Below are 107,935 nucleotides of genomic sequence, written 5' to 3' on the forward strand. Positions count from 1 at the left end.
GGCTGCCTAGGAGGGTAAGACGTCAATTTGGATCTCATTAGGGCGCAACAGACGCCGGATATATGTCGCAAGACCGCAAACCATTAACGACCGATACCCCGTTGTGAAAGGTGAATTATCGATTAACGTAAATGTAGTTTGAACAAAGTAGGACATTGACCTTGCTAAACCCGAGGTGACCATATATGTCCTAACTCTTTTTGTGCCCCATTTTACGTAACAAAATGTGGCTCAAATTCGACATAAGATAAATAAATTAGGTGGCTAGATGAGATTGCATGAAATAACGATAGACAATTTTCGTAAACTCAAAGGTTGTACTATTAGCTTTAGGGATTCTACGTTTCTGATTGGTGCAAATAATGCTGGTAAATCAAGCGTTTTCTCGGCAATTCAGCTTTTGCACAGTGCAAAAAATGCGCTGCGAGAAGATTATTCAAAGACTTATAACGAAGAAGATGATCTTTATGAATATTCTGATGAAATAGAAATAGTTGCCAAATATCATAATTTGCCAGATGAAGCTAAGGAGTGGGTAGGCTTTAAAGGTCGAATCATTAAAGTTGAGAACCCTTTACCTGAAGAGACTGAGAACAGTATTGTTTACAAGAAAGTTTGGTCTATAACTCTGTCAAAGCCAAAAGTTTACATGCTTGAGCACCCTAAAGTACCTAAGGAGCAATTTTTTGCGGCTACTCAAGTTTCAGAGCTAGTCGGTGAAACCTATACAGAAGAGTTTCTTAAAGAGTTCTTCGGTGATGGGAACTTTACTAAAAAACTTACTCTTAAAATAGTTAAAGAAAAGCTCGAAGACTTAACCGAATATTGGGAAGTGCAAGATGATCAAGAACCACAATGGGTAGAGAATCCCGGTGGTATACCCGGTAATGTATTGTCTAAATTACCTCGTATCGTTGTTGTTCCTGCTGAATCATGTATCTCTGAATTAACCTCAAGTAATGGAGCTTTACATACCCTTTTAGGTGATCTATTTGAACAGGTTAGAGCTAATTCGGATAACTATGAACAAGCTCAACGTTTTCTAAATGCGCTTGCTTCAGAGTTGAATCCAAGTGATACGGGAACAGACTTTGGTAAGCTGATCCAAGAGTTAAATGGCATGGTGCATAACTTATTTCCAGACTCTTGTGTTCATGTGTCAGCTGCTTTAGATAAACCAGAAAAAGCTATTGAGCCGCAATTTTCTGTTGAGCTGGAAAGTAATGTAAAAGCTGAAGTTTCATACCAAGGGCACGGTATGATACGAGCAACTGCGTTTCAGTTATTACGTTTTGTGCAGGAATTTGTAAATAAAAATGCAGAAAATCCTAGAAGCACCATTTTCTGCTTCGAAGAGCCAGAAATTTATTTACATCCTGCGGCTGCAAACCAACTTCGTGACTCGCTATATGAACTCGCTGGACCAAGCTGTCAAATTGTTGCTACTACGCATTCACCATATATGGTGAACCTTGGTACAGATAAAAGTATTAGTTTAACTAAGTTTTCTTTTAGTGAAGATGGTTTTACTGGTACAACATCGTTCAATCTTGAAAGTGCTTTTTCAGATCTGCAACAAGACGAAAAGCAAAACCTCAAGATGCTTCTAAAAGTGGACGATTATATTTCTAGAATGTTCTTTACCAATAAATGTATATTTGTTGAAGGGGATACAGAAGAAGTTGTTCTTAGGGAAACAATTAAGCGTTTAGCTTCTGATGATAAAGCTCGAGTGATTGGCAACTGTGAATTTTTAAGAGCCCGAGGTAAAGCAGTTTTGATTTCGATAGCAAAATATTTAAATGCACTCGATATAAATTATATCTTTATGCATGATCGCGATGCTGGTACTCCTAGAGCAGAGGCTATGAATACTCCGATACTCACTCAAGCGGGAGCTGAACGCAGAATTATGATCGAGGAATGCATTGAAGATCTATTGGGCTACGCTGCACCTTCCCATGAGAAACCATATAAAGCTTATGAACATATTTTAGAAAACTGGGGAGACGATTTTAATGATCTACCAGAACGTTGGAAAAGCATATTTTTAGTTCTTTGTTCACCATACTTAGATCACCTAAAACCAGCCCCATAACAAATTTCTTAAACGGGAAAACAGTTTGCTATCGTTTCGCGATTATAGCGAACCTTTATTTTCCGCTTAGCAAGGCGTTAGTTGCAGAGCTAACATTTCGTTAATAAAATATATATTTAATAAACACGACAGAGCAAGGATGTACAGTGAAAAGCATCAACATTATATCTCTTATCCAAGCACACAACGCTTTAACCCAGCCAGAATACGCAAACTTTATAAAATATTATGGTGTAGATATTAGTGATGATGAAGTCAGTGACTTAACTGTATTGTCCGCTAATATTTATGAGATTATTAAATATTCCCAAGTGTTTAATTCTTTTTACATTGGATATAAAATCCAGCACATTAGCAAAGAATTTGATTTGTTGAGGTTTGGTGACAACTACACTGTTAACATCGAATTAAAAAAAAGTAGTACAGAAGAAAAAATAAAGAAACAGTTAATTAGAAATAGGTACTATCTCAGCCATATAAATAGGGTGGTACACAACTTAAGTTTCGTAGTTGAAACTAATACACTTTATAAACTTAATGTGAGAAGTGAACTTGAAACTATAGGTTTTAGTGAGTTAGTTCAATTATTGATTGGCCAACAATTGAAAAATATTGACAATCCAGACTTACTTTTTAACCCTTCTGACTATCTTGTTTCACCTTTTAATTCGACAAGTAAATTTCTGAATGAATTATACTTCTTAACTGGTCAACAAGAAACGATCAAAGGCAGTGTAATTAAAAATATCAATGCAACAACTCAAAGTTTCATGACTATAAATGGGGGACCAGGTACTGGGAAGACCCTTTTAACGTATGATATTGTCAAAGATTTAAAAGATAGAAAAAATACGTTAATCGTTCACTGTGGTCAGCTAAATAATGGGCATGCTACATTGATATCTGAAGGCTGGAATATTATCCCGATAAAATACTTGACGCAACAAGATGTATCAAGTTTTGATATTGTTGTAGTCGATGAAACGCAAAGGATTTATGCTAATCAACTAGATAAATTAATCTTAGACGCTCAAAACGGCAATATTGATTGTATTTTTTCCTATGATGTACAGCAGACTTTATCTAGAACAGAAAACTCCGATGATATAGACCAAAAAATTAGTGCTCTACCCAATATTCAAAAATATCAATTGTCAGACAAAATAAGAACTAACAAAGAGATAGCAAGCTTTATTAAGTTACTATTCAATAATCGAAGGAGTGATATAAATTTCACAGATCGTGGTAACGTTGACTTTGACTATTTTTCAAATGTTGAAGATGTAAGAAACTATCTTAGCCTCATTAGTGATAATGGTTGGGAAGTACTAAAGTGGACACCGTCTCAATATAACACTGAACACCATGAGTCTTATTCAGATGCCCAGAGTAAAACTGCTCACACAGTTATTGGTCAGGAGTTTGATAATGTAGCTGTAGTTATTGATCGGTTTTTTTCGTACGATGATTCTGGAAAGTTAACTTACAATGCACGTACATATTATGATTCAGTGAAAATGTTGTTTCAAAACATCACTCGTACGAGAAAGAAACTGAAATTAATTATAGTTTCAAATAATCAAGTTTTAGAACGGTGTTTGTCTATAATGGGACATCCTGAATAAAAGCAACTAACAAATTAATCAATTTTGCGCCTTCGGCGCCGGACGCTGCATAGCTGCGCCGGTTATTGAAGCGATACTAAATATATAAAGGAATATCCATGAAAATTAGGTTAGAACATCAAAATATCGGTGCTGCAGTCATGCAGATTGCTGAGCATGAACAGTTTACAGCCATTAATGCATTAAAATTAAATGGTAAACCGATTAGTAACGCTTTCCTTATCAATAGCCATGTTGCTATTTTATGTAAATATGCATCGGAGCCAAATGGAAATGACGAATATGTTTTTACATTTAGCGAAGACCAAATGAAAACTCTTGCTTCCTTACTTCCAAAGCATGATAGCTTATTCTTTGGGTTGGTTTGTGTTGAAGGTGGTGAAATTTGCTGCTTAACAAAAGCTGAGTTTGAGGAGTTGCTTGGTTACCGAAGGGCGTCAGCCGATAAACTTGAATCGCAGTACGCGATATTAGTCACGATTAAAGCTAAATCAAGTTTTCGTGTTTATGTAAACGCGGCAGGGAAAAAAGGGAAGTATGCCGGTAAACAGCTAACCGTTGCCCGTAAAGCTTTCCCTGATGTAATGTTCGGCTAAAAAGGACTGTTACTAATGTCGATTTAGTTGGCAGGATTTAAGACCCGTTACGTGGTTTTGAGGTAGATTTTGTCTGTGTTATGCGTTACTGATGTTATCTAAATAATAGATATGGCTAGAGATGGAACATGCAAAATTCTTTCAATGCGAAAAGTTAACTCTAATCTCACAGAAGTTCACCTATCCCCTGCGAAGTTGCTGCGGGGCGTTGGAATAAATTGCGTGAGTCTCGGCATGGATGCCGAGCTAGCTTTCGGGGTACAGGATGTGCCATCGGAAGCGATAGCAATTTATCCATAAGACCAAGGCTAGTTTCTAATGCATGTAACTTCGCTAGGGGCGGCAAGGGGAGATGCAAGAGGGGGATTGCTGTTGATCCCCTTCTTGCCCTGGTGTGGAATGGAATTCCACGACTTTGATTTTTTATTTTGATTTTAAAGTTAGACATTAAAACCAAAAATAAGGGGCTTCGACTTAGCTCCTTAATTCCAAATTTTGCCTAATTCCCCAAGTGAAGCTCGGGCATTAACGAGTACCAATGACTACTCTGGATCACTCCCTATTCAGGATCATAGTCCAACACTGGCGACAGCCACTTCTCCGTCTCAGCTACAGTCATCCCTTTACGCTTGGCATAATCTTCCACTTGATCACGGCCGATGTTACTCACGCCAAAGTAACGTGATTTCGGGTGGGCAAAATACCAACCCGATACGGCGGCGGTCGGGAACATGGCGTAGCTTTCGGTGATGTTCAAATTAATCGTTTCATCGGGTTTGAGTAAATCCCACAGCAAGCCTTTTTCGGTGTGATCAGGGCAGGCGGGATAACCCGGTGCTGGGCGTATGCCTTTGTACTTTTCACGAATTAACGCATCGTTACTGAGCTGCTCGTCGGCTGCATATCCCCAAAACTCCTTACGTACTCGCTCGTGCATCCGCTCGGCAAAGGCTTCGGCTAAACGGTCGGCTAAACATTTAAGCAAGATTGCGTTGTAGTCGTCGTGATTGGCTTCAAAACGCGCCACATGTTCGTCAATGCCGTGGCCTGTGGTGACCGCAAAGCCGCCCATGTAATCGGCGACGCCTGAGTCTTTGGGGGCAACAAAATCGGCTAAACAGAAGTTGTCGTTACCGACTCGTTCTAACTGCATCCGTAGGTGATGAGTGGTCATTTCTAAAGTGGTGCGCGACTCATCGGTATACAGCTCGATATCATCATGATTCACGGTGTTGGCGGGGAATAAACCGATAACCGCTTTCGCCGTGAGCCATTTTTCGTCGATGATTTGTTTGAGCATCGCTTGGCCATCGGCGAACAGCTTTTGCGCTTCGACGCCGACCACTTTATCTGTGAGGATTTCAGGATAATGTCCGTGTAATTCCCACGAGCGGAAAAACGGGGTCCAGTCGATGCGCTCGACTAAATCTTCTAACGGATAATCGTCAAACACTTGGCGACCAAGTACATGGGGCGTAAAGGGTGTGTAGTTTTCCCAATCGTGTTGGCAGCGGTTTTCACGCGCGGCCTCAATGGTGGTAATTTGTTTGAGTTTGGTTTGCGACAAACGCTTAATACGCATTTCGTCATATTCCACATAGGCGGCGTCTATGGTGGCTTGGCGAGTTTCGTTATTAATCAGCTTGCTGACCATAGGTACAGCCCGTGATGCATCGGCGATGTAAATAGCACCGTGGGGATAATGGGGCGCAATTTTTACCGCAGTATGGATTTTAGAGCAGGTAGCGCCGCCGATAATGGTTGGAATGGTCAAGCCTTCGCGCTGGAAGGTTTTCACGTTATGCACCATTTCATCAAGGCTTGGGGTGATTAACCCAGACATGCCAATAATATCAATATTGTGTTCTTTAACCGCGGCGAGAATACGTTCAACCGACACCATTACGCCTAAATCAAATACTTCAAAACCGTTACAGGCTAGCACTACGCCAACGATATTTTTACCGATATCGTGCACGTCACCTTTTACCGTCACCATTAATATTTTGCCGTTAGATTGGCCAGCAACCTTTTCAAGCTCAATATACGGATTCAAATAAGCGACGGCTTTTTTCATCACTCGCGCCGATTTAACCACCTGCGGCAGGAACATTTTACCTGCACCAAATAGATCGCCGACCACGTTCATGCCGTCCATCAAGGCACCTTCAATCACATCTAACGGACGTTTCGCTTCTTGGCGCGCCGCTTCTGTGTCCTCATCAATAAATTCGGTAATGCCTTTCACTAACGCGTGGGCCAAACGTTGGCTCACTGGCCAGCTGCGCCATTCTAAATCTTCTTTTTTACCGACCTGTGCGTTATCGCCACGGTATTTTTCAGCAATTTCAAGTAACTGCTCTGTGTTGCTCGAATCGGCAATGGGGCAAGGTAGGTTAAGCACCACGTTTTCGACTAACACTTTAAGCGCAGGATCAATATCGTCATAAATGGCTAACTGACCAGCGTTAACAATGCCCATATCCATGCCTGCTTGAATGGCATGGTATAAAAACACCGCATGAATCGCCTCGCGGACTGGGTTGTTACCGCGAAACGAAAACGACACGTTCGATACGCCGCCCGAGATCATCGCGTGTGGCAAGGTGGCTTTAATTTCTTTAATGGCTTCAATAAAGTCGACGGCATAGTTGTCGTGCTCATCAATACCGGTGGCAATGGCAAAAATATTCGGGTCGAAGATAATATCTTCTGGCGGAAAGCCGACTTTATCGACCAATACCCGATAGGCGCGGGTACAGATTTCAATTTTACGCGCTTTAGTATCAGCCTGACCTTGCTCGTCAAACGCCATGATAATGGCCGCTGCGCCGTAGCGTTTAACTAAGGTGGCTTGTTCAATAAACTTGGCTTCGCCTTCTTTCAACGAAATCGAGTTAACTATGCCTTTGCCTTGAATGCATTTGAGGCCAGCTTCAATTACTTCCCATTTAGAGGAGTCGATCATAATCGGCACGCGACTGATATCGGGCTCTGAGGCGATTAAGTTTAAAAACTTATGCATAAACTCAGCACCATCGATCATGCCTTCGTCCATGTTGATATCGATGATTTGTGCGCCGTTGATAACTTGCTCGCGGGCAACATCTAACGCTTGCTCAAATTTGCCTTCTTTAATTAGCTTTAAGAACTTGGCTGAACCTGTGACGTTAGTACGCTCGCCCACGTTAACAAACAAAGACTGCGCGTCGATAGTCAGTGGTTCCAAACCCGCTAAACGGCAGGCTACTGGAATGTTAGGTAACGCGCGTGGGTTGTGTTTATCAACGGCTTCACGAATAACGCGAATATGTTCTGGCGTGCTACCACAACAACCACCAATAATATTGAGCATGCCTTCACGCGCCCAATCTTCGATAACGCTCGCCATATCCTCAGGGGTTTCATCGTAACCACCAAACTCATTCGGTAGACCCGCGTTAGGGTGCGCCGACACATAACATTCACTAATGCGCGATAATTCTTCGACATAGGGGCGCAGTTCTTTTGGTCCCAAAGCGCAGTTAAGACCGATAGATAATGGCTTGATATGGCGCAGGGAATTATAAAAAGCTTCGGTTGTTTGGCCAGTCAGTGTGCGACCCGATGCATCGGTAATCGTGCCCGAAATCATGATGGGTAATCTGTTTTCAGAATGCTGACCAAATAAGTCGTCAAATACCGATTCGATAGCAAACAGTGCGGCCTTGGCGTTTAGGGTATCGAATATGGTCTCGACCATAATGATATCTGCGCCGCCTTCAATCAGTGCCTTAGTGGATTCTCGGTAAGCACTTACTAACTCGTCGAAGCTTACATTACGATAGCCTGGGTCGTTTACATCTGGGCTAATCGAGCAGGTACGGTTAGTGGGGCCTAATACGCCTGCAACGTAGCGCGGGATACCTGTGGCTGCGGCTACTTCATCACAGGCTTCGCGGGCGAGGCGGGCGCCTGCAAAGTTAATTTCGGCAGACAGCGACTGCATGTCGTAGTCGGCCATAGCGATAGGGGTGGCGTTAAAGGTGTTGGTTTCAATAATATCGGCACCGGCGTTTAAATAGTCGGTGTGAATTTGTTTGATGATGTGTGGCTGCGACAAGACTAATAAGTCGTTGTTACCTTTAACATCCGTGTGCCAATCTTTAAAGCGTTCGCCGCGATAGTCCTCTTCTTCGAGCTTGTGGCCTTGGATCATTGTGCCCATAGCACCGTCTAAGATCAAAATGCGCTCTGCAAGCTGTTTGCGAATGTCTGCCAAAATCTGACTGGCTTTTGTAGAGGGTATCGTCATAAATAGCTACCTTAAATACAGCTAAGCTAAGCCCATGATTAAGCCTAGGATTAAATACAGGATTCGGTTCACAGCACTGCCTAACTATCGACCTTTATTATGCTCAGTGCATTTTATTCTGCTCAGTCGATATTATTAGATATTCACCGCGGACGTTTAAACGTATGGACGTCCATAGTACGCGACTTGTGATCGTCAGTGCAAGGCCAAAATCACCTGACGATTTACCCTGCTCATCGGAGGTTTTTGAGCACTTTTAGCGGTGATTTATTGAGTGAATGTTTTAATGGCAAAGTAACAGGGCTGTTTTCATTGGTATTAAGCCATTTTTTAACAACATAATGGCCATAAAATTAAGTATCACCGCCTGAATGATGTGTTTTTTGAACATTCGCTCTTGAATATTAGCCAAGGAATACGATGAAACAAATACAACTATTATTGCTACGCCACGGCGAGTGTGAAGGCGGCACCATCTTACGCGGGCGCGTAGATGTGCCGTTGAGTGAAACGGGTTGGCAACAAATGTCGGCGGCGGTTGCGGCGCAGGCCAGCGTCTGTAGCGCTATTTATAGTTCAACCTCACGCCGCTGTGCTGACTTTGCCCAAGCTCTGGCGGCCGAGCTGCATTCAACGATGCCGCTATTAAGTGGAGTACCACCGTTAAGTACGGCGCTATCTTCAAATTCGACATCAGCAAGCAGCATATTAACGGCACAGACAAAGCCATTAGAGGCGCAATTTTTGTCAGATTTACAGGAAATAGATTTCGGTGACTGGGACGGACGTAAACTCGATGAGCTTTATCAGCAAGAGGGCGAATATTTAGCCGCCTATTGGCAAAACCCGTGGCAAACACCACCGCCCAACGGTGAGACTATGGCCAGTTTTGAGTCGCGAGTGAACTATGCTATTGAGCAAATACTTGCCGCTGAGTTTGAGCAATTGTCTATCGCGTTAAATTCTATTGTCTTAAATAAAGGTGAGGCTCAAGACGGTACGCTCACGCCTACTGCTAAAATATGGCTAGTGAGCCACGGCGGCGTTATACGCCATTTAATGGCGCGGGCACTGGGGGTTGAACGGGCCGTGGGTTTTTATAGCCAACTTAATTTACCCGTCGCCGCAGTGGTCAAAATTAATGTGCTGCAAGATGAGCAAGGCAGTCGTTATTGGCGTTTAGATTGGCCGAGCGGTCGCTGCGAGTAACGTGACTCGCTGCCGTCGGTTATAACTGCAGGGAGTAACAGAGTTAGTCATCATAGTTAGCCATTAAAAGCATCCGCTAAGTTGAAGATTTTTCTCATCTTAGCGGCGCGATTGTCGATTGCCTATTAGGGTAAATATAGGATAATGCTTTCTCTTGATGTTACTGCTCGCATACGATCCTGTTATAGCGTAGCGGCTAACGTCACAGAAATAGGTGTTGGAAGTTTTTAGTCGTGTGGGAAGATTTAGGCTGATATGGCTAAGCCTCTTTGCCAACTAAAGATTAATTTCAACATAATAGGGAATCGGGGAGCTGCTCGTCAGTCAGCCCGAACTGTGCCCGCAACTGTGAGTCACTTTTATAAAGTTTTAAATATAAAAGTGACAAGTCAGGAGACCTGCCTATTTCTGTTATCGCTGCGTGCAGCTTAAATTCTTGAGCGGGTGACTCGAGGGAGCAGATGACTATGCGTATAACGATTATGTGTACAGCAACTATGTATATTCCTTTTTTAAATGCAGGTGTGGACTCGTTAGGAGCGCCGCGTTGGTGAAACTCTCTGCAATCCAAACAAGCCATGGGTCAAATAGCAAGGATACCATTCCAGCCAGCCCACAAGTTGCGCTTGATGTGAGTCATTTAAGCTGGAGCATTGATGGCAAAACTATTCTTACCGATATTAACTTTGCGTTGCCGACGGGGCAGATGCTTGGGCTGATTGGGCCTAACGGTGCGGGTAAGTCTAGTTTACTGCGCTGTTTGTATCGTTTTGTGCGCCCGACTCAGGGCAAAATCACCTTATTTGGTCAAGATATTGAGCGCTTATCGCCCAAGGCTTTTGCCTGTAGCGTTGCTGTTGTCCAGCAAGATACGCCACATTATTTCGACATGACCACAGAGCAATTGGTTAGCATGGGGTTAACGCCGCACAAGGGCATGTTCGACACTAACTCTAGCAAAGATGGCGAGTGCATTGCTAAAGCGCTCGAAAAAGTCGGCCTCAGCCATAAAATGCACCAGCAATATGAGCGTTTATCGGGCGGTGAAAAACAACGCGCCTTGATCGCTCGTGCCATAGTGCAACAGCCACAACTGCTCATCCTCGATGAACCGACTAATCATCTTGATGTGCGCTATCAAATTCAAATTCTTGAGCTGGTGCGCAGTTTGGGTATTAGTGTGATTGCTTCCATCCACGATCTTAATTTGGCCAGCGCCCTGTGTGACAGCTTATTGTTAATCCACAACGGCGAGGTCAGTGCGATGGGCACACCGACAGAGGTATTAACTGAAGCGCGTATCGCCGATGTGTTCGGAGTATGTGCTCAGGTGTCCGTCCATCCGCAGCATAAAAAGCCCTTAATCAGCTATTTTTATGGTTACCATGATGCAACCCATAACGGGGATAAACGAGGTGAGAGCGAATGATTCAGACGAGTCAACAACGCAGTATTGCACCTCAAACTTGGGGTCTATGGTGACACTTTTGACAAGACAACAGTTGATGCTGCTGGCGTTAGCCATGCTGACATTAATGACACCGATAGCCGCAACCAGTTTTGGCGCGGCAAACATCAGCTTTATGGATGTTATCCACGTGTTTATCAATAAGGTTGCCAACATTACTCAGGCAAGCGGTATGACTGAGCGCATCGTAATGGAGCTCAGGCTGCCGCGTATTTTGCTGGCATTTGTGGCGGGGGCAGGCTTGTCACTGGCGGGCAGTGTATTGCAAACCGTGACCCGCAATCCGCTGGCAGACCCGTATTTATTTGGTATTAGCTCTGGGGCTTCCTTTGGCGCTGTGGTGATGTTGACGCTGTTTACCGGTTCAGGATTTTTTGATAATGCCGCGATGGCGGCTTACTCGGGGATTTTTAGCGGTTCGGGTGCATTGTCTGGATTGTTGTGGTTTAGCCTACCTTTAGGGGCTTTTATTGGCGCCAGTTTGTCGGTGTTGATTGTGTTAGCGTTATCGGGTCTTGGGCTTAATAGCCAAGTCGAGCGCATGCTGCTTTCGGGCGTGGCAACCTCCTTTATGTTTGGCGCCTTAACCAGTTTACTGTTGTATTTTGCCAGTCCGCAGGCCACTGCATCGGTATTGTTTTGGAGTTTAGGCAGTTTTGCTAAGGCCAGTTGGTCGTTACTTATTTTGCCGACTCTGGTTGTTGGGGTGAGCTTATTGATTATCTTAGGCATGAAGCGGCAGATTATGGCGCTGCAAGCAGGGGATGAAACCGCCCATACCTTAGGGGTAAATGTACCTAAGTTACGACTCAGCATGTTGTTACTGTGCTCGTTAATTACCGCAGTATTGGTTGCCACCTGTGGCGGTATTGGGTTTGTCGGTTTAATGATCCCCCATACCGTGCGTATGCTATTTCCCGGTCGCCAGCCGATTTTATTAACGGCGTTGGTGGGCGGATTATTTATGGTGTGGATTGATGTATTAGCGCGCTGTTTGTTGGGTAATCAAGAGTTACCCGTAGGCATTATTACTGCCGCTATCGGCAGCTTATTCTTTTTACTGATTTTGCGTCGGCGCAGGGTGGTGGGGTAAGCCTGTGCGTGGTGATTTTTAATCATGTAATTCAGTTCAATTCAATCTAGTTCAATTAAGTTAAGTGGAGTCGGGATGTTTCAATCAGCCGTATCTTTTAAAATAAGCCCAGTGAGTAACGCGCAGGATCAAATGATTCAGCAGAAGATTGATCTTAAAACTAAACCGCTTGGCGCCTTAGGCCTGCTTGAATCCTTAGCGTTACAGATTGCCCGCGTGCAAGGCGCAACGTTGCCACAAGATACACTAAAAATCGCTCATCCAACTCTGTTAGTGTTTGCGGGAGATCATGGCATTGCCGCGCAGGGAGTATCGATTGCGCCGAGCGAAGTCACGCGCCAAATGGTGCAAAATTTTGCCCATGGCGGCGCGGCGATTAATGTGTTTTGTCGACAGGTCGGCTTTAAACTCGAAGTGATTGATTGCGGTATTTTAACGCCAGTTGAAGGTGTTGAGGGCATTATTAATCAACGCCTTGGCGCCGGGACTGAGGCGATTCATTTAGCGCCCGCCATGGCGCTAAATACTGTCGATAAAGGCTTTGTCATGGCGCGTGATTTAATAGAACGCCACCATCAAGCAGGTTGTAATTTGATTGCCTTTGGCGAAATGGGTATAGGTAATACCTCGGCGGCAGCAGCGATTATGGCGGCAATGATGCAACTCAATGTGGCTGATTGCGTGGGTCGCGGTACGGGGATTAATGCTGAGACCTTAGCACGAAAGCTGGCGTTAATTGAGCAGGCTTTGCAGTTGCATCAACACGCCTTAACGGGGCCCAAAGCCGTGTTAGCCTGCTTAGGCGGATTTGAAATTGTGCAAATGACAGGAGCAATATTAGCCGCGGCTGAACGCAAAATGCTGGTGGTGATAGACGGTTTTATCGCGACAGCGGCGGCGTTAGTGGCGGTAAACATTGCGCCGAATGTGCGCGATTATTTAATTTTTGCCCATCAGTCTGACGAACAAGGCCACCTGCGTATGTTAGATTTTTTACAGGCTAAACCCTTGTTGGCCCTCGGGTTAAGATTAGGCGAAGGCACTGGCGCCGCTTTAGCATTGCCGCTTATTCAAGCTGCAGTAAATTTTTACAACCAAATGGCGAGTTTTAGTGATGCTGGGATTGAGGCTGTTGTATGATGTACTCTGCTAAGTCTCTTATTTTACTTATTTAAAATAATAACTGTTAGCCAACTGTTTTAATCTTAAATCGTATAGCAAGTGTGAACTCACTAAGGATGCTTTATGTCAGAACGCGAAAGCTGGCACAAAGAAATAGATTTGTTTTTTGTTGCCATGGGCTATTTTACCCGCATTCCTATGCCGAGCTGGGTTGAAGTCGATAGTGATAAGCTGAATAAAGCCAGCCGTTATTTCGGTCTGGTCGGTCTTTTGGTCGGCCTGCTCAGTGCCATTGTGTTTTGGCTGACGCAGAACTGGCTCCCCGCTGGTGTTTCTGTACTGTTGGCTATGCTCGTTGGCGTATTGCTTACGGGGGGATTCCATGAAGATGGCCTCGCCGATACCTTTGATGGTTTTGGTGGTGGTTGGACGGTCGAAGATAAGCTACGGATCATGAAGGACTCGCGCCTTGGCAGCTATGGCGCCTTGGCGCTAATGTTGGCTCTGCTGCTGAAATGGCAGTTGTTAGTCGAGTTGGCCCTGTACGATCCTGTGGTGGCGGGCTCGGCGCTTATTGTGGCGCACACAGTGAGCCGTGTGGTATCGGCGAGTATTATCTTTAGCGAAAAATATGTTCGCGATGATGAGACCAGTAAGTCAAAGCCGTTATCGCAACATCAAGGGATTAATGATCTGTTTATCCTGCTCGCCAGTGGCGTGCTAGTACTGTTATTCCTCAAAGGATTAGCTGCCTTATCATTATTATTGGTGATGATAGGGTTACGCCGTTTGATTATCGTGATATTCAGACGTCAAATTGGCGGTTACACAGGTGATACCTTAGGCGCGGCGCAGCAAATAGCTGAAATCGTGTGTTATTTTGTATTACTCGTTGTCGGTAGCATACTGTGATCCACCTCGTGCTAGGCGGCGCCCGTAGCGGTAAAAGTCGTTACGGTGAAGCCTTAGTGCGTCAATATACAGCGCTGGGTTTTGATGCCTGTTATGTGGCGACGGCGCAGGCGCTAGATGATGAAATGGCAACACGCATCGCCAAGCATCAAGCGGGCCGTTCTGACGATGGCGTTGAGTGGAAATTGTTTGAGGAACCACTGGCATTGACGGCCACATTAGCGCGCTTAGCCAAACCTGGGCGAGTAATTTTAGTCGACTGTTTAACCCTGTGGTTAACCAATCAATTACTCGTATCCAATCATCAAGTTAATGATGAACCCGCGCCGACGGAGTGGAGTGCCTCAGACTTTGTCACTACAACGTCAACAGATAAAGCTTTAGCGAATTGGCAGGCAGAAAAAACCGCTTTTGTGGATGCGCTGACGGAGCTTGAAGGCGTGGTGATTTTGGTCAGTAACGAAGTCGGCTCTGGCATAGTGCCCTTAGGTGAGTTGAGCCGACAATTTGTTGACGAAGCCGGCTGGTTAAACCAAGCCGTTGCTGCCTTAGCGGATAATGTCACCTTAGTGGTCGCGGGCTTACCCTTAGCACTAAAACCGCTTTAGGCTGTTTTAGACTTTATTGGCTTACATGAGTGGCTTACATGATTTTCACGCTGAGCTTTATTGTTAATTTCTGCAAACCCAAGCCGTGAGTCACATAAAACCTCCGCCCGTCACCGATTAAATCTAGCTCACTGCATGGCTATCCCTAGATATTGAACAGTGTGCTGGTCGGCAGGAGCAGGGCTAACGATTAGCCACAACACACTGATATTTGAAACAGCTCGACCCGTTAGTTGATGTGTTATACAAACATTTAGGCATGCCAACATGACAGGCAATTTTAGAAACATACGTCTTAGCAGCAAAGCGAAGGAAAAACCATGACAGCACAAAACGATAACGAGCCAACGCAAATTAAAGCCGAGCGCCACAAAGAGCGCCAACAAAAACTTAAACAAGGTGTTGATGCCAAAATTGCCGCCGCCCAAGAAGAAAAGGGCATTTTACTGGTGTTAACTGGTAACGGCAAAGGTAAGTCGACTTCAGGTTTTGGCACAGTTGCCCGCGCTGTCGGTCACGGTAAAAAAGCCGCGGTAGTGCAATTTATTAAAGGCACTTGGGAATGCGGGGAACGCAATTTACTCGAAGGCGCTGGGGTTGCGTTTCATGTCATGGGCACAGGTTTTACGTGGGAAACCCAAGATAAAGAGAAGGATACCGCAGCCGCCATACTCGCATGGGAAATCGCCGAGCAATTATTGCAAGATGAGAGCATAGATTGCGTGATGCTCGATGAATTGACGTACATGGTGAGTTATCACTATTTGGATGTCGAGCGCGTGCTCACTGCACTGCGTAATCGCCCACCAATGCAGCATGTGATTATCACCGGCCGAGCTTGTCACCGTGCCATCATCGAACTGGCCGATACGGTGAGCGAAGTACAGCCGTTGAAACACGCCTTTGAGGCAGGTATAAAAGCGCAGCAAGGTTTTGATTATTGATTTATGGCCAATGAGTTTATGGCTATTTGATTAAAAGTTACTCCATCAAGTCGCCATGAGCTGATACCTATGCTGCCTATGATTGCAGGATTAACATTAAAGGGATGACGATGAAACGCTATTATGTTGGCTGCATATTGGGTCTGAGTATTTTGCTTTCTCAGCACGTATTAGCCAAACCTGCCCAACGTATTATTGCGCTTTCGCCCCATGCGGTAGAAATGCTCTACGCCATAGGCGCGGGTGATGCCATTGTCGCCACCACAGATTATGCAGATTATCCTGAGGCTGCCAAAAAAATTCCGCGCATTGGTGGCTATTATGGCATTCAAATGGAGCGAGTGTTTGAGCTTAACCCTGATTTGATTGTGGTGTGGGATACGGGTAATAAAGCCGAAGATATCAATCAGCTTAAATCGCTTGGCTTTAATCTTTATGGTAGCGATCCCAAGACCTTAGACGCAATTGCTACAGAGCTTGAAGAGTTAGGGCAATTAACCGGACACGTTGAAGAGGCGCGTAACGCTGCGACTATTTATCGTGCTGAGCTAAGCCGTTTACGGGCAGAGAATACCAGTAAATCCGCACCTAAGGTGTTTTATCAACTCTGGTCTACGCCCTTGATGACAGTTTCTAAAAACAGTTGGATCCAGCAGATTATTGATGTGTGCCATGGTGAAAATGTGTTTTACACTGCCGCCAGTGATTATCCGCAGGTGAGTTTAGAAAACGTGTTACTGACCCTGCCCGAAGTGATTTTACAGAGCCAAGAAGAAGGCAATGTAAAAGGTGTTGATTGGAGCCAATGGCCTGAGATCCCTGCGGTTAAAAAGCAGCGTATTTATCAAATCGATGCCGATTTATTGCACCGTGCTACGCCCAGAGCGTTACTCGGTGTGCAAGCCTTGTGTCGCGCGCTGGATAAAGCACGTTAAACAGAAAAGCCAGACAGATAATCCTGCCTGGCTTTTAGTCGCATTTTTTACTTCATGGATTAGAACGGCGCGTTAATATCAACCACATTAATCAGTTTGTGGTTTACAAACTCTTTTAAGCCTAAACCAATTAGCTCACGTCCATAACCTGAACGACGCACCCCACCAAAGGGTAAATCGGCCTTGACCATAGTTGGATGATTAACAAACATCATGCCGGTTGAAACCTGCTTAGCGACCGCTAAACCGCGTTTATTATCAGCCGTAAACACTGAGCCACCCAGACCAAAGGGTGAGTCGTTGGCGATATCAATCGCTTCTTGTTCATCTTTCGCTTTGAGGATCATCGATATAGGGCCGAAAAACTCCCAATAGTAGGCGGGGTTATCTGGCGTGACATTAGTCAATATCGTCGGCTGCACAAAGGCACCTTTTTCTGGCACTTTAGGGCCGACTTCAGTAGCTGTTGCACCATGTTTTACCGCATCACGCACTTTTTGCTTCACTTCATCGGCAGCTGCCTGAGAAGATAACGGGGCCAATGTGGTGGTGGGATCCATAGGATCGCCCGCTTTTAGCGCTTCCACACCTTTGATATAGCCTTGCATAAACTCATCATAAATGGCTTCAACTAAGATCATCCGCTTGGACGACACGCAAACCTGACCTGCGTTCCAGTGACGGCCAAACACTGCCCAATCAATAGTTTTTGGCAGTTCGGCATCTTCAAGCACGATGAAAGCATCAGCCCCGCCGAGTTCTAAGGTGGATTTTTTCAGCGCTTTACCAGCTTGTGCGGCAATCATTGCGCCTGCGCCCTCAGAACCTGTGAGTGCCACCCCATGTACTTTGGGGGAGTTAATAATGTATTCAATTTGGTCGCGTGTTGCATACAGGTTTTGGAATACACCTTGTGGCAGGCCTGCATCGCGCATCAGACCTTCAAAGGCTGCGGCGCATTGCGGCACATTGGACGCGTGTTTGAGCAGTAACGTGTTTCCGACGGATATCTGCGGCGCCAAAATTCGGGCAATTTGATAGTAAGGGAAGTTCCAAGGTTCGATAGCCAGCAACACGCCAAGGGGGTCGTGAACCAGTATCGCTTCACCTTCTGCGGGATCGGCTACTGGCAGTTTTTGCGGGGCTAATAGTCGCTCGGTATGTTCGGCGTAATATTCGAGAATTTGCGCTGAAAGCTCGACCTCAGCTTCGGCTTCTGCAATCACTTTGCCCATTTCTAACGTCAACAACTTAGCATATTGCCGCTTGTTATCTCTGAGAATGGTTGCAGCCTTAGACAGTATTGCGGCTTTGTCGGCAAAGGGAGTGGTTCGCCAAGCCAAAAAAGCCTGATGGGCGGAGTCTATCGCCTGCGTGACTTCGGTATCTGTTGCATTGGGAAATTCTTTGATGAGTTCTCCCGTATAGGGATTGATCGTTGTATAAGCCATATGTTCCTCCAAGCGTTCAACGAATAGAGTGACAATGCCAAGTCTTGGCATTAAGGGTAAATGTCTTTAATTTGCCATCGCCCTTGTCATTAACGATAAGGTCAGGGATTAACCTTCTACCTTTCTACCCACTCTAATCCGCGAGAGATGTGAGCCAGATCGCAGGGATTAAGATATCAACCTTGTTTTTTGGCTTTTCATACTTTCGTTTTGGTTGGCTTAGTTTTTTATTAAACAACCCGAGTTGGCGCGACAATAAAGCCGCCAAAGACAGGTTAAGGGGCACTAATGCTGTGAGTATTTGGTTGATATCTTGCGTATGGCAAAGGTATAGCACTGTGAGTCGCTTAACGTTACGATTACATTTTGTGAGCGACAGCAGGTATAGGGTGAAATAATGTCGTCGTGCGCATACACTCATCAATTCAACATACTGAATACACTCAAATACTAAAATAATAGGAAGTGCAGCCCATGAATACCTTACTCATTTGTTTGTTTATCGCGATGCTATTGCCGTATTTAGCCAAAGGCCCCGTTGCTTGGGCGATGGCGAAGGCGGGCGGTTATGATAATAACCATCCTCGCGCCCAACAGGCGCAGCTAACTGGTTTTGGCGCACGTGCTTTAGCTGGGCATCAAAATGCTTTTGAATCACTCTTAGTTTTTGGCCTAGCGGTATTAGTGGTAATGGCTACTGGCAAAGTGACACCGACTGCAGAATGGCTTGCCATCAGCCATGTTGCAGCCCGTTTTGTGTACCATATTTTGTATCTTGCTAATAAAGGTACCTTGAGATCCCTCTCATGGTTTGTGGCTATTTTCAGTGCCTTCGGAATTTTCTTTCAGGCTTTTTAGTATGTTTGAGCGGCGATATCTCAATAATGTAGTGCTTTTTTAACGCTTGAAACGAACCACTAGTTCGTGGAGTTCATCGGCGGTATTTTTAAGTTTAATAATTGACGCTGAGGTATCGATAGCACTTTCAGCGCTAGTGCCTGCTAAATCAGAGATATTAACTACTTGGCGGTTAATATCTTCGGCTACATGGGTTTGTTGTTCTACCGCTGCCGCCATTTGCGTCGACATATGGGCAATTTGACTTACGGCGTCTGAAATACCATTAAGCATAGCGGCGCTTTCAACGACTTTTTCAAGCCCTTCATTAGCCGCTTCAGAGCCAACATGTGCGGCATTAACGGCTTGTTTAGCCTTGGCAGTGAGTTCTTCAATGATCCCATGGATACTGTGGGTCGATTCCTGTGTACGTTGCGCCAGATTACGTACTTCATCAGCGACAACGGCAAATCCTCGGCCTTGCTCCCCCGCTCTGGCGGCTTCAATAGCGGCATTTAATGCCAGTAAATTAGTTTGATCGGCAATTTGCTCAATGATTTGTGCCACCTGCGCAATACGCACTGTTTGATCTGAAAGCTCGGTGACGGAAACACTGATATCGTTGACGGTAGTTTTAAGTTTTTGAATCGACTGTTGGGTGATATCGGCCATATTTCGGCCCTTAATCGCTAAGTTATTCGCCGTATCTGCATGGTTTGCGGTTTCTGATACGTGTATTGAAACCTCGGCAATCGTGGTGGTCATTTGATTCATTGCTGTCGCCACTTGGCAGGTTTCTGCCTGCTGTTGTTCAATCTCGGCGCAGGTGTTAAGGGTTAACTGATAGCCATTGTCTGACTCTTTAGCTACATTCAATGCCGCATTTTCAATCCGAGTGATCACCGTCCCTAGATGGGCATTTTGGCTTAAAATACTCACCTTTAATAAACCCAGTGTGCCACTTGAGTCTGTGTAAGCTCTGGCGGCAAGGTCGTTAGAGAAGCTCATTTTTAACATGGCATTTAACGAGTCAACCGTAGATTTGTATTTGTAGGTTATTGAAATGGCATACAGCACTGCAGTGCTCAGCAGTAAAATGCTAAACAGAGTTGGGTATCCTGCAAAATAAAGTGCACAGGCTGAAATGAGGGCCAAAATAAGGCATAAGTTTGCAACAGAAATGCGCCTTGATGTAGCAAAAGACTTACCCGCATTAATTTGCTGATATAAAGTATCGGCCCTTGCTACGTCATCTCGCTTAGGACATGACCTTACTGACTCATAACCGACCACTTTGCCAGCGGTAGTGACTGGCGTAACATAGGCATCTACCCAATAAAAATCACCATTTTTACAGCGATTTTTAACCATACCCATCCAAGGTTTGCCTGCTTTTAAATAAGACCACATTTGAGTAAATGCAATTGAAGGCATTTCTGGGTGCCTCACAATGTTGTGGTGTTGTCCGATTAATTCCGCCTTTTTAAAACCACTCACATCGACAAACGCATCGTTACATTCGAGAATTGTGCCTTGTAAATCGGTCACTGAAATGAGTTTTATCGATTCAGGGAAAGTTCTTTCTTGACGGGTAATCGGTTGGTTATTTCTCATGCCACACTCCTTTGTATATTGGCTGCTTTTCAATAAGATAAGGCTAAATAACCTTTCGTCAATATTAACATTAGTTAAACCGATTAATCGCCATTTATAAGTGTTTTTCTTGTAGAAAAATATACGTCACTACTATGAAAACATTGAATTTAATATTCTATTTACAATACTTCTCAAAAGACGTTTATTAATTGCGCAAGTACTAACGTCAACCCTAAAAATACCCATATTAATGAAATCGGTTATTCATAATGAGTATTGTGCTTACTAACATTAGAATAAAAACGCTCAGTAACCTTGTGCCAATGTAAATGGTTGTAAATTGGTTATATTAGAGTAGAACATCCCAGAGAATTTGCCTTAAAGACGCAATGAATTAGATTTAGTGCAGTGCTTGTACATGGATTTGCCATCTAAGTTTTAGGTGACTTTTATTGGTGTATGAGGCTGGTGGCTAAAGGCTTAATGAAGACATGAGTCGTTTAGGGGCAAGCCTACTAAAATGGCTATGAAATTAATGACTCGCATGTAAGTGACCATTGGCGGCATGGGCTGGACCGTTGAACCCTCAGGGGAGTTTATGGCTTGTCACTGGAGTAAACGTGATTAATCCTATGCATAAAAGATAAATCATGAATCGCTCTTTAAACTGAAGAGAGTATTACTGTTAATCCCCTCTTGATCGTGCGAGGCTCAAATTAAGACCGTAGATGCGGTCTTAATTTTCTTAGTTTTATAGTATTAATTTTATGGTATTAGTTCGATATTATCCTGCTCAATAGCAGCAGGATAATTTACCTTTATTAAGCCTAGCTCAAGCGCTTATTTTACCTGCCAATCAATGGCTTCACCTGCACGAATCGGCACGACGTTGGTGTCGCCCAGCGGATAGCTCGCGGGTACATCCCATGATTTTTTTACCAGCGTAATCGTGTCGATGTTGCGTGGCAGATTATAAAAATCTGGCCCATTGAAGCTTGCGAACGCTTCGAGTTTATCTAGTGCGTTAACTGATTCAAATGCTTCGGCATACAACTCAATCGCGGCGTGGGCGGTGTACGAACCCGCGCAGCCACAGGCGGCTTCTTTTTTATCTTTGGCGTGTGGCGCTGAATCGGTACCGAGGAAAAACTTCTTACTACCGCTTGCCGCTGCGGCCAATAACGCCTGTTGGTGGGTGTTGCGTTTTAAAATCGGCAAACAGTAAAAATGCGGGCGAATACCGCCAGCTAACATGTGGTTACGGTTATACAGCAAATGGTGCGCTGTGATAGTTGCGGCCACATTATCAGAGGCTTGAGTGACAAAATCGACGGCATCTTTAGTGGTGATATGTTCAAGCACGATTTTAAGGTTTGGGAAATCGGCAACGATTTTACTGAGGATATTTTCGATAAAAATGCGCTCGCGGTCGAAAATATCAATGGATGAATCCGTGACCTCGCCGTGGACTAAAAACAGCATGCCGACTTCTTGCATGGCTTTAAGGGCGGGATAAATGTTTTCAAGCGTAGTCACGCCTGAATCTGAGTTAGTCGTCGCGCCCGCAGGGTAGAGTTTAGCGGCGACAATTTTACCCGATGCCTTGGCTTTACGGATTTCATCTGGGCTGGTTTTGTCGGTTAAATACAGCACCATTAAAGGTTCGAACTGTGAGCCTGTGGGCACCTTGGCTTTAATGCGATCGTAATAGCTCAGTGCGGTTTGCGTATCGATAGCGGGCGGTACTAAGTTGGGCATAACGATGGCGCGGCCCATGTAGCGGCTAATATCACGCACGGTATCTTTAAGCTGCGCACCGTCTCTTAAATGAATATGCCAGTCGTCTGGGCGAGTGATTGTTATTGTCGTCATAGGATTTTATCTTTTGATTGTTTTTGCTACGAGGGTGGTAGGATCTTATGTGGCAAGGATTTTACTGTAAAGGGAAACTCGGTATTTGAGGGCAATAAGTTGTCTGGGCTGCCGTTTTAGCGATTTAATCGTGATAAGAGCGATATTACGCTAGGGCGTGTTGACGTTTCAGGGTTATTTTTGCAGCGAGTTGGCTGGCTTTTATGCAAGGCAAAGCCCGTGCAGTGTAGTTATACCAATCGTATTGGCTATGTTTTAGTTAAGTGTTGCTACACTATAATTATGTGCAGCTCTCTATAGGAGTTCCAGACATGACTTCATGTTTGTTAGACCTCGAGCAACAAGCGGCAGAGTTACCCTTTGAACAGCAACGTTTACTCATTTCTTTTTTACAGCAACAACTTGATAGTGGTTCATGCATTAATATGCTTGAGGCGAATTTCACCATCAAACCCCAGTGCCCTCATTGTCACGCCTGTCACATTAAACGTCATGGAAAACCTAATGGCCGTCAGCGATATCGCTGTCATGCTTGTCATAAAACGTTCATGTGCACCATTAACACACCCTTCTATCGAATGCGGTTCTTAGAAAAATGGCTGCCATACTTCACATGCATGCTAGACAGCCTTCCTATAAGAAAGAGCGCAAAGCGCTGTAATATATCAGTTAAAACAGCCTTTAAATGGCGCCACCAATTTCTTTCCTTACCCAATAAAGTCAAAGCGCAAAGGTTGTCTGGTATCGTTGAAATCGATGAGACCTTATTTCGCTATTCAGAGAAAGGCAGTCGTACACTCTCACGTAAAGCCCATAAAAGAGGTGGAGATTGTGCTGGTCGCGGACGCAAAAAAGGCGATTGGGTCGCGGTCCTTGTGGCCAGAGATAGAAATAAACAGGTATTCGATGAATGCCTCGATAGCGCCGATAGTGTCACATTATTAGGGTTGCTAGAAAATAAAATAGCTGCAGATTCAGTGGTGTGTAGCGATGGCTTTCTTTCCTACCTAAAAATGACTCAGGATATGAAAGTAGAGCATAAGATACTCAATGCAAGTCATGGCAGGCGAGTCAAAGAGGGTGTTTTTCATATTCAAAATGTCAATGCTTACCATAGCCGACTGCATTTATGGATAAATACCTTTCGGGGCGTAGCAACTAAATATCTTCCGAACTACTTAGGCTGGTTTAGATTCTTTGAAGCCCATGATAATCCAAATGAAAATAGCATATTGGCTATGCAGACACAGTTAACGTGAACATAGCCAATCGTATTAAATATCTGTTCATTCAGCGGGAGTTCAACGCGCTTTAGACAAGGCGAAGGATTGAAGACATAGTGGTGCTCTGTCGAAAGCCTTAAACGCAGTATAAAGCGCTTTGAAACCCGCCCTTTGGGAGCCTCACAGGTATCCCACTCCCGTGTTGCATTGACTTAAAAGGGAATAACCATTTCTACGCCAATACGCCTCGGATTGAAATACCTGTGAGGCTCTGAACTGATTAGATATTTAATGTGATTGGTATTATTCTACATAAACGGGCGATAACGCAGCAGAAACGCCAGCCAAACGCTGCCCTAAGGGTTCGTCTGGCAAGCTCTTGCTCTTTGTCACTCGTCATTTGAGTAAAATAACTACACGTCACTCCTCGTTTCGTGATCACGAGCTTGCCAGAGCGAACAAAATTTAATCTCGAAACGTCAACATGCCCTAAATAACGCATTACCCAAATGGGTTATTTTTGCCTTTTCACCTTAGCTCTTCGGGCTAATTTGGCCTTACACGTAATGACGGGAGATCTTTAACCCTGTTAACCTGCTTTATCAAAAATCAGTGCCATCACTTATGGTTGTGTTAACGGAGGTGGCAATGATTTTTAAAGCACGCTTATTAAAGGTAAAGGAGGGATAAGTGAAACCGTTAAAACAGCATCTGCTGATCTGTGTTTTATGTCCATTCCTGCTGCTGGCCTCTCCTATCACGCTTGCCGATAACGACATTGAAATTAGTGGTTTAGTGATAGATAGAACCTTGACTCGGTTTGGTAAAGATTTTGGCTTTTATTATTCAAGCTATTGGCGTGAACTGCCCTTTACTCAGGGCTTTAACGTCACCCTGTATGAGACGGTATTCCCACAGGCTGGGACCGTCTTAACTTTAGAGGTAAACGGGACGAGGATTTACACCACCCATTTTGGTCGTCGTGCAAATCCGATAAAAGAGAGTGCAGAGCAGGCCATTTTGCTCACCATTGATTATTTAGCGCAAGTGAGAGCCAATGCCCTAACAGGTGAATTTTCAGAAACATCGGATGATTTTTAGGATAATAAGAATGACTTACAGGACGTTACTTGCCCTTGTTACGCTATGTGTAGCAGGCAGTGGTCAAGCCACTGAATTGATATACACCCCAGTGAATCCCAGCTTTGGTGGTAATCCGCAAAATGGGGCCTTTTTATTAAATAAAGCCCAAGCGCAAAATGATAATAAATCGGTTTCGAACGAGAAGGACTTTGTCACCCGCTTTAAAGAATCCTTAGAGCGTAACATTATCAACTCGATCACCCGAGGCGTCGCCGATGGGGAAATCACCGACGGTGTTTATGATACCGGTGATTTTCGTATCGAAGTGGCTGCGACCGGCAATGGGGTGATGTTAACGATTACAAATACTGCAACAGGTGAAATCACTGTGATAGAAATGCCGACGTTTGGGGGGATAAGCTAATGGTCCGTTTAGTGTTAATCAGCCTGATGTTAATCAGTATTTCGGCGTGCAGTTTAATCTCAAAACCGGATCTTAATATCACCACTGCTGAAGTGAATCCCATAAGTGAAGTGATGCGTGGGCTGCAAGCTCAGCCGGGGCCTAAGTTTCCTATTCCTGTGGCCGTGTATTCTTTTCGCGATCAAACGGGACAATATAAGCCACAGGCTAACGTGAGCTCGTTTTCGACCGCTGTGACTCAGGGCGCGACGTCGATGTTGATGCAAACCTTGCTTGACTCGAAATGGTTTACTCCCGTTGAGCGTGAAGGGCTGCAAAATTTGCTTACCGAGCGCAAAATTAGCAGCAAAAAAAGCGGCACTAAGGGGGATGAAGTACCGGTATTATCCACCGCCAGATTACTGCTCGAAGGGGGCGTAATCAGCTATGAAACCAACACCAGCACTGGCGGTAGCGGCGTCGAATACTATGGTATTGGTGCATCGGAAATGTATCGCGAAGATCTGGTGACCATTTATTTGCGCGCTGTTGATGTGCATACCGGCAAAGTAATGATGTCAGTTTCGACCAGCAAACGGGTTTTATCCCAAGAAATGCGCGCAGGTTTATTCCGTTACACCAGTTTAAATCGACTCGCTGAGGCAGAGATCGGTTTTACCACTAACGAGCCAGTACAATTTTGCGTGCTACAGGCAATTGAACTTGCTGTTGCTGAGCTGATTGATAAGGGAATTAAGCAGGGTTATTGGAATCCAACGCAAGTGGCACAACCTGCTGAAAAAGCACAGGAGCTGAGTCAGAGTTAGGTTTTAGCTAAGCCAAAGTTGAGTGGTGTAATCTTTAAGCATCAATAAAAACCGAGCCATTTAATCTGGCTCGGTTTTTTGTTATATCAATCTAAGCCGTAAGTATCCATCTGTTAATCCGCTTGCATGGCCTTCCAAAACAGTTCAAAACTGGCATTGCGGTATTGGCTATTGTGGCCTAAATGCGGGTTATCAATAAAAAAACGTGTGGCAGCTAAATACTGACCATGGCAGTTTTCTAGCATTAGCTCCACAGGGTAGTGGGCGATTAATCCCATCATTTGCCCCTGTTTAATCAGTTCGCTAATAAAACCTAAAATACTGTTCATGGCTTGATCCCGCACATTTTTTGCAATCATAGGCGACATTGAGTATTGCTGGAAAAACAATTGCTTAATTGGGTTTTCTAGTGACCAATCTAGCGCACTTTGCCAGAGTTGTTTGACATTGTGTTTAAGCTTGCTGCCTTGATGCGCGTTTAACAGTAAAGCATTAGCAAACTCTTGTTTTATAGTCAGAAACAAACATTCCATCAGGGCTTCTTTAGAAGGGAAGTGATGGAATAAGGTGCCCGTGGCTACACCGGCTTGCTTAGCTATCGATGCGGTTGAAGTGCCATGAAATCCTTGGCTGACAAACAACGCCAAAGCGGTATCGAGAATCGCTTGGCGTTTGTCTGTCTTAGTTTTTATGGGTTGTTCTATTAACGGTGTATTCACGATTAATCCCCGTCACTAGCGCAAGAACAGCTTCATTAGCATACGTTGGATAAACGTACCGTAGGGCGGGTGTACAAACTTACCCGTATTAAAACGACCTCGGCTGAGTACCGTTTTAGCATGACTGAAGGTTAAAAAGCCTTCTTTACCATGGTAATGCCCCATACCCGAGGGACCAATACCGCCAAAGGGCGCGTCGTCGGCGGCTACATGGAATACGGTCTCATTGATACAGACGCCACCAGAATGGGTTTGCTGGAGGATTTTTTGCTGGCTGGGCTCATCAAAACTCATGATATAAAGCGCTAAAGGCCTTGCTCTGTGATTGATATATTGAATCGCTTCATCTAGGGTGTCATAGCCAATTATCGGCAATAATGGACCAAAAATCTCCTCTTGCATCAATAGCATACCTTCATTGGTATTAGTGATTAACTGAGTCGCGAGTTTACGGTTTTGGCTATCAATGGCTTCATCAGTCGCCGAAATAACACGGGCGCCTTTGGCCTTTGCATCGTTTAACACTGTGAGAATACGGTCAAACTGACGGGTATTAATGATACTGCCGTAGTCTTTATTGTGGGTTATGGCGCCGTACATGGTCTTAAATTTAGCTCGATAGGCGGCGATAAAGTCATCGACTTTGGCTTTAGGGCACAGTACATAATCGGGGGCAACGCAGATTTGCCCTGCATTGAGACACTTGCCATAAATCATGCGTTCTACTGCTATCTCAAGCGGTATATCGGGGGCGATAATCACTGGGGACTTACCGCCAAGCTCGAGTGTCACTGGAGTCAGATTATTGGCTGCGGCGCGCATCACATGGCGACCCACAGTAGTGGAGCCGGTAAAGAGTAAATGATCGAAGGGCAGGGCTGAAAACTCCGCGGCCACATCCGCTTCACCCTCGATAACAGCAACATGGGATTCATCGAAGACTTCTGCTAAAAGTTGTTTTATCACTTGATTGGTTGCAGGAGTGAACTCAGACAATTTGAGCATGGCATGATTACCCGCGGCAATGGCAGTCACTAGCGGGCCAATGGACAGCATCACGGGGAAGTTCCACGGTACGATAATGCCAATAACTCCAAGGGGCTGATAATGCACTGTGACTTTAGCGGGCGCGAGCAAAATACCCGCATGGCGAGCACTAGGTTTGAGCCACTTGTTCAGATTTTTTAGGCTGTAATTGATGTTGTTGATGACCGGCATAATGTCTGAAATCAGGCTGTCATCAATCGAACGATGACCATAGTCTTGGCTTAGGGCTTCAACTAAAGGTGTTTTAAAGCGCAATACTGCGGCTTTAAGTTGGTTCAATCGCTCACGACGTATATCGTGATCTGGGTTAGGCGCTGCCAAATAACTGCTGCGTTGTCGTTGAAATAATTCACTTAAGTGGGATATTTTTGCTTGTGCAGTGGTCATATTTATCGCCATGGTTGTAAGTGTTTGATGTTAACAACGCGTATTGTGTAATTGATTTAATACGCTAATCAATACCGACTGATTAGTCGGTTTACTCTAGCGTGCTTAGTCTGACTATACAAGTAATCTGGTGTCTTTTTGAGCATGATCACGACATATGTTAGGGTTAACTTTTAAACTGAAATGTGTATTTGTTAAGCGATTGATAATCAATTTTACATAAGGAGGATGTATGGCAATGTTAAAACACGGAATTTCGATTGGTATTGAACGTCACGGTGACGATGACTTTTTTGTTGCGGTTAAAGCTATCGGTACTTTAACGCATCAGGACTACGAGATGATGGTTCCTGTATTGGAATCAGCACTTGAAGGAGTCAAAGATCCCGATATTTTTGCCTTAGTGGATGTTACTGAGCTAGAAGGTATGGAGCTAAAAGCCGCTTGGGATGATATTAAGCTTGGGGTTAAACATATTCGACATTTTGAAAAGATTGCTATCGTCGGTAAAACTACCTTGCAGGAAGTGTTAGCAAAATTGGCGAATTGGTTTACGCCTGCTGAAGTAAGATTTTTTGTCGATAATGGCGACGCTATTGCTTGGCTAAAAAACGAATAGCATTAATTGGGTTCTGTCAGGACAGTTCAGCTAACACTGCTCAGTCATCGATTAGCACTTAAAGGAGTACAGATTATGCGTACAGGTCAAATACTTTGGCCCACAGATTTTTCGGAAACTGCGGCCCATGCACTGAGCTATGCTATTGAAATGGCAAATCTATACCATGTAGGCTTAAAAATTTTACATGTAGTAGAACAACCGATCGGTGATGAGAACTTCATGATTTTATCTATTACTCCTGAAGAGCTTGCTAAGAGCATGGAGGACGCGGCGGCAACTAAAATGCAGGCGTTGTTAGAAGGGTTAAATACTGAGCTTCCCGTCACGACCTTGATCCGCCGTGGCGATCCCGTTGATGAGATTTTAGATGAAGCTAACAGTAAAGATACCGGTATGGTGGTGATTGCGAGCCATGGACGCACGGGGATTTCACACTTTTTGCACACTAATGTCGCCGAAGCTGTGGCTAATGGCGCAGCTTGTCCTGTACTTGTAGTGAAGTAAGTTAGCTGGGCTCAATAATGCCAAAGGACGCTCAATGCGTCCTTTCTTTTTGATTGGTAAAGAATAATTAATTAAAATGACAACGCAAGATACATAGCTAATTGCTATAAATAAATGGTATTTTTAGGTTAATAAATCGTTAAGCTCGAAAGTCAGCTCATTAAAACTCAAATAACGGATAAGCTTATGCGTACTCAAGAAGTGTTATGTCCTACTGATTTTTCATCTACCGCGGCGCATGCGCTAAAGTATGCTGTTGAAATGGCTAATCTTTACCATGTCGATATCCGCTTGTTGCATGTGACAAGCCCTGCCCGCGGCGCCCATTGTTATGGCATTGCCGTTGATATTCCCGCGACATTAGAAAATGAACTTAAAGCATTTGTGGATGCAAAGATGCAAAGTTTGCAGCAGGAAATGCAACAGGATCTCACTGAGGGACTTAATATCAAGCTAGTGGTGCGTAATGGTGATGCCATTGATGAAATTTTAGCTGAGGCTGCTGATGTAGGTATGCTGGTGATCGCCAGTCATGGCAGTAGCGGCTTAGCTGATTTTTTAAAGCCTCATGTCACGCAGGATATTGTAAAATATGCTAAATGTCCTGTGTTAGTGGTTAAATAGTTCGACACCAATAGTAAACCTAAAGGGGATCGTGCTCGATCATCTTGGGGACAATAAAATCAGGTGACGTCTCAGTATGATTATCAAAAGAGATGAGACGTCGATATTTTTCTTTTAGTGCCCATAAAGTGCCATTGTCAGTAATTTGTTTGAGCCCAGTATTAAAATCATCACGAATTTGTGCACTCAGAAACGCAAAACGGTATTGTGTGGGGGCAAATATGGGATGACAAATAGTCTGCTGTGTTAAGTCTTGTTGAGTCAGTTTGCCTTCAATAAAAGCCTGCTTTAAATAATATTCAAAAATATTCTTATCCATCACTATCACATCGGCCCTGTGCTTCATTAACATATACACCTGCTGTATTTGCTGAGCTTGCTCTTGATAACCCTTATTGACCTTCGTCATTTGGGCAAATTCATCCCCGAGTAAGCTTGATGCGCGCTGGAAAGTGACGACATTTTTGTGATTTAAATCAGCGATACTATTGATATTATATTGGTTTGATATGAGGCTGATCGCACAGTTTTGGTACGTTATTGCCACATTCGAATAAAAGACATTTTTAACCATACCTTCTTTAATATTAATCACACCATCGAGTTTAGCTGCTTTAAATTCATGAAAAGTGCGTGCAAATGGTAGGTAATGAATTGAGGCGGTATGCCCTTTAACCGCCAATGCATTGAAGAGTAATTCGAGCTCTAGCCCACTGTTTGTTTCTTGGATGACATAGGGTGGAATGGATTCACTGACGCCAATTTGAAGCTCTATTGCTTGGCACGGTTGAACACAGCACAGTGCAACTAACCCCGTCCATTTATAGTGGTGATACCAAGTGGTTGCTTTACTGGGTTTATGTGCAATATAGAGCATAAATGATTAATACCTCTTGCTACTGAGTTGCCATGATAAGAGAGCCAAAGTCATGAGTCACGATAGTAAGTGTAGTGTGTCTGCGGACGCATGGATTTAATGTCCCCGATTAGACATAATCATGTTAGGCGAGAAATTTCAAGACATTGTAGTGTTGTGGTTTCTAGTGTGAAGGTTATTTAGTGCTTTCTCTTGCCTTATTAACTGAATATCAAGTAATTTTAATACTAATTCTATTTGTCATTCGTCAGGTTATTTTATGTCATTTGCCATACCAACGCAGCAAGCCGTTTCAAAGCAACATAAGGCGTTCCTTCGAAAGCTGTATTTAGCACATTTAATGGATGATGAGCGCCATAACATATTATCACTCAATAAGTTAACTGGTATGCCACGTCGCACCTTACAAGATGCTATCGCCGCCTTTGAAGACATTGGTATTCAAGCTGAGTTTGTGCAGGAAGGGAGCCGTAACAACTCAGGTTATTATCGTATCGTCACCTGGGGGCCTATCAGTAGTGCTTGGGTTGATACGCATATCACTGAAATAGAACAGCAGATTGGTGTGGCTGATAATAACGCGGCGAGTGTGTGAGCTCGCCAGTGTTGTCGATACCGCTTTAGTATCAATTGCATAGCCGTTTAGTTGTTATACCAGTCACATTAAATATCTAATCAGTTCAGATCCTCACAGGTATTTCAATCCAAGGCGCATTGACGCAGAAATGGTTATTCCCTTTTAAGTCAATGCAACACGGGAGTGGGATGCCTGTGAGGCTCCCAAAGGGCGGGTTTCAACGCGCTTTATACTGCGTTTAAGGCTTTCGACAGAGCACCACTATGTCTTCAATCCTTCGCCTTGTCTAAAGCGCGTTGAACTCCCGCTGAATTAACAGATATTTAATACGATTGGTATTATCTCAATTCCTGCTCCACTGGCTTTATCAAGCGGTCATAATATAGGCGCCGAAACCTAGCCAACTTAATACTAGCATGGCTATGGCTATCCAAGTGGCGGTGGTGAACTGGTTTTTGGGTTCACTGTTATCGTCAAATTCGTCAGTATCATTGATATTATTTGTTGTTTGAAATTTAGCTTTTAATTGCTGTTTGCGGGCTTTATCTCGTTCACGGGCTTTGGCTTTCTGGAGCTTTTTGTATTCAGCGATACCTTTTTCAATACCTTGGGCGATGAGCTTAGTTTGCTCTTTGTTTTGCCCCGGCTTTTGGATGGCTTTTGCCGCTGCGAGTGCATTTTGCTGCGTTTCTGTCGAGATAGTGGGTTTCATTTGGGTTCTGCCTCAGTTAAAGCGGCTGTACTAAAAGTATATGTTATTGATTATACCTATATTCAGACTCAAAAACGTCAGGCTAGTGCTTTCAGTGTGTTAAAAAATCAATGGATGGCCGCCCTGCGGAGCAGGTACGTATATCGGTTCGTAGTCCCAGACTTGGCGGATGGTATCAACTGACAATGCCTGAGCAGGAATGCCTTCAGTCACAATTCGACCTTGTTTTAACACAATTAATTGGTCGCTATAACGGGCGGCTTGATTCAGATCATGCAGTACGACAATGACGGTATACCCCTGTTGGTGGGCTAAACCGCGGGCCAGTTCGAGCACTTTATGTTGCTGTGCAAGATCTAGGGCTGATGTTGGCTCATCTAATAACAGTATGGGCGCAAACGGTGATTGGCTCAGTTGAGTTAGTACGCGAGCGAGTTGTACGCGCTGTTTTTCACCCCCAGATAGCGTTGGATAACTACGATTTTTCAGTGAGGTTAATCCCACCGCAGCTAGCTGATTAGCCACTAAAATCTCGCCTGATTTTTTACTGATGGTTAAGGGATACAAACCCATGGCGACAACTTCACTTACCGTGAAGGGAAACGTCAAGCTGGCGTGTTGTGGTAATACCGCTAAGGACTTTGCGAGTTCAGCCCTCGGCCAGTCAGTCAATTGGCGATGACCTAAGCGTATGTGTTGCCTTGGCGTGCTGATTTCTTGGCATAGCACTTTAAGCAGAGTGGATTTACCCGCACCGTTGGGGCCAAGAAGGGCGGTGACCGCGCCCGACTTAAATTGCACATTGATATCACGGAGCACCGTTTTTTGCCCAATGGCTACATTAAGTTGGCAAATGCTCAATTGGGTGTGCCCAATGTGTGGCTTCGCTGAATGAGCAGTTACATTTGAATCAGAGGTGGCGGCCATAGATATTCGCTTAGGTTAATTTGCTGCGCTGTTGCAGCAATAAAAAGATGAAAAATGGCGCGCCAATGAGCGCTGTGACCAGTCCGACGGGCAATTCGGCGGGCGGTAATAGTGCGCGGGCGCCGATGTCGGCCAAGGCTAATAACGCTGCGCCCAATAATGCACTGATGGGTAATAGTTGTTTATGATCTGGCCCTAACATCATGCGGACTAAATGCGGTACCACTAAACCAATAAAACCAATAATTCCAGTCGCGGCAACGCTGACACCCACGCCTAAAGCACAGAGTAAAATCAGCCTGAGTTTTAGCCTATCTACATCAATCCCTAAATGGCGTGCTTCAGCCTCGCCGAGCAGTAAGGCATTAAGCGCCGCCGCATCTTGGCGAAAACGCCAACTGATCAAGATTAGCGTTGCCAGGCTTAAGCTGACATAAATCCACTGCGCGCCCGCAATAGAGCCCATTTGCCATAGGGTTAAGTCACGTAGTGCCATGTCGTTGGCGAGGTAAGTCAGCACGCCAATACCTGCACCCGCGAGTGCAGCGATGGCAACACCTGAGAGCAACAGTAATACGACGGATGTTCCTGTTGGGCTGCTGGCAAGGCGATAAACCACCAATGTGGTGATAAGTCCTGATGCAAATGCTGCAAGGGGGATTAATAACGCATTAGCATTGGGTAATAATACAATACAAATCGCCGCCCCAAGTGCTGCACCAGACGACACGCCAATAATGCCAGGATCGGCTAAGGGATTACGAAATAATCCCTGCATCACTGCGCCGCACTGGGCCAGTATGGCGCCGACCGCCAAGGCTAATAATGTGCGAGGTAAGCGCACCGTGTTGATTACCAATTGCTCGTGTGGCGCAATATTGCCCATATTTTGTTGGGTAGCCCAGTTCATCACCGCGCTTAGGGAGTCGATTAAACTAATACTGACGGGCCCCGTGCTCACCGAGAGTAAACAACTCAAGGCTAGCAATGTGAGTAAACTGGGCCACAGCCAGCGGCTAAGTAACATGGTTAAATTCCTATATTTATCAGTTGATCCATTTTCCGTTAGTGTTGGCGCAACTTACTGATGCAAACTTACTGATTCAGAGTCAGTAAAGTGCTCGCAAGCGTATCTGCGGCGCTAATTGCGCTTAACCCTAAACCGCCTAATAAGGCTTGTGGGGGAAGGGTTTGAATGTGTTTATTTATACCGGCGGGTGTATGGGCGAGTAATGGCATTTCTTTTATTAATTCTTGGGCTATTTGACTGTGAGTTTGCTCGGAGGCTTGTTCGCTACGTTTTGACAGCAAAATAAGATCGGGTTGTAAGGATAATATCCCTTCCTGGGACATGCTTTTATAGCCTTCAAAAGCGGCGACATTCTGTGCGCCTGATAGCTCAATAATGGTATCTGCGGCAGTGCCTTTGCCGCCAACCCGTGCGCCGCGACCTTCTTGCAATAACATAAAGAGGATTTTTGGTTGAGCACCGCCATCCCGTATTTGCTGTTTTTTATCCGCTAAGTGCTGCAGTTGTTGATGTAAATCTTGTTTAAGCTTAGTTGCGTTATCTTGGCGATTGAGTAACTGACCTAAGGTATCCACATTGTTCATTAGCTGTGGCTCATCGGTGGTAGTCGGTAATTGCACTACTTGAATATTGGCTTGTTTTAGCACCTTAAGCGTGGTTTCTGGCCCCATCACATCAGAACCCACTACGACGGTTGGCGACAGGGCAATAATGCCTTCGGCGGAGAGCATTCTGTGATAGCCAAGTTTAGCAATATGGCTCAAATTTTCAGGGATATGGCTGGTAGAGTCGATGGCAACCAGTTTATTGCCCGCATCAAGGGCGAGTACCAACTCAGTGACTCCCGCCCCCGCACTGACTAGGCGTATTTCTTGCTCAGCGCTGGAGGCATTAGGTGATACTAAAGCAGTGATAGTCGCGGTGAAAAACAGTAGGTTATTCAGCGGCTTACTTATATAGTGATGTAAACAGCTTAACATGCGAGAGCCTATTTTTACCTGCATTTGAGTGGCTTGAAACAACATGGTTTAACTCCTATGAAATCTGGGTCGCCACAGTATTAGGCTCAGACTTTGGGTATAGAGACAGATGGTAAATACGTTCTATTAACTTAACGTCGTGTAAATATTTAGTGTTCCATCAATATTTGTGTCTGACTGATGGATTGTGTTTGTAATAACGCGAGCAGTTGCATTAGTGGCTCAACGGGCGCGGCTTTATCGGCAGCGATAACGACTGTTGCCTCTGGCATCGCTTGAAAACGCTGTATCAATACAGTGGTAAAACGGGCTAAGTCCATAAATTGCTCGCCGTCGATAGCCCAATAGGGGGCCGTTGCCATAATATTAATGGTGATAGAAGGTTGGTTTTTTACCGCTGTAATGGCTGAACTTGGGCTTTGCGGCACCGCGACGGGTAAGCTCAATAATTGGCTGTTTGCGGTGAGCAGCAAAAAGACTAATACAATAAAAATAATGTCGATTAATGCGGTCAAATCAACGCTTGGCAGTTGTTCTGGTGAAGATATGCCATTATGCGACAGCGAAGATTTATCAGTGCTTATCATCTCAGTGTCTCAAAGTGGCTATTAAGTGGCTGTTTAGGCTCTGCACTCGACTGGCTGACGTGCTCAAACGCTTGATAGTCATGCGCATCGTGAGAGTCGTCTTTAATGCCGGCTAACCAAAGGTTAATTTGATTGAGTACATGGCTGGTGCGTTGACATTGATTTTGAGCCCAGATCCCAAAAAGATGCGCTGCCGTAATGGCGGGAACCGCGATAATAAGCCCCGCAGCAGTGGTATTCATTGCGAGGCCGAGCCCCGCACTTAATTGTGCCGGAGTGACCGGACCTTGCGATTGACCGAGCTGATTAAACATTTCAATCAAACCTAAAACGGTGCCGAGTAAGCCAAGTAACGGGCTAATGATGCCAATGACTTGTAATACTTTGAGCCCAGCCTGTAAGTCTCGTTGCTGTTTATTCAGCCACAGACTGACTAATTCTTCCCGTAAGATTTTAGGCTGGTGGGCTTGTTTGAGCAGTAAAGTTGCACCGCGTGAGAGTAAATCTTGCTGTGTGCTCGTCTGTATTAACAGTGTGTTGATGTTGTCAGTGGTGGCTATTGACGATGATTGGCGTAGCGTTTTTACCCAAGCTTGTTTTTTGGGCCATAGTGACAATAGCGTTTGATGCAAAAATAAAGCACCACGCTCAAGGCAGATCATAAAAGCCAGAAAAGCACATAACAATAGCGGCCATGTCAGTACGCCGAGCTGACTATGTAAAGCCGAAAAATGTAAAGTCGAAAAATCAGTTATGGGCATTAAGCCTCTCCAAGCTGTGTTAATTTCAATATCTAGGTGTTTTAGTATCTAGGCATCAACCAATACATAAGTTATTGGGTCAACATTAAGCAATGAACGCGTATATGTTGGGGATTGAGATTGCTTACATTTTATTTTTTAGGGCAACTATTCAATTTAGTGCAATCGTTCAATGAGATGCTCGGTAGTTGAGGTTATTAATTGAGTGCAAAACGTATAGGCACTGTGACCTTATAATGATTCGCTAACTTTGGCGCAGGGGCCTCAAACTGCCAAGTCTCAACCGCTTGTAGTGCCGCTTGATCTAACAAACTAAATCCAGAACTTTTAACCAGTGTTAGCGCCAGTTGTTCCCCTAATGCATTAAACATCACTTCAATTGTTACCGTACCTTCTAGCCCTTTTCTACGCGCTATCCGTGGGTATTCAGGCTTAGGTGGTTGCGTAGCAAAAAGTGGCTTTGTTAATTCCACTATGTTGGTTTTAGCACTCGAGGTATCAGGTTTGGCCGTACTGGTGGTTGATTCTGTTGGCTCTATATTGATATTTTTATCCACTAAATCGGCAGCAACATCTTGTATCGCCAAAGCTTTATTTAATATTGAGGTTGAAGGTGTTGCTAGGTTCTGCTCAATTTTTTTCGCCACTGTAGCGTTATCCGCCGCAGCAACTATCGACTTATCTATTGGTTTTGACCTTAACCGTGTTTTAGCCGCGTTGTTAATATTTTTCGTACTGGATTTGGATTGCTGTATAGGCGTGGCACTCGTGTTTGCTGCGGCGCTGACACTTTTATTCGGCGCGATAAAGCTCAACGTGACACGATTTTGATTCGTGTCGACAGATGACTTTGCCGCACTTAATAGCGGCGAGTTTTGTAGCATCGCGGCCGAAGGCTGTGAGGCGATAACCCCGGTTTGTATCGCAATCGTCAAGGCGCCAAAAGCCAAATATCGTTTCGGTGTCACAGCAATCTCTTATCCATAAAAACATTTCGCTAATTAAGATACTGCAATATAAACAAGATCGCAAATGATAATGATTAGCATTTGATCTATTTTATTATCTCAGGTAGAGTGCCTGCAATAGCTCGACTGAGCGCTTAAAAAAACAGCTAAGCTGCTAATTTACCCACTTAATTGGCCATGAGTTTGTTTGATAACAATCTATAAACTCAGCATTAAATTACGCAGTAACCGCTGATTATCACTTGAGGATGAAGAGATGAAGAAAAAGCCGTTAGTGATCGCTATGGCGATAGCACTCAATGGTACGGCCCTTGGTTTAACGGCGCTCAGTTTTACTGTTGCGGCTGAAGAAAGCAAAGCGCCTATTATTCAACAGGATGTGCAAAAAAAGCTAATCACAACCGAATTTGATGAAGTATTAGTGAGCGCAACAAGAGTCAGCGAAAAAGCGTCCGAAACCAGTCGCAGTGTTGCTGTGGTGGGTGAAGAACAACTCGCCGTTGCTCAAGCATCGTCCGTTGCCGATGCCCTTAAAAACGAAGCGAACATCACGCTGACTAATGGCCCAAGAGCATCATCACAAGGGGTTGAGATCCGTGGTTTAAGTGGCGATCGAGTATTACAAACGATAGACGGTGCAAGGCAAAACACTAGCTCTGGCCACCGAGGATCTTATTTTATGGATCCAGAGTTATTGAAATCTATAGAAGTATTACGTGGTCCCGCGAGTAGCTTATGGGGCAGCGGAGCTTTGGGTGGCGTTGTCGCGCAGAACACTAAATCGGCACAGGATTTTTTAGCGGCCAATGAGACTTTTGGTGGGTATTTCAAACAAGGTTATGAAACCAATGGCTCGCGCACTAAAACCAGTGGTGCTATTTATGGTCAACAAGACAGCATCGATTGGGTATTGAACGGCTCTTACACCGACTCAAATAATATAAAAACTGGCAATGACGAAACCCTAAACAACAGTGCATCTAACGGCAGTAGTGGTTTAGCCAAATTAGGTTGGCAGGCCGATGAAGCGTCACGGTTAGAATTATCAGCAAGAGTGAATAAAACCAACGAATTAGTGCCAAGTAATCCTGCTGCGGCGGTGAGTAGCTCAGTGCCTTTGGTACGCCGCAAGACAGACGATCAAAATATCACCGTAAACTACAGTTTTAACCCTGCTAATAATCCGTATCTGGATACTAAGATGCAAGTGTATTGGAACAGTACTGACTACGATGAAGACCGCATTACTAAAGGCCAGCAAGACAGCACTGAGTATCGCACTGTGGGCATTAATCTCAATAACAGTTCGCGTTTGGGCAGCACTTTACTGACCTACGGTGTTGACGGCTATCGCGATACCATAGAAACGCAGCGTGATGATTCTGGACAAGTGGGCCAACGTCCGGGGGATATTGATGGTGAAACCACAGTGTTGGGTGCTTTTACGCGCGCAGATATTGAGCTGACAAAGACATTAAATCTCGATGCAGGTCTGCGTTATGATCGCTATAAAAATGACAGTAATAACCTTAATTTATCATCCGATGACAATGAGTTATCACCTTCGCTGGGTTTAATTTGGCAAACACAATCTTGGTTAACCTTAAGTGCTCGTTACGATCAAGCCTTTCGCGCGCCAACGGTAGAAGAGATGTTTTCAAGTGGTACCCACTATTGCATTCCGCCTATTCCTGGATTTTTACCCCAAGGTTTGTGTAATACGTTTGCGACCAATCCTGATTTAAAGTCTGAAACCGCGCGTAATAAAGAAATCAAAGCAGACTTACGTTTCAGTGAGTTAGCGGGTGATGATGAGCTGGCGTTGACCTTTAATATCTTCCGTAACGATGTGGATGATTTTATCGTGCAGCAGGTATCTAACCCATGGCGCGGTATTCCAGGATTCGAGCAAACGACCTCGTGGAATAACGTTGAAGATGCGCGCTTAACTGGTTTTGAAATTAGCAGCCGTTACCGTATCGGTCAGACTCATTTGGCGATGAATTATGGTCAAACTCACGGTGAAGATCGCAAAAGCGGTGATGATATTGAGGGGATACCCGCCAATAAATTTAATGTCGATTTATCCCAAGGCATTATGGATGGCGACATGAAACTCGGCACGCGGGTCACTTATGTGGCGACGCAATCAAATACGCCTGATGGCTTTAAAGTGGCGAAATACGAAGACTATACTCTCTGGGATGTGTATGTTGCATGGGAGCCTACGATGGGTGCTATGGCTGGCGTTAGAGTCGATTTTGCCATTGAAAACATCGGTGATGAACAGTACTTACAAGCGTGGCAAACATTACAACAACCGGGCCGTAACATGAAGTTATCGGCACGCTATATGTTCTAAGTCGCGCATTGAAGAAGCTTGATCTTCGTGTTGATGGCGTTAAAACCCATCAACGCGGCCAATACATTTATATCGGTGAGCAAGTATTTTATCTGCGACCACTTAGTAGCCACTCTATTTGGAGAACATTAATGAAGATGACACTCGATACCGAGCTTGATGTTGCGTCAGACTTAACCGCTCAGCAAATTGAGCAACAGGCGCAATTACGTCAACGATTTGAGCAACAAGCCGATTTAATGCCGGCGCAACTCGCCAGTGAACTCGGTATTGCCGAGCTTGATGTGGTTGCTGCATTGCCGCCGGAGCAAGTGGTATTTGTGCCTCTGGCTCAGTTAGATGAATTATTACAAGCCTTACCCCTGTGGGGCAAGTTAACTACGATTGTGATGCTTTCAGGCAGTGTGTTTGAATTTAAAGGTGACTTCCCTCTGGGTAAATATGCCCACGGTTATTATAACCTTTACAGCAAGGGCGACGGCTTACACGGGCACCTTAATGTCGATACCATGCGTGCCATTGCATTAATCAGTCGACCATTTCGAGGCAGTGAAAGCCACTCGATTAACTTTTTTGGCAGTGCTGGCGAAGTGGTATTTAAAGTGTATTTAGGCCGCGATAAACAAAGGGCGTTATTTCCTGAGCAAGTTCGCCAATTTAAAGCGCTGGCAACGGCCTTTACATAACAACAATCAAGCCGCTGAATTAACTTATTATATTTAAGGAACATAACTCATGAAGCCTGAAATAACCGAACAAGAAAAGCGTTTAAGGGACAAGCTGTTACCTGAAATAGAAGCTTTTAAACAACAACATAAAAGCTTACAGCTAGCCACGCTTGGTATTGATGGACAGCCAAATGCTAGCTACGCACCTTTTGCGCTGGCCGATGATGGTTTTTACATATTGGTCAGTGATTTAGCTCGTCATGGGCATAACCTTAAGCACTCGGCTAAAGTCTCGGTCATGTTAGTTGAAGATGAAACTGTGGCTAAATCAGTTTTTGCCCGCAAACGTTTAACCTTTGATGCGATTGCCGAAGTGGTTCCCCGTGGCAGTCCAGCCTTTAGCAAAGGGGTTGGCGTGTTGTCAGCGCGGTTTGGTGAAATGTCTGATAATCTTGCCGCATTAACCGATTTTAACTTATACAAACTCGCGCCCCATCAGGGATTATATGTAAAAGGTTTCGGCCAAGCTTTTGTTCTTAGTGGTGTAGAGTTATTAGACGTGGGTTGGAAGCGTGATGGGCACCATGGTTCAGCCCAGCTGACTGAAAACACACAGTTGGCTTAACGTTCAATATCACTACTTTAATGAGTATATATAACCAAACCCGCACTTGATGCGGGTTTGGCTTTTATTATTTAGGTATAATATCCCGCGGCAGGCGTTTTTATTCATGCCGATGTTAATGTTTGACCTGCAATCCCACCTTAAGGATATCAAGAATGAGCGAGCCAACAGCTAAGCCGCCTGAACCCATTCAATCTGTTGCCGAACCATTGAACAGCTCACAGGGAAGCGCTCATCAAGCGGCTAATGTTACAGATAATATTACAAATAATGTTACAGATAACGTCACTGATAACATTACGTTAAATGTAACGGCAAAGGATAAAACTAACGCCTTTGACAGACAAAGGTCAGTGCTACCTTGGATTGCGGGGTTTCTCAAGCCTTACAAAATGAAAGTCGTCGCCTCGATTATTTTTCTCATAATAGGTTCACTTGCTTGGTTATCCCTCGGCCAAGGTGTGCGGCTGATGGTCGATGAAGGCTTTGTGCGTGATAACGCGCAAAGGCTTAATGAAATCATATTATTCGTGCTGGGGATCACGGCGCTGAGTGGCGCTGCTGTGTTCTGCCGTTTTTATTTAATGACTTGGCTGGGTGAGCGCGTCAGTGCTGATATCCGCCTTACTGTTTATAACCAATTACTTAAACTATCGCCTGCATTTTATGCCAAGGTGCGAACGGGTGAAGTGATCTCTCGTTTTACCGCCGACTCTACCTTGCTACAAACCGTGGTGGGATCAAGCCTTTCTATGGCTTTGCGCTCTAGTGTCACTGTGCTCGGTGGTTTGGTCATGATGGGGATTACCAGTGTAAAGATGACATTATTGGTGTTATTAGCAGTGCCTTTAGTATTAGGGCCAGTGCTATTTTTTGGCAGTAAAGTGCGCGTACTGGCGCGTGAAAGCCAAGATAGAGTTGCCGATCTTGGTGCTTATGTGGATGAGACGCTGCACGAGATCCATACAGTACAAGCCTATGGCCATGAGGATAAAGACCGCAGCTTATTTAACTCCCGCATCGAAGACGTCATGACGGCAGCCAGTGGGCGGATCCGATATCGCGCTATGTTGATTTCGTCAGTTATGTTTTTAAGTATTTCAGCCATAGTGCTGGTGACTTGGGTGGGAGCGCAAGATGTGATGGTTGGCAAGATGACGGGCGGCGAATTGTCTGCGTTTATGTTTTATGCTGTTATGGTTGCTGGTGCAGTAGCCACCATCAGTGAGGTTATCGGAGACATTCAGCGAGCATCGGGCGCCGCCGAGCGGTTAATTGAGCTGGCTGAAACGCAAGTCGATATTCCTGTCGCTGCAAATCCTGTGACGTTACCGATAAATGTGCGTGGCGAGCTAGTGATAGAAGGCCTCAGTTTTGCCTACCCAGAACACGATACCTTAGTATTAAAACAGCTCAATATAACAATTGCTGCGGGCGAGCGGGTCGCGCTAGTTGGCCCTAGTGGTGCAGGTAAAAGTACATTATTCCAGCTGTTACAGCGTTTTTATGTGCCGTCTAATGGGCGTATTCGATTAGACGGAATTGATATTGCCGATCTGACGCCCCAGCATTTACGTACCCAATTTGCCCTAGTGCCGCAGGATTCAGTTATTTTTGCTACCAGTGTGCTTGAAAATGTGCGCTATGGACGAGTCGATGCGAGTGAGCAAGAAGTGATTGATGCTTGTATTGCGGCGCGTGCCCACGAGTTTATTAGTGAATTTAGTGAAGGTTATCAAACCTATTTAGGCGAACGTGGCGTGCGGCTTTCTGGCGGACAAAAGCAACGTATCGCAATTGCACGGGCGATTTTAGCTGATAGACAGATATTGTTACTCGATGAAGCGACCAGTGCTTTAGATGCGGTGAGTGAACAAAAAGTGAAGCAAGCGTTAGATGTATTAATGGTGGGAAAAACGACGTTGATTATCGCCCATCGTCTATCAACTGTCATTAATGCGGACAGAATTTTTGTATTTGATAAAGGGGAAATAATTGCCTGTGGTCGCCACCATGAACTGATGCAATCGAATGATTTATATCGTGAGTTTGCCAGTTTGCAATTGTTAACCGAAGAGGCTAATGCCAGTTTTACCTAAGGGCAAAGCCCAGTGACACGTTTCATTCACTGGGATAGCTGAGGCTCATACGTGGTCTTTAAGCTCGCGGCGCAAAATTTTACCGACGGTGCTTTTAGGCAATTGGCTCATAAACTCAATCACTTTAGGTAGCTTATAGGCGGTTAATTGCTTACGGCAATAGAGTAGGATGTCACTTTTCTGTTGCTCTTGGTCAACACCATTATCTTTGAGTACGATAAAGGCTTTGACCGCTTCCCCAGAATGCTCATCTTTTATCCCGATAACCGCGCATTCGATCACATTAGGGTGGCTGGCTAATACGTTTTCTACTTCGTTAGGATAAACGTTAAAACCAGAGACAATGATCATATCCTTTTTGCGGTCAACAATCTGATGAAACCCTTCTTCGGTGGCAATGGCGATATCACCAGTTCTGAAAAAGCCATCTGCAGTAATAGCATTAGCGGTTTCTTGTGGATTATTCCAATAACCTTGCATCACCTGTGGGCCGCGCACGGCTAATTCTCCGGCGGTGCCGAGGGGGGCTTCAAGGTTATTTTCATCTAACAGTTTAACCTCTGTGCCAATCACAGGTTTACCAATAGTGCCAAGCTTTTGATAGCCGGGTGCATTAAGTGAAACAACCGGTGAGGTCTCAGATAATCCATACCCTTCGCTAATCATGTTGCCTGTGGTCTGTTGCCAAATATTCGCCGCTGCAGCGGTGAGTGCAGTGCCGCCTGATATAGTGATTTTCAAATGGCTAAAGTCCAGCGCCTTAAACTCGGGTTGATGGCATAGGGCGACAAACAGGGTATTGAGGCCTGCAAATCCCGTGAAGGGGTATTTGGCGAGTGTCTTAATTAAGCCACTAATATCACGCGGATTTGGAATTAATACCGAGCAACCACCGCACTCGAAATACAGTACTAAGTTCACCATAAAAGCGTAAATATGGTAAATCGGCAGTGGCGCAACAAAGATATCTTCACCTTCGGTGATGACACTGCCAATGCGGGATTTTACCTGCGCGGCATTGGCGAGCATATTACCGTGGGTCAACATGGCACCCTTAGACAGTCCAGTGGTGCCGCCGGTATATTGCAATGCACTGAGAGTCGCCAATGTAGGGGCTACGCGAGTAAAGCTAAGTTCAGCACCTTGTTTAAGAATTTGGCAAAACTCAATATTTTTAAGCCTTGTTTTAGGCTGCACCTGTGGGTCAATTAAATCCAACGGATGGGTGGAAATGACTAGTTCTATTTGGGTGCTGTCGATAACTTTGGCTAAGGTCGGTAATAAGTCGGACAGTACCACCAACGCTGTGGCGCCAGAATCATTAAACTGATGAATTAACTCGCGTTCGGTATATAAGGGGTTGGTATTAACCAGAATAAGACCCGCCCTGATTGCACCATAAGCAGCAATGACAAACTGGGTAATGTTAGGTAATTGAATCGCAATGCGATCGCCGGGTTTGAGTGAGGTTTTATTTTGTAAGTAGGCGGCAAAGTAGCGTGAATCGCGTTCTATTTCATTAAAACTGCTGGTTTTACCTAGGCAGGCATAGGCGGGTTTATCGCCATAACGTAGGCTGGTTTTCTCAATCAAATCGACAAGTGAGCTGTAGTTTAGTTTAAGTTGAGAGTCTTGATCATATGCCATGCTGAACTACCTCAAAGATGATGTTTATTAGTTGTTATTATTTTCGAGTTAAACAGATGTTTAGATTAGAGGGTGTTAGCACTAGAGGTCAATGCTTATCGCGAAAAACATCGTTATGCCAATAATGCTATCTTTATGTAAAAAAAGTCTTTTTACTCTAAAGTCTAGGGCTTAACTGTAGCTTAAGTTTGAACTTTTTGATTGTGTTTTGGCTGTGCTTTAATATTGGCTTGAGTGAATTTTTGTACGACAATAAGTTAAATATTAGTTAATTTAACTTGCAGCGGTATCAAAAGATAGCGTGGATAATCAATATCATGGTTTGACTATCGATGGCATGGTGAGTTTATCTGTAGTGATGTTAAATGGATGGCATAAATCAGCACTTAAGTTTGTTCCTTCAGTGCTGATTTAACGGTTAATACTGTTCATTAAAGGTTAAGTTTTAAGGGCTGAAAAATCCTGTTTTTTGACTGACTTGCTGATCGGGTTGTTTAATATCTGTCACTGAGAATTGGATTATTTTACGCCCCGAGGCGAGGTTATCTCTATCGGTTAACACTGTGACTGGGTAGTCGAGTTGTTCACCAGCGGCTAGGGTAATAATTGGATTGGCAATAAGGCTAAAGGGCATTTCACTATCAACGGCGAGTTGATATTGTTTAGTCTCTTGGGTTTTGTTGCGGATCTTAAGCTGATAGGTATTTTCAATCTTATTGTCTGCCGTTTCGCGGTACAGACTTTGTCGATCGCGAATAACATTTAGCTGGATTTCGCTACGGCCATGTAAATCTAAGCCGATGACAATTAACATGATGATGACCGCAATCCCATAACCTAAGAAACGCGGTGAGCACCAATAAGTGTAACGCACTCCTTTTATGTCATTTTCACTCATATAACCGATAAGATTTTGTTTATAATCGAATTTGAGCATTGTTTCATTGCAAGCATCAACACAGGCGCCGCAGTTGATGCACTCATATTGTAAACCGTTGCGAATATCTATGCCTGTTGGGCACACTTCAACACATAAATTACAGTCAACACAGTCACCTAAAGTAGGCTCATTTAGGCTTGTTTGTTGCTTACGTTTACGAGGGCCACGCGATTCACCGCGCTGTGCATCGTAGGTCACTGTTTTGGTGTTCGCGTCGAACATGACTGCTTGAAAGCGTGAGTAAGGGCAGCAGTGTAAGCACATTTGCTCGCGCATCCAGCCCGCATTGAGATAGGTACAAACGGCGAAAAACCATACCCAGCTAGTGATCCAGAAGCTAGCATGACCTGTAAATATATCCACATAGAGTTCACGGGCAGGAATAAAATAGCTAATAAAGGCACAGCCAGTAAGTAGGGCTGTGAGCCCCCAAAGAAGGTGTTTTGCCGTTCTTTTCGCGATTTTACTGCTAGACCACGGCGCTTTGTCGAGTTGCTTACGTTTGTTACTGCTACCTTCAATGCGCGTTTCGATCCACACATACATAAAAGTCCATGCTGTTTGCGGGCAAAGATAACCACACCAAACACGGCCCCAAAATACAGTGATAAAAAAGAGGCTAAAAGCTGCGGCGATAAAAATCCACGCCAGTAACGTAAAATCCTGCGGCCAAAGTGTGATACCAAAAAAGAAAAACTGTTGTTGGCTGACATCTAACAATATCGCTTGGCGGCCATCAAGAGAGATAAACGGCAGGGCGAAAAATAGCACGATTAGCAAACTATTCATCATGGTGCGCAGGCGTTGAAAATAGCCTTTCTGCTCGCGAAAATGTATGTTGCCAGATGGCGTCTTTGTTGTTTGCAAGCTGCGGCTAGAGAGATTTTTAATCGGGATGTGCAGTTCTACAGCGGGCGGCTTCGCACCCACACACTTATTCACATTTGGAGAATTTGGGGTAACTTCGCACTTTGGCATAAAGGGTCCTAACGGCTTAAATAAGATCTGCCTCCCTATAGCAAGCGCTAGGCCAAGTTTGAGTTGGTTTAACTGTTTGATATGTATGGTTATTTTCAGATTTGACCCAAGTATTAGTCACGATATATCACACATTGGCGATATATCGTGTCTTTTGGTATGTATGCTGTGCTTATGTCTCAGTAGATTGACGCTTAATCCCCAGTTTTTTCATTCGTGATCTTAACGTACTTGCTGGCACGCCGAGCACATTGGCTGCACCTAATGGACCCGATATACGCCAATGTAAACGTTTAAGGGTTTGTTCTATATGTAGGGCTTCTGCTTCAGCTAAAGTTTGCCCGTGAGCCTGAGTGAGTGGGTTGCTATTAGGCATAGCGTGAATATGTAAAATATCGCTTTGGGATAAAATAGCTTCGCGTTCAAGAATATTTTGCAGCTCACGCACATTGCCTGGCCAAGTGTATGCCATGAGCTTTTGCAGTCCCTTCTGGCTCACGCCGCGAATCTTTTTTCCAAGCTTTCGATTTAAACTGTGCAGAATATGGCTGACAAGCTCAGGAATATCGTCGATTCTTGCGCGCAGTGGTGGCACCTGAATAGGGAATACATTTAGGCGGTAATACAAATCCATTCGAAATAATCCTAGCTCAACTCGCTTGAGTAAGTCGTGATGACTGGCAGCGACTAAACGGATATCCACTTGAATGGTTTCACTGCCGCCAAGGCGTTCGAAGGATTGCTCTTGGATAACTCGCAGTAATTTTGATTGCGCTTCTAAGCTCAGTTCGGCCACTTCATCGAGAAACAGCGTGCCTTGATGGGCGAGTTCAAAGCGACCTTTTCGGCGACTGGTAGCGCCAGTAAATGCTCCTTTCTCATGGCCAAAGAGCTCACTTTCTAATAAAGAGGCTGAGAACGCTGCACAGTTAACACTGATCATTGGCTTGTCTTTACGGTGGCTTAATTGATGTAAATTACGGGCGACTAACTCTTTACCTGTGCCGTTTTCACCACAAATCAATACTGTGCTATCGGTATTGGCGACTAGATGCAATTGCTGGATCATATGGCGGATCACGCCGCTATTTCCTGATATATCCACATCGCCAGTTTTATCTGCGAGTGCGGTTTGTAGGTAATGGTTTTCTGAAGCGAGTCGTTCTGAGAGGGCTTGTACTTGTACTTGGGCTAATGCTTGGCGTAATGACAGCTCTGTTTGTTTTTTTAAATACTGATATCACGAAATATCGCGACCACGCCAACCAGTTCATCGGCGCGGTAAACGGGCGTAGAGCTGTAATGTACTGGAAAACTGCTACCATCCTTACGCCAAAATACGTCATGGGTTATCTCACGCGTAATGCCATCTTTTAAAGTGTTATAAATGGGGCAATCTTCTTGTGGGTAGTGGCTCCCGTCTGCGTGGCTATGGTGATGACAATCATGGATATTTTTCCCGAGTAACTCTTCATTCTTCCACCCTGTCATGCGTTCTGCCGCAGGATTAATAAAAACGGCATTACCACTTAAATCAAAGCCATAAATCCCTTCACCAACAGCATTAAGCAATAATTGATTTTCGGGTAAAAAATGGTTGTGTACGAGTGCTGTAGTTGATGAAAGCTGAGACATAGGCCGGTTTACTCGATTCGCTAGCAGATAGTTTGAGTGTACCTTTAAATATCATCACGCGATATATCGCGGATTTAAATGTGTCCGCGAAACTTAGTGTTCCCATGAATTTTATAGTCATAAAAATAGTGACCGTTAATATTTTGGGAGTAAATGACTCTTGTCGTCATGGTGTGTGGGGTTTATATGTTCAAGTTATTGATTGTATTTGTGTATTTTCATTTGTGAAACAAGGGTTATTTTTTCATAATTGTTTCATTTTTTAAATAAATAGTTTCATTCAATTTGAACGGCTCTCACCTAAAAGGCTGCCACGCAGCCTTTTTTATGTAAACCTGATGATCTTAACGAGCGGCCGTTAGGCCATTGAGTACGTCGCTAATACTAAGTTTTGACGGCAAAAGAATGCCATTGGGATGACTTGGGCCGTAGATTTTATTGTAGGGCGTTCCTGGCACGCCTTCATGGCGCATATAGCTTTCAATTGTTTTGTTGGCTTCACTCCAGTTGCCTTGCATAAGAATAATATTGTCGGCCATCAAAGCATTGACAACTTGTTCCCTATGGGTAACTTCGGCTTGATTGGTTTTACAAATCATGCACCAATCAGAGGTGATATCAACAAAGACGGTATAACCTTTAGCAACTAAAGGCGCAATTTGCTCTGGTGCTAAGGTGCGCCACTGTAGTTTTTGGTAGGCCTGATAATCCTCACCTTTATGTACAAATCCAATAATAGCGCCGAGTCCCACAGCGAAAAATCCCAGCACAAATATCACAGCTAGCGGTATGGTTTTGCCTTTTTGTCTTTGCCAAAGTAGCAGCAAAATAGCGCCTATTAATAAACAAAGAATGAAAATACTGATCAGAGTGATGGTGCTCATAAAACTTCCTGCTTGAGATCTGCCGATAGAGGCTTAGGTTATGCTTATCTTAGCGGCTAAGGGCTTAAATTAGCGTTAATTTATGGATTTTGGGTCAGCAAGTTTAGCCCTTAGCGTTGATGCATTTAGTTGCAATTGTGTTTTGCGCCTTTTGTTAAGTGTTTTTAAGCTTAGGCAGATTATAAATATAACAAGATAAAGGGAGCAAAATGATAAGTTTAAGCTGACGTAAACGAGAGCCCGCCGTATCACAGTGGTGACTATTAGTACTGCCTCTGGTGTTATTTTTTCGATGCATGAGTCATGCAGAGGCGGAGAAAAAGGCTGACGTTAAAGCTGAAAGCACAGTCCCTGAAGTAGTTAAAACCGAACATAGAATGACGATTCAAGATTAGAAAATAAGCTACCAAGCGATAAGCGCGAAACCATTTTAAAAGATGATAAGGGTGAGCCTCTGGCGAGTATTTTCTCAATTACTTATTCGCGTTAACACTTTTATGGCGTGATGTTAGAATCGTCAGCAAGTTTATGGTCCACAATGAGCCTTTTTATTCGGCGTAGGATGTTTTAATGAGTTTGAGTACCTGGTTAGGGCTATTGGCCATTTGTTGTTTGGGCGCGATGTCGCCTGGCCCCAGTTTAGCTATGGTGGTGCGCCACACATTAGGCGGTGGACGAGATAAGGGGATTGTTTGCGCATGGGCACATTCGATTGGCATTGGGATTTATGCGTTGGTGACCTTGCTCGGTTTAGCCGCAGTCCTTAAAAAGGCGCCCTTAGTATTTAATGGAATTGCAATTATTGGGGCGTTATATCTGGCTTGGATGGGAATTCAAGCGCTGCGCTCAAAAGGTGGCATGCAAGCTAAATTTGCCGCAGGTGAAGCAACGGATACTCTAACCGCCGCCCGTGACGGTATCGCGATTTCTTTATTTAATCCTAAGATAATGTTGTTTTTCCTCGCGCTTTTCAGCCAATTCGTCATGGTGGCCGATAGCATAACGGCGAAAGCATTAATCATCTTTACGCCTTTAGTGGTCGATGGTCTTTGGTACACACTGATTGCTTTGTTGTTATCCCACTCTAGTGTATTGCCTAAGTTGAGAGAAAAAGCGGGCTTAATTGATAAGTTGTCTGGCGTGGTATTGATACTGCTGGCTATTAGGGTGATGTATACACTGTAAGCGAATTATCAGATAGCTATAATCAAAACGCCATCAATTGATGGCGTTTTTTGTTTGTAAGAGAGGTAATAAAGCAGCTATTAGCCTTTAAACATTTGCACTGAATTGTCAGACTCTTCGGCGCTAGTTTCTTGGGTGATAGGAGGATTTGCGATGTGATCGTCTAAGTTATCACTCAGCATTTCTTTAAATTCACTACTAAACCATTCTAATGCGCTTTCTTTTTCTGCGCCGAGATCCGCTGATTTAATCGCAGCTTCGAAGGCGTTAAAACGTGCGGCAGCAAAACGGAGCGCTGTGCCTACTTTACCTACATCGGCTTCTTGTTGGCTTAGCTGGTTGGCTAAAGCAATAAACTGATCGGCAAGTTCGTAAATGGTCGTGTTACTCGTGTCTGTCATAGCGTTCACTTTAGAAAATAGCAAAATAAACCATGATTCTAACTTAATTAGCGCAATAAGGAATCGTTAGGCATTAACTATTGGGATCTGAATCAGTAATGACGATTCCTGTCTGTGAGTCATAGCTAATCGATAGCTTATCATTGACTCGATATAAGTAAGTGCACTTGCCAGGATTGGTATAGCGAGCTTTATAGTCGGTTTTAGTGGCATCAGTATTTAAGCGCGAGACACTGGGTTGAGTATTTTGAAATAATACTTCCCATACTGAGACACAATCCTCAACATTATCAAGTGCAGGTGAGGCTTCATTACCATAAATATAGTGCTGTGCTGGCCAGCCAAAAGCGTTGAAATCAACTTGTTCTGATTGCGCCGTACCAAATACGGGTAAATCTTCTTTTGGGCCTGAGCCGACCTTAACTGCCCAAACGGCACGTGCTAGATTAATCGCTGACTTAAAGCTGCCGCCAGTCGCTTTAACAGTGGCGATTTGCGCATCTTGCTGCACATTGATAAATTTCGGCAGTGCTACTACTGCTAAAATACCGAGCACTATAATTACCACCACAAGCTCAATTAAGGTAAAACCTGTTTTATGTGTTTGAATCGATTTATCAGAACGTTGGATCATCATAGCGTATTAGGCAGTGCGAGAATGGAAGCACTATAGCACTTAAAGTCGCATGTCTTAAATGAACGCTTAACATAAAATATAATGAAGACTGTGTCACTTAACGATAGATACCATTTTCAAACTTGCCATTAAACGGCAGGACTTTTAAGCTAGCCTAATAACCGGATTGAGGAAGTAGCAAAGTGACTCTGGCGACATGGCAAGCATTTATCAATGACCAAAAGGCGTTGCCTTATTTTCAACAACTCAGCGTATTTGTAGACAATGAACGCAGAGCTGGGAAAGTGGTTTACCCTCCCGAAACCGATATTTTTAATGCCTTTAATATTACTCCTCTTGAAAACGTCAGAGTTGTTTTGATTGGGCAAGACCCCTATCACGGCCCAAACCAAGCCCATGGTCTATGTTTTTCGGTTAAGCGTGGTATTAAACCGCCGCCTTCTTTAGCCAATATGTACAAGGAGTTGGCTACGGATATTACGGGCTTTTTAATACCATCTCACGGTGACTTGTCTGCATGGGCGGAGCAGGGGGTGTTGATGCTTAATACTGTGCTAACGGTTGAGCAAGGTAAGGCGCACTCCCATGCCAAAGCGGGCTGGGAAACCTTTACTGCCGCTGCGTTGGGGTTATTAAATCGCCAGACACAGCCTATTATTTTTATACTTTGGGGCAGCCATGCGATAAAGAAAGGACAAGTGATCACCGCACCGCAACATCATGTGCTCACAGGTCCACATCCTTCTCCCTTATCGGCTTATCGGGGGTTCTTTGGCTGTGGACATTTCTCTCAAGTGAATCAATTATTACTTGAGCGGGGCGAAGCGCCGATCCGTTGGCAGGTTTAATCCTAGGATTAAATGATGAGTAGACAATAAAAAGGTCTTATTGAATAAGACCTTTTTATTGGGCGATAAAGACTAGATTAGCAAATAGTCAGTGATTACGGTCGACCGAGATTTTAGCGAGTGTGACTAAAGCTTGCTTGTAGTCGCTCTCTGGCAGAATAGACAGTGCCGCAATGGCTTTTTCTGACTCTTCAATCGCTTTTTGCTGGGTATAGTTTAAAGCGCCGCAATGGTGCAATGCTGCTACTATTTTATCTATAGCCAGTGTGCCATCACCTTGTTCTATTGCTTGACGTATGAGCTGTTTCTCTTCGTCTGTACCATGGGCAATAGCATAGATGAGCGGCAGAGTGGGTTTACCTTCGGCAAGGTCATCTCCTATGTTTTTGCCTAAATCGTCACTGTCAGCGGTATAGTCGAGTAAATCGTCCGTGAGCTGAAATGCCGTACCAAGATACTTACCATAGTTACCTAGCGCAGTTTCTTGTTCTGGTGTTGCATCAGCTAAGACCGCAGCGAGCAAAGTTGCAGCTTCAAATAACTTGGCTGTTTTGCAATAAATGACCCGCATATAACTTTCTTCTGTGGTGTCGGGATCATTACAATTCATTAATTGCAAAACTTCACCTTCAGCCAGCACGTTAGTGGTATCGGCGAGCACTCTAAGCACTCTCATGTTATCGAGTTCAGTCATCATTTGAAACGAGCGCGTGTAAAGGAAGTCACCGACCAGTACGCTGGCGCTATTACCGAACAGTGCGTTGGCGGTTTCGCGCCCCCGGCGTAATGTTGATTCATCAACCACATCATCATGCAGTAATGAGGCTGTATGGATAAACTCAATAATCGCCGCAAGCTTAAGATGTGCTTCACCTTCATAACTCACCGCACGGGCGGCTAATACCGATAGCAGAGGACGAAGACGTTTACCACCACCATTGATAATGTAAAATCCTAATTGATTAATTAGGGCGACATCTGATTCAAGCTGTTTATATATCAGCTGATTGACTGCTTGCATATCAGTGTCAGCCAGTTGACGAATAGCGTTTAAATCCATAATAGACTCTGGTTGTGGGGTCATGCGTATCGGCCCCTGTTTAGGCTCACGTATTATAATTAAATGAATTTTACCTAAAATTTCGACATATGACAGCACTAGCTCAACTAATGTGAGAGTTAATCCGGTCTTTTTTTATTCTTTCCTAATTAGGGGTTGCCAGAGTGAGGTTCTTCGCGTAAACTCCGCGCCCATTGTCAATAAAGTTTTTTATAGCACCCTGCCTCATCCAAGAATGAGCCCGCGTGTTAGGAATTGGAGTAAAATAGCTATGTACGCTGTTTTTCAAAGTGGTGGTAAACAACACCGTGTAGCCCCAGGCCACACTGTTCGTTTAGAGAAGTTAGAAGTTGAAACTGGTTCTACTATCGAGTTTGATCAAGTTCTTTTGATCGCTGATGGCGAAACAGTTCATGTTGGTGCTCCTTTAGTTGCTGGCGGAAAAGTCATTGCTGAAGTTGTGAGTCACGGTCGTGGTGATAAAGTTACTATCATCAAGTTCCGTCGTCGTAAGCATCACGACAAGAAGATGGGCCACCGTCAGTGGTTCACTGAAGTTAAAATTACTGCTATCAACGCATAAATAGGAGTCTAACTCATGGCACATAAAAAAGCTGGCGGTTCTACTCGTAACGGCCGCGATTCAGAAAGTAAACGTCTAGGTGTTAAGCGCTTTGGCGGTGAATCAGTTCTAGCTGGTAACATTATCGTTCGTCAACGTGGTACTAAATTCCACGCTGGTGTAAACGTAGGTATTGGTCGTGACCATACTTTGTTTGCTCTGACTGACGGTAAAGTTAAATTCGAAGTTAAAGGCGCTAATAACCGTAAGTTTATTAGCATCGAAGCTTAATTTTCGAATCTAGCCTATACTGTTAAAGCCCCGCCATTGGTGGGGCTTTCTGTTTTTTGTGCTTCTATTTACACCGTGTAAATGGCTGTTTTGGGTATCTATTACCAAAAAACCGCATTGACAGGTAAGATTGGGAGCAAAGTATCTCGAGTTTTTTGGCGACCAATGAAGTTAGACAGTATAATTGCTTCATTCAGTGGTGCCAGGAGTAAGTATGAAGTTTGTCGATGAGGCAGTAATTAGGGTCGAAGCAGGCGACGGCGGTAGCGGTTGTGTTAGCTTTAGGCGCGAAAAGTATGTACCTGATGGTGGTCCTGATGGTGGTGATGGTGGCGATGGCGGCAGTGTTTTTTTGCAGGCAGATGAAAACTTCAACACCTTGATCGAGTTCCGTTTTGAACGTTTTCACATGGCTGAACGTGGCGAGAATGGTCGTGGCCGTGATTGTACCGGTCATAGCGGTAAAGATTTGATCTTAAAAGTTCCTGTCGGTACGCGCGCGGTTGACCATGATACTGAAGAAGTGCTTGGGGATCTTACGACCCATGGCCAAAAGCTATTGGTTGCCAAAGGTGGTTTCCATGGTTTAGGTAACACCCGTTTTAAGAGCAGTACTAACCGTGCTCCACGTCAAAAGACATTAGGAACACCAGGTGAAGTTCGTAGCCTTAAATTAGAGTTGTTACTGTTGGCTGACGTGGGTTTGCTAGGCATGCCTAACGCGGGTAAGTCGACATTTATTCGTGCCGTTTCCCGTGCAACACCTAAAGTGGCTGACTATCCGTTTACCACTCTTGTGCCAAACTTAGGCGTAGTTAATCCTCGTCCAGGTCAAAGCTTTGTGATTGCCGATATTCCTGGCTTGATTGAAGGCGCTGCCGATGGTGCGGGTTTAGGTATTCGTTTCTTAAAGCATCTTGAGCGTTGTCGTATTTTGCTACACATTATCGATATTGAGCCTATTGACGGAACCGATCCGGTTGAGTCTGCGCGCGCAATCGTGGGTGAGCTTGAAAAATACTCACCAAAATTAGCGGGTAAGCCACGCTGGTTAGTCTTTAACAAAACCGATCTACTGCTTGAAGAAGAGCTGCAAGAAAAAGTTGATCGTATCGTTAAAGAAATGAACTGGGAAGGCGATGTTTACACTGTTTCTGCCTATAATCGCCACGGTACCAGTGAGTTAGCATTAAAACTGCTTGATTACATTGCGAGCCTACCACCTGAAGACAATAACGTCGATCCTGATAGCGAAGTCGAGTTCAAGTGGGATAATTATCATCAAGCTAATATTGATTCATTGAATGAAGATTATGTCGATGAAGATGATGATGACGACTTTGATGATGACGACTACGATGTAGAAGTTATTTACCAAAGATAATGTGATTGCATGAATTGCGCGAGTTATGTGTACGCTGATACTTAAAGTGATATGACTCGCCACGTTGTGCGTGCTGTACAACGGTTGTTAACCTAGTCGCCAGCTGATTTAGTTAAAAAATCAGCTGGCGACTAGGTTAGATTTTAAATCTCACCAGTTTAAATTGTTCTATCACTTTTAATTTCTTCGCATTAACCGCCTTATTTCCTCGTTTGTGTATCACTACCCGATTTTGTATGCGTAAGTATGCGATTAACCTCAGCAATATTTTTTTATCCTAAACTTTTATGACTTTAAAGTCGCTATTGCTTTAGTACAATTGATTATTCAGCTTAAAATTAGCCTAGAGTGTGTACTCATTACGATTTATCGCTTACAAGCTGCCTTTATCTTAAGCCTATTGGTGTTGATCTCAGTCACATAAGCAGCATTTTAGGGAGCTGTTTTATCATTTAATGATTTGTCTACATAAAGGAGTAAACATGCGTATTGCTATGATAGCCGCGATGGCAAACAATCGAGTTATCGGGAAAAATAATAAAATGCCATGGCATCTGCCAGAGGATTTACGCCACTTTAAGGCTATCACCCTAGGCAAGCCAGTCGTTATGGGGCGTAAGACCTTTGAGTCTATCGGTAGACCGCTTCCTGGCAGACATAACATCGTCATTTCACGTCAAACAGATCTTGTCATCACAGGGGTAACCTGTGTTACGTCCTTTGATGCAGCTAAAGATATTGCTGGTGATTGCGAAGAACTTGTCATCATTGGCGGCGGTCAGCTTTATGCCGAGTTATTACCTTACGCGGATACTCTATATTTAACGCAAATTAATCTTGAAGTTGAAGGCGATACTTTTTTCCCTATGTGGGATGACGGTTCTTGGCATGAAATAGCGTCTTTATCGGGTAAAAGTACAGAAGGGTTGGAATATCGCTTTATCACCTTAAGTAAAAGATGTTAAATTACTGGCTGTGTTGTGTACCCTGCGTGTATGCGGTGTAGCTTAATCGGATGTGTTTTATCCTATTGGACATATAGTTAACCTAGAAAAAGGGATCGTTTTGTCTTGTTATCTTAGATGTTGAACGAGAGCTAAAACCAAAAGATTGGCATTATTTAGATAATAGATGCAGCCCATACAATATTAATTATAAAAAATAAGAAAGTATTGAGGAGTATCGGATGCGTCTAATACCTGTAGCATTAGCTGCGTTAATTGGATTTAGTTATATTTCTGTACCTACAGCTGCCGTTGCAGCTGAAGATCCATTAATTGCGAGTATTTGCGATTATGTAAAAGCGAACGATAAAAATCGCCTACGTAAAAAGTTAAAAGAAAGCCGCGTTAAATTACGTCAAATTTACAGTAGTATCAGTTGCGATGGGGCGAGTTTGTTAAGGGCTGCCTATAGCGTAAATGCTGACGATGCGGGTGAGTTCGTTGCTAAACGTTTGTCAGTTAATGAATTGAGTGTAGCCGAAGCTGATGGTGTGACAATTTTTGCTTGGGCTGAAGCCAATGGTCATGGTGCTAGCCCAATTACTGCTGCAGTTAAAGAGCGTTTAGGCGCTGCAGCAGGTGGCGAAGAAGAGTAGCTGGCTGAGCCGTTATTTACTGGCCTAACAGCTTAAGAAAAATGCCGAACTTCAGTTCGGCATTTTTTATATTTAAACTCAGTGCTATACGGTATTTTGAGTGAAAAACCATCGACGGTTTGACTATTATCGAGAGCCACTTAGCGAGCCTCGATTGCGCTTAAAGCGTGATTAGAGCCTAAACTCACCGACTGAAGCTTGCAGTTCTTCGGCTAATTTAGCGACTTGGTGACTAGATTGAGCGGTTTGATCTGCGCCGATAGCGGTTTCTTCTGAAATAGCCGCAATATGTTCAAGTTTCTCTGATACCTGTTGGCTCACTAAGTTTTGTTCCTGCGCTGCATGGGCGATGTGAGTACCTGAATCATAGGCTCTGTGGACTGATTGACTGATGGTTTCCAGTGCAATGTTTGTTTGCTCTGTTTTCTCGACACAGGCATTGGCTTGCGCGCGGCCTATATCCATTGCAACAACAGCTTGTTCTGCGCCCAGTTGTAGTACTTCAATCATTTGTTGGATTTCTCTTGTTGATGCTTGAGTACGAGAGGCTAGATTACGAACCTCATCGGCAACAACGGCAAAACCGCGGCCTTGCTCACCCGCGCGAGCGGCTTCAATGGCGGCATTGAGTGCGAGTAGGTTAGTCTGCTCAGCAATACTGCGGATCACATCTAAGATAGAGCTAATGGACGCGCTATCTGATTGCACTTTGTTGATCACTAGACCGGCTTTGGCGACTTCATCGGCTAATGCCAAAATAGTCAGTTTGTTCTCCTCTGCAATAATACGCATATGCTGCGTTTCTTGGTCAGCCTGTTTAATTTGCTCAAGAGCTTCATCTGCACTTAACGTGACTTGCTGAGCACTGGAGCTCAGTTCCGTTGTGGCTGCGGCGACTTGGTCAACTTGGCTTTTTTGCTCTTGAATGCCGGACGTGGTTTGGGCTGTAATGGCTGAAGTTTGCTCGGCCGCTGCAGCAAGTTGGTTTGAGCGATCTAAAATACCAATAATCAAACTTCGCAGACTGTCGACAAGGCGATTACAATTTTTCGCCAGTTCAGCAAATTCATCGTGCCCAGAATCATCGAGTTTGTGAGTCAGGTTGCCCGAAGCTAAAACGTTAAGAGCATGGTTTACTTGGCTTAGTGAGCGTTTTAGCGGATTGACGACAGCAAAGCTGACGATGACAGCAACAACAATAGCAATCAACACGACTAGAGTTGTTTGTATGCTGGCTGAGTCGATGTTATCGATAGTATCTCGGCTCATATTTGCTGCAATAAGTTCGATATTATTGCTGACATCATCCATATTGGCATTGATAACGGTGACATCTTTTTCAATAACGTTGAGTTTTGCTATGGATTCTTTAGCGTTACTGAGTTGGCTCGATTTCACTTGCAGCATAGATTGCGGCCCAGTGACGAGCGTTAATACTTTTTCAATATCTTTGGTCACTGAACTTAAAGTCTCTGCTGCGATAATGCCTTGACCGTGGCGATTGACATAATCCAGTTTGTTCTTGGTTTCGCTAAGAATATAGTCAAGTTCTTTAGAAATCAGTTCGTGCTTGCTGTCTTCTTCGTTACTCACTAAGTCTGCGATAGTCGTGATAATATTGCCCAGACTGGTGTCTATGGCGCTCGCCGATGCCGCAATACTCTGTAAATCAGGGTTGTCACTGCTTTCTAAATCAACAATGTCGAGCAATTCTGATGATGCATCATCGGCCGCGTTTTCGAGTTTTTTCTTCAGATCGATTAACAGTTCTTGCTTGCTTAAAGCCGCTTCTCGTTCGGCAAACATGGCTAGACTGTCGCGTTCAAAGGTAGAAAAACTGCTATTCAATTGGGTAGTTAAAGAGGCAAAGTTGGGATGATTTTTTAATAATTGAGAAAGGTTAGCTATTTCATCTTTAAAGCGAGAGGTGTGACTGCCGAATACTGCGCGGATACTTGGGATCGTTGTCGCTTTTGGGGCGTGGTAGGCAATGAGGATCTGTTTTTGTTGTTCACTCAATGTCTCGCTTAAATGATTGGTCGATTTAAGCGCGGGCAAGCTTAACTCTTGCATCATAGCCGAACTTTCTTTGAGGCTATTGTTGGTGAGATAAGACGTGAATCCTAGCAGCACGAGTAACAGTATAACAATACCAAATCCGCCAATGACTCTGGTGGCTACATTAAATTTCATAGGAGACTCCGATTTTTATTATATTTTTCCAAATGAAAGCAGGGATATATTCAGGGGCAGCACAAAGGGTTATCGACGTTAAGTCACTTTAGTTTAACTCTTTTTTAACTTCTTTTGGGTGATTATTTGGTCTTTTTCGAGGTGCCATAGGGTTAAATGTTCACCCCAGCAACATCCGGTATCTAAAGCCTTTAGCTTATTGTTGCTGACCTTACCCATCAGTGCTGCCCAATGTCCAAATACTAGGGTATGACTCTCACGCAAAGGTGAGGGGAAATCAAACCAGGGCCGTAATTGAGGATTGGTACACTTTTCTGGTGGCTGCTTACAATCAAAATTAAATCGGCCATCAAGATAGAGGTAACGCATGCGTGTTAATGCATTGATACAATAGCGTAATCTGGTTATACCTGCCGCAGTGGCATCCCAGTGATCCGATGTATCGGAGTACATTTGGCTTATTAACGCCTCTAAATAGTCATCCCGTTGTAATGCTTCACTGACTAACGCGGTTTCTTGCCTTAATACGTCTAATGACCATTGTGGCGGTATACCCGCATGGCTCATGATGATCTTATGCTCAGGTAACTCACGCATAAGTGGTTGCTGCCTTAGCCAGTCAATGGATGCTGCAATGTCGGTAGACTCTAGAATCTCAGTAAGATGATCGCTAGGTTTAGGCCGTTTAAGCTTACCGTGCAATGCTAATAAATGTAGATCGTGATTACCTAATACTGTTTTAGCGGCATCGCCTAAAGAACGAAAAAAGCGCAGAGTGGCTAAGGAATCAGGCCCGCGAGCAACCAGATCGCCTACGGCCCAAAGCTCATCGCGGGAAGGATTAAAATCAACCTTAGCGAGTATTCTTTGTAACTCAGTAAAACAACCTTGAATATCACCAACAAAATAATGTGCCACAGCAACCCTTCCTTAATATATCAATGAAGTAACCCTGGCGTTGTTAAGCGGAAGGGACGGATCGTTGCCTGAAAACGTTCACCCGATTCGCTGACCATACCATAAGTGCCGTGCATAATGCCTAGCGGTGTATCGAGCACTGTGCCACTGGTGTATTGATAGGCTGTATTAGGCGCTATGGTGGGCGTTTCGCCGACCACTCCTGCACCTTGGACTTCACTGATATTGCCGTTGGCATCAGTGATGATCCAGTGGCGAGTTTCGAGCTTGGCCGCTTTATTACCTAAATTAATGATGGTGATGGTATAGCTGAAGAGATATTTTTCATCTTCGGGTGAGGATTGTTGCTCGATATACTCAGTTTTGACTTCGACCCTAATGGAGGTATCCAATGCGCTCATTGTGGTTCCTAAGCTCTGGTCTAAGGGCACCTAAGTGCCCAGACGGGTTTATGCTTGCTTATCACATACCATGTTAGCCATTGCCACATATTGCTGAACACTGATTTGCTCAGGGCGTTGACTTGAATCTATGCCTAATTGTTCAAACTCGGCATCGGATAGCATGTGCTTTAAGTTATTACGTAATGTTTTACGGCGCATGTTGAAGGCCGTGGTACAAAGGTGGCGTAGCACTTTTACGTCTTTACAAGGAAATGGCTTTACTGCGTAGGGCAATAAGCGAACTACTGCAGAATCGACTTTTGGTGCTGGAGTAAAGCTATGTGGCGGCACTTCGAGTACGGGAACCACCTGGCAGAAATATTGTGCCATTACGGTTAAACGGCCATAAGCTTTACAGCCAGGGCTCGCCGATAAACGCAGTACCACTTCTTTTTGTAACATAAAGTGCATTGTTTCAATCTGTTCAGCAAACTCAAACAGATGGAACATTAGCGGCGTTGAAATGTTGTAAGGTAAGTTACCGAACACCTTCATTTTTTTGCCTGGCACACTCAATTGACCAAAATCAAACTGTAATGCATCACCTTGATGAATAGTCAGTTTATCTTTAAGTATTGGGTGCTGATGTAGACGCTCAACCAGATCGCGGTCAAGTTCAACAACCGTAAGATTATCGATAGCCTCTGCAACGGGTTCCGTTAAGGCGCCTAGACCGGGACCGATTTCTACCATTACATGGTGGTTGTCAGGGGAAATTGCACCCACAATGCGATCAATCACATTACTGTCGGTAAGGAAGTTTTGTCCAAAACGCTTTCTGGCCGTGTGGCCTAAATGTACTTTGCTGCTCATTAATAATGTAATCGTTAGTTCTTTGAGGATAACTCAATGGCTTTATTCAGAGCACAAACAAAACTGCCAATATCGGCTTTGCCTGTACCCGCGAGATCGAGCGCCGTACCGTGGTCAACCGAGGTACGAATATAAGGTAAACCTAAGGTGATGTTTACCGATTTGCCAAATCCTTGTGACTTGAGAACGGGAAGTCCTTGGTCATGGTACATGGCCAAGACGACATCAGCATCCTGTAAATATTTAGGTTGGAATAGGGTATCGGCCGGTAATGGACCAATAATATTCATGTTAAATTCTTCCCGCAATTCGTTCAAAGCAGGAATGATAGTATCGATTTCTTCACGGCCTAAATGGCCGTCTTCACCTGCATGTGGATTCAGGCCGCTGACATAAATTTTCGGTGAAGCGATACCAAATTTATTAATAAGGTCAGCATGTAAGATTTTGATGATATGCCGTAAACGTTGGCGAGTAATTGCTTTTGCAACATAGGCTAACGGAATATGAGTCGTTACCAGTGCAACTTGTAATCCTGGCGCAGTCAGCATCATCACCACATCGGGGCAATTAGCTTGGTGGGCAAAAAACTCGGTATGGCCGCTAAAGGAGATCCCCGCTTGATTAATAATCCCTTTATGTACCGGACCTGTCACCACAGCATCAAATTCGCCGCTTATATTTTTCTCACCAGCATAGCGCAGCGTTTCAATCACATAGCTACTATTTTGCTCATCGAGCTGACCACAAACCACATCACTGACTAACTTGAATGGCGCAATCGTTAAGGTGCCTGCTTCTTGTGGTCTGGGCGCTTGATTTGGCTGGTAAGGACGAAAGGTCACTTGCAAACCAAGTTGTTTGGCACGGTTTGTTAATAATTCAGGATCTGCACAAACGACTAACTCAGCAGGCCAAGCCTGCTGAGCGAGTTGTACGACTAAATCGGGGCCGATACCAGCGGGTTCGCCTGGGGTAATGGCAATGCGTTTAGTGCTCAATTAGAATTAACCTCGGTTGGTCTCTGGCTGGAAGATTTCAATGTATGCGTCTGAACGCATTTCGTCTAGCCAGTTTTGTAATTCTTCGTTAAATTTACGACGGAATATTAACTGATGCGCACGATTACTATTGAACTGATCGGTCGCGTCGGTTTTTCTGCGTTCTTCTAACTGGGTAATGTGCCAACCGTGAGTGGTACGGAATGGTTCACTGATTTGCTCTGGTTTTAAGCTATTGAGTGTTTGAGCAAACTCTGGCACATAAATGCTGGGTTCTGCCCAACCTAGCTCACCACCTTTAGTGGCTGAACCTGGATCTTCAGAATACTGGCGCGCAAGATCTTCAAATTTAGCTTCGCCTGAACGGATTTGCTTAACGAATTGCTCAAGCATAGCTTTGGCACGGTCTTCAGACAGAATTGGCGATGGCTTAAGCAGAATGTGACGAGCTCTTACTTCTTCAATTTCTTTTGTTTGCAGACCACGGGCATCCATAATTTTGATAATATGGAAACCAGCACCACTTTTGATTGGACCGAAAATATCGCCGGTCTTTGCGCCATTAATGACTTCGGCGAATAGGGTCGGCATTTCGTTGATGTTCATGTAATCCCAAATACCGCCTTCTAGAGCTTTTGGGCCTGAAGATGAAGCAATAGCAGTACTGCGGAAATCCTCACCCTTTTTCAAACGTTCCAATACAATATTGGCGCGTTTACTGGAGGCTTCTAATTGCTCGCTGGTTGGATCATTGGGGACATCAATCAAGATGTGGCCAATTTGGTATTCCACATCTTTGATACCTTGCTCTTGGATGAGCTTAACTAAACTGGTAATTTCCTGTGGAGATACCTGAATACGGCGCTGTACTTGAATACGCTGAATTTCACCTAAGGTGATTTCTTCACGTAATTGTTCACGATATTGGCTAAAGCTTAACCCTTCGCTTTCAATTTTCTGTTGCATTTGAGCGACAGATATTTTTTGCTCACGGGCAATGTTTTCAATCGCCTGGTCTAGCTGTAAATCACCAATGTTCAGGCCAATACGAGCAGCCATTTGGAGCTGCAAACGCGTCAGAATTAGGCGTTCAATAACCTGAGTGCGCAGGGCACTGTCAGAAGGTAACGATTGATTAGCAGCTTTAGCATTGGCTTTTACTGTGTCAATCATGTTGATGATTTCACTTTCTAGCACTATGCCGTCGTTAATTTGGACCGCAACACGGTCAAGTGGCTCTGGTGCTGCCAATGTAGATTGGCTCATAGCGAGTGCAAATAAAGCAAAAATTAGATGTTTACTGGGTTTCATCCACAAAATCCTTGGCACGTTCTAAGGTCAGGTTCGACGGCTTAATTAAATTAATTTTACCATTTATATCGAAATTACAGCGAGTTACCTTAATGTAATTTTTTGGCGATGCATTTGAGTGCCAAGCTAACCTTTTATATCTGCTTTTGTCAGCGTTAACAAAAGGCATATCATAAAGCACTCATTAACCTGTTTGGACTCTCAGTCCTTGTTGAGGTTCAGCAATCTATCACAATTCTTTATTAATTCCTCAGATAAAGCGGTTTTCTATAGTTAAACAGGCCGTCATCCAGCATATCGGATACGCCTAATGGGCCAGAACCACCGAGTCCTTTAATAACTAAATTCAAGTAAAATCCGCTGTCAAATTGTTCACGACTGTCGATAGCAGCAGAGCCTATGTTGTCATCGTAATTGGTTTTAATACGGTAGTGATAACTAAATCGCAATGCGTAACAACATGATTCATATTGAATACCAGTATAGGTTTCTATACTGCGGTCTTCATTCAAGTCGTAATACCAGTTACCGACAAAATAAAAGTTGTCAGTAATTGGCCAAGCTCCACGCACGCCAGCTTGGGAAATATTGACCGTGTCATTGGTATTTGAGTTCAATAAATCGGGTACGTAGCGATAACTCAATTGCAGTAGTTTGTTCACTTCAGGCCTGAAGTCTAAGGTGACTTCGGTTTTTTTATTTTCGCTAGTATTAGTATCGTATTGAATCGCGGCGCCCATATACCAATCCCGCGCTAAACGAGTATCTAATTCTGCGGCGAGTACTGATGTTGATTGGTTTGATTCAAAAATACTATCTTCGTAACCGACTTTACTGTCTTGAAGATAAAAAATTTGGCCTAGGCTAAATTTAGTGACTTCTTGATTGTGATCGTCTAACAAACGCGTTGTTATACCCAAAGTCGCTTGATTTGCATCAGAAATACGATCGAGCCCTGAAAAACGACGATCACGGAACAGACCAAAGTAGTCGTCCTGTAATTGGGCGGTATCATAAATGCCGATACCACGTTGATCTTCGTAGCCTACATAAAGATATTGAAATTGAGGTTCAAGTGTTTGGCGATAGTTCTCATCGAATAACTCAGTAAAACGTTCGAAGTTAATCTGACCATTAATGCGTACCTGCGGCAGTGTACGGCTTACCGTATCATCAATAGCCCTGTTTGGATCTACATTCTGCTGCCAATAGTTCGTTTGCATCAGCTTAACTTGGCTGGTGAGCGAACCTGAAGGCCCGTGAATCGGTAGGGTAACGCTCGGTGACATATGTAAACGTGTCGCCGTATTGATGTTGTTGTCTTGATGGGCAAAATTTGTTAGCTCTGAATTAAAGCCAAAATCTAAGCTATTCCAAAAATCGTCGGCACGATAATTAAGGTTGACCTGCGGCATCACCTGATAAGGTTTTTCGTCTTCACCGAGCACTTTAATATCTTGTACTCGAGTGCTGAGATCCCAGTTTCTTTCAAAGTAACTAATTTCGCCAATCCGTGATAACTGGTTATCTGTTGCACGGTTAACATCTGAATTTAAGTCATTGAAGTAATTGTTATCTGAGACATCAGTAAAATTAGCCAATACACGCCAATTTTTATCAATAGCCCCCTGATGTTGCCAGTTATATAGGTAACGATTGGGGTTGCCACTGATGAGTTCGTCATCGCCTAAATACTCTAAATTTAAGCGTCCATTTTGACGATCACCCGCTAAATAGCGAAACTCAGTCTTAGTGAATAAGCCACGGTTAGACATATAACTCGGGGTAAAGGTTAAATCATACTCTGGCGCAATATTCCAGTAATAAGGTACCGAGAACTCAACGCCATTGGTGGTGCTGGTACTAAAACTTGGGTAGAGAAAGCCCGATTTTCGTTTATCTGAAACGGGAATGGTCATGTAGGGAATATAGAATACGGGTACGCCGTGAATTCTTAATTTAGCATTCCAAATTTCGCCCCATTCTTCTTCACTGTTGATTTTGATTTTTTCAGCTTCGAGCAACCAAGACACATTGTCTGGCGGACAAGTTGTAAAGTTGGTATTGGTCAAAATTAAATTGTTATTGAGAGTAATTTGCAGTTTTTCAGCATCGCCATGCACTTGTTGGCCATGCAGCCAATATTGCGCCCCTTGTAACGTGGCGCGATTCGATCGCATTTGCGCTTGTAAGGATTCGGCGGTGACGGTGAAATTACTGTCTTGAAAGACTAAATTACCATTGGCATCAAACTGTTCGGTCGCTTGGTCTAAAATCGCTTCATCAGCGGCTATGTGCCTATCGCCTTGGCTAAAAAGTACATCTCCACGGAAAATGGCTTGTTTGCCCATTTCAGCATTGGAATTATCCGATACGATACGAATTTTACTCAGCTCGGCAGCGGTCATCCCCTGAGTTTGAGATACGATACGGGGTACTGGCGGTTCGATTAAGCATTGAGATGCTGAAGCGGTTGGAGAGTCGTCTGCCAGGACTAATTGCGGTAACAGGCTCAAGGCCAGAAAGTAACGGATCTGCATCTTTAGGTCAGTAATTATGATTTCTTAGTCTGGACAAGTATCGATGGGGAAAGTTGCAATGTACATATGCAACATCGTTAAATAAATCTCTCGATTTCTTAGCTGTTTCCAAATTATATGCCAGCTATAATAAAGCAATTTTTCTTTAAGAGCCATGAAATGACTTTATCCGATCCGAGATTTCTTTCCCTAAATCAGTGGCTGAAGGCTTATTTTTCCGATGAAGTGACACCTGTGTTGATTTCCGGTGATGCGAGCTTCAGACGTTACTTTAGAATATATACCCCTGATGCCAGCTTTATCGCAGCCGATTCACCACCTGATCTTGTGCCTATCGGGCCCTTTATTTCTTTGTCCAATGCTTATGCGGCAGCGGGATTGACAGTTCCAAAAGTGATCCATGCTGATGCGGCACAAGGTTTTATGTTGATAACAGATTTAGGCGATACCCAGCTGTTATCTGTGCTTAATGCACAAAATGTGGGGCAGTATTATCGTCAGGCGCTCGATTTACTGCCGCAAATCGCCTCAGTAGTAGAGAGCCAAGAAGTTAATAGCGGTCTAATTCACACATTACCACACTACAATGAAGCCTTCGTCCGCCGTGAATTGCATATTTTTACTGAGTGGTTGTTAGGCACCCACCTTAGTCTGTCTTTAAGCGATGATGAGCAACAATTGCTAAATCAGAGCTTTGATTACCTCATCGCCAATGCGCTATCTCAACCTAGCGTGGGAATGCATCGAGATTTTCACAGCCGCAATTTAATGCTGCAAGCAGGCGAGTTGTGCGTTATTGACTTCCAAGATGCTGTTGTTGGCCCTGTGACTTATGATGCTGTATCGCTGCTGCGTGACTGTTATATTCGTTGGCCACAGGCACTTGTCACCGATTTGATGCAGTATCATTATCAGCAAGCCGTTACGCATGCATTTATTCCGCCAGAGACTGGCTTTGACCAATATCAAACTTGGTTTGACCTTATGGGCTTGCAACGCCACATCAAGGCGGTGGGGATTTTTGCGAGATTAAATTATCGTGATAGTAAACCCGCTTATATGGCCGACATTCCGCTAACATTAACCTATATTGTTGATATTGCGATGAAGTATCCTGAGTTAGCGCCATTGGCACTGTGGTTGACTCGCCGAGTGCTACCAGCGTTTGCATCGACTGAGCCTTTAACTGAGGTTAAGTCATGAGAGCAATGATTTTGGCGGCAGGACGCGGCGAACGCTTACGGCCATTAACCGACACTTTGCCTAAACCTATGGTGCCAGTATTGGGTAAACCTTTGATTGTTTACCATATTGAAAAACTCGCCGCGTTAGGCATAGTCGATATCGTGATAAACCATGCTTGGCTTGGGCATAAGCTAGTCGAAGCCTTAGGCGATGGCAGTCATTTGGGTGTACGAATTCAATATAGTGCTGAGGAGCATGCGCTCGAAACGGGCGGCGGCATCAAACAGGCTTTGCCTTTATTGTGTGAGGGTGGAAGTAATGAACCTTTTTTAGTGATTAATGGTGATGTGTTTATTGATGCTTTGCCACCCATCACGCCGCTTGCCAAGGATATGCTGGCCCACCTTTGGCTGGTGCCTAATCCGCTGCAGCATCCGCAGGGCGACTTTGCCTTGAGTGGTAATCAAGTGCATGAGCCGGGCGATAAAAAATATACGTTTTCGGGTATGGGCATATATCATCCCGCATTCTTTAACGACTCGCCGGCGGGGGCTTTTGCTTTGGCGCCCTTGTTGAAAGCGTGCATGGCAGAGGGCAGCGTGACCGGTGCTTTGTTTGACGGACTTTGGTGCGATGTGGGCACTATTCCACGTTTACAGGCGCTTGAGTTAACATTGCAAACTAACATATCAATCTAGGTGCGTAGCGTATTTTGTCTCAATTGCGCTGGCATATTTAACACATTATAAATATCAGGATATAAGATGCGGCTTTGGGGTAAGTTTTTTGGGTTTGTTATTGGCTTTATGTTCGGTCGTATCTTTGGTGCATTGTTGGGTTTATGGCTCGGTCATCTCTACGATAAACGTGCGTCTTCAGGCGTAGGATTTCGAGAAATACTCGGTCAAGCTAAGAATCGTCAGGCGATCTTCTTCAATACCACGTTTGCCGTGATGGGCCATGTGGCGAAAGCGTCTGGGCACGTGACTGAAACCGATATTCGTATCGCGACGTTATTGATGGACCAAATGCGTTTAACCGGTGAGGCGCGTAAAGAAGCACAACAGGCATTTCGTGAGGGCAAATCAGCTGATTTTGACTTACGCAGCAGCTTACACGCTTTCCGAGCGATTACCATGGGGCGCAAAGAGCTCGTGCAGATGTTTATTGAAATCCAAATCCAAACGGCGTTGTCCGATGGTGAGCTGGATGCCGCTGAACACGCTATCTTGATGACGATTGCACAAGAGTTAGGTTATGGTCGCTCGCAGTTGGATGCTTTACTTCAACGCTGGCAGGCTGAGTTTCGTTTTAATCAAACATCTAATGGCAATAAGACCTCGGTCACTGATGCTTATAGTTTGCTGGGTATTACCGACGAAGCCAGTGATCAAGATGTTAAACGGGCTTACCGTAAGTTGATGAACGAACATCATCCCGATAAGTTAGTGGCGAAAGGTTTGCCACCGGAAATGATGGAGCTGGCAAATCGTAAGGCTCAGGATATTCAAGCCGCCTATGATAGAGTCAAGTCTGAGCGTGGTATGCGTTAGATTTGGCTGAATTGGACATATAAAAGATAAGGAATTCTTTATGAAATATATACATAACGTTTTACTTTTTACCGCTTTGTTACCGGTGGCAATGTTCGCGCAGGCCGACGTTTTCGTCGCACCTTTTGGTGGTTACAGTCTTGGTGGCGGTCAATTTGATGTGAGTCAAATTAAGGTTAATACCGCTCAGACCAGTGGTAATGAAAGCGTGAAGATTGAAGAGTCTAGTCATTACGGTTTGATGTTGGGAGTGAACACCAAAGATCCTGGCAACATTTATTTGCTATATAGCCGTCAAGCCTCTGAGCTGAAAAGTAATGGCATGTTTACGCCAAATACCCTGACCTCATTAGACTTAGATTATATCCATTTAGGTGGCACCTTATATTTCCCCCAGGGCAATATGCAGCCCTATGTTACCGCCAGTGCAGGGGTTACACGTATGCAGCCTGACGATTGGTCAAACGAAACGCGTTTCTCTATGGGAATTGGCGGTGGGGTTGAATATAAAGTGACCTCAAACGTGGGCCTTTTTGCCGATATCCGCGGCTATGCGACGTTTATCAACAGTGATAGCGCGCTCTTTTGTGATGAAAACGAATGCTTATGGCACATCACTTCAGATGTGATGTGGCAAGCGCAGGCTAACCTTGGACTAAAAATGAGTTTTTAATCCATCGCTTAACTGAATTAATCGAAAAGGAGATTTCGCGGCATGAAGATAGTGGTACTTGATGGTGAAAGCTTAAACCCTGGCGATCTCAGTTGGCAATCCTTAGAACAATTGGGTGAGTTTACTTGTTTTGCCCGCACGGCAAGTGATGACATTATCACTAGATCTCAAGGTGTCGAGATCATTCTAACCAATAAAACCCCGCTTAATGCTAAGACATTGGCGCAGCTTCCTGCACTGAAATATATCGGGGTGTTGGCGACGGGCACTAATGTTGTCGACTTAGCGGCTGCTAAAGCGGCTGGCATCGTGGTGACTAATGTGCCGGCATATGCGCCAGACGCTGTTGCGCAAATGGTGTTTGCCCATATTTTGCATCACACCCAAGCGGTGGCTGCTCATCATCAAGCCGTGGTCGATGGTCAATGGGTAAATAGTAAGGATTTTTGTTTTACCTTAAGACCGCTGCAATCATTAAAAGGTAAAACGCTAGGCTTAATTGGTTATGGCGATATAGGCCAGCAGGTTGGGGCGCTCGGCCTCGCATTTGGCATGAACGTTCTGGTTAACACTCGCTCAGAGATCAAACATTTACCCCAAGGCGCTAGGTGGGTAGAGCGTGATACTGTACTTAACGAGTCAGATATTATTTCGCTGCATTGCCCGCTCACCCCCGAAACCGAGCAGTTTATCGACCAACAAACTCTTGCGTTAATGAAGCCCAAAGCCTTGCTGATTAATACCGCGCGCGGTGGATTAATTGATGAGGCCGCGCTTGCCGCCGCGCTTGCTCAAAATCGCTTATTTGCCGGTGTCGATGTGTTATCAACCGAGCCACCCAGTGCAGATAATCCCTTATTGCATGCGCCCAATATCAGCATCAGTCCCCATAACGCGTGGGCGACTAAAGAGGCTCGGCAAAGTTTGCTCAATATTGCTGTAGCGAATGTGAATAGTTTTCTAAAGGGGAAAGTGATTAACTGCGTAAATTTGTAAAGTGATATGCGTCCTCTCTCTTTATGTTCATAGTGACGTTTAAAGAGAGAAGACGTTATTAGATGTTGATTATTGAGTCTTTCTTCTACGTATCCACCAAACACCCATTAATCCTGCGATGGCTAATAAGCCGAAGACGATGGGCTTTTTCAGCTTGTGGTATAGAGCGTTCCATTGTGCCATGTCATTGGCCCGTGCGCGTTTTGCTGCGCTATCAAAATCGGGTGCTTCACACTGCAAACCAAAGTTTTCGGCCCAAGGGACAAAGGCGCCATTAGTGACGTATTTTTTATAGTAACGCAGGGCAAGCTCCTGATCTCGATACAATACCCAACCGGTCGCCTGGCAGAGTAGCGCTGCGTAGGCTTGGCCATTTTGCGGTACAAAGTCGGCCGCTTTGTTGGCAAGCTCTGCCGCTGTGTAGCGATAATGGAAGCGTTTGTCTGGGATGGCTTGGCTGGCGTTTACCCGTGATTGTTCTTTTTCACTCAGTTTACTCGGCTCATTCCAATCGCTTAAATCAAATACACCTTGGTAGATAGCGTAATCGGGTGCTAATTCAAACCCTAAGATTTCCATGCCTTGATGGCGAGCAAGCCCTGCCGCCGCCCAATAGGCTTTGGCACTATCAATACCTTTTTCATTTTTTGCTAAGGTTAGCTGATTACCATAGTCGAGGGCGCTGGCATAAAGGTTAGGGTTAGGGAAGTAAGCTGGCGCTTCTTTTATCGCCCCTTCACGTAATAGTCTGCGGCCGAGTAAGTAGCGTAAACGGTTGTTTGTTGGCTCGATATTATCGTACCAATCGCTATCTTTTGGGTATTCAAAGGTGATAAGCGGCACATGTTCATCAACAAACAATTTAAGTTCAGCTGTGGTCAGTACGCGCTCCGCCACATAGGCGATATCCTGCCAGTACTCATCACCACTTTCGAGTAAGTGATTTAACGCATCTAGGTATTCACCGCGCTCTAGGGATAACACGCCTTGCTCAGCGCGAATACGGCAGTAGGTGGCGATATCTTTATCAGCATCAATAGCTTGCTGCTGGGTTTCTTTGACATCAACAGTCGCTAAGACTTTGGGTTGCTCGGGAAAGTGGCGCGCTGCTTCTGCATAGGCATTAGCCGCCCCAACTGAGTCACCCTTTTGTAGCATTAATTTTGCAGTGAGCCACCATGTTAAGCCGCTGGGTTTAGCTAAGGCTAATAGGCGCTCTGCACTAGCATAATCCCCTAGCTGATAATAAATAGCGGCTAATTTATCGCCATGACTAAGTTGTAAGCCATCGGCTGGAAAGATTTTCAGAATTTCTGCGACCTTTAAGCCCATTTCAGAAAGCTGGCCATCGTAGGCAAATTCATTCGTGCTACTTTGCCAATAGGCAATTAATAACTGCTGCACACTCGCTTGTTGCAGCAGCGGCTTCAGTTCAGCAATGTCTTTACCCATCAAAGTGCGGCTTAGCATCAACAATGAATCATAACCGCTACTATCGCCCTGTACCGATTGAGTTGCATAAAGCTCAATGACTTTATCCAATACCGCAGGGTTAAGAGTGATGGGTAGTTTAGCGTCAGCTGTGTCACTTTGTTCTGTGGTTTGGGCTAAGGGCTGGCCTTGGTGCAGCAAAATATACGCTTGCTCACCTAAGCTCGCTAAGCTCAAACGTAGAGGATCGGCGCTGCCTTGGATGACTTCAGCTTGTAGCTGTGTCAGATAAGCATTAGCACGATTTAAATGTTCAGGGTCCGCAGAGGTTTTACTTAAAATAAGCTCAATTCGTGAGAGTGAATACAGCGCCCACAAACTGCGAGAGGCGCGTTCACTTTCTGGTAATTTGATGATTTTTGTAAAATAGTTTGTGGCTCTTTCATAATCTTTGGCCTCAAATGCGACGGCACCTAAGGTATACCACGTCAGCGCTTGGGGTAGGTCTTGATCTAACTTAGCCGCCATTTGCTCGGCTTCAATCGGGCCTGTCGCATCACGTAGGGTGTTGACTAAGGCTAAATGGGCTTCACTTAACTCACTGCTTTCAAAGGCGCGGGTTTGTGACAGATAACGACCATGGGCCTCATCCCAGAGATATTCCTGCGCAGCTGGCGCATCTTGATACTGCCAAGGCAAAGGTTTTGCTAGGGTGGTGAGCTGCTGGCTAAAAGACGCTTGCGGTAAGTAGCTGAGATTACTCTGTCTGTCTTGAGTCAATTGCAACGGAAAATCGGGGCCGCATGCCAACAGCATTGGTGAGAATAAGCTTAAACAGATGAGCGTGGTTTGTTTAAGCTTAAAAGCCCGACGAGATGTTGCTATTGTGGTTGATAATTTTGGCTTATGGCGCATAAATCCCCTGTAAATATAATGACTCACAACGTGCCCAGCCTATCACTTTTTGGCCGTTTGGGTTGAGCATGTATTTTTGAGTCTCTCTGTTTGGTTGCAGTACTGACATCATGTTAGTACGTGGAGCTGCTTCAATTGAGGTTAATGCGGCGGTCGTTTCAGCTTGCGATTGCCACGTTAACAGCCCATCTTTCTGTATTACGCGATAGCCATTTTGCGCATCATACCCGCTGCAAGCGTGTCCCGCTAGCGACAAAAGAACGGGAAGTTCGCCAGCAATATTGCCGCGATTAATTAAGCTCAGTTGGAATAACTGCGACTGAGGCATTTTGTGGCTTTTTAGTGTATTTTCCGCGGTTAATTGCGCTTGGTTGGTGGCGTTGTTATCGCTTGATATCATGAGCTCAATTTTGGCTGCGAGTTCCCCTTGCTGTGCAACGGCGATTAGGGTGTTGAGCGGCCAAACTCTTTTATCCCCTTCCAGCGGCAGTCGAAACCAGATAATACCTTTAAGTTTTGCATCCGTTTGGTTTTGCAGTCTTTGCACAAAAGTCTGTAATACTTTGGGGTCAGCCATCAGTTCTTTTACGGCAGTGGCGGATGGGAGTTGATTGCGCAGCGGCGTTTCACTCTCAACCCGATAGCCTGAAGCTGTGCTGATAACCGCCGAGCCATAGGCCGGCAGTGCAATGAGATAAGGTACTGTGCTGATGCGTGACAGTTGCTCTACCCATTGCCAACCTTTAATTTCATCAAATAGGCCGTGGCGTGGGTCGCTCACGCTGTGAATTTGTAGCACGAGTTCGTCGATAGTGGTCAGTAAAATAGGAAAGTCAGCGCTACTGAGCCAAGCGGGCAGTGCGGTAATGCTGAGTTTTAGCTGGGTGGGTAAATGTGCTTTAAGTTTTTTAAGAAACTCTCTATAGGCGGGTAGTTTACTGCTGGCGCTATCGTGATCGATTTCTACTCCGACAATATGGGTGCCTTTAGCTTGCCAGTTTGCCAGAACTTGGCTGATTTTATGAATCACTTCTTCATCATTTAAATGGGTGAATTGACCATCTAGACGCACCACGAGGATTTTGGGCCTTGGGTCGGCCTGTAACCAAGCATGATTGACCGCCACCTCAAACCAAATATCGGCGCCATTAGGCTTTGGGTACGCTTGCAGTGCCAGAATGCGTAATCCCTGAAAGGCGCTTTGGCTTTGCGCTAAGGCGATTTGGTTTGCTGGGCGCCATTGGCGCTGCCAGATATAAACTTCTTGCGAGAATGGTTGTTCAAAAGTTATAGATGCTAAAGCCGTTTTTGCTGCATGAGGATCATTCGGGTTTGACTTGAGCTCACTTTGATCCGCTGTGGGTTGGCAGGCACTCAGCCATAATGAGGCGATGAACAAAGTGAATAATCGCCACTGATTTCGTCTCATATTGTTAATCAGATTGCCCATGCTACTGCTATTTTTCCCGGATTAAATGAGGCTACTATGCCTGAAAAATGCCGTTTATACATCGCGAAAAAGTACCAAATCTCTGATGCTTAACCCTACATATTAAGCTTAAGGATGCTTTCCTTTGGCGTTAGTGGTTAAAATTCAGCATCGACTTGAAAGCGCATTGATTCACCCGTTACAGGATGTTGGAGTATCAATAAATCAGCATGTAAATGCAGGCGATTAGCGCGAGTCCCGTAGAGATCATCACCTAAAATGGGCGTATTTAACCCTTCTAAATGGGCACAATGCACTCTGAGTTGGTGGGTTCGACCCGTTTTAGGCGACAAATACACTCGGGTTTGATTGGTGGATTCATTGATTTGACTCACTTGCCAATAGGTTTGCGCTGCTTTACCAAACTCATGGCACACCAGTTGCCTTGGTCTGTCGTCTAAATCTCCCCGCAGGGGTAAAGATATTTCGCCATTTGGCTGTTTGCTGGCGATTACCGCAGGAATACCCGCTAAAAGAGCCACATAACGCTTAGTTACCGTGCGCTGGATAAACTGTTTTTGCAGTTGTTTATGGGCCTCTTTTGTTAGTGCGATCACCATTAATCCCGAGGTCGACATATCGAGTCTATGGACGATAAGTGGGCCCGTGGCATTAGGAAAGGTTTGTTGCATGCGTGAATACACTGATTCTGTAATGTCTTTGCCCGGCACGGATAAAAACTCGGCGGGTTTATTCACAATCGCCATGACATCGTCTTGATAGACAATCGCTAAGATTTTGCCTTGTGCGGGATTAGCAAGTAGCGGATTGTCATCAACGCTTAGCCCTTCGAGCATATGCCCTAAAATGGGATGGCATTTACGTCGGCAGGCGGGATAAAACTGTTTATGCTGGCGGATTTCTGACTTTGGCGGTGCGCCCCACCAAAACTCGGCAATCGCCAGCGGTTTGAGATTGTGTTTAAAGGCGTAATGTAACAACTTAGGTGCGGCGCATTCACCCGAACCTGCGGGCGGCGTCAGTTCTACCGTACCTTTAAATATGGCGTAAAGACTTTTTTCTACGCCCTGAATATTCAAAAAACGATACTGTTCAAACAGCTTTTGCTGCAACGCTGCCGAGAGTTGTTTACGTTGTTGCCTTAACGCATCGCGCTCATCGGTAAGTAGGCTTAACTCTTGGCTGATGGTATTAATACGCTCATCCCAATAGTGTTTAATATCTCTTAGCTGATTTTTTTCATTAATGCTTTCTTGGTTAAGCTTGGCTTCGATGACTATATTTTCACGTAAGGTCTCATCAGTCGGCTTGGTCGCCAATTGGATTGCGAGTTGATTGCGCAGCGCCTTGCGTGATTGACGGCCGTCGATCATCAATTGTCTGTGGGCGGCAAGTTTGGTTGCTGCTTGCGCTTGCTCAGCATTAAGATTGGTTGATAGACGGGGGATATCGGGATGATTTTCTAGCGCGAAGAGTTGGGCATTAAGCTGGTTGATTTGCAGATTTTCAGCGTGAAAAAAATTATCCTTTGCTAGCATATCAAACACAGGTGGGACGAAGTGCGGCCAATGGTTTTGCTCGGCTAACTTGCCTGAAAATGCTGATAAATAACCCACTTCACCTTGCGGGTTTTGCACCAGTAATACGCCAAACATTTTGCCAATGGCGCCAGTTAACTCACCCGTTAGGCCAAAATTATGCTGCCAATTATTTTGAGTCTCAAGATGCTGCTGTAATTCGTTTGCGGCGATAACGCACAGTGGATGCGGCTCGTAATAGAAAGGAAACGTAAAACGCTGCGGCAGCGCATAGGCATCAATCACTTGGGTGAAAGGGGTAAAGCATGAAGGCTGAAGAGGCATATTGAGTTCTACTTTCTACTACTGTTGGTTGCTGCTGCTGTGGTGCTTTATAAGTCACACGCTTGACATAAAGAGTCTTAAATAAAAGCTTAAAATAAAAATGTCAGGCACAGCGCTTATGGTGCAAGGCGTGGAAACACAGGCCATAGAATAAGGCCGCTAGTTTACTCTGTGCGTTCTGTGTGGTCACTTTTTATTGGAGGCGGTTGATTATTCTGGATCCGTATTAAAAAAACGGGAAATGCGCGGATACTCATCTCCCGTTTTTAGTGTGTGCTTGAGCTTAATGTTAAGAGGCCAATACGGTTAAAAAATGACTTTTACCTTACTGGCGCTATCGAGTGCCTTACTTACCGCGCTATCAATATCGATATCACGGGCAAGCGCGATACCTAAGCGGCGCCGACCATCAATATCGGGTTTGGCGAATAATCTGAGTTGAGTGTTGACCGCTTCTAATGCGGCGGCAATACCTTGATAGCGAATATTACTCGAGGTGCCTTCAGCCAAAATTACCGCTGAGGCACTTGGTCCATGCAGGTGGATATTGGGTATGGGCAGGCCAAGAATCGCCCTTACATGCAGGGCAAATTCCGATAAATCTTGGCTAATGAGTGTGACTAAGCCGGTATCGTGCGGCCGAGGTGAGACTTCGGAGAAATACACTTCATTACCTTTAACAAACAGCTCTACGCCAAATAATCCATAACCGCCAAGATTTTCAACGACTTTACTGGCAATCGCTTGCGACTTTGCTAACACTTCAGCGGACATGGCTTGTGGCTGCCATGACTCACGGTAATCACCATCTTCTTGCCTGTGGCCAATGGGCGCACAAAAGTGTATGCCATTGACTGCGCTTATGGTTAACAGTGTGATTTCATAATCGAAGGCTATAAAGCCTTCTACGATAATGCGACCACCGCCAGCGCGGCCCCCTTCTTGGGCGTATTGCCACGCTTTATGGCTTTGGGCGACATCACGAATAACGCTCTGGCCTTTGCCCGATGAGCTCATGACCGGCTTAACCACACACGGCAGACCAATTTTACTTATAGCTTGATTAAATTCAGTTTCAGTATCACAGAAAAAGTAAGGTGAGGTGGGTAACCCTAAGGTTTCGGCGGCGAGGCGACGAATGCCTTCTCTGTCCATCGTTAGCTTCGTTGCTCTCGCTGTCGGGATGATATTCACGCCTTGCGCTTCCATTTCCACTAAGGTTTGGGTGGCAATGGCTTCAATCTCGGGGATAACTAAATGCGGTTTTTCTAACTCAATAACAGCCCGCAGCGCGCTTGCATCGAGCATGTTGATCACATGGGAGCGATGCGCGACCTGCATAGCAGGAGCGTTGGCATAACGGTCAACGCCAATCACTTCTACGCCTAAGCGTTGCAGCTCAATGGCTACCTCTTTACCCAGTTCACCGCAGCCGAGCAACATGGCGCGTCGTGCGCCCTCAGTGTAGGGAGTGCCTATCATGTGTGGATACCTTTTTAACAATTGTAGGGATTGCGTCATGGCGCGCAACTTAATCTTGAGTTTAACGCGAACGGTAGTTGGGATCATGATGTAAATAAGCAAGTGTGCAGCGGATCACTGGGTTTAGTGTGAACTCAGTCAATTTTATTATTCATAACATTGTTGTTGGTTCTGCTGGTTAATATTGTTTAGCAAATGTTAACTACTGGGTTAGCATATCTAATAGGGATTATTTTAAAAGTGAATATGACGAACATGGGAGTTTTATAATGTTTTTAGATTACTTTGCGTTAGGGGTGTTGTTGTTTGTGGTAGTGGTTATTTTTTATGGGGTGATTGCGATCCATGATATTCCGTACGAAATTGCAAAAAAACGTAATCATCCACAGCAAGATGCATTGCATATCGCGGGATGGGTCAGTTTGTTTACTTTGCATGCTATTTGGCCATTTTTATGGATATGGGCGACCTTGTACCGAGAAGACCGTGGTTGGGGTTTTAGTACTGTAGCGAAGCGAGAGCTGAGCTTAGAAGAAGATGTAAACACGCTACGCCAGACAGTAACTAATCTACAAGCAAGGCTAGATCAATTAGAACAGGCGAAAACAAATGTTGTAGAGCCTGTTATTACAAATAAAGTCGAGGTGTAACATGGATTTATTACTCATACTGACCTACGCCGCTATTTGTATTGTTATTTTTAAAGTTTTTAAAATCCCGCTGACAAAATGGACTGTACCCACCGCAGTTTTGGGGGGAGTAGTGATCATTAGTGCATTGATATTAGTGATGAACTACAACCATCCTTATTCGAGCTTTGCGCGGGAGTATTTTGTCTCTATTCCCATCACACCCGCCGTAAAAGGGTTAGTGATTAGTGTTGAAGTACAGCCTAATACTCAGGTTAAACAAGGAGATATACTTTTCCGTATTGATCCTATTCCCTTTGAAGCCGTGGTTAAGCGTAAACGTGCCGCTTTAATCGCCGCCGAGCTAGAAGTGCCACAGCTCGCTGCAGCATGGGAATCGGCTAAAGCCAATGTTGAGCGGGTTAATGCCGATAAAGAACGCAATAAATCTGCATACGAACGCTATGAAAATGGTCATCGTAAAGGTGGGGCTAACTCTCCATTTACTGCGCTGGAATTGGATAACAAACGTCAGCTTTACCTCGCTTCTGAAGCACAGTTAATGGTAGCTAAATCAGATGAGTTACGAGTTAGGCTAGCCTATGAGTCTAATATTGACGGCGTTAATACTAAAGTCGCGGGCTTACAGGGTGATTTAGATGGTGCTATCTATGACTTAGAACAAACCGTGGTTCGTGCGCCAGCTGATGGTGTGGTGACGCAAATGGCGCTACGTCCAGGTGCGATGGCGGTGCCTATCCCATTACGCCCAGTGATGAGTTTTATCCCTAATGAGCAACGTTATTTTGCGGGTGCTTTTTGGCAAAATTCTCTACTACGCCTAAAGGAAGGTGATGAGGCTGAGGTGATTCTTGATGCTGCTCCCGGGCAAGTGTTTACTGGCCGTGTCGCTAAAGTACTGCCAGCCATGTCAGAGGGTGAAGTTCAAATGGGCGGAGTGCTACAGTCCTCGGATCGTATGTTTCAAACCGGTCGAGTTATCGTCTTAATTGAGATTGATGACGATGTCATTCGTAAAGGTTTCCCCGCGGGAGTGTCAGGGCAAGTGGCTATTTATACTGAGCATTTTCACCACGTGTCTGTTATGCGTAAAGTGTTGCTCAGGATGCAAGGTTGGTTGAATTACTTGTTTTTTGATGGACATTAACCCTTAGACGGTTAAATCTCATTTGTTGAGCATGCTATAAAGTCCAGTTCGCTGGACTTTTTTTGACACATTTTTGGTTAATAAAAAAGGAACTGGCCGACATTATGTCACCTTGCATGCTTTGGTTAGATGAAATTGAAAAAGGCTTAAACAACAGTAGCTGTGATGAAGGTGCATCAACTCGCATACTCGGCATCTTACTGACTTAAATGATTGAGCGTAAATCAGAGGTTTTTGTGGTGGTAACCGCCAATGATATTCAAGCCTTGCCGCCAGAGCTAATACAAAAGGGTGGGATGGATGAAATTTTCTTTATCGATTTATCCGGCGGGGGGACACGCAAAGCAATCTTCTTGATCCGTTATTGCCACCATGTATACCGCAAAAAGTATTGATAGCAGTGTCGATCAAGCTTTATCACTTGAGGAGCTCAGCAAAACTCGGCTTTTATCCGTGGCCATGAGCGAAAAAATCAATGCACTCAAGCAATGCACTCAAGCAATGGACTAAAGGCAATGGGCTAAAGGCCGTACAGTGAATGCCCATGAGTAGGTTTTCAATCTATAACATAGAGATAAATGTTGATAACTTTACAAAAACACAACATTATCCTCTGCTACGCAGGATTTATTCTCAGTCCTTAACCTTCTACCACTATATTGATGTTAATTATTACCACAACGCTAAAAATATCAGGCGACCTAATAGGCTTTATGTATTAGAAAATATGTAACTTAGCATCCGTGTGTAAATTTCCGTTGTTTTGCATCAGCATGCCGCACAAGTTTTGAACTGTTCAAATATCTACATTTATGTGATGTGAACGGCCTATCAGCAACGTAATTCAATGAAAAGGAGAGCACAATAATGAGAATTCCCATGGTAAAGTTTTTCCTATGCCTGTTGTTTATATCTATCTCATCGGTGGGGGATGTTCAAGCGGCTATCTCGCCTGAGCAAGCGCGTGAGATCGCTAAAGAAGCATATATTTATGGTAATCCTATGGTTGACAACTATCGGATTCAGTATGCGTATTTTGTCGATACACAGAGTCCTGAATACAAAACTTCTTGGAATCAGATATTCAATATGGCGCGGGTGTTCACATCGGATGACAAAGCGATCCAGACCGCCAATTCTGATACGCCTTATTCTTTCGTCGGGATGGATCTGCGAACTGAGCCATTAATTCTCACTCTGCCGCCTATCGAGAAGAATCGATACTTCTCGTTGCAGTTTATCGATTGGTACACGCACAATTTCGCGTACGCCGGAAGCAGAACAACCGGCAATGATGGATCTGTACTTCTCGTGGCCGGTCCGGACTGGCAGGGTGAGACTCCCAAAGGAGTCGCTAAGATGATGCGTTCTGAAACGCAGTTTGTCTTTCTTGCATACCGCACTCAGTTGTTTAACCCCGCAGATATTGACAATGTGAAGGCTGTGCAGGCAGGCTACAAGGTGCAGACGCTCTCGGCTTATATGGGTAAACCCACCCCTAAAGCTGCATCCAAGATTAATTGGATGCCTCCGCTATCCGCTGTTGAGCAAAAGACTTCATTGGAGTTTTTCAATATTCTGAACTTCGTTCTGGAGTTTACGCCTACAGTTCCTTCGGAGAAGGCACTCATGGCACGTTTCGCAAAGATTGGCGTTGGTGGAGGTAAACGAATTAATTTTGAGTCACTGTCACCTGAAATGAAGCAGGCATTTGCGGACGGTATCGTCGATGGCTGGAAAGCTCTGGATAATTTGGAAAAGACTGACATTGCCTCCGGCAAGGTGACTACCGCAGACCTCTTCGGTACACGAGAAGTACTCAAAAATAATTATCTCTACCGCTTTGCTGGTGCGGTGCTTGGTATTTACGGTAACTCTAAGGATGACGCGATCTATCCACTCTACAGAGAGGATGCTGATGGTCAGCCCTTGGATGCATCAAAACATGACTACACTTTGCGCTTCGAGCCTGGACAATACCCTCCAGTCAATGCGTTTTGGTCAGTGACTATGTACAACCTACCTGAGAGCTTGATGGTTGCAAATCCTATTAATCGTTATTTAATCAACTCGCCAATGCTCCCTGAACTCAAAAAGGATGCTGACGGTGGCTTGACTATTTATGTTCAGAAGGACTCCCCAGGTAAGGATAAAGAGGCTAACTGGCTACCGGCACCCGATGGACCGTTCTGGATCCCTATGCGAATTTATTGGCCAAAAATTGAGGCGCTCGACGGTACATGGAAAGCTCCTCCGCTGAATAAGGTTCAATAGTTAAGTGGAGTGATGATCGCGACTATTTATTCTATAAGCTAAGAAGTGGTTATAGCGGGCGTGTCGTTTTGCGCTCGCAGCCGAACTTAAACGTTAATTCTTAATATTTATCGCAATCTGATTATGGTTGCATAGCTAAAACGTTTTTGTCTCGAGTTCTGTTCTCTACATTATGTACAAATCATGGGTGGGTGAGTTCATGCCCATATATGATTGGTCAATTATTTCTTCTGTGGCAACAACGCCAACGTCTAGCTAACGGCTTTGGCGATATCACGATCCTGTGGCACGCCAACATTATTGTCTATTCCTGCCAATATAAAAATTTAGATATCAAAGGCGAGGCTGCCTGGTGTCAGGAATGGCCAGCTTAGACGGGTCGGCGAGCTGTCGCCCTTTGCACCAAAGAAGTAACCTGTTCTTGGCGTGGCGTATACCAAACTGCCTTTTTGCAGCCCGAGCTCCTGCAGATGATGTTGGGTGTATTTAGCCTCCCATAGTTCTTTGCTATGCCAGCCGTGTGGTGCTAATTCCACTCTCACTTCGGCGCCTACTGGTGTTATAGCAACAATATCAAACGGCAAGTTGGCCTGACTATTAGGCTTGTCTGACAGCGTCAATTCGTGACTACGGATATAAAGTGCGCCATCTTGCTGCAATGTCTGCTGCGCTGGAGGCACCAAAAATGCTTGGCCATTTTGCCAACGATTTTGTTGCCAACTGGCTTCAAACACATTGACGTTACCCAGAAAATCAAACACAAAGCGACTATTGGGGTGCGAGTATAGTTCTGCAGGCGTATTAATTTGCTCTATATGACCATTACTCATCACGACCACTCTGTCAGAGAGTTCAAGCGCTTCATCCTGATCGTGGGTCACAAACACACTGGTGAATTTTAGTTCATCGTGCAGGCTGCGTAGCCAGCGGCGTAGTTCTTTGCGCACTTTGGCATCTAAGGCACCAAAGGGTTCATCGAGTAGCAGCACTTCGGGTTGCGTTGCTAATGCGCGGGCCAAAGCAATCCGCTGTTTTTGTCCACCTGATAGTTGCTCAGGATAGCGATTAGCGAGATGGCCTAGTTGTACCGTTTCTAACAGTTGTGCCACTCGTTTACGAATATCTGCCGCTGGAAGTCTTTGTTTTTTAGGCATGACTTCGAGTCCAAAGGCGACGTTATCCGCTACCGTCATATGGCGAAATAGTGCGTAGTTTTGAAATACAAACCCCACTCGTCTTTCACGCACATGCACTTGGGTTACCTCTCTGTCACCGAAATGAATGCTGCCGCTATCAGCGCCTTCAAGACCTGCAATAATCCGCAGTAACGTAGTTTTACCAGAACCTGACGGTCCCAGTAGGCCAATCATTTCCCCTTCTTGAATATCAAGATTTAGTGGGGAAAGCGCCTGAAACTGGCCAAACGTCTTGGAAATATTAGTCAGTCGAATACTCATAATGGACTCTGCTCTTTATTGTCATTGGCGGTTAAACTGCGTTGTTGTCGCCATTCAACTACGGCTTTTAGCATTAGGGTCAATAGGGCAATTAAGGCCAGTAATGACGCGCTCGCGAAGGCGGCCTCAGCCTGATAATCTTCGTACAATAATTGCACATGCAAAGGTAAGGTGTTGGTTTCGCCGCGAATGTTACCTGATACAACCGCAACCGCACCAAATTCCCCAACGGCTCTGGCATTAGTGAGGATCACACCGTAAATCAGCGCCCATTTGATATTAGGAAATGTCACGCGGCGAAATAGTTGCCACCATGATGCTCCGAGGATCACGGCTGCTTCTTCTTCCGAGGCGCCCTGTTGTTGCATTAATGGAATAAGTTCTCTGGCAACAAAGGGGCATGTGACAAAAATGGTCACTAACAGTATTCCCGGCCATGCAAACATGACTTGCAGATCGCGCTCATATAACCATTCGCCCAGCCAACCGCTGCTGCCGTAGAGCAGTAAGTAGAGTAGACCTGCGACGACAGGCGATACCGCAAACGGGATATCGATGAGTGTGATAAGTAACTTGCGGCCCGGAAACTCAAACCGCGTGACACTCCACGCCAGCATGATACCGAACACTAAATTGATGGGCACAGTTAGTGCGGCTACCATCAGTGTCAAACCAATTGCGTGTAGCGAATCTGGCTGACTTAGGTGCTCAATATAACGTTGCCAGCCGCCGACCAGCGCTTGTTGAAAAATACTCACTATCGGTAATAGCAGGAACAGTAAGGCCAATAGTACGGCAAGCGTAATTAGGCTCCATTTTATAAGGGGCGATTCACCGACTCTTAAGGGTTTAAATGAGTTCATATTCGCTCCTTATCGTCCATGAATACGGCGCAGATAACGCGCCTGCCAGAGATTTATTAGTAGTAATAGCACCAGCGAGGTCAGTAAAACTACCGAGGCAATCGCACTGGCACCTGCAAAATCAAACTCCTGCAAGCGGACAAAAATCATTAATGAAGTGATTTCGCTGATATAGGGCATATTGCCAGCGATAAAAATAACCGCGCCAAACTCACCCAGACTGCGGGTAAAAGACAGCGCCGTTCCCATCATTAATGCTGGCCACAAGGATGGCAAAATAATGTGCCAGAATACTGCACGATCTGAGGCGCCAAGTGTCATGCCCGCTTCTTCCTCATCATGTGACAATTCTTCCAGTACCGGTTGTACGGTTCGCACCACAAAGGGAATGCTAGTGAAAATCATCGCCACCACTATGCCTAAAGGGGTGTAGGCAACTTTTATTCCAAACTCGGCAAGTAGACTACCAATTTGGCCATTTTCGGCATAAAGGGTGGCTAAGGTGATACCTGCAACGGCGGTCGGTAATGCAAAGGGTAAATCTACTAATGCATCAACTATGCGTTTACCCGGAAATTCATAACGCACCAGCACCCATGCGAGCAATAACCCGAAAAGGCAGTTAAAGACTGATGCAGCAAGCGCCGAAAAAATGGTGACGCGGTAACTGGCCACGACTCTGGGATCGGAAATCACGCCCCAGTATTCAGACCAGTTCATTGAACTGGTCTGCATGATAAGCCCAGAAATCGGCAATAATAGGATCAGGCTGACAAACAGTAGGGAGACACCTAAGCTGATGCTGAAACCTGGAAGAACCCGCTTATGGCGTAAACGCCCGTTATTAAAAATCACAGAATAATCACCCGATCAGGTTAATTGAGTTAAAACCAATACAATTTATTTATCGTCAGTTATGTGTTGTCTGAGTTAGACAATCAAAGCTATTTTCACGCTGGCAACAATGACGGCTAAATACCATAAAGCGTTTTAACCCGGGACTTTGCCCGGGTTAAACCATTAACCTTTTATAACATCAGCTTGGAATTAGCGCTTGAGTAACTGATCAAGTTTTGCACCGTTACCAAACTGCGTTTTCATGGCATTATCCCAACCACCGATGATTTGCTCGACGGTTAGTAGGTCAACCGTAGGGAACTGCTTCGTGAACTCGGCCTTCACTGTTTCGTTGTGCACACGATAGTTGAATCCTGCCAATAAGCGTTGTGCTTCTTCGCTGTAGAGATACTGTAAATACTCAGTTGCTAGTTCAAGAGTGCCATTACGCTTAGCATTTTTCTTGACAACGGCGACTGGGAACTCAGCTAGAATCGATGTTTTTGGTACAATAACTTGGTAATCGTCCGCACCATACTGTTGGCGGATATTGTTCACTTCTGATTCAAAAGTAATCAATACATCACCGATATTACGCTCTACAAAAGAGGTGGTTGCACCCCGGCCGCCAGTATCAAATACAGCCACATTGCCGAGAAACTTTTTCAGGAATTGATCCTGTTCAATTTGATTCTCCTTGCCAAAGCTTTTCTGGGCATAACCTAATGCGCCTAAATAAGTGTAGCGGGCATTACCAGAGGTTTTTGGGTTAGGGAATACCAGTTTAACGTCATCTTTAGCTAAATCACCCCAGTCACTAATTTGCTTCGGGTTACCTTTACGTACCAAAAATGCAATGGTGGAATAGTAAGGTGAACTGTCATTAAGTAGCAATTTTTGCCAGTTTTCTGGGATCAATTTACCGCGCTCGTATAGTACCTGTACGTCTGTCACTTGGTTAAACGTCACCACATCTGCTGGCAAACCCTGCAAAATAGAGCGTGCCTGCGCCGAAGATCCCGCATGAGATTGTTTAATCTCGACAGTTTTACCGGTTTTTTCTTGCCAATGTTTAGCAAAAACAGGGTTATAGGCACTGAATAATTCCCGCGCAATATCGTATGAGGAATTAAGCAATGTTTGATCAGCGGCAGCCACATTGAGTGACGTTCCCAGAAAGAGGGTTCCTAATAGGGCCTTTATCAATTTTACGGGCATTTTAAACTCCTTGGACTGGCGACTTTGTCAGCGTTGTTACCTATAGATTAATAGAAGTAATTGTTTATAAGAAGTCAGTTGTATAGAACTTTTTTGAATAACTATGAGCGATTTATTGTATGCCATAAGTAATATTCAGCGTGTTTGTTCGTGGTAACCCCCTTAGAATAGGCTATCGCTTAGCTATTTTTATCAAGTAAAGGGTAACCCTAGTGTCTGACTTTCCAACCATTGAAGCCTGTATTGGACAAACTCCACTCGTTCGCTTGCAACGGCTTAACTGTGGTGATTCCACCGTGCTGTTAAAGTTGGAAGGGAATAATCCGGCGGGTTCAGTGAAGGATCGTGCAGCACTTAATATGATTATTCAGGCCGAGCGGCGCCAAGAGATAAGCCCAGGTGATACGCTCATCGAGGCGACGAGTGGTAATACAGGGATCGCACTAGCGATGGTGGCGGCCATTAAAGGGTACAAGATGATCCTGATTATGCCGCAAAACTCGACTCAGGAACGTAAAGATGCGATGCAAGCCTATGGTGCAGAACTCATGCTGGTGGATAACATGGAGACCGCACGGGATTTAGCGCTGCAGTTACAAACTGCAGGCAAAGGTAAGGTACTGGATCAATTTAATAATCAAGATAACGCAAAGGCCCATTTTCTTACTACAGGCCCTGAAATCTGGCAACAGAGCCAAGGTAAAATCACTCATTTTGTGTCTAGCATGGGCACAACAGGCACCATTATGGGGGTGTCTAAATACCTTAAAAGCTGTAATGCCGACATCACTATTATTGGTCTTCAGCCTGCCGATGGCAGTGCGATTCCTGGGATCCGCCGCTGGCCACAGGCGTACTTACCCGAAATTTTTGATGCATCCCGCGTTGATGTCGTGATGGATATTGAAGAGCAAGATGCAAAAGACATGACCAGAGTCTTGGCCCGAGAAGAAGGCATTTGTGCGGGAGTCAGCTCTGGCGGCGCCGTGTTTGCTGCGCTAAAGATTGCCAAACAATATCCGGGGTCAGTGGTGGTGGCGATTATCTGTGATCGCGGCGATCGCTATCTTTCATCTGGGCTTTTTTCCTGAATCTGCGTTCGAAGGCTTCGGGCGATACGAATGCTTTATCAATAAAAATGGGCGATATTTGCCCATTTTTATTGCCCCCCATTTACGATTATTTTTGCGGTGGAAACTGCGCTAAAATCCGGCTAACCGCCTTAGCGGTATCTTGGGCTTTTTGATCTCCGCCAGCATCAAAGTTAAAACTATCACTGCCGCGCCAAATCAATGCTTTAGTTTTAGGGTCGATAATATCAATCTGAATAGTTTGGATTTTTGCAGTATCACTCCCCAGTGGTACGCCAACGCTGGTGCCTATTCCTATACCTCCTGAGCCCCCAAACGTACCCGTACCTAAGCCGATTGAAAGGCCTGAGTCCTTAGGTTTGTCTTGGGTTAGTAGGGCGTAGGAGACATTAAAGTCGGGTACTTGAGTGTTTTCGGTAAAACCTTTTTGAGTCAATTGCTGACTTATTTCAACCTGAATACGCTGGGCGCTTAATGGATCGTCGGTTTTCTGTGGTGTGAGCTGTGCAAAGTTATGTAGCGCGCTGAAATCGTAATTAAGATCGTAATCATTTTTCGGTTTACTGCTGCAAGCGCTTAATAAGGCAACTGCGACTAGCAGACTAGCAAAGTAACGGTATCCCATAATAGTGCTCCAAGTTGTACAAACTCCGTCCAATGTGCCTTGATTATAGACGTTTCTGCAAGTACTTTAGATAAGAGTGTTGTATTTACATCCCTTTTAGCATCAGGCAGCGACGTTATTTAATAGGCGTTGGTGCTTGAGAGAGAAATTGCAGCAGGTTATGGAACAGTTAGCCTTTTTTGAAATCCCTAGTCCTTGTATCGGAGTGTGCCATACCGATGCGCGTGGTTACTGTAATGGTTGCCTGCGTAGCCGTGACGAAAGATTTAATTGGTTAACGTTTTCAGCTACGCAAAAGTACGATGTGATCCGCTTATGTACCCAACGTAAACGCCGTCGCCAGCTGGCAATAATGAAAGCACGGCAAACCCAACTTGAGCGAGAAAGGGCCGAATTAAACCCACAATTAAATTTTGAACCTAAGCCAGAAGCCTCGCTGGATTTTGGTGGTTTTGAGCTAGACTAACCTAGTATGATGCCATAGCTTGATTGTCACTATATGGTTAGAATGTTGCATTACAGCTGGCGTTTTATCGGCCAATTAAGGTTAAAGCACGTCTGGTATGGATTACTGCTAACGCTGACATCGCCTTGATGTCGCTGCATAATACGTTTGATTATAGCAAGCCCTAAACCATGTCCTTTATTACCATTTTGCACCGATTGGCTGCGATAGAAAGGTTCAAATACTTTAGGTAAATCTACTGCAGGGATGGGTTCTCCATCGTTGCTCACACTTAAACTCACCCTGTGCTGGGTTTGTTTAACTTCTATGATGATTGCAGTGCGGGCAAAGCGCTGCGCATTGGTCAGTAAATTTTGCAGTGTACGCTCGATTAATGCCGGTTCACCTAGTAGTGGCAGTTTATCGATTGTAGTCTTGAGCCCGATAGGGATTGGACTTAAGCTTTCTAAACGCTTAATGGTTTGATTAATTAGCTGAATTAAATCGTACTCATCTAATTGGATCCCTTCTCGCTGGGATTCTAAACTGGCATAAGTCAGTAGTTCTTGCAGTAAATCTTCAATCTCTTTGATATCGATTTGCATTTCATCAATAAAATTTTGTCGCTTTTGAGCGTCAGAATCAGGCTGACAATACATGGGGATTAAAGCGAGGGCAAATTTAAGCCTTGCCAGCGGCGTGCGGATCTCATGGGATACCGCATTCGACAAGTGTTTTTGATTCTCGATTAAGGCGCTGATATGCCTTGCCATTTCGTTAAACGTATTGGCTAAGGGTTTAACTTGAGAGCGATTTGACAGCGTAATTCGAGTGTCCCATTTGGCCTCGCCAAATTCTTTGGTCGCCTTACGTAGTATGCTCAAATCCCGTGATAGTGGACCGACCCAAATTAGTGCCACAAGGGCGAGTGATAAATAAAAGAACAGCGTGAATAGGCTGCGAAGGTTTGCTCTAGGATCGATATCCAGCGGCCCCGCCATTAAGACTTGATCGCCGACTCGAATAAATTGCAGCAGGCTATTGTTGTGAGCCGTGGTGGTGAACACCTTATTGGAACTCAAGGCTTGATTGTCCAGCAGCGCGACTTGATCGGCATTGAGTAGCTGCAGTGGCATCAAAGGATTGGCTGGGATCGCCTCCAAATACCGTTGACGAGTATCGGTAGAGAGCTCTGCTAATAATTGCGCTAATGCCACTAATGGGGCATCGAGGGCATTATTATCATCGACATTTTTCTGCCACAGGCTGTCGAGTGTCCAGCCAACCCCAAGTACGCTGAGACTGAGTAACAGATATAAGCTGATAAAGAGACGTTTCACTGGATTTTTACTTAGTTATTCCAAGCTTCAGGAGCAAACAAATAACCTTGTCCCCAAACGGTTTTAATTCTGAATGGTGTCTCAATATTATCGTTGAGTTTTTTACGTAATCTAGAAATACGCACATCAATTTTTCTATCTTTACCATCAAAATCAATGTTGAGGAGTAATTGATAGATATATTGACGGCTCAGCACTTGGCCTGCTTGTGAAGCCAATAACCACAGCAACTCGAATTCGTGACTGGTAAGATCGACTTCAGTTTCGTTAAGGCGAATTGCATGGGTATGTGGGTCGATACTCAGTTTACCAAAGGTTAAACAGTGTGATTCTGCCTGCGGCGGCTGATTTTGACGGCGAAGTAAGTTGTTAATTCGCGCCACTAATAAGGCGGGATCGACGGGTTTAACCACATAGTCATCGGCACCGAGTTCTAAGCCTTTGATTTGATCTTCTGTTGAACCTAACGCGCTCATTAGTAAGATCGGGCCGGCGAAATAATCGGGCAGTTTTTCACATAATGTGAGGCCATCCATACCGGGCAGCATAATGTCTAACAGTATGATATCGGGCTTGTAATTGATTAATCGAGTTAATACCGTGTCACCACGGCGTTCAACTTCAACATGCATACCATGGGACTTTAGGTAATCTACAATCAGATTTGCGAGGCGAACGTCATCTTCAACCAATAACACTCTGTGATTCGATTGTGGGCTGGTCATCAAAATAAACTCCAAGGGTTGCGATAACGTCTGCGAACCTGAGGTTGTGCTGCAGAAGTGATTTTAAGTTTGGCACTTGCCAACGTTCGGTTGCTGTCTTTAGTCACCATGATAAATTCAATGTCCGTTAAGGTATGGATTTTCATGCGTAAAGTCTTGGTTAAAACGGAATCACTGCACCACTTTGGATAAGCAATATTGTTAGATAAAATACAGATAAGCTCATCTTTTGCCAATGTCCAGTGTAGTTCTATATCGATGTCGCAAGCTTGATTATCAGAGCTGGTAATACAAATTTCAGGTGTCAGTTTGAGTGTGGTATCGCGGTTTTTAGCCTGCGCTGAATGTGGGCTTACTAAGCAGAGGCTTAGACCGATAAAACACAGCCTACTTAACTGAGACAGCGTCACTAATATTAGAACCTATAAGCTGCACCGATAAAATAGGTGCGGCTGTAGTCTTGTATTAACAAGGGGCTGGCGGCAATTTCATCGGCAATTTGAGTATAACGAACTGCCAACAGCAGATCCCAATTGTCAGTTAATACATAACGCGTTGTTATTTCTGCACCTTTATTCCAACCCGATTTAGCTTGATACTGTTCGCTCCAGTAGGCGTTTTCACTGGGCCGAACGCCGTAATAATAATCCACCACGGCTTGGCTCTTCCAATCAAATATTAATGCAAATTCAAAAATGAAACGATCGAGTTCCCAGCCATTACTCCACTTTATTTGGGCTTCTGAACCTTGGTGAACATTAAACATATCGTGGGTGTAGGCTAAGCGAATAATCCCCAGTCGTGTATAGATAAAGGCCTCCGCGCCGCCAAGCATGGTGAAGTTTCGCGTTTCTAACGTATTAAATTCTGCTTCGGGTTCTGTCGTTAATGCTAAATTTGTCGTTGTTTTCGTAGGCATCTGACTACTACGCTCTAAAAAAACATTCGATGGATCCCAACGATAAAAATAGGCTCTATCTAAGCTATAACTGGTCACTAGGTTGATAGTAAAGCTTTCTTGCTCGGCTAAGGTGTAACCTAAATTACCATTATCAAAGAACCAGTTTTTACCGTAATAGGCTATGGTTGGAATAAAAAATAGAGGTATATCGTTGAAATCTTTTAGTGGGTTAGATTTTTGTCCCCAGCCAATAGCAACACCTAAGTCCCAGTTGTCCATCTCAATGCATTGACTTTCAGGTACGCAAGTTTGTTTCGCCATTCCAATTGAAGGCAAAATACTTAGGCTGGCAATGAGGATAAATAGGATCCGATACATGATTTTATGGTTAAAGGCTGCAGTTACCTGTACAGGAAAACAGAGTAGCATTTTACACAAAATTCAACAGCGGTTTCATCGGCGCGGATGCAAAATGATACAGTTATCATATAAATAGTAGATTTGTAGAACTTAGAAACCACAATACAGCATTCGTAATGCAAAAAGCTCTATTGGGCAGATTCTTATGGTTAAACATCAATACTTAAACGGGGCGTTAATGTATGTCACCAATCACTAACAAAACTGAAGTGACTGGTTTAATTGTAAATAATAATGCCATTCGCGGATGTGAATGGCATTGGATGAGGCTGAGAATGTAATTTTTTTGCGGTAATATCTAAGATTTAAATGAAAATTAATTGACCTCAGTGACCGATTTATAGCCTATTTCAGTGAGTTGATCGTTTACACAATCCAACACATATTGTTTAAGCTCGGCATTCTCTACTTGATCTTCAGAGGCCATCTGTTGGCACACTTCTTTCAGCTGAGCTACATCGGCTGCGGGTGCAGGCGGTAAAGTTGAATCGTCAGCAAAGGAAGTCACACTAACTAATGCTAACAAGGTAAAAACAGCTGATAACTTCTTCATTTTATATCCTTTAGTGATGTATTGTTAATCACAGATTAAGAAGCATTCTCCTAATACCACTGTGCTAACAACAGCAATTTATCACTGCTATTCTGTTTTTGATATAAATAATTTTAACCTTTTGAGTGCCAGTATTTTTTCGGCTTTTTCACCTGATACGTGTCAAGAACAGCTGCAAGTCACTGGAACGGTTTAACCATCTTAACGGGATTCAAGTTTACTGAGTTTTATATCGGTACTCACTTGTCTGTGCTGTTAGTGACGCCAAACTTGTCACTTAACGCCCATGCCACAAAAATCATATTTTCAAAATTAACCCACTAAAATTATCGTCATAAATCGGCGTTAATCCTATATCGACGATTGCTGTGGGTTTCTTTCAAAAGTGCTGCTTTCATCACCTTAAGGGTTTATTTGCGATGAAAGGCATAATTTTAGCTGTTTTTATCCTTGTTTCTGTTGATGATTATCGAGCCGTTTTAGCTGAATTATGCGCTGGTTACAATTATGGAGTTAAAGTGAGACGTAAAGCAGTATTCAGGCAGTTTTTTCTTTAGCGTTTTGAATTGAAAAGGATTTATTTTTAGACTATTTATATAAATTTTTATTTTTATATTTTTAAATATATAAGTCATTGTTTATAATTTATTTTTTGTGTAAATCATTTGCTTTCAGTGGTTTTTTGCTAAAAGCATTATTATTCTCTAGAATGCGCCGCTCTCGCAGAGGCGAGAATAGAAAAAATAGTAAATGCTATTGATTCTTATCGAATTATTTATCTTATAGGGGAATACAGTGTCTGCAAAATTGGCTAATCCTGCACCATTAGGTTTGATGGGCTTTGGTATGACAACGATTTTATTAAATATCCATAACGCGGGTTATTTCCCTATTGATTCGATGATCTTAGCCATGGGTATTTTCTACGGTGGTATTGGTCAAATTATTGTAGGCATTATGTGTTTTATGCGCGGCGACACGTTTGGCACAACGGCATTTACCTCATACGGTTTGTTTTGGTTAACGCTAGTGGGGTTAATTCTGATGCCTAATGCGGGTATTGCGGCGAGTCCAACGTATTTTATGGGTTGGTATTTAACGTTATGGGGCATATTCACTGCATTTATGTTTGTGGGGTCTTTGCGTTACTCAAGAGCTAAACAGTTTGTTTTTGCTTCGTTGACTCTCTTATTTTTCTTGCTCGCAGCACGTGATTTTACCGGTAATGCCTTAATCGGCACTATTGCGGGCTTTGAAGGCATTATTTGCGGTGCGAGTGCGATTTATTTTGCGATGGCGCAGGTACTTAATAATGAGTATGGCCGCACGATTTTACCGATTGGTGAATTAAAGCAGTAACCCTTAAGCGCATGTGTAGCTGTAAAAAAGGCTGATGCAGATCAGCCTTTTTTATGTATATTTTTTAGTGATATTAGATTTTCGTTTTAATATAGGCCACTGTAGCCTCATCTAAACTACGTAATGAAACATAACTCGTGCCCGCTTTGTGGTTGATTAAAAAGCCTTTTTCGGTTTCTTTAATCCGGTAAATATCGGTCCATAAAATTTGGCTAGTCACCGACATCGATTGAGTGTGAATACCTAACTCATCAATTGTAAGCCTCACCTCATTACTAGCGGCTTTACTCATCATCTGCCGCATTAACCACCAAGCCTTGTGAAACTTCACATTAAGCGCTTCGATAACACCTAATCCAACAAAAAAGTAAGCTAAATACAGACTAATGCCACTGAAAATAAGCGCAATACCTATTAGAAATAATCCAATGGCTTTGTAGAAGGGTTTAAGCGTGGGATCGGGGATGACTGATTGACTATAACATTCTTCAAAATGAGCTTTATCTAAAATATAGGTGGTCGAATAGGAATAAGGCGTTGGCATAATGTCATCTAATTGAGGTCAAGCTTAAGGCGCTAGTGTAGCGATTACCAACGACAAAGTAACTAGAGGCTTGAGAAAGAGGGGGATTTTACCACTTAATACCTTTGCAATTAGGCAATTGGGTTGGACTGCAATGCGGTAACCGTTATAGTGAGTGTGTCATCAGATTTATTAGGTTCTCAACCATTTATTCAAGGAGCGTAGTCGCATTATGGCCTTAATTCCTAAAGATTTTGTTAATTATAAATCAACGCCCATTTTCTCCCATGATAGTGTCCCTAAAATGTTGCTTCATATGCACAACACCAAGGCTGGCGTGTATGGGCAAATCCAAGTGTTGGCCGGCCAACTGACGTTTTACGGCTTTACCGACAGGAGAGGCGAGTTAGACAAACAAATCGTTATTAATGCCGGAGAAACGGCTATTTCTCACCCTGAGTATTGGCATAAAGTGGAGCTGATGACCGATGATACCGAGTTTAGGATCCACTTTTATGCCCAAAAAGATTCAGAGATTGTCGCGCAGCAGCAATCTGAGCGAAATGAGTAGCTTATGCTACTCATTCAGTTTATGTCGGTATTTAATAACAATACCGACATAACGATGCGGCTTTAATATCGGTTTCGCTCGGTAGGCATGTCACTCAGATACTCGACAAACTCGACTTCAAAGCCATGTGCGTCGAAGAAGTAAATATTGCGTCGATAGGGATCCTCCATACCATCTTTGGCAATGGGGAATCCTGCTTGGGTTAATCTGTCTATCACAGCATCTAAATTGTCAGTCACAAAGGCAAAGTGTGCGAGGCCTATTTGGTGGCCAGTTAAATCTCGATTTTCTCTCTCACCATTATCACTAAAAGCAATATATTGATAATCATCGCCAAAATGGATCCAATTGCGGGGCTTGCCGTACCAAGAGCCTTTATCACCACCGCGAACCCGCCAGTGGGGAAAAGCCGCTTGATAAAAGCGCAGTGCTGCGGGGATGTCGTCTACCACTAAGTTGATATGTTCTAAATGAATCATAATGCGTTCCTTGTAATGATTTTAGTCTGTTACTGGTGGTTAAAATCTCAAGCCGCTCACATACCGTAACAGTATTCCTGCTGTTTTGGGTACGCTTGATTTGCGTGTCGCTCACGAATAGGCACCAGTGCTTGGGCATATTGATGCAGCATATGTAAGCTGTATTGCACTCTTTCCCTGAGTGCGATATCGCGAGCATCCTCGGGTATTGTATTTAGCACATTGCTAACATTGCGAATAATTAAGTGGTCGGGAATAGGCACTAATTTATTGTTTTTGAGCGCATTCATCTTTACTTCAACGATGGGGTAAGTACCGCCAATTCCAGTGGATACTGAGATTAATAGTGCTGGTTTATGGGCAGTTTCTACGCGAGTGCACATCAATAAAAAGTTTTTCAGAAGCGGTGATGCCATACCGCCCCATTCTGGGGTGATTAGCACTAATGCATCAGCTTCATCGATTTTTTGTTTTATTTCTGGCCAGTGCTTACCTTTACTGTGTTCTTCACCATCCCAAAAGGGCAGTTCAAAACGGCATAATTCTAAGTGATATATAGCGTCGTATCCCATCGTATGGGGTGATAAAAAGCTGCTGTCGGCAATATAGCGCCCAACTTTTGCACTCTGTGAATCAAGTCTTTGACTGCTGCTGATAATGAGTAACTTCATTAAGTAAACCTATTTGTTTATAAATTAATTGTAAGGTAATCACTTTACTTAATATTGTAAAGGATAAAGTAAATAAAAAAGTTTATTTAATCTATTAAAGCGATGGTGATTCGGCGATAATGCGCTGGCTTAAATTGGAGATAACAGATGAAAACCACTGATAAAATTATTCAATTACTCAAGGTGCATGGCCCGTTAACGGCTAAAACCTTAGCGGAAGAATTGGCGTTAACAACTATGGGGGTGCGTCAACATCTTCAAGCCTTAGAAGACACTGGCGATGTGGATATTGAAGATAGAGTTGAGGGGCGTGGTCGGCCAACGCGGTATTGGACTTTGACTGAGCAAAGCCGAGTTCACTTTGCTGATCGCCATGAAGAATTGACGGTACAGCTAATTGATTCGGTGAGAATGATTTTTGGCGATCAAGGGTTAAACAAGTTAATTGACCATCGGGAGCAAAGTGCGTTAATCCAATATCGTGCCGCGATGGTAGGGGCGACAGATATTCCTACTCGTTTGGCTATACTTGTGCAGTTGCGTTCAAACGAAGGCTATATGGCGACGATGGAGCAAATAGGGGGCATATATTTTCTACTAGAAAATCATTGTCCTATCTGCGCTGCAGCCACCAAATGTTTAAATTTTTGCCGTTCAGAATTACAACTTTTCCAGCAGTTATTCAATGATATTGCCGTGGTGAGCCGTGAAGAACATATTATTGAAGGCGCGCGCCGCTGTGCATATAAGATTGAAGTTATCACTTTGAAGTGACTTTAGGCTGCACCTCTGTGATGCTTTATCTATCGGATAAAACATCACAGAGTTGATAACTGAGTCAAAAAATGGTTCAGACAGTGGACCAAATGACTATAGAACCGCTACCAATATTCTTGTCTCTAAGGTTCGTGATAAGCCAATAGCGTATCGAAACGTTGATGCCCTTTAAGTTGTGAAAAATCAGCCTCATCTAAAGCCAGCTCCTTAAACGAAGCGCTGTTATCGATAGCGCGCTCTAAATCAGAAATTGCTCTTTCTTCTACCCCTAAACAGGCAAAAGCGCAGGCTCTTTGGTAAAACGCGTGGGCGTTAGTGGGGTCAACTTCTAATACGCGATTACATAGGCTTTGTGCCCAGTTAAACTCGCGCATTTCCATGGCCGCATCAGCCTTGTAGGTCAGCGCCTCTAAATCCCCTGGGCGGATCGTGAGAATTTCATCATAGACTTCAATCTTTTGTTCTGGGGTTTGTGCGCTTTGGGCGCGTAGCCAGAGATTATGGATTTCATTAATAATCTCAATCTCGCGATTATTGTCTGTGATCGTGCGACTCTTACGTTGAAGTTCTTGCTCTAATGCTTTGAATTTATTTTCATATTGCTCAGCAATACTTTGTAGCTGATTAGCAGCCAATTTGGCGGTATGTGTCTTGATTTCCCGCAGGGATTGCCAGCCGATAAAAGCAACTAAAGAGGCGACCCCCGCAATAATGTAGAAGAAGTAAGTTACAGTGACATTGGCGTAATTCATCGACGCATTAGCAACTGCCATTTCACGGTCGGTAATATCAATCGTGAGGCGTCGCTCGAGATCCTGCTGATCGTGCCTAAGTAACTTAAGCTCATCGAGGACGTAACGCTCGATCAGTGGTTTATCATGTATGGCGGAAGGTGTTGAGACCGCGGACGGACTAGTTGTATCATTCGCTTGAGCGAAAAAAGAGCTTGCAAGCGTCACTAAAAATAAGGCTAAAAGTAGCAGATTCGAACATTGTATAACGGGATTTGCAGATAAGTTTTTGATGCGGCAACCACTCATAATAAGATGAATTAAGTCCCTATCTTAACAAATTTTAGCGATAGGGATCCAATTTCGTCCCGAAAACCTTCGTTATACAGAGCGGTAATGGCTCGCTATGAGCACAACGTTCATCCTGATAGAATAGCCATCCTATTCATATTTCGTCATTTGTGGTGTTATGCAATCTAAGCGCGGCCGGCTCGATCGTTATCTTTGTACTCATTTACAAACGCACCGTAAAGCGGTACGTGAACTAATGCTATTAGGTAACGTCAGTGTCGACGGATTAATCGTCAAAGACATGGATATGCAAGTGGATGAGTTTTCACATATTCAACTTGGCGATCAAATACTGCAAGCCAACACGCCGGTTTATTGGATGTTGCATAAGCCGATTGGTGTCGTGAGCGCCACTAAAGATGCTCAACACAAAACAGTGATTGATTTGCTCGATTGCGAAGCCCGTTATGAGTTGCATATCGCGGGTAGACTAGATTTAAATTCTTCGGGTTTATTATTGCTGACCAATGACAGCCGCTGGTCTAATGCACTAATGTCACCGACGCATAAGGTCGATAAAGTGTATCGCGTCACCTTAGCGAATCCATTAACTGAAGAATATATAGCCGTATTTGCCGCTGGCATGTATTTTGGCTTTGAAGATATTACCACTCAACCCGCTAAGTTGGTGATCCTTGCTAACAATGTGGCCGAGGTGACTTTAAGTGAAGGTAAGTACCATCAAATCAAGCGGATGTTTGGACGATTTCGCAATCCTGTCGTTGGACTACATCGATTATCGATAGGCGACATTGTGTTGGATAACACACTCGCTCCGGGTGAGAGCCGTGCATTGACTGCTTCAGAAGTGGCTTGTATCCGCTGAAAACCGATAGTTCAACGTATGAGACACATATGGCCATGCTAAGCATAAAAGCGGGCTTGAGAGTTAATTCCCTCAAGCCCTTAGCATGTCTTACAGATCGGCGTGTGGGCCAAATACTTCATAGTGCATGTTTTCAATTGCTACACCGAGCGCGAGTAATTGCTGTTTGACAGCAGACATGAATCCAATTGGGCCACAGAAATAATAACGTGCATTAGGAACCAGTTGCTCGGCTACTTTGCTTAATTCCATTTGTCCTTTGAAATCATAGTCTTCACCTAGCACATCGGTTGAATTCGGCTCACGATACCAGACATGGCTCGTTAGATTAGTATGCTGCTGGCGCTTGGCATTAATTGCCTCTTTAAAACCGTGTACAGGACCTTGCTCACAGGCATGCAACCAAGTGATATCGCTTGGATGTTGCTGCTTGAGTAGCTGATTTAACATACTTTTCATTGGAGTTTGGCCTACACCAGCAGAAATTAATACCACTGGCATTTCAGGTGTCACCTTCAGCATGAAGTCTCCAGCAGGAGGCATAACCATAACCTTGTCACCGGCTTGTAATACATCGTGAAGCAGATTAGACACTTGGCCACCGATTTCACGTTTTACACTGATGCGATAATGGCTGCCATTAGGGGCATCGGACAGCGAATACTGACGAATTTCTTCATTGGCTAAGTTAGGATGTTTTAGCTTTACACTTAAATATTGGCCAGGAATAAAATCTTTAACTGGCTTGCCATCTTCAGGAGTCAATATGAAGGAGGTGATGACTGCTGATTCGGTATTTTTCGCGCTAATGATAAAGCGACGTTCACCTGCCCACCCACCTTCTTGTTCTGCTTGTGCTTGGTAAATTTGCGCCTCTCGCTGAATAAAAATGTTAGCTAAAAACCCATAGGCTTGTCCCCAGGCTTCTAACACTTCTTCTGTAACCGCATCACCACCTAACTCTTTAAGAGTGGCTAATAAATGGCTACCGACAATGGCATATTGATCAGGCTTAATTAAAAAACCTGTATGTTTTTGGGCAATACGCTCGACGGTTGATGCCAGAACAGCTAGGTTTTCAATATTTTTTGCATAGGCCGCGACAGCATTAAAAAGGGCGACAGGTTGACCACCAGAATGCTGGTGCGCTAAGTTAAAAACATCTTTTAATTCAGGATTATGTTTGAACATACGTTCATAAAAGTGCGTAGTAAGCGCAGGTCCTGCTGATTCTAATAGGGGAATGGTGCTTTTAATAACTTGGATGGTACGGCTATCCAACATAAAAAATCCTTAACGCACAAATAATATGAATGTTTAATAAGTTTAAAGATCTATTTGATTTGGATCAATGGTTATTGTCGTTTTCTATGTTATGGCAACAAGTGTGTAGGCATATTAGTAGTGTTTGACTTGGAGATTTAGTACATCAGCTGGATTGTATTGTTACTTTGATTTCAATATGTAAAGTGGCTAATACGAAGTCAGTTAAAGATAGGTTTAATAAATTTAAAGGGGAAGCAACAGGGGACTTAATTTATTGTAGACGTAAAAAGCAGGCACAAAAAAACCTCGCTTGGCGAGGTTTAAGTGTTGGTACAGATGAGAGGACTTGAACCTCCACGCCCTTGCGAGCACCAGCACCTGAAGCTGGCGTGTCTACCAATTCCACCACATCTGCATGGATATCCGAAATTTCATCGAATGAATAATCTTAATATCGAATAACAAATCGTAATGGTTTGTTTCGTTGAACTGCAATTTGGTACAGGTGAGAGGACTTGAACCTCCACGCCCTTGCGAGCACCAGCACCTGAAGCTGGCGTGTCTACCAATTCCACCACACCTGCACTGTACCTATTGCAGTTCTCTAACATTAGCCGCTGTAGCAACCAATTTAAAGATGGTGCCCGAACCCGGAATCGAACCAGGGACACGAGGATTTTCAATCCTCTGCTCTACCGACTGAGCTATTCGGGCGACGGGCGCAATTTAAAGGCTTTTCGGGTTTTGAGTCAATAGATTTTTACGAAATAACCTAAAAAACGACTTGGTTGAGTAAGATTCACTCGAAAGTATCATTTGTGTGGCTATTGTCGATGTCAAAATCGTCAAACTTCAATATAGACTGAGCACTTAGCAAACCTAAATAATGACTTATTTGCAATCCAAAGCAAAAAAAAGCCCCTATTACAGGGGCTTTCTACATTAGTTTGATAAGATTTCATTGTTTGGATAGTTAGCTTGCATTACCATGAGCACGTTTTGCTTCAGCTTGCTCTGACCTAATTCGCCATAAGCTTCTATCATTATTTCTAATGCCCGTTCATTTGAAGGGGTGCCAGGGTAAGTTTCCATAACTGATTGTGCTCGAATCGCTGCGGCGCTCCAAGCATTCATCTTGAGGTAATACTCGGCAACTTGAATTGAATATCTTGCTAAGCGATTCTTTAACGCTAACATGCGTTTTTGCGCATCTGCGGCATATTTGCTGTTAGGATAGGTTTTGATAAGACGATCAAAATCTTTGAAAGCATCTTGAGCATTTTTAGGATCACGATCGGTTCGGTCAATACTAAGCATATCGTGGAACAAGTAGTTGTCTGCTTGCATGTTCACCAAACCGCGCATATAGAACACGTAGTCGACATCAGGGTGAGTGGGATTAAGACGGATAAATCTGTCTATGTTCGCAATCCCCGAGGCAACATCGTCCATTTTGTAGTAAGCATAAATCAGGTCTAACTGGACTTGAGTTTTGTGAGGTCCGAAGGGGAAGCGCGAGTCTAACGCCTCCAAAGAACGGACAGCTTTAGAGTAATTGCCAAGTTCCATAGAGGTTCTTGCCTGAGCGTAAAGTACATCAGGTGACGTTTTGGCGGCAATATCGTTATCATCAGGGCTGCTGCTACAGGCTGATAACGCTAGTGAAAATAGGACTAAGGTAACGCCTTTGGAAAATTTATACATACTTGAATTCAATTCTTTTTAAGTTGTAGTTAAGAATTTTTCCATTTCACTATAAAATAGAAAACATCCGATTGTAACAGATAGCACACATTTTTTGACCCCTAAATGGGGATACGGTTCCTATGACACAAGAGATTAATCTAAAAAGCGAGATTTCGGCAACACAAACTGGACTGAGATTAGATCTGGCCCTAGCAGAGTTGTTCCCAGATTACTCGCGCACGCGCATCAAGGAATGGATCCTATCTGATGCAGTTTATGTTGACGGCGTCGTCGTTAATAAGCCCCGTGAGAAAGTTTATGAGCTGCAGCAGATAGTCATTGATGCCACGCTCGAAGAAGAAGTGCATGCCGCGGCGCAGGCTATTGACCTTGATATCATCTATGAAGATGACGATATTATGGTGATTAATAAGCAAGCTGGCCTTGTGGTTCACCCAGGTGCAGGCAATGCTGATGGCACCTTGATGAATGCACTGCTGCACCATTGTCCTGATATTGAGCATGTACCGCGAGCAGGTATTGTGCACCGTCTTGATAAAGACACCACAGGTTTAATGGTGGTAGCTAAAACTGTTGAAGCACAAACGCATTTAGTTGCGGCGTTGCAGGCCCGTGAAATCGTTCGTGAATACGAAGCGATAGTGATGGGGACTATGACGGGCGGCGGTACTGTGGATGAGCCAATTGGTCGTCATCCAACTAAACGTACTCATATGGCAGTGCATCACTCAGGTAAACCTGCGGTGACGCATTATCGTGTTGCAGAAAAATTCCGCAACCATACGCGATTAAGACTGCGTTTAGAGTCGGGACGCACTCATCAAATTCGTGTTCACATGGAATACATTGGGCACGTGTTGGTTGGCGATCCTACCTATGGTGGCCGCCCAAAACCGCCTAAATATGCTAGCCCAGAGTTTTTCGATATTCTGAAAAACTTTAAACGCCAAGCATTGCATGCGGTGCGTCTTGAATTAGCACACCCAGTGAGTTGTGAAATCATGAGCTGGCAAGCGCCAATTCCTGAAGACATGGTGATCCTGACTAAAGCACTGCGTCAAGACACGGTCGAGCATCCGATCGAGTATTTGTAAGTGTTGCATCACGATTGGCCAGTTCCTGCTAATGTCGGCATCGCCATGACAAATCGTCATGGCGGTGTGAGCACGCATCCCTTTGATAGTCTCAATCTTGGGCTACATGTTGGCGATGCGATTGAACGGGTGATGGCTAATCGTGAATTACTTTCTAAGCAATTAACATTAGCTGCCGATCCTGTTTGGCTTGAGCAAGTCCATGGCACTCATGTGCTTAATTTAGATACGCTGACGTTAGTTAGCCCTAGATTAGCAAACCAGAGCTTGGCTAATGCGAGTGCGGATAAGCTGATTGCTGATGCCAGTTATAGTCGAACCGTACGGCGAGTTTGCGCGATAATGACTGCCGATTGCTTACCCGTGTTACTGTGTAATCAAGCAGGAACCGAAGTGGCTGCGGCCCATGCTGGTTGGCGTGGTTTGTGCGATGGTGTTATTGAAGCCACAGCAGCGCAGTTTAGTTCACCAATGAATGAGCTAATTGCGTATTTAGGTCCAGCTATTGGGCCACAAAAATTTGAAGTTGGCGCCGAAGTAAAGCAAGCATTCTGTGCTTTGCATCCGCAAGCGGCAGCCTGTTTTATCCCTAATGGTGATAAGTATCTTGCCAATATTGTAAGTTTAGCTAAATTACGCTTGAGTTTACTCGGGGTAAGCCATATTTATAGTGCAGATATCTGCACCATCACCGACACTAATTATTTTTCTTATCGTCGCGATAAGGTGACTGGACGCATGGCTTCGTTGATCTGGCTTAAGTCTTAAGCTCATTCCCCTAAAATTTATCTCTATTTATATGTTATCAGCTTGAAATTGGCTAAATAGCCCCCATCTTTTAACTAACGAAATGTAACACCAATCCTATTTAGAATTTTCCATTAGCAGTACTTATCTAAAGCTACTTAATTGGCAAGATATCTTGTGGATTGGTATATCTCTACTATGTGAGTTTTAGGAGGCTGTATGCGACTCGATCGTATGACCAATAAATTTCAGCTTGCCATCTCAGATGCCCAGTCTCTTGCACTTGGGCGTGATCATCAGTTTATTGAACCACTGCATTTGATGATGGCATTGTTGAACCAAGATTCAGGTTCAATCCATCCGTTATTAACCCAAGCGGGCATTCGCGTGAGTGCGCTGCGATCGCTTTTGAGCCAAGAGCTCGAGCGTTTACCGCAAGTCGAAGGTACTGGCGGCGATGTGCAATTATCCCAAGGGTTGATACGGTTATTAAACCTGTGTGATAAGTTGGCGCAAAAGCGTAAAGATAAATATATCTCTAGTGAGTTATTTGTGCTGGCGGCCTTAGAAGGTACCGACGCCCTTGCGCAAGCGCTGAAAAAATCCGGTGCGACTAAAGAATTACTAGAACAAACTATTGAACAGATGCGTGGCGGCCAAAAAGTAGACGATCCTAATGCGGAAGATCAACGCCAAGCGTTGAAAAAATTTACCATCGATCTGACCGAGCGAGCAGAGCAGGGTAAATTGGATCCAGTAATTGGTCGTGATGAAGAGATTCGTCGCACGATCCAAGTATTACAACGTCGTAGCAAAAACAACCCTGTGCTCATTGGTGAGCCTGGTGTGGGTAAAACAGCGATTGTTGAAGGGCTTGCCCAGCGTATCGTTAATGGCGAAGTGCCAGAGGGTATCAAAAATAAGCGAGTGTTATCACTCGATATGGGTTCATTGATTGCGGGCGCTAAATATCGCGGTGAGTTTGAAGAGCGTTTAAAAGCGGTACTTAATGAACTCGCGCAAGAAGAAGGCCAAGTCATTCTCTTCATCGATGAGTTACATACTATGGTCGGTGCGGGTAAAGGCGAGGGCGCAATGGATGCGGGTAATATGCTCAAACCTGCATTAGCGCGTGGCGATCTTCACTGTGTCGGCGCAACGACGCTCGATGAGTATCGTCAATATATTGAAAAAGATGCGGCGCTTGAACGTCGTTTCCAAAAAGTACTGGTGGATGAGCCAAGCGTTGAAGACACTATCGCTATCTTGCGTGGACTGAAAGAGCGTTACGAGCTGCATCACCATGTTGAAATTACCGATCCGGCGATTGTGGCGGCAGCGACTATGTCGCACCGTTATGTGTCGGACCGTAAGTTGCCCGATAAGGCAATTGATTTAATTGACGAAGCTGCATCGAGTATCCGTATGCAGATGGACTCTAAACCCGAGTCGCTTGATAGATTAGAGCGTCGTGCTATTCAGCTTAAGTTGGAAGAGCAAGCGTTAGCGAAAGAAAGTGATGAGGCGAGTCGTCGTAGGCTTGAAACCTTACAAGAAGAATTGCGTGAAGTTGAAGCCAAAGCCTCTGATCTGAACGAAATTTGGCATACTGAAAAAGCCGCATTAGCGGGAACTCAGCACATTAAAGCTGATCTCGAGCAAGCTCGAATGGACTTAGAAGTCGCACGTCGTGCGGGTGATTTAACGCGGATGTCTGAGCTGCAGTACGGTCGCATTCCTGAGCTTGAAAAGCAGCTTGATTTAGCGTCCCAAGCTGAAATGCAAGATATGACTTTATTACGTAATAAGGTCACAGAATTTGAAATCGCCGAAGTCTTGTCTAAAGCGACGGGCATTCCCGTATCGAAAATGCTTGAGGGCGAGCGCGAAAAATTACTGCAAATGGAAGTGGCGTTGCATGAGCGGGTTATTGGCCAAAATGAAGCCGTTGATGCGGTTTCTAACGCGATCCGTCGTAGTCGCGCTGGATTGGCGGATCCAAATCGTCCGATTGGTTCGTTCCTGTTCTTAGGCCCAACGGGTGTGGGTAAAACTGAGCTGTGTAAATCATTGGCGCGGTTCTTATTCGATACCGAATCGGCTTTAGTACGTATTGATATGTCTGAGTTTATGGAGAAACACTCAGTGTCACGCTTAGTGGGTGCGCCTCCTGGATACGTGGGCTATGAAGAGGGCGGTTACTTAACAGAAGCCGTTCGTCGTAAACCATATTCGGTGATATTGCTCGACGAAGTTGAGAAAGCGCATCCTGATGTGTTTAACATCTTACTGCAAGTGCTTGACGATGGACGTTTAACCGATGGTCAAGGTCGTACTGTAGACTTTAGAAATACAGTGATCATCATGACCTCGAACTTAGGCTCCGACATTATCCAAGAAGGATTTGGTCAAGTAACCTATGCAGAGATGAAAGCAGCGGTAATGAATGTGGTCACCCACAGCTTCAGGCCCGAGTTTTTAAACCGTATTGATGAGTCTGTGGTATTCCATCCATTGGATGCTGCCAATATTAAACGTATTGCTTCGATACAGATTGCTTCTTTACGTCAACGTTTGGCAGAGAAGGACTATACATTGGAGATCACCGACGACGCATTATCGTTGATTGCAGAAATTGGTTTCGATCCTGTGTATGGTGCAAGACCCTTGAAACGGGCATTGCAGCAAGAAGTCGAAAACCCACTGGCGCAAAGATTGTTGCGTGGCGATTTATTACCAGGCAAACCAATCAAAGTCAGCTGTGCGGGTGGCGAGTTAGTATTTGAGCAATAACAATGTGTATTGTTTGAATGTGAGGTGAATGCTTGAGGTAGGTGCACCGGTTATTTTAAAATAAGCGTTCTAGAATCTGAGCTTGAAATTAATCAGTACAGAGCTAATTTAATCGGTACCTAACCTACATCAAAGCACTAAAACCTAAAAGGGCTGAGTTTCTAACTCAGCCCTTTTTTATGTACTCAAGCACTTTTTATTGTTGATATTATCGGCTGCTATTTTTATCACTTCTTATTACAGAAGAGTTTGATTCTTTCTTGTTGCTGAGCAATCGATGTCTGGCGGTCTTCTTCAGTCATCGCGACAGGCTTGCTCGAATCTGAAGTTTGGCGGATAAGATTAGTATGCGTCGTCAGTACTTCTAAATTATGTGTTGCACTCTCACAAATCGATTGAGCCTGTTTGGCATCTTTTTGTTTAATCAAAGCTGCTGACTTTTCTACTTCACTGGTTTGTTGCACTTCTTGTTTCTTTAGCGGTGCAATAAAACCTACTTTAGCTTGCGACAAATCTTTACTGTATAACTTCTCAGCTTTAATACTCTCTTGTTGTGGGGCCTGCTGACTGTAATGCGTCACCCCATTATCATCAACCCAAGTATAAATAACGTCTGCCAAAACAGGACTAGTAAAAAGGCCTAGCCAGAGCCATTGGCACAATATTGTGCTGAACTTGTTCACTGGTAACATTGAAATTATTCCTAATGGCAGCTTATCGATACAATAAAATATGCTTTCTTGAAGGCTAGAGCCACGCCCATGGCTTAACACAAATCAGTGTATGCAAAATTCATCCAATCAAACAGTAAAAATAGCAATATCTGTTTATAGAGCAATGACTGAGTATCTCATCATGCTAAGAATGCAATGGCATAGTGAATTTGGCAGTGATGCGGTTATCGCCTTCCTCTTATGCCATCACTACTATCCTTTCTATATTTGAGAGCGTTTACTTATTATAGATAAAATACCTATTCACCTCTGTTTATAGGAGTTCAATCCATTAAGACCACGATAGTTGGTGATTTTCTTAGTCAAATGTCTCTGCTCAATAGGGATAATCAGCCAATTTTGCAGCATATTTCTGCAGTTTGATGGTTATTCATGCGTTTGATTTTAATTGTTTAAAAAGCCCTTGCGCACTTTCTCAATCTCCCTATAATGCGCATCCACTGACACGGCAGACAGCGTTAAGCCGCCTGATGTGAAAGTTCATTAATGAGTTTACTGATTGATGAGGGTTGAAGGTTTATGTAAATAATCCTTGACGCACAATGGGAAATGCGTAGAATACGCAGCCCTAGCCACCTAGAAGCATTTGATGCTCAGCGTGGTACTCACGTTCTCTGATGAGATTGAGTTGCTCTTTAACAATATAAAACAAGAAATCTGTGTGGACACT

Annotated in this window: 97 protein-coding genes, 3 tRNA genes, 2 pseudogenes and 1 riboswitch; of the genes and pseudogenes, 49 read left to right on the top strand and 53 right to left on the bottom strand. The window is 44.3% G+C overall.

Annotation, left to right across the window (positions count from 1 at the left end; translation table 11 throughout):
- Positions 1–268 precede the first annotated feature (268 nt).
- The 3 genes from L2717_RS11595 to L2717_RS11605 all read left to right on the top strand — a co-directional run bounded on the left by L2717_RS11595 (position 269) and on the right by L2717_RS11605 (position 4,319).
- Positions 269–2,098, top strand: coding sequence for an AAA family ATPase (locus L2717_RS11595; protein ID WP_248938056.1), 1,830 nt, complete (start codon positions 269–271; stop codon positions 2,096–2,098).
- 146 nt (positions 2,099–2,244) lie between these two features.
- Entirely contained in the window at positions 2,245–3,723 is a 1,479-nt protein-coding gene (locus L2717_RS18200; RefSeq protein WP_248938057.1) for a DNA/RNA helicase domain-containing protein, read from the top strand.
- A 98-nt stretch (positions 3,724–3,821) separates the two neighbouring features.
- Positions 3,822–4,319: a hypothetical protein gene (locus L2717_RS11605; protein WP_220773905.1), complete on the top strand. Its 498-nt coding sequence runs from the start codon at positions 3,822–3,824 to the stop codon at positions 4,317–4,319.
- A gap of 559 nt (positions 4,320–4,878) precedes the next feature.
- Here the strand turns inward: L2717_RS11605 and metH are convergent.
- Positions 4,879–8,613, bottom strand: coding sequence for a methionine synthase (gene metH, locus L2717_RS11610; RefSeq protein ID WP_220773906.1), 3,735 nt, complete (start codon positions 8,611–8,613; stop codon positions 4,879–4,881).
- A gap of 420 nt (positions 8,614–9,033) precedes the next feature.
- On the opposite strand from metH, the gene L2717_RS11615 reads away from it, so the two are divergent.
- From L2717_RS11615 to L2717_RS11650, 8 genes are all read left to right on the top strand, one after another.
- The gene (locus L2717_RS11615; RefSeq protein ID WP_220773907.1) at positions 9,034–9,822 is read left to right on the top strand and encodes a histidine phosphatase family protein; all 789 of its coding nucleotides are present in this window, start codon (positions 9,034–9,036) and stop codon (positions 9,820–9,822) included.
- Between the two features lie 263 nt (positions 9,823–10,085).
- Positions 10,086–10,242: riboswitch (cobalamin riboswitch) on the top strand.
- 130 nt (positions 10,243–10,372) lie between these two features.
- Entirely contained in the window at positions 10,373–11,251 is an 879-nt protein-coding gene (locus L2717_RS11620; RefSeq protein ID WP_220773908.1) for an ABC transporter ATP-binding protein, read from the top strand.
- A 46-nt stretch (positions 11,252–11,297) separates the two neighbouring features.
- The gene (locus tag L2717_RS11625) at positions 11,298–12,383 is read left to right on the top strand and encodes a FecCD family ABC transporter permease (RefSeq protein WP_220773917.1); all 1,086 of its coding nucleotides are present in this window, start codon (positions 11,298–11,300) and stop codon (positions 12,381–12,383) included.
- A 75-nt stretch (positions 12,384–12,458) separates the two neighbouring features.
- Positions 12,459–13,523, top strand: coding sequence for a nicotinate-nucleotide--dimethylbenzimidazole phosphoribosyltransferase (gene cobT / locus L2717_RS11630; protein ID WP_220773909.1), 1,065 nt, complete (start codon positions 12,459–12,461; stop codon positions 13,521–13,523).
- Positions 13,524–13,628: 105 nt separating this feature from the next.
- Complete coding sequence (locus L2717_RS11635) at positions 13,629–14,417, top strand: adenosylcobinamide-GDP ribazoletransferase (protein ID WP_220773910.1); 789 nt, start codon at positions 13,629–13,631, stop codon at positions 14,415–14,417.
- On the top strand, positions 14,414–15,025 hold the full coding sequence (gene cobU / locus L2717_RS11640) for a bifunctional adenosylcobinamide kinase/adenosylcobinamide-phosphate guanylyltransferase (RefSeq protein ID WP_220773911.1): 612 nt from the start codon (positions 14,414–14,416) through the stop codon (positions 15,023–15,025). The genes L2717_RS11635 and cobU overlap by 4 nt, the downstream gene beginning before the upstream one ends.
- Before the next feature lie 320 nt (positions 15,026–15,345).
- Positions 15,346–15,969 carry a cob(I)yrinic acid a,c-diamide adenosyltransferase gene (gene cobO, locus L2717_RS11645; RefSeq protein WP_220773912.1) on the top strand — a complete coding sequence of 208 codons (624 nt, stop codon included), beginning with the start codon at positions 15,346–15,348 and terminating at the stop codon, positions 15,967–15,969.
- Between the two features lie 110 nt (positions 15,970–16,079).
- Positions 16,080–16,904 (top strand): cobalamin-binding protein, encoded by an 825-nt coding sequence (locus L2717_RS11650; RefSeq protein ID WP_246611769.1) that lies wholly within the window; start codon positions 16,080–16,082, stop codon positions 16,902–16,904.
- Positions 16,905–16,963: 59 nt separating this feature from the next.
- Here L2717_RS11650 and L2717_RS11655 read toward each other — a convergent pair whose 3' ends face one another.
- Positions 16,964–18,355 carry an NAD-dependent succinate-semialdehyde dehydrogenase gene (locus tag L2717_RS11655; RefSeq protein ID WP_220773914.1) on the bottom strand — a complete coding sequence of 464 codons (1,392 nt, stop codon included), beginning with the start codon at positions 18,353–18,355 and terminating at the stop codon, positions 16,964–16,966.
- A 474-nt stretch (positions 18,356–18,829) separates the two neighbouring features.
- Here L2717_RS11655 and L2717_RS11660 point away from each other — a divergent pair, with 474 nt between their 5' ends.
- Positions 18,830–19,213 carry an MAPEG family protein gene (locus tag L2717_RS11660; protein ID WP_220773915.1) on the top strand — a complete coding sequence of 128 codons (384 nt, stop codon included), beginning with the start codon at positions 18,830–18,832 and terminating at the stop codon, positions 19,211–19,213.
- Between the two features lie 39 nt (positions 19,214–19,252).
- On the opposite strand, the gene L2717_RS11665 is transcribed toward L2717_RS11660, so the two are convergent.
- A complete protein-coding gene (locus L2717_RS11665; RefSeq protein ID WP_220773916.1) occupies positions 19,253–20,806 on the bottom strand; it encodes a methyl-accepting chemotaxis protein in 1,554 nt (517 codons plus the stop codon).
- Positions 20,807–21,628: 822 nt separating this feature from the next.
- Positions 21,629–22,660: a dihydroorotase gene (pyrC, locus tag L2717_RS11670; protein WP_220775113.1), complete on the bottom strand. Its 1,032-nt coding sequence runs from the start codon at positions 22,658–22,660 to the stop codon at positions 21,629–21,631.
- A gap of 311 nt (positions 22,661–22,971) precedes the next feature.
- Between pyrC and L2717_RS11675 the strand changes: the two genes are divergently transcribed.
- The gene (locus L2717_RS11675) at positions 22,972–23,919 is read left to right on the top strand and encodes an IS1595 family transposase (RefSeq protein ID WP_076499415.1); all 948 of its coding nucleotides are present in this window, start codon (positions 22,972–22,974) and stop codon (positions 23,917–23,919) included.
- Here the strand turns inward: L2717_RS11675 and L2717_RS11680 are convergent.
- Positions 23,835–24,032, bottom strand: a complete 198-nt coding sequence (locus tag L2717_RS11680) for a hypothetical protein (protein ID WP_248938060.1) — start codon at positions 24,030–24,032, stop codon at positions 23,835–23,837. The two genes, L2717_RS11675 and L2717_RS11680, sit on opposite strands and share 85 nt — an antisense overlap.
- A gap of 541 nt (positions 24,033–24,573) precedes the next feature.
- On the opposite strand from L2717_RS11680, the gene L2717_RS11685 reads away from it, so the two are divergent.
- From L2717_RS11685 to L2717_RS11695, 3 genes are read left to right on the top strand one after another with little or no spacing between them, the layout of a single operon-like run.
- The gene (locus L2717_RS11685) at positions 24,574–24,984 is read left to right on the top strand and encodes a curli production assembly/transport protein CsgE (protein WP_220774840.1); all 411 of its coding nucleotides are present in this window, start codon (positions 24,574–24,576) and stop codon (positions 24,982–24,984) included.
- 10 nt (positions 24,985–24,994) lie between these two features.
- Complete coding sequence (locus L2717_RS11690) at positions 24,995–25,390, top strand: curli assembly protein CsgF (protein ID WP_220774839.1); 396 nt, start codon at positions 24,995–24,997, stop codon at positions 25,388–25,390.
- On the top strand, positions 25,390–26,196 hold the full coding sequence (locus L2717_RS11695; protein WP_220774838.1) for a CsgG/HfaB family protein: 807 nt from the start codon (positions 25,390–25,392) through the stop codon (positions 26,194–26,196). The genes L2717_RS11690 and L2717_RS11695 overlap by 1 nt, the downstream gene beginning before the upstream one ends.
- 113 nt (positions 26,197–26,309) lie before the next feature.
- Here L2717_RS11695 and L2717_RS11700 read toward each other — a convergent pair whose 3' ends face one another.
- Together L2717_RS11700 and L2717_RS11705 are read right to left on the bottom strand one after the other, a co-directional pair.
- Positions 26,310–26,915 (bottom strand): TetR/AcrR family transcriptional regulator, encoded by a 606-nt coding sequence (locus tag L2717_RS11700; protein WP_220774837.1) that lies wholly within the window; start codon positions 26,913–26,915, stop codon positions 26,310–26,312.
- Between the two features lie 15 nt (positions 26,916–26,930).
- Entirely contained in the window at positions 26,931–28,349 is a 1,419-nt protein-coding gene (locus L2717_RS11705) for a coniferyl aldehyde dehydrogenase (RefSeq protein ID WP_220774836.1), read from the bottom strand.
- 232 nt (positions 28,350–28,581) lie between these two features.
- On the opposite strand from L2717_RS11705, the gene L2717_RS11710 reads away from it, so the two are divergent.
- The 3 genes from L2717_RS11710 (at position 28,582) to L2717_RS11720 (ending at position 30,099) form a co-directional block, all read left to right on the top strand.
- Positions 28,582–28,968 carry a SpoIIAA family protein gene (locus L2717_RS11710; protein WP_220774835.1) on the top strand — a complete coding sequence of 129 codons (387 nt, stop codon included), beginning with the start codon at positions 28,582–28,584 and terminating at the stop codon, positions 28,966–28,968.
- Between the two features lie 75 nt (positions 28,969–29,043).
- Complete coding sequence (locus tag L2717_RS11715) at positions 29,044–29,475, top strand: universal stress protein (RefSeq protein ID WP_220774834.1); 432 nt, start codon at positions 29,044–29,046, stop codon at positions 29,473–29,475.
- Between the two features lie 186 nt (positions 29,476–29,661).
- Positions 29,662–30,099 carry a universal stress protein gene (locus L2717_RS11720; RefSeq protein WP_220774833.1) on the top strand — a complete coding sequence of 146 codons (438 nt, stop codon included), beginning with the start codon at positions 29,662–29,664 and terminating at the stop codon, positions 30,097–30,099.
- 19 nt (positions 30,100–30,118) lie between these two features.
- Here L2717_RS11720 and L2717_RS11725 read toward each other — a convergent pair whose 3' ends face one another.
- Positions 30,119–30,976 carry a substrate-binding periplasmic protein gene (locus L2717_RS11725; RefSeq protein WP_248938058.1) on the bottom strand — a complete coding sequence of 286 codons (858 nt, stop codon included), beginning with the start codon at positions 30,974–30,976 and terminating at the stop codon, positions 30,119–30,121.
- Positions 30,977–31,235: 259 nt separating this feature from the next.
- On the opposite strand from L2717_RS11725, the gene L2717_RS11730 reads away from it, so the two are divergent.
- The gene (locus L2717_RS11730) at positions 31,236–31,571 is read left to right on the top strand and encodes a winged helix-turn-helix domain-containing protein (protein WP_220773545.1); all 336 of its coding nucleotides are present in this window, start codon (positions 31,236–31,238) and stop codon (positions 31,569–31,571) included.
- Positions 31,572–31,920: 349 nt separating this feature from the next.
- On the opposite strand, the gene L2717_RS11735 is transcribed toward L2717_RS11730, so the two are convergent.
- The 7 genes from L2717_RS11735 to L2717_RS11765 all read right to left on the bottom strand — a co-directional run bounded on the left by L2717_RS11735 (position 31,921) and on the right by L2717_RS11765 (position 37,518).
- Positions 31,921–32,265, bottom strand: coding sequence for a DUF2956 domain-containing protein (locus L2717_RS11735; protein ID WP_220773546.1), 345 nt, complete (start codon positions 32,263–32,265; stop codon positions 31,921–31,923).
- Between the two features lie 99 nt (positions 32,266–32,364).
- The gene (locus tag L2717_RS11740) at positions 32,365–33,192 is read right to left on the bottom strand and encodes a heme ABC transporter ATP-binding protein (protein WP_220773547.1); all 828 of its coding nucleotides are present in this window, start codon (positions 33,190–33,192) and stop codon (positions 32,365–32,367) included.
- Between the two features lie 10 nt (positions 33,193–33,202).
- Positions 33,203–34,219 carry a FecCD family ABC transporter permease gene (locus tag L2717_RS11745; RefSeq protein ID WP_220773548.1) on the bottom strand — a complete coding sequence of 339 codons (1,017 nt, stop codon included), beginning with the start codon at positions 34,217–34,219 and terminating at the stop codon, positions 33,203–33,205.
- Positions 34,220–34,287: 68 nt separating this feature from the next.
- Positions 34,288–35,247 (bottom strand): heme/hemin ABC transporter substrate-binding protein, encoded by a 960-nt coding sequence (locus L2717_RS11750; protein ID WP_220773549.1) that lies wholly within the window; start codon positions 35,245–35,247, stop codon positions 34,288–34,290.
- 104 nt (positions 35,248–35,351) lie between these two features.
- A complete protein-coding gene (locus tag L2717_RS11755; protein WP_220773550.1) occupies positions 35,352–35,789 on the bottom strand; it encodes an ExbD/TolR family protein in 438 nt (145 codons plus the stop codon).
- Entirely contained in the window at positions 35,786–36,550 is a 765-nt protein-coding gene (locus tag L2717_RS11760) for a MotA/TolQ/ExbB proton channel family protein (protein WP_220773551.1), read from the bottom strand. Before L2717_RS11760 ends, L2717_RS11755 begins: the two co-directional genes overlap by 4 nt.
- A 197-nt stretch (positions 36,551–36,747) precedes the next feature.
- On the bottom strand, positions 36,748–37,518 hold the full coding sequence (locus L2717_RS11765) for an energy transducer TonB (RefSeq protein ID WP_220773552.1): 771 nt from the start codon (positions 37,516–37,518) through the stop codon (positions 36,748–36,750).
- Positions 37,519–37,774: 256 nt separating this feature from the next.
- On the opposite strand from L2717_RS11765, the gene L2717_RS11770 reads away from it, so the two are divergent.
- The 4 genes from L2717_RS11770 to L2717_RS11785 all read left to right on the top strand — a co-directional run bounded on the left by L2717_RS11770 (position 37,775) and on the right by L2717_RS11785 (position 43,272).
- Positions 37,775–39,880 (top strand): TonB-dependent hemoglobin/transferrin/lactoferrin family receptor, encoded by a 2,106-nt coding sequence (locus L2717_RS11770; RefSeq protein ID WP_220773553.1) that lies wholly within the window; start codon positions 37,775–37,777, stop codon positions 39,878–39,880.
- A gap of 131 nt (positions 39,881–40,011) precedes the next feature.
- Complete coding sequence (gene hutX / locus L2717_RS11775; protein ID WP_220773562.1) at positions 40,012–40,566, top strand: heme utilization cystosolic carrier protein HutX; 555 nt, start codon at positions 40,012–40,014, stop codon at positions 40,564–40,566.
- 49 nt (positions 40,567–40,615) lie between these two features.
- On the top strand, positions 40,616–41,173 hold the full coding sequence (gene hutZ, locus L2717_RS11780; RefSeq protein WP_220773554.1) for a heme utilization protein HutZ: 558 nt from the start codon (positions 40,616–40,618) through the stop codon (positions 41,171–41,173).
- Between the two features lie 155 nt (positions 41,174–41,328).
- Positions 41,329–43,272: an ABC transporter transmembrane domain-containing protein gene (locus L2717_RS11785; protein WP_246611760.1), complete on the top strand. Its 1,944-nt coding sequence runs from the start codon at positions 41,329–41,331 to the stop codon at positions 43,270–43,272.
- A 45-nt stretch (positions 43,273–43,317) separates the two neighbouring features.
- Here L2717_RS11785 and L2717_RS11790 read toward each other — a convergent pair whose 3' ends face one another.
- The 4 genes and pseudogenes from L2717_RS11790 to L2717_RS11805 form a co-directional block, all read right to left on the bottom strand.
- Positions 43,318–44,919, bottom strand: a complete 1,602-nt coding sequence (locus L2717_RS11790) for an AMP-binding protein (protein WP_220773555.1) — start codon at positions 44,917–44,919, stop codon at positions 43,318–43,320.
- 445 nt (positions 44,920–45,364) lie between these two features.
- The gene (ccoG, locus tag L2717_RS11795; protein WP_220773556.1) at positions 45,365–46,837 is read right to left on the bottom strand and encodes a cytochrome c oxidase accessory protein CcoG; all 1,473 of its coding nucleotides are present in this window, start codon (positions 46,835–46,837) and stop codon (positions 45,365–45,367) included.
- Positions 46,838–47,009: 172 nt separating this feature from the next.
- Positions 47,010–48,472, bottom strand: a pseudogene (locus L2717_RS11800) (sigma-54 interaction domain-containing protein).
- Between the two features lie 344 nt (positions 48,473–48,816).
- Positions 48,817–49,356, bottom strand: a complete 540-nt coding sequence (locus tag L2717_RS11805; protein WP_220773557.1) for a thioredoxin family protein — start codon at positions 49,354–49,356, stop codon at positions 48,817–48,819.
- Between the two features lie 570 nt (positions 49,357–49,926).
- On the opposite strand from L2717_RS11805, the gene L2717_RS11810 reads away from it, so the two are divergent.
- A complete protein-coding gene (locus tag L2717_RS11810; RefSeq protein ID WP_220773558.1) occupies positions 49,927–50,541 on the top strand; it encodes a LysE family translocator in 615 nt (204 codons plus the stop codon).
- Positions 50,542–50,621: 80 nt separating this feature from the next.
- Here L2717_RS11810 and L2717_RS11815 read toward each other — a convergent pair whose 3' ends face one another.
- Positions 50,622–50,942 (bottom strand): DUF3144 domain-containing protein, encoded by a 321-nt coding sequence (locus L2717_RS11815; RefSeq protein WP_220773559.1) that lies wholly within the window; start codon positions 50,940–50,942, stop codon positions 50,622–50,624.
- Between the two features lie 73 nt (positions 50,943–51,015).
- Positions 51,016–51,579, bottom strand: coding sequence for a type II secretion system protein (locus L2717_RS11820; protein ID WP_220773560.1), 564 nt, complete (start codon positions 51,577–51,579; stop codon positions 51,016–51,018).
- Positions 51,580–51,761: 182 nt separating this feature from the next.
- On the opposite strand from L2717_RS11820, the gene ung reads away from it, so the two are divergent.
- Positions 51,762–52,427, top strand: coding sequence for a uracil-DNA glycosylase (gene ung, locus L2717_RS11825; RefSeq protein ID WP_220773561.1), 666 nt, complete (start codon positions 51,762–51,764; stop codon positions 52,425–52,427).
- Between the two features lie 88 nt (positions 52,428–52,515).
- Here ung and ispB read toward each other — a convergent pair whose 3' ends face one another.
- Positions 52,516–53,487, bottom strand: coding sequence for an octaprenyl diphosphate synthase (gene ispB / locus L2717_RS11830; RefSeq protein WP_220773564.1), 972 nt, complete (start codon positions 53,485–53,487; stop codon positions 52,516–52,518).
- A gap of 271 nt (positions 53,488–53,758) precedes the next feature.
- Between ispB and rplU the strand changes: the two genes are divergently transcribed.
- The 5 genes from rplU (at position 53,759) to L2717_RS11855 (ending at position 57,324) form a co-directional block, all read left to right on the top strand.
- Positions 53,759–54,070: a 50S ribosomal protein L21 gene (gene rplU, locus L2717_RS11835; protein ID WP_076500982.1), complete on the top strand. Its 312-nt coding sequence runs from the start codon at positions 53,759–53,761 to the stop codon at positions 54,068–54,070.
- A 15-nt stretch (positions 54,071–54,085) separates the two neighbouring features.
- Positions 54,086–54,340 carry a 50S ribosomal protein L27 gene (rpmA, locus tag L2717_RS11840; RefSeq protein WP_006080527.1) on the top strand — a complete coding sequence of 85 codons (255 nt, stop codon included), beginning with the start codon at positions 54,086–54,088 and terminating at the stop codon, positions 54,338–54,340.
- A 214-nt stretch (positions 54,341–54,554) separates the two neighbouring features.
- Complete coding sequence (cgtA, locus tag L2717_RS11845; RefSeq protein WP_220774513.1) at positions 54,555–55,724, top strand: Obg family GTPase CgtA; 1,170 nt, start codon at positions 54,555–54,557, stop codon at positions 55,722–55,724.
- A 482-nt stretch (positions 55,725–56,206) separates the two neighbouring features.
- Entirely contained in the window at positions 56,207–56,689 is a 483-nt protein-coding gene (folA, locus tag L2717_RS11850; RefSeq protein WP_220774514.1) for a type 3 dihydrofolate reductase, read from the top strand.
- Between the two features lie 221 nt (positions 56,690–56,910).
- Positions 56,911–57,324 (top strand): DUF3718 domain-containing protein, encoded by a 414-nt coding sequence (locus tag L2717_RS11855; RefSeq protein ID WP_220774515.1) that lies wholly within the window; start codon positions 56,911–56,913, stop codon positions 57,322–57,324.
- Positions 57,325–57,495: 171 nt separating this feature from the next.
- Here the strand turns inward: L2717_RS11855 and L2717_RS11860 are convergent, their stop codons facing one another.
- From L2717_RS11860 to lptD, 7 genes are all read right to left on the bottom strand, one after another.
- On the bottom strand, positions 57,496–59,517 hold the full coding sequence (locus L2717_RS11860) for a methyl-accepting chemotaxis protein (protein ID WP_220774516.1): 2,022 nt from the start codon (positions 59,515–59,517) through the stop codon (positions 57,496–57,498).
- Positions 59,518–59,610: 93 nt separating this feature from the next.
- The gene (locus L2717_RS11865) at positions 59,611–60,435 is read right to left on the bottom strand and encodes a symmetrical bis(5'-nucleosyl)-tetraphosphatase (RefSeq protein WP_220774517.1); all 825 of its coding nucleotides are present in this window, start codon (positions 60,433–60,435) and stop codon (positions 59,611–59,613) included.
- Positions 60,436–60,455: 20 nt separating this feature from the next.
- On the bottom strand, positions 60,456–60,836 hold the full coding sequence (gene apaG / locus L2717_RS11870; RefSeq protein ID WP_220774518.1) for a Co2+/Mg2+ efflux facilitator ApaG/CorD: 381 nt from the start codon (positions 60,834–60,836) through the stop codon (positions 60,456–60,458).
- Positions 60,837–60,884: 48 nt separating this feature from the next.
- Positions 60,885–61,691 carry a 16S rRNA (adenine(1518)-N(6)/adenine(1519)-N(6))-dimethyltransferase RsmA gene (rsmA, locus tag L2717_RS11875; RefSeq protein ID WP_220774519.1) on the bottom strand — a complete coding sequence of 269 codons (807 nt, stop codon included), beginning with the start codon at positions 61,689–61,691 and terminating at the stop codon, positions 60,885–60,887.
- A 14-nt stretch (positions 61,692–61,705) separates the two neighbouring features.
- Positions 61,706–62,692, bottom strand: a complete 987-nt coding sequence (pdxA, locus tag L2717_RS11880; RefSeq protein WP_220774520.1) for a 4-hydroxythreonine-4-phosphate dehydrogenase PdxA — start codon at positions 62,690–62,692, stop codon at positions 61,706–61,708.
- A 6-nt stretch (positions 62,693–62,698) separates the two neighbouring features.
- Entirely contained in the window at positions 62,699–64,003 is a 1,305-nt protein-coding gene (gene surA, locus L2717_RS11885) for a peptidylprolyl isomerase SurA (protein WP_220774521.1), read from the bottom strand.
- A 242-nt stretch (positions 64,004–64,245) separates the two neighbouring features.
- The gene (lptD, locus tag L2717_RS11890; RefSeq protein ID WP_220773269.1) at positions 64,246–66,543 is read right to left on the bottom strand and encodes an LPS assembly protein LptD; all 2,298 of its coding nucleotides are present in this window, start codon (positions 66,541–66,543) and stop codon (positions 64,246–64,248) included.
- A gap of 159 nt (positions 66,544–66,702) precedes the next feature.
- Here lptD and L2717_RS11895 point away from each other — a divergent pair, with 159 nt between their 5' ends.
- The 5 genes from L2717_RS11895 to L2717_RS11915 all read left to right on the top strand — a co-directional run bounded on the left by L2717_RS11895 (position 66,703) and on the right by L2717_RS11915 (position 70,950).
- The gene (locus L2717_RS11895) at positions 66,703–67,746 is read left to right on the top strand and encodes an aminoglycoside phosphotransferase family protein (RefSeq protein WP_246611744.1); all 1,044 of its coding nucleotides are present in this window, start codon (positions 66,703–66,705) and stop codon (positions 67,744–67,746) included.
- Entirely contained in the window at positions 67,743–68,426 is a 684-nt protein-coding gene (gene murU, locus L2717_RS11900) for an N-acetylmuramate alpha-1-phosphate uridylyltransferase MurU (protein WP_220773267.1), read from the top strand. Before L2717_RS11895 ends, murU begins: the two co-directional genes overlap by 4 nt.
- Positions 68,427–68,492: 66 nt before the next feature.
- Complete coding sequence (gene djlA, locus L2717_RS11905) at positions 68,493–69,281, top strand: co-chaperone DjlA (protein ID WP_220773266.1); 789 nt, start codon at positions 68,493–68,495, stop codon at positions 69,279–69,281.
- A 40-nt stretch (positions 69,282–69,321) separates the two neighbouring features.
- Positions 69,322–69,954 carry an outer membrane beta-barrel protein gene (locus L2717_RS11910; RefSeq protein ID WP_220773265.1) on the top strand — a complete coding sequence of 211 codons (633 nt, stop codon included), beginning with the start codon at positions 69,322–69,324 and terminating at the stop codon, positions 69,952–69,954.
- Between the two features lie 42 nt (positions 69,955–69,996).
- Positions 69,997–70,950: a D-2-hydroxyacid dehydrogenase gene (locus tag L2717_RS11915; protein ID WP_220773264.1), complete on the top strand. Its 954-nt coding sequence runs from the start codon at positions 69,997–69,999 to the stop codon at positions 70,948–70,950.
- A 69-nt stretch (positions 70,951–71,019) separates the two neighbouring features.
- On the opposite strand, the gene L2717_RS11920 is transcribed toward L2717_RS11915, so the two are convergent.
- From L2717_RS11920 to purT, 4 genes are all read right to left on the bottom strand, one after another.
- Positions 71,020–73,296, bottom strand: a complete 2,277-nt coding sequence (locus L2717_RS11920) for a hypothetical protein (protein WP_220773263.1) — start codon at positions 73,294–73,296, stop codon at positions 71,020–71,022.
- A complete protein-coding gene (locus L2717_RS11925; RefSeq protein WP_220773262.1) occupies positions 73,286–74,746 on the bottom strand; it encodes a DUF3142 domain-containing protein in 1,461 nt (486 codons plus the stop codon). Before L2717_RS11925 ends, L2717_RS11920 begins: the two co-directional genes overlap by 11 nt.
- A gap of 137 nt (positions 74,747–74,883) precedes the next feature.
- Entirely contained in the window at positions 74,884–76,608 is a 1,725-nt protein-coding gene (locus L2717_RS11930) for an RluA family pseudouridine synthase (protein WP_220773261.1), read from the bottom strand.
- Positions 76,609–76,914: 306 nt separating this feature from the next.
- Positions 76,915–78,090: a formate-dependent phosphoribosylglycinamide formyltransferase gene (purT, locus tag L2717_RS11935; RefSeq protein ID WP_220773260.1), complete on the bottom strand. Its 1,176-nt coding sequence runs from the start codon at positions 78,088–78,090 to the stop codon at positions 76,915–76,917.
- A gap of 269 nt (positions 78,091–78,359) precedes the next feature.
- Between purT and L2717_RS11940 the strand changes: the two genes are divergently transcribed.
- From L2717_RS11940 to L2717_RS11955, 4 genes and pseudogenes are all read left to right on the top strand, one after another.
- On the top strand, positions 78,360–78,740 hold the full coding sequence (locus tag L2717_RS11940; RefSeq protein WP_220773259.1) for a DUF3302 domain-containing protein: 381 nt from the start codon (positions 78,360–78,362) through the stop codon (positions 78,738–78,740).
- Between the two features lies 1 nt (position 78,741).
- Positions 78,742–79,887, top strand: a complete 1,146-nt coding sequence (locus tag L2717_RS11945; protein ID WP_220773258.1) for an HlyD family secretion protein — start codon at positions 78,742–78,744, stop codon at positions 79,885–79,887.
- An 89-nt stretch (positions 79,888–79,976) separates the two neighbouring features.
- Positions 79,977–80,397: pseudogene (locus L2717_RS11950) on the top strand (AAA family ATPase); the annotation flags it as partial.
- Positions 80,398–80,754: 357 nt separating this feature from the next.
- Positions 80,755–82,161, top strand: coding sequence for a DUF1254 domain-containing protein (locus L2717_RS11955; RefSeq protein ID WP_246611743.1), 1,407 nt, complete (start codon positions 80,755–80,757; stop codon positions 82,159–82,161).
- A 326-nt stretch (positions 82,162–82,487) separates the two neighbouring features.
- Here L2717_RS11955 and L2717_RS11960 read toward each other — a convergent pair whose 3' ends face one another.
- The 4 genes from L2717_RS11960 to cysP all read right to left on the bottom strand — a co-directional run bounded on the left by L2717_RS11960 (position 82,488) and on the right by cysP (position 86,536).
- Positions 82,488–83,618, bottom strand: a complete 1,131-nt coding sequence (locus L2717_RS11960) for a sulfate/molybdate ABC transporter ATP-binding protein (protein ID WP_220773257.1) — start codon at positions 83,616–83,618, stop codon at positions 82,488–82,490.
- Positions 83,615–84,481 (bottom strand): sulfate ABC transporter permease subunit CysW, encoded by an 867-nt coding sequence (gene cysW / locus L2717_RS11965; protein ID WP_220773256.1) that lies wholly within the window; start codon positions 84,479–84,481, stop codon positions 83,615–83,617. Before cysW ends, L2717_RS11960 begins: the two co-directional genes overlap by 4 nt.
- A 9-nt stretch (positions 84,482–84,490) precedes the next feature.
- Entirely contained in the window at positions 84,491–85,336 is an 846-nt protein-coding gene (cysT, locus tag L2717_RS11970; protein WP_220773255.1) for a sulfate/thiosulfate ABC transporter permease CysT, read from the bottom strand.
- A gap of 192 nt (positions 85,337–85,528) precedes the next feature.
- Entirely contained in the window at positions 85,529–86,536 is a 1,008-nt protein-coding gene (gene cysP, locus L2717_RS11975; RefSeq protein ID WP_220773254.1) for a thiosulfate ABC transporter substrate-binding protein CysP, read from the bottom strand.
- Between the two features lie 212 nt (positions 86,537–86,748).
- Here cysP and cysM point away from each other — a divergent pair, with 212 nt between their 5' ends.
- Complete coding sequence (cysM, locus tag L2717_RS11980) at positions 86,749–87,627, top strand: cysteine synthase CysM (protein WP_220773253.1); 879 nt, start codon at positions 86,749–86,751, stop codon at positions 87,625–87,627.
- Between the two features lie 88 nt (positions 87,628–87,715).
- Here cysM and L2717_RS11985 read toward each other — a convergent pair whose 3' ends face one another.
- A complete protein-coding gene (locus L2717_RS11985; protein WP_220773252.1) occupies positions 87,716–88,252 on the bottom strand; it encodes a DUF4136 domain-containing protein in 537 nt (178 codons plus the stop codon).
- Positions 88,253–88,412: 160 nt separating this feature from the next.
- Here L2717_RS11985 and L2717_RS11990 point away from each other — a divergent pair, with 160 nt between their 5' ends.
- Positions 88,413–88,718 (top strand): DUF1289 domain-containing protein, encoded by a 306-nt coding sequence (locus L2717_RS11990; RefSeq protein WP_220773270.1) that lies wholly within the window; start codon positions 88,413–88,415, stop codon positions 88,716–88,718.
- A 50-nt stretch (positions 88,719–88,768) separates the two neighbouring features.
- On the opposite strand, the gene L2717_RS11995 is transcribed toward L2717_RS11990, so the two are convergent.
- From L2717_RS11995 to L2717_RS12015, 5 genes are all read right to left on the bottom strand, one after another.
- The gene (locus tag L2717_RS11995) at positions 88,769–90,037 is read right to left on the bottom strand and encodes an ATP-binding protein (RefSeq protein WP_220773251.1); all 1,269 of its coding nucleotides are present in this window, start codon (positions 90,035–90,037) and stop codon (positions 88,769–88,771) included.
- 11 nt (positions 90,038–90,048) lie between these two features.
- Positions 90,049–90,762 carry a response regulator gene (locus tag L2717_RS12000; protein ID WP_220773250.1) on the bottom strand — a complete coding sequence of 238 codons (714 nt, stop codon included), beginning with the start codon at positions 90,760–90,762 and terminating at the stop codon, positions 90,049–90,051.
- Entirely contained in the window at positions 90,762–91,172 is a 411-nt protein-coding gene (locus L2717_RS12005; protein ID WP_220773249.1) for a DUF3019 domain-containing protein, read from the bottom strand. The genes L2717_RS12000 and L2717_RS12005 overlap by 1 nt, the downstream gene beginning before the upstream one ends.
- Before the next feature lie 5 nt (positions 91,173–91,177).
- Positions 91,178–92,041 (bottom strand): MipA/OmpV family protein, encoded by an 864-nt coding sequence (locus L2717_RS12010; protein ID WP_220773248.1) that lies wholly within the window; start codon positions 92,039–92,041, stop codon positions 91,178–91,180.
- 358 nt (positions 92,042–92,399) lie between these two features.
- Entirely contained in the window at positions 92,400–92,636 is a 237-nt protein-coding gene (locus tag L2717_RS12015; RefSeq protein WP_220775232.1) for a hypothetical protein, read from the bottom strand.
- Positions 92,637–93,431: 795 nt separating this feature from the next.
- Here L2717_RS12015 and L2717_RS12020 point away from each other — a divergent pair.
- Positions 93,432–93,995 (top strand): acetate uptake transporter, encoded by a 564-nt coding sequence (locus L2717_RS12020; protein WP_248938059.1) that lies wholly within the window; start codon positions 93,432–93,434, stop codon positions 93,993–93,995.
- 73 nt (positions 93,996–94,068) lie between these two features.
- Here L2717_RS12020 and L2717_RS12025 read toward each other — a convergent pair whose 3' ends face one another.
- Positions 94,069–94,539, bottom strand: coding sequence for a YcxB family protein (locus L2717_RS12025; protein WP_220774180.1), 471 nt, complete (start codon positions 94,537–94,539; stop codon positions 94,069–94,071).
- Positions 94,540–94,750: 211 nt separating this feature from the next.
- Between L2717_RS12025 and L2717_RS12030 the strand changes: the two genes are divergently transcribed.
- The gene (locus tag L2717_RS12030) at positions 94,751–95,089 is read left to right on the top strand and encodes a TehB family protein (protein WP_076500876.1); all 339 of its coding nucleotides are present in this window, start codon (positions 94,751–94,753) and stop codon (positions 95,087–95,089) included.
- Positions 95,090–95,151: 62 nt separating this feature from the next.
- Here L2717_RS12030 and L2717_RS12035 read toward each other — a convergent pair whose 3' ends face one another.
- Positions 95,152–95,568, bottom strand: coding sequence for a VOC family protein (locus L2717_RS12035; RefSeq protein ID WP_220774181.1), 417 nt, complete (start codon positions 95,566–95,568; stop codon positions 95,152–95,154).
- Positions 95,569–95,624: 56 nt separating this feature from the next.
- Positions 95,625–96,239: an NADPH-dependent FMN reductase gene (locus tag L2717_RS12040; RefSeq protein ID WP_220774182.1), complete on the bottom strand. Its 615-nt coding sequence runs from the start codon at positions 96,237–96,239 to the stop codon at positions 95,625–95,627.
- A gap of 147 nt (positions 96,240–96,386) precedes the next feature.
- Between L2717_RS12040 and L2717_RS12045 the strand changes: the two genes are divergently transcribed.
- Complete coding sequence (locus L2717_RS12045; RefSeq protein ID WP_220774183.1) at positions 96,387–97,013, top strand: helix-turn-helix transcriptional regulator; 627 nt, start codon at positions 96,387–96,389, stop codon at positions 97,011–97,013.
- Between the two features lie 125 nt (positions 97,014–97,138).
- Here the strand turns inward: L2717_RS12045 and L2717_RS12050 are convergent, their stop codons facing one another.
- Positions 97,139–98,056 carry a TPR end-of-group domain-containing protein gene (locus L2717_RS12050; RefSeq protein ID WP_220774184.1) on the bottom strand — a complete coding sequence of 306 codons (918 nt, stop codon included), beginning with the start codon at positions 98,054–98,056 and terminating at the stop codon, positions 97,139–97,141.
- Between the two features lie 160 nt (positions 98,057–98,216).
- Here L2717_RS12050 and L2717_RS12055 point away from each other — a divergent pair, with 160 nt between their 5' ends.
- Positions 98,217–98,924 (top strand): pseudouridine synthase, encoded by a 708-nt coding sequence (locus tag L2717_RS12055; RefSeq protein ID WP_220774185.1) that lies wholly within the window; start codon positions 98,217–98,219, stop codon positions 98,922–98,924.
- A 90-nt stretch (positions 98,925–99,014) separates the two neighbouring features.
- On the opposite strand, the gene hmpA is transcribed toward L2717_RS12055, so the two are convergent.
- The 5 genes from hmpA to L2717_RS12080 all read right to left on the bottom strand — a co-directional run bounded on the left by hmpA (position 99,015) and on the right by L2717_RS12080 (position 101,894).
- A complete protein-coding gene (gene hmpA / locus L2717_RS12060) occupies positions 99,015–100,208 on the bottom strand; it encodes an NO-inducible flavohemoprotein (protein WP_220774186.1) in 1,194 nt (397 codons plus the stop codon).
- Between the two features lie 310 nt (positions 100,209–100,518).
- Positions 100,519–100,605, bottom strand: a tRNA-Leu gene (locus tag L2717_RS12065).
- An 82-nt stretch (positions 100,606–100,687) separates the two neighbouring features.
- A tRNA-Leu gene (locus L2717_RS12070) sits at positions 100,688–100,774 on the bottom strand.
- A 54-nt stretch (positions 100,775–100,828) separates the two neighbouring features.
- Positions 100,829–100,904: transfer RNA gene (locus L2717_RS12075), tRNA-Phe, on the bottom strand.
- Between the two features lie 228 nt (positions 100,905–101,132).
- Complete coding sequence (locus L2717_RS12080; protein WP_220774187.1) at positions 101,133–101,894, bottom strand: outer membrane protein assembly factor BamD; 762 nt, start codon at positions 101,892–101,894, stop codon at positions 101,133–101,135.
- A gap of 122 nt (positions 101,895–102,016) precedes the next feature.
- On the opposite strand from L2717_RS12080, the gene rluD reads away from it, so the two are divergent.
- From rluD to clpB, 3 genes are all read left to right on the top strand, one after another.
- The gene (gene rluD, locus L2717_RS12085) at positions 102,017–102,991 is read left to right on the top strand and encodes a 23S rRNA pseudouridine(1911/1915/1917) synthase RluD (RefSeq protein ID WP_220774188.1); all 975 of its coding nucleotides are present in this window, start codon (positions 102,017–102,019) and stop codon (positions 102,989–102,991) included.
- Positions 102,992–103,759: a peptidoglycan editing factor PgeF gene (pgeF, locus tag L2717_RS12090; RefSeq protein ID WP_220774189.1), complete on the top strand. Its 768-nt coding sequence runs from the start codon at positions 102,992–102,994 to the stop codon at positions 103,757–103,759.
- 198 nt (positions 103,760–103,957) lie between these two features.
- Complete coding sequence (gene clpB, locus L2717_RS12095) at positions 103,958–106,531, top strand: ATP-dependent chaperone ClpB (RefSeq protein ID WP_076500855.1); 2,574 nt, start codon at positions 103,958–103,960, stop codon at positions 106,529–106,531.
- A 227-nt stretch (positions 106,532–106,758) separates the two neighbouring features.
- Here clpB and L2717_RS12100 read toward each other — a convergent pair whose 3' ends face one another.
- A complete protein-coding gene (locus tag L2717_RS12100) occupies positions 106,759–107,223 on the bottom strand; it encodes a DUF4124 domain-containing protein (RefSeq protein ID WP_220774191.1) in 465 nt (154 codons plus the stop codon).
- Positions 107,224–107,935: the final 712 nt, after the last annotated feature.

Source organism: Shewanella glacialipiscicola, from assembly GCF_023283485.1.
In the GTDB taxonomy this organism is placed as follows: domain Bacteria; phylum Pseudomonadota; class Gammaproteobacteria; order Enterobacterales; family Shewanellaceae; genus Shewanella; species Shewanella glacialipiscicola.

Bases quoted from the DNA above. Each gene is read 5' to 3' on its own strand.
- L2717_RS11990 (WP_220773270.1), top strand. From the start codon at position 88,413: ATGGAACAGTTAGCCTTTTTTGAAATCCCTAGTCCTTGTATCGGAGTG.
- L2717_RS11945 (WP_220773258.1), top strand. From the start codon at position 78,742: ATGGATTTATTACTCATACTGACCTACGCCGCTATTTGTATTGTTATT.
- rsmA (WP_220774519.1), bottom strand. From the start codon at position 61,691: ATGAGCAGCAAAGTACATTTAGGCCACACGGCCAGAAAGCGTTTTGGA.
- L2717_RS11955 (WP_246611743.1), top strand. From the start codon at position 80,755: ATGAGAATTCCCATGGTAAAGTTTTTCCTATGCCTGTTGTTTATATCT.
- L2717_RS11915 (WP_220773264.1), top strand. From the start codon at position 69,997: ATGAAGATAGTGGTACTTGATGGTGAAAGCTTAAACCCTGGCGATCTC.
- L2717_RS11650 (WP_246611769.1), top strand. From the start codon at position 16,080: ATGAAACGCTATTATGTTGGCTGCATATTGGGTCTGAGTATTTTGCTT.
- L2717_RS11715 (WP_220774834.1), top strand. From the start codon at position 29,044: ATGCGTACAGGTCAAATACTTTGGCCCACAGATTTTTCGGAAACTGCG.
- hutZ (WP_220773554.1), top strand. From the start codon at position 40,616: ATGAAGCCTGAAATAACCGAACAAGAAAAGCGTTTAAGGGACAAGCTG.
- L2717_RS11705 (WP_220774836.1), bottom strand. From the start codon at position 28,349: ATGACCACTGCACAAGCAAAAATATCCCACTTAAGTGAATTATTTCAA.
- L2717_RS11720 (WP_220774833.1), top strand. From the start codon at position 29,662: ATGCGTACTCAAGAAGTGTTATGTCCTACTGATTTTTCATCTACCGCG.
- L2717_RS11710 (WP_220774835.1), top strand. From the start codon at position 28,582: ATGGCAATGTTAAAACACGGAATTTCGATTGGTATTGAACGTCACGGT.
- L2717_RS12080 (WP_220774187.1), bottom strand. From the start codon at position 101,894: ATGTATAAATTTTCCAAAGGCGTTACCTTAGTCCTATTTTCACTAGCG.
- surA (WP_220774521.1), bottom strand. From the start codon at position 64,003: ATGAAACCCAGTAAACATCTAATTTTTGCTTTATTTGCACTCGCTATG.
- L2717_RS11785 (WP_246611760.1), top strand. From the start codon at position 41,329: ATGAGCGAGCCAACAGCTAAGCCGCCTGAACCCATTCAATCTGTTGCC.
- L2717_RS12100 (WP_220774191.1), bottom strand. From the start codon at position 107,223: ATGTTACCAGTGAACAAGTTCAGCACAATATTGTGCCAATGGCTCTGG.
- cgtA (WP_220774513.1), top strand. From the start codon at position 54,555: ATGAAGTTTGTCGATGAGGCAGTAATTAGGGTCGAAGCAGGCGACGGC.
- L2717_RS11690 (WP_220774839.1), top strand. From the start codon at position 24,995: ATGACTTACAGGACGTTACTTGCCCTTGTTACGCTATGTGTAGCAGGC.
- pyrC (WP_220775113.1), bottom strand. From the start codon at position 22,660: ATGACGACAATAACAATCACTCGCCCAGACGACTGGCATATTCATTTA.
- folA (WP_220774514.1), top strand. From the start codon at position 56,207: ATGCGTATTGCTATGATAGCCGCGATGGCAAACAATCGAGTTATCGGG.
- ccoG (WP_220773556.1), bottom strand. From the start codon at position 46,837: ATGCCAAAGTGCGAAGTTACCCCAAATTCTCCAAATGTGAATAAGTGT.
- L2717_RS11790 (WP_220773555.1), bottom strand. From the start codon at position 44,919: ATGGCATATGATCAAGACTCTCAACTTAAACTAAACTACAGCTCACTT.
- L2717_RS12055 (WP_220774185.1), top strand. From the start codon at position 98,217: ATGCAATCTAAGCGCGGCCGGCTCGATCGTTATCTTTGTACTCATTTA.
- L2717_RS11730 (WP_220773545.1), top strand. From the start codon at position 31,236: ATGTCATTTGCCATACCAACGCAGCAAGCCGTTTCAAAGCAACATAAG.
- L2717_RS12045 (WP_220774183.1), top strand. From the start codon at position 96,387: ATGAAAACCACTGATAAAATTATTCAATTACTCAAGGTGCATGGCCCG.
- metH (WP_220773906.1), bottom strand. From the start codon at position 8,613: ATGACGATACCCTCTACAAAAGCCAGTCAGATTTTGGCAGACATTCGC.
- L2717_RS11810 (WP_220773558.1), top strand. From the start codon at position 49,927: ATGAGTTTGAGTACCTGGTTAGGGCTATTGGCCATTTGTTGTTTGGGC.
- L2717_RS11820 (WP_220773560.1), bottom strand. From the start codon at position 51,579: ATGATGATCCAACGTTCTGATAAATCGATTCAAACACATAAAACAGGT.
- L2717_RS11925 (WP_220773262.1), bottom strand. From the start codon at position 74,746: ATGGGCAATCTGATTAACAATATGAGACGAAATCAGTGGCGATTATTC.
- lptD (WP_220773269.1), bottom strand. From the start codon at position 66,543: ATGCAGATCCGTTACTTTCTGGCCTTGAGCCTGTTACCGCAATTAGTC.
- ispB (WP_220773564.1), bottom strand. From the start codon at position 53,487: ATGGATTTAAACGCTATTCGTCAACTGGCTGACACTGATATGCAAGCA.
- L2717_RS11750 (WP_220773549.1), bottom strand. From the start codon at position 35,247: ATGTTGTTTCAAGCCACTCAAATGCAGGTAAAAATAGGCTCTCGCATG.
- L2717_RS11745 (WP_220773548.1), bottom strand. From the start codon at position 34,219: ATGTTACTTAGCCGCTGGCTGTGGCCCAGTTTACTCACATTGCTAGCC.
- L2717_RS11625 (WP_220773917.1), top strand. From the start codon at position 11,298: ATGGTGACACTTTTGACAAGACAACAGTTGATGCTGCTGGCGTTAGCC.
- L2717_RS12010 (WP_220773248.1), bottom strand. From the start codon at position 92,041: ATGTATCGGATCCTATTTATCCTCATTGCCAGCCTAAGTATTTTGCCT.
- L2717_RS11930 (WP_220773261.1), bottom strand. From the start codon at position 76,608: ATGCCTCTTCAGCCTTCATGCTTTACCCCTTTCACCCAAGTGATTGAT.
- cobT (WP_220773909.1), top strand. From the start codon at position 12,459: ATGTTTCAATCAGCCGTATCTTTTAAAATAAGCCCAGTGAGTAACGCG.
- L2717_RS11725 (WP_248938058.1), bottom strand. From the start codon at position 30,976: ATGCTCTATATTGCACATAAACCCAGTAAAGCAACCACTTGGTATCAC.
- L2717_RS11675 (WP_076499415.1), top strand. From the start codon at position 22,972: ATGACTTCATGTTTGTTAGACCTCGAGCAACAAGCGGCAGAGTTACCC.
- L2717_RS11855 (WP_220774515.1), top strand. From the start codon at position 56,911: ATGCGTCTAATACCTGTAGCATTAGCTGCGTTAATTGGATTTAGTTAT.
- cobO (WP_220773912.1), top strand. From the start codon at position 15,346: ATGACAGCACAAAACGATAACGAGCCAACGCAAATTAAAGCCGAGCGC.
- L2717_RS12000 (WP_220773250.1), bottom strand. From the start codon at position 90,762: ATGACCAGCCCACAATCGAATCACAGAGTGTTATTGGTTGAAGATGAC.
- L2717_RS12040 (WP_220774182.1), bottom strand. From the start codon at position 96,239: ATGAAGTTACTCATTATCAGCAGCAGTCAAAGACTTGATTCACAGAGT.
- L2717_RS11605 (WP_220773905.1), top strand. From the start codon at position 3,822: ATGAAAATTAGGTTAGAACATCAAAATATCGGTGCTGCAGTCATGCAG.
- rpmA (WP_006080527.1), top strand. From the start codon at position 54,086: ATGGCACATAAAAAAGCTGGCGGTTCTACTCGTAACGGCCGCGATTCA.
- hmpA (WP_220774186.1), bottom strand. From the start codon at position 100,208: ATGTTGGATAGCCGTACCATCCAAGTTATTAAAAGCACCATTCCCCTA.
- L2717_RS11615 (WP_220773907.1), top strand. From the start codon at position 9,034: ATGAAACAAATACAACTATTATTGCTACGCCACGGCGAGTGTGAAGGC.
- cysW (WP_220773256.1), bottom strand. From the start codon at position 84,481: ATGAACTCATTTAAACCCTTAAGAGTCGGTGAATCGCCCCTTATAAAA.
- L2717_RS11760 (WP_220773551.1), bottom strand. From the start codon at position 36,550: ATGCCCATAACTGATTTTTCGACTTTACATTTTTCGGCTTTACATAGT.
- apaG (WP_220774518.1), bottom strand. From the start codon at position 60,836: ATGAGCGCATTGGATACCTCCATTAGGGTCGAAGTCAAAACTGAGTAT.
- L2717_RS11660 (WP_220773915.1), top strand. From the start codon at position 18,830: ATGAATACCTTACTCATTTGTTTGTTTATCGCGATGCTATTGCCGTAT.
- purT (WP_220773260.1), bottom strand. From the start codon at position 78,090: ATGATAGGCACTCCCTACACTGAGGGCGCACGACGCGCCATGTTGCTC.
- L2717_RS11940 (WP_220773259.1), top strand. From the start codon at position 78,360: ATGTTTTTAGATTACTTTGCGTTAGGGGTGTTGTTGTTTGTGGTAGTG.
- L2717_RS11985 (WP_220773252.1), bottom strand. From the start codon at position 88,252: ATGGGATACCGTTACTTTGCTAGTCTGCTAGTCGCAGTTGCCTTATTA.
- hutX (WP_220773562.1), top strand. From the start codon at position 40,012: ATGAAGATGACACTCGATACCGAGCTTGATGTTGCGTCAGACTTAACC.
- L2717_RS11740 (WP_220773547.1), bottom strand. From the start codon at position 33,192: ATGGCCGCCACCTCTGATTCAAATGTAACTGCTCATTCAGCGAAGCCA.
- L2717_RS11770 (WP_220773553.1), top strand. From the start codon at position 37,775: ATGAAGAAAAAGCCGTTAGTGATCGCTATGGCGATAGCACTCAATGGT.
- rluD (WP_220774188.1), top strand. From the start codon at position 102,017: ATGACACAAGAGATTAATCTAAAAAGCGAGATTTCGGCAACACAAACT.
- L2717_RS11805 (WP_220773557.1), bottom strand. From the start codon at position 49,356: ATGAGCACCATCACTCTGATCAGTATTTTCATTCTTTGTTTATTAATA.
- L2717_RS11960 (WP_220773257.1), bottom strand. From the start codon at position 83,618: ATGAGTATTCGACTGACTAATATTTCCAAGACGTTTGGCCAGTTTCAG.
- L2717_RS12035 (WP_220774181.1), bottom strand. From the start codon at position 95,568: ATGATTCATTTAGAACATATCAACTTAGTGGTAGACGACATCCCCGCA.
- L2717_RS11920 (WP_220773263.1), bottom strand. From the start codon at position 73,296: ATGCGCCATAAGCCAAAATTATCAACCACAATAGCAACATCTCGTCGG.
- L2717_RS12030 (WP_076500876.1), top strand. From the start codon at position 94,751: ATGGCCTTAATTCCTAAAGATTTTGTTAATTATAAATCAACGCCCATT.
- L2717_RS11655 (WP_220773914.1), bottom strand. From the start codon at position 18,355: ATGGCTTATACAACGATCAATCCCTATACGGGAGAACTCATCAAAGAA.
- L2717_RS12015 (WP_220775232.1), bottom strand. From the start codon at position 92,636: ATGAAGAAGTTATCAGCTGTTTTTACCTTGTTAGCATTAGTTAGTGTG.
- L2717_RS12025 (WP_220774180.1), bottom strand. From the start codon at position 94,539: ATGCCAACGCCTTATTCCTATTCGACCACCTATATTTTAGATAAAGCT.
- L2717_RS11860 (WP_220774516.1), bottom strand. From the start codon at position 59,517: ATGAAATTTAATGTAGCCACCAGAGTCATTGGCGGATTTGGTATTGTT.
- cysP (WP_220773254.1), bottom strand. From the start codon at position 86,536: ATGCCCGTAAAATTGATAAAGGCCCTATTAGGAACCCTCTTTCTGGGA.
- L2717_RS11735 (WP_220773546.1), bottom strand. From the start codon at position 32,265: ATGAAACCCACTATCTCGACAGAAACGCAGCAAAATGCACTCGCAGCG.
- L2717_RS11815 (WP_220773559.1), bottom strand. From the start codon at position 50,942: ATGACAGACACGAGTAACACGACCATTTACGAACTTGCCGATCAGTTT.
- L2717_RS11595 (WP_248938056.1), top strand. From the start codon at position 269: ATGAGATTGCATGAAATAACGATAGACAATTTTCGTAAACTCAAAGGT.
- djlA (WP_220773266.1), top strand. From the start codon at position 68,493: ATGCGGCTTTGGGGTAAGTTTTTTGGGTTTGTTATTGGCTTTATGTTC.
- L2717_RS11910 (WP_220773265.1), top strand. From the start codon at position 69,322: ATGAAATATATACATAACGTTTTACTTTTTACCGCTTTGTTACCGGTG.
- L2717_RS11635 (WP_220773910.1), top strand. From the start codon at position 13,629: ATGTCAGAACGCGAAAGCTGGCACAAAGAAATAGATTTGTTTTTTGTT.
- clpB (WP_076500855.1), top strand. From the start codon at position 103,958: ATGCGACTCGATCGTATGACCAATAAATTTCAGCTTGCCATCTCAGAT.
- L2717_RS11895 (WP_246611744.1), top strand. From the start codon at position 66,703: ATGACTTTATCCGATCCGAGATTTCTTTCCCTAAATCAGTGGCTGAAG.
- murU (WP_220773267.1), top strand. From the start codon at position 67,743: ATGAGAGCAATGATTTTGGCGGCAGGACGCGGCGAACGCTTACGGCCA.
- L2717_RS11755 (WP_220773550.1), bottom strand. From the start codon at position 35,789: ATGATAAGCACTGATAAATCTTCGCTGTCGCATAATGGCATATCTTCA.
- L2717_RS11665 (WP_220773916.1), bottom strand. From the start codon at position 20,806: ATGAGAAATAACCAACCGATTACCCGTCAAGAAAGAACTTTCCCTGAA.
- L2717_RS11695 (WP_220774838.1), top strand. From the start codon at position 25,390: ATGGTCCGTTTAGTGTTAATCAGCCTGATGTTAATCAGTATTTCGGCG.
- L2717_RS12050 (WP_220774184.1), bottom strand. From the start codon at position 98,056: ATGAGTGGTTGCCGCATCAAAAACTTATCTGCAAATCCCGTTATACAA.
- rplU (WP_076500982.1), top strand. From the start codon at position 53,759: ATGTACGCTGTTTTTCAAAGTGGTGGTAAACAACACCGTGTAGCCCCA.